Below are 114,569 nucleotides of genomic sequence, written 5' to 3'. Positions count from 1 at the left end.
AAGATTTTTTGGTACCAGTTCGTAAAAATCTAGTTTCTATTTTGGATCAGGCACAAGATATTGAAGGTGGCTCTTATTTAGCCCTGCGGGCCTCTATCGCCGCCGCGATCCGAGAGAATGGTGAGTTTAGTAGTGTACTAGTAAGTAAACCCCTTCTAGCTGCTCAGCAGTTACGTGTCGCTCGTAAACTGTACGATGAGAGAGCATTTATTCTGGCTGCTGAAAAGGCTAAAGCTGCATTTGAAAATAGGATGGCTCTCAGTGATGAAGGAGTTGTCGAAGCACTTAGGATATTAGGCCTTGTGGGGGTTCGTAAAAATAATGATGTCTTGAAGGAGTTTAGTTGTACTGAACTTGATAGAATTTCAAGCGGCAAGACAAGAAAAATTGCTGCTTTTATCCGGGGCTTTGAAAAACGCTTAGCTGGTGATTTTCGTGGTGCGGAACAACAGCTGATGGTGGCGTTAGGTAACGGCGGAACTGGAGACTTTCATGTTCTTCGCGAGTTAGCTGCGTCACTTTTGGAGCAGGGACGTGCCCAAGAAGCAGAACAATATGCTCGAGGAGCGTTAAGGATTGCCCCTACTAACCCCTTTATCATGGATATTCTAGTCGCCTGTTTGATTGATCGCTTTCGTGATTCAGTTCATGATCAAGGTTTAAAGGAAGAAATCAGGATGCTGTTAGCTAGGCTGGCATCGTCAGACGAACGCGAGCAGCAGTCATTTAGTCCCCGCAGAGAGATTGGATTTGCTATGGCGAGCCGTCGTTATCCAGAAGCCAAGAGTTTGCTAGATAAGCAGAAGAAGAATAGCCATAAGATTTGGTATCGCGGATTGTTGGCCGAGTGGTTATTACGCAGTGGCGAGTCTCGTGAGGCTTTAATAACTTTAGACGGATTGCACCGACCGCCTCAGAATGCGGGCGCAGATGAAGAGCTGCTCGAATTTGCCCTTGTCCGCACGACGAAAGTTCTCGCTCTTGCTGGATCTGGTCGATTTGACGAAGCTATAAATGATTATAATCGCAACGCTAGGTTTCTCAGCTTGAAAAGTGCTGAGGAGTTGCGAAAGATTTTAGTTGAAGAAATTGCTCGGGCACCTGGAGTAAGGTCTCAAGCTGTGAGAGATTTTGCGAAAAGGTAACTTTTCATTTTTTGCTTTTTATAGCTGTAACCCAGTGATCGGCATGATCACTCTCGACCCAAAGTTGCCCTCTGCAAGCGGTTTGGGTCGAATAGTATTCACTGAGCACTGTTTCTGATCTATTCTTACTTTCTACTTGGAGGGTGCCACCGTGAGTGCTGTTACTACATGCGGCCGCTAACCTTATATCAAGGGGGGTAATAGGCCAGAAAGTCTATCTTTTAGTCAGATATAGTAGAGGTGTTTGGTTTAATTAGATCACCACAGTCCAACTCCTGCTTGGGCGTACGAACCTAAAAAGCACCGTCAGATAATTGGGAATTGAGATCGATGGTGCTTATGGCAGAGTAGATGGAAGGTTGATGATTTGTAGTGATGAAGATCGGCCCAAAGCGGTCAGTCACGAAAGGCAGCTTCGATCCAAAACTACCCGTCATTTGTGTGCGGCTTGTCTAAACTCACCGTGCCTATACAGCGCTTTCTGAAATTATGGTACTAGGGCATAACGCTGGATGGCCTGAAACACAGCCTCACGATCTTCCTCACTGATACCTTATCCCAACGTTACTGCCATGCGGTAAAACATCAAGGTGTCTATTGATGGATCGATAAAAGGAAGCTCTGGCGGCGGTGCTCCTGCTCCCAAGGAATGCCACTTTTCCATTAGCTTAAGAAGCTCATTCTCATATTCATCAGGATTGTCTTCATAGATTAATTCTGGCCCTCGAATAGCCATTAGCCTAAACCGAAACTCAGATTGATCTTCCCAATGTTCGGCCTTAATCCGGGCTAACCTAGAGCCTCCAGTAATCTCAGCAATCCCTGGGGTTGAGCGAACGAACTGCCTCACATATGCAACAGAATCTTCGATATATAGAACGTCGCCACCGAAGGATTCCTCGTCTAACCATGTTATAAGAAAAAAGCCATTACCGAATATTGTTCCTTTTGTAAATGGCGCTGGCACGTCATTGAGTCTAAACTCCACCGTCTTTAACTCTCCGTCCTGGATTTTGTATGGACGACTAAGCTCAAACTGCAGCTTTTTCACCGAAAATGGGGAGCCTTTTCAGCTCAAGCGGACGCCTCGGTGCTGATCCGCGTACCGGTACCAGTGCCCAGATTTCTCAACAGCTGATTTGACATAGGAGTTTACAAAGTAAGCCTGGCGCGACAGGTGAAAAGTTTCAAGAGGCAGTTCCATGAGGTCATCCAAGTGACCGGCTCTTGTGAACTGGAGTTTGCCGCTTTGTAAGATCAATGGAGGGGTGGATACTCGCGTGTAGTGGTGAATTTCCATTTTTCAGATATTGAGTGGACTCCTAGTTGTTAATGCATTCTGAGCATAATTAAATGATAGAAAATTAACATAATTGTGCGGGAGAGCGATGACGACCACTTGGACTCATAGCAACTATTTCTGGATGTCCGCTTTTTGCCCATGGGGGTAAAAACACTAACCGTGCTATCGCCGTCGAATTAAAATGGGAGGAAATGCCAACGTTTTAAGGTCGATCTCAGCGTAGCCCCCAAATCGCTCTTGTAGAGCCAGATCCTAAAGCCCCAAACTCCGTCTATAAGAAAGTGACGAGCTGTCTAAGTTTGCCGTTGGTATGTGCCATGGTCAGACTTACGACAGTCGTACACCCTGGTTCGTCATCGTAAACTCTGATCAGAAGCATATTCCCATTGTTCTGCACGCTGTAATTATGGCCACGGTACTCATACCCTAGATCGTGGTCGACATCGTCAAAACGGATAGATTTCACTATCTTCACAGCGGCATCCAATATTCGGTTCCATATGAGGATCGCCTCGTGAAGCTCTTTATTCAAGGGAGGTATAGAGGTCAAGGCACCTTACTTCCCGAAAGCCTCGACGACTACAGAGGAGCGACATTTGGTTGCAGGCAGTAATCGGCTAATTGCGGCTAACAAGGCGCATTTTCCTATCTGAAGGCACCGCACAGGTCGCACTCACCGGTATTCAATCAAACCGAATCGACAGCGATTACTGGCACTGCCACCCACACCCATACACAGATCAGGGCACCACGACCTTTGCCTCAGCATCATCGTCCAGGAATTCACCTCGGAGTGGTGAAAGGCTTGCCGCTAGCTCGCTCTTGCGAAACGGCTTGGTGAGCCGCGGCAGGTCTGGGTCAAGGCCCTCACGTTCCGCATAGCCGGAGACGAGCAGGATCGCGGTCTCGGGCCTGGAGCGCTGAACCACTCTGGCCAGATCGGTGCCATTGATGCCCGGCATGAGATGGTCGGTGACGAGCAGATCAAATGGCTCCCCGTGGGCCATCAACTGCATGGCTTCTTCGCCTGACGCGGCCTCGATCACGCTGTAGCCCAACTCGGCCAGCATGTACGAGGTGCTGGCGCGTACCAGTTCTTCATCATCGACCAACAGCGCGATCCCGCGTGTCAATCGCGGCTCCGACGCCTCGACAATGCGCAAGGCCACTGCCGGCTCGGTCGTACTGCGCGGCAACCACAGCTCGACATTCGTCCCGAAACCCGGCGAGCTCTGAATCGTGAGTGCTCCGTTCAACTGTGATGCCAGCCCATGCACCATCGAAAGACCGAGACCAGTCCCTTTGCCGACACCCTTGGTGGAAAAGAATGGCTCCACTGCGCGGGAGAGGGTTGCGGCGTCCATGCCAATGCCAGTGTCCACGACAGACAGGCACAGGTACTCGCCTGGCGGAAGTTTTGAACGGTGCCCATTGCCGACCAGCGACATGCTGGCAGATATGCGCATCGTTCCTCCCTGAAGCATTGCGTCACGTGCGTTTACGGAGAGATTGAGAAGGGCCATCTCGAGCTGGTTCTGATCTGCGATGGCAGCGGGCAGATTCTGCGGAGCATCGATGACCACCTTGATTTGCGGCCCTGTCGTGCTGGCAACCAGATCGCCCATATCGTTCACCAGTCTGGCCACATCGACCGGCACCGTCTGAAGTGGCTGACGGCGAGCGAAGGCAAGCAGTCTCTGCACGAGTATCTTTGCACGTTCTGCCGATTGCATCGCGCCTGAGATGAGCCGTTGCTCTCGTTCGCCACCCACGCCTCGTCGCTGGAGCAGGTCGAGCGTGCCAACGATCGGGGTGAGCAGGTTATTGAAGTCATGGGCGACGCCGCCGGTAAGCTGCCCCATCGCTTCCATCTTCTGGCTCTGGCGCAGCGCCTTCTGGACTTCTTCCCGTTCGGTGATGGCCTGAGCAATTCGCCCTTCAAGGGTGTCATTGAGCTCCCTCAATTCCTCCTCGGCCGCCTTGCGGGCGGTGATTTCTATTGCGGTGCCGGTCACGCGCAAACAGATACCGGCCTTATCGAACACGCCCCGACCCTTGGCCGCAACCCAGCGGACGATGCCGTCCTCCCGTCCAATCGTGCGGTAGTCGACTTCGTAGAGCGCACGACGCTCTGGGTCTGCTGCCGCCATGAAGGCTGCGATCGTCGCTTCACGATCCTCGGGATGCAACCCCCCATAGAAGTCTTGCAGCGTGACCGTCACGTCAGCCGAGATGCCGAACATCGCTTTGGTCTGTGACGGCCAAACCAGCTTGTCATTAACGAAATCCACGTCCCAGAAACCCACATCGGCGTGGTCAACGGCAAGGCGCAATCTCGACTCGCTGATACGGATCGCGGAATCCGCTCGTGTGCGATGAACGATCAGCCCGATCGTATGAGCCACGAAGTCGATGATTTCTACATCCGCTGGCAACGGCTCGCGCAGCTCATGGTGGTAAAGAACGAAAGCGCCGAGCGGGGTTGCTTGCGCCGAGCGGATCGGGATTGACCAGCAGACGTGCAGACCCTGCCTGACGGCCATATCCCGGAAGTCAGCCCAGCCTGGGTCGTTCGTGATGTCAGCTACTGCCGTTACAGCGCTCGGCTCGACGGCAATGCCTTCGACAGCATCATTGTAGGCGTAGGGCAGGCTTGGCCCCGCGCAATGCTCCAGGTGATTCCCGTCCTCATTCAGGAGCAAGATGCTTCCCAGGAAACCTGACATGGATAGCGTTTCCACCTCGCGGACGATCGCATCCAGCGTGACGTTCAGGGCTCTTTCTTTTACTGCCAGCTCCAGGATACGGTTCTGCGTAGCCCCCAGTGCTGCCCCGCGATTGCGAGCTTGGGTCAGGCGCGCATTCTCAATAGCGATCGTTGCCAGTCGCGCCAGACTTTCCAGTCGTTTGATCGTCTCAGGGTCGTGATCCCGAACCTCTGACCAGTAAGCGCCAAGCGCCGAGATCGGAACAGGTCTACCGATGGGCACCATCACGAGGCTGCGGACAAAGGTCGGCGCGTAAGCGTCCTGCGGGATGCGCGGGTCGAGCCGAACGTCACTGATCGCAACCGTCTCGCGGTGGCGCATCGCCCAGCCTGAAATACAGTGGTCGATCGGGAAGCTCTGGCCTTGCCAAAGGGGAGAGACCGCATCTTCAGCCACATAAGAACAGCGGCCTTCATTTTCAATGACCACCGCAACGCCCTCAGCGCCTACCGTGGCGCGCGCCGTGTCCCTCAAAACGGCGACGACCTCGTCCACCGATGCTGCACTGGCCAGCCGCTCACTGGCATTGAGCACATGAGATAAGCGGTCATCACCGATTGGATCCTTGGGAACAGTAAGCAAACGAAACTCCCAACGGCCACAGAGTCTTCTTCCGCGGTCTGGTTCAAATTGATGGTGGCGAAAGAGAGGGTGTGGCGCGACTCTCTCTTTTCGGCATGGGCGGATTTCAGTCTCTCAGAAAAGCGACTATCAAGCATCATCAGGGCGGTATTGTTTGACCGACAGCAATGGGTCGATTCTGTTGGAAAAGGCAGTTCTCTCAAGCTGCTCAAGGGCTGGCCGATGAAAAGACTTCTTTAGCATGCTGCTACGTGAGCGCTGAGCCCGATCCTCCGCGACAATTCAAGATTTCAATCTCAGGCACGTACTGTTTGCGGATCAAAACCGAGATCGACTGCTTTCAACAGAGTCGCCCCAGCCGGCTTTGTAAAAACAGCTTTGTTATACAAAACCCATGGCTTACACCCAATCAATCTCACCCAAAAGCCGAGCAACCTCATCCCGCAACCTGTAAAACCTCTGATTCAACTCCCCATACCCCGACTTCCAGCACAAAACGCCATTGCGATAACTCTGCCCCAACATGAGATCGTTGAACGAACCCATGCCGCCGTAGGCCGAGCGCAGTTTCGTTATTCCTGACAGATCAGAGTCAGCCAACCGGGCGCGGGCATCGCGCATCCATTGGCTCCAATGCTCTTCACCGTCGCTTTCCAGCAGGGCAATGAGTTCGTCCAGAACACTGATCAGCTCTTCGGTTTTTGTGCTCATTTTGAGTCTCGCTTGAACCTGTTGTGTTCATGGAATACCGCGACGATTATGTCTCACTCATTACCCTCGAACACAACGCCCCATCATCCATACAGGCCAGCCCCCATGCCCTTCAACTGGCACTCCGACCCCATTACCCAATCCACTCCCGTCACCGCCACTTACAAAAATACCCAGAACGTCCGCCGCTTCATGACCGAGCATTGCGGTCCTGATTTCAAATTCGACCGACCCTTCATGGCCTGGATCATCGATGGAACCACGAAGACCATGGGCGACCTGGTAGATGAATGGTTGCGCAGGCATCAGGGGTTACCTCGTTAGGATATTCTTTTGCCTTTCGTACACCTGTTTGGATATTTTTGTCATCTGGCGCTCTTTTAGCCGGTTACGATGGAATTTGCTGAGGTCTCAGTGCTCTAATGATTTCAAAGCGCCACTAATTTTTGGCAGCAGCCGTTTTTTCTCGTAGCGTGTGCATGCATTTCTGCGGAATGTGAAACAGCGTAATCAATACCTTCAGGTACAGCAGCATTGACTCCGACCGATATTGAAAGCCTGAAAAGCCAGTTGAAGGCGCTTGAACAGGAAAACCTGAGCCTTAAAGATCAGCTGTGCACCAACAGGCAGAAAGCCGAGCTGGAGTTGGCGTCTTCTCAGGAGCGCTACCGTTTCCTGTTCAATGCCATGGATGAAGGTTTCTGCATCATTGAGTTTTTCGATGGTCCGCACGGGCCTTTGAGTGACTACATCCATATCGAGGCCAACCCGGCCTATGCCTTTCATGCCGGTATTCCCAATGTCGTCGGGCAGAAGCTTCGTGAAATGGTTCACGAAGAGGCCGATGGCTGGGTCGAGTTCTATGGCAAGGTGCTGCGTACCGGTGAGCCGATCCGCTTTGAGCGTGAACTGGTGGCGACCGGGCGTTATCTGTCTCTGACGGCCTTTCGTATCGAGCCGGCCAGTCGTAACCAGGTGGCGGTGCTATTTCAGGACATTACCGAGCGCAAGCGTGCCGAAGAGGCCTTGCGGCAACTGAACGAGACGCTGGAAGCTCGCATCATCGAGGCGGTTACCGAGCGTAAGGTGCTCTCGGATGTGGTCAACGGGACCAATGCGTTCATTCATGTCATCGGTCCCGATTACCGCTGGCTGGCGATCAACGCTTCTGCCGAGCGAGAGTTTCAGCGTCTGTTCGGTGTCACGCCCAAGGTTGGCGACAACATGCTTGAGTTGCTCAAGCATCGGCCTGACAGCCAGGCGGTCATTCGCGGTTTCTGGGATCGGGCGCTGGCAGGGGAGGAGTTTGTCGAGGTCACCAGTTTTTGCGATTCTGCGGACGATACCCGGCACTATGAAATTCGCTACAGCAACCTGCTTAATGTCGATGGCGAGCGGATCGGTGCCTATCTGTTTGCCTATGACGTGAGTGAGCGTCTTCAGGAGCAGGCTCGTCTGAGTCAGGCCGAAGAAGCCTTGCGGCAGTCGCAGAAGATGGAGGCTGTCGGTCAGCTTACGGGTGGCATCGCTCACGATTTCAATAATCTGCTGACGGGCATTACCGGTTCGCTGGAGTTGCTTAAAGCGCGCTTGAGTCAGGGGCGTTATAACGAGATTGATCGCTATGTTGCCGCTGCACGGGATGCTTCCAAACGTGCCGCTTCGCTGACTCATCGCTTGCTGGCCTTTTCGCGACGTCAGACCCTTGATCCCAAGCCTGTCGATATCAATCGGTTGGTGATTGGTATGGAAGAGCTGATTCGTCGCTCCGTCGGGCCGCACATCACGGTGGAAGTCGTGACGTCAGTCGGGTTGTGGTCGACATTCATCGATGCGCCCCAACTGGAAAATGCGCTGCTGAACCTGTGCATCAATGCGCGCGATGCCATGCCTGAAGGCGGGCGCATTACCATTGAAACAGCCAACAAATGGATCGACGAGCGTGCCTCTCTGGCGCGTGACCTGCCGCCAGGGCAATACCTTTCACTGTGCGTGAGCGACACCGGGACCGGGATGTCGCCGGAAGTCATCAATCGCGCCTTCGATCCGTTTTTCACCACCAAGCCATTGGGGCAGGGCACGGGGCTTGGGCTTTCGATGGTGTATGGCTTTGTGCGCCAGTCCGGTGGCCAGGTGCGGATCTACTCGGAAAAGGATCAGGGCACGACCATGTGCCTCTATCTGCCTCGGCATTACCTCGGCACGCCGCAGGATTTGCCTGATGCGGAGCCAGCGGAGATCCTCCGTGCCGAGTGTACGCAGACGGTCATGATCGTTGACGATGAACCCACCATTCGCATGCTGGTCAGCGAAGTCATCGAGGATCATGGCTATATTTCCATCGAAGCCGGGGAAGGGGCCACGGCCCTGGAACTGCTGAGCACCGATATGCGTGTGGACCTGCTGGTCACTGATGTCGGCTTGCCCGGTGGCATGAATGGCCGTCAACTGGCCGACGCGGCACGCATCATCCGGCCTGACCTGAAGGTGATGTTCATCACCGGTTATGCCGAGAACGCGATTATCGGCAACGGCCATCTTGAGCCGGGCATGTGGGTGCTGACCAAACCGTTCACCATGGAAGCCTTTGCCAGCCGCATCCATGAAATGCTGAACATGGATGACTGATCTTTCTGGCGACCCCGGAGGTCGCCAATGCTTTTTTCTGCATTAAGAATATTTATGGAGTAATAACTCCAGATTCAATTGTGCCCATAGCCTGGGTGGGAGTAGATTGCGTTTGTTGATAGCCATTGGCTATCCGATTTGCCAACTTTCACTCTCGCTGGGGTGCGTCATGAGTAAACCCGTTTCATTGGCAAAGCGCATCGGATTGGGCTTTGCGTCTGTGTTGTCCTTGTTGGTGCTGGTGACCGCTGTGGGTATCCAGCGGGTGGGTTTCATTGACGATACCTTGAAGTATGTCAGCGACAATTCGGCGCTGATCCAGCGTTATGCAATCAACTTTCGTGGCAGTGTGCACAACCGCGCCATTTCCGTGCGCGATGCCGTGCTGGTCAACAACGACCAGGACCTCAATCGGCACCTGAACGAGATCGTGCGTCTGCGTAAGGAATATGACGTTTCCGCCGAGCCGATGGACCGTCTGTTCGCCGAGAAGAAAAACGTCTCCAGCGAAGAGAAGCGTCTGTTGCAGGACATCAAGGATATCGAGCGCAAGGCGCTGGCTTCTACGGACAAAGTCATCGAGCTGCGCCGCAACAACGACGTGGCGGGTGCGCAAGCGATGTTGCTTGCCCAGACTTCTGCCGATTACAGCGAATGGCTCAAGCGCATCAATGCGCTGATCGATCATGAAGAAGCGCAGATCAAGGGGCTGCTCGATAACGTGCAGGCAGCCGCTGGCGGCTTCATGCTGTTGATGGTGATTGCGACTGCGGTGGCGCTTTTGCTCAGCATCGGGGTGTCTGCGACGATCATTCGTTCTGTGAAGTCCACGTTGGGTGCTGAGCCTGCAGAGGTTGCCGAGGTCATTCGTCGTCTGGCCCGTGGCGATTTGAATCAGAAGATTGAGTCGGCTTACCCTGACAGCGTCATGGGAACCCTGAAAAACACCTTGGGGAATCTGGCCCAGACCATCAATGAAGTACGGGCTGCGGCTGCCCACGTAACCGATTCGTCAGCGCGTCTGCTGTCCACTTCGGCCAGCAATAATCGCCAGATCAGCCTGCAAACCAATGAAGCCCAGCATATTGCTACTGCCATCAACCAGATGGCGGGTTCGGTCAGTCAGGTGTCGGGCTATGCCTCTCAGGCTTCCGAGGCGACCAAGGTTGCAGATGGTCAGGTTGAAAGTGGCCACCGCATGGTGGGCGAAGCCGCCACGACCATTCAGAAACTGGCAACCATTCTGGAGCAGGCCACGCAGACGGTGGGTCAGGTTTCCAAAGACAGCGAAAACATCGAGAGCGTGATCGAGGTGATCAACTCCATTGCGGCGCAAACCAACTTGCTGGCGCTCAACGCCGCCATCGAGGCTGCCCGTGCCGGTGAGTATGGCCGAGGCTTTGCGGTGGTGGCTGATGAAGTGCGCTCGCTGGCGACGCGCACCCAGGAGTCCACCCAGGAAATTCGCGAGATGATCAGCAAGCTTCAGGGCGGTACGCAAGGCGCGACCCAGATCATGCAGCAGAGCTGTGAGCTGGCCCGCACGACCGTCGAGCAGACTCGGGATGCACAGGCAGCACTCAGCAGGATTCGTGAAGAGGTCGGGGCCATCAACGACATGAACGCCCAGATCGCCAGTGCCTCTATTCAGCAGAATGCCGTGGCGGATGATGTTGCACAGAATATCAACCGTATCCACAGCTCCACCCTTGAGTCGGCAGCCGGATCGCGTGAAGTGGCGAGCTCCAGCGAAGAGCTGGCGGAACTGGCTGATCGGTTGACCGGGAAGGTGGCGTTTTTCAAGGTGGCGTAAGCCCGCTTGGCAGGAGCGAATACATTCGCGAGGCAGTGTTGAAGGCAATACATTTTCTTTGGATGTACGGGCCTCTCGCGAATGAATTCGCTCCTGCGCGCAGTGGTATTTCTGGCGATAAATCTCTTGGAACATACCGGCCCCGTCGCGGCCAAGGCCCCCTCCCACAGGTTTGGTTCTACTGCACGGGCGGTGCCTGAAACTCGCCTCTGGACAGGTTGTTCACGTCATTCCCCATACTGTCGCGAAGGCTCAGGTCGGCGCCTTTGGAGGCCAGGGCTTGCAGAATTTCGGTTCGCTGGAACAGGGCGGCATACATGGATGCTGTCTGACCGGCGTTATTGCGTTGGTCGGGCGCGCAATGGGCTTCGACCAGGCGTTTGGCGATACTCAGTTCGCCTTTGAATATGGCGCCCATCAAGGCGGTATTGCCTCGTTTGTCTTCGGCGCAGGGGTCCGCACCGGCATTGATCAATTGAGTAACGAGTTGTTCGTGGCCGTGATAGGCCGCCAGAATCAACCCCGTATAGCCTTTCTCGTCCTGGATGTTCAGGTCGTAGTGAGCGTCGATGAAGGTTGCCATCATCTCGCTGTTTCCCTCTCGGGAAGCGTCGAAAAACAGGGTGCGTAGCTGGTTGGTTGTCTGGTCCGAAGGTGTTTCTGCCTGAGCGACTGCGGCAAACAGCACCAACCCGTAAAGTAAGGTTCGCATGGGCGTTCTCCTGAAAACAGCCAGCCCCTTGCGGGGCCGGCTATCGACTTGTCAGTCTTTGAGGTTCGCAGCCAGGGACTTGACCTTGGCCAGATCACCCTTGGCCACTTCGGTTACCCGGGTGCCGTAGTCTGGATCAGCCTTGTAGAGGAACGAGAGCACGATGTTCTTGCTTTCGGTGTCGGTGTCAGCCAGCGACTCGCCAAAGCTCTGGACCAGATCGCTCTTTTCCTTGGTGTTGTAGGAACGATACAGATCGCCTGCTTGCTTGAAGTTCTGCTCGCGGGTGATCTTCGCCTGCTGGGTAGTGCCGCTTACTGGCGACTGGCTGTAGCGTGCCTGAGTATCGGACGGACGCGGGCTCAGACGGCTTGGCTCGTAGTTGACGCCACTGGTGGTGTGGCCAGTGTTCATTGCGCCATCCTGGTTGCCGTTGTTGACCGGGACTTTCGGCTGGTTGACCGGCAGGCTCAGGCCATTGGCGCCCAGACGATACATCTGCGTGTCGGCATAGGAGAACACACGGCCTTGCAGCAGGCGGTCTTCGGAAGGTTCGATACCCGGTACCAGGTTGGCCGGAGCCATGGCGACCTGCTCGGTCTCCTGGAAGAAGTTATCGACGTTCTTGTTCAGGACCATCTGACCGATCTTGCGCTCGGGTACGTCAGGCCAGATCTTGGTGGCGTCGAGCGGGTCGAACTCGAATTTTGCGAGATCGGCAGGTTTGAGCACCTGAATGTAGAGATCCCATTTCGGGAAGTCGCCTTTTTTGATCGCGCTGACCAGATCGTTGGTCAGGTGGCTGAAGTCCTTGGACTGCACTTGAGCCGCTTGTGCCGGATCGAGGTTCTTGATGCCTTGCAGTGATTTCCAGTGGAACTTCACGTAATGGACTTCGCCCTTGGCATTCACCAGTTTGTAGGCGTGTACGCCATTGCCGTCCATGAAGCGATAACCGGCTGGCGTCCCTTCATTGGAGTACAGCAATGTCAAAGTGCGAGTCGCTTCCGGGACGTGGGAAAAAAAGTCGAAGCGGCGGGAGTCATTACCCAGATTGGTTCTAGGGTCAGGCTTGAAGGCATGAACCATATCGGGAAACTTGATGGCGTCGCGAATAAAGAAGGTCGGAAAGTTATTACCCACCAGGTCCCAGTTACCATCGGCGGTATAAAACTTGGTGGCGAAGCCATGGGGGTCGCGCAATGTTTCAGGTGAATGGTTGCCATGCACTACGGAGGAGAAGCGCACGAAAACCGGAGTCGCCTCACCCGACTTGAACACCTTTGCCTTGCTCAGATCGCTGATATCGGCCGACGCGGTAAATTCACCGCGAACCCCTGTACCACGGGCGTGAACCACGCGCTCAGGAATACGCTCGCGATCAAAACGCTGGAGCTTTTGCAGCAACTGCACATCCTGCAACAGCGTAGGCCCTTGAGGGCCGGCAGTCTGTGAGTTCTGGTTGTCGCCCACCGGCGCACCATTGTCGCGGGTTAATGTATCTGCTGCATAAGCGGTCGGAATAACCATTAAGCCGACAGCAGTTAAACGCAGCATCTGTCCAGACCAGTTTAAAAACGGCATTTTTTGAATCCCTCATATTTTTGTATTCAGCGCACTTATCCTAGGCGGATGAATATTTATCTGTAATCGTAAAAATTTATCGGGGCGATTGAGATAAATGTGTGTGACGTACATATGGGGGACACGGGTGAGTGTAGATGAGAATCGTTATTTGTATGTTGGCTTTAATATGTTTCTGAAGGTTTCATATGTGGGTGATATTAAATTAATGGCTCAGAGAATGTCGGGCAAGTGTCCTTGTCGGGAGTTTTCGTGTTTCTGTTGGCAATAATGAGTTATCTCCCTTAAAACAGCGCGATTCAATTCGGGAGGGCCTTGCTTTTGTGGCGGTCATTTTTATTGCTTCCGTGCTTGCGGCCAATGCGCGTTATGATGGCGCGGCCAGATTGTCATGAGTAAGCCCCGGAGCCCCTCGTTTTGATGTCCATTGTCACCCTGCTTGAAGCCACGCCTCCAGAAGCCATCAAAAGCCAGATTCTGCAGATGGTCGTCGATTACGTCACCGACATCAGCATGGTCGCCATTGCCCCGAGCAATCCGCTTTACAACCTCTATCAATATGGCATCGGCTACGAGGTTCATCTCTATCTGGATGCAATGAATGGCTCCAAAGGCATTCCGGTCGAACTGATCGTGGCGCTGGATGAACAGGACCCCTCCATCGTGACCGGCTTCGTTCTGTACCTGCCGGTCAAGGATGATCCTGAAGCCTGTGCCGTGGCGTATATGGCCGTGCGGGAAAGCCACCGTCGCCGTGGTATCGCACGCGGGATGCTGCAGAAAATGCTTGGCCGTTACCCTCACGCCGAACTTTCCTGCGTCGTCGGCAAGGTGCCGTGCTTTGAATCGCTGGGCTTTCAGGTCATTGGCGCACGCGGCCCGCAGGTCATCATGAACACCCGCGATCACGGCACGGAGGGGCTGTTGGCAGTGCTGGATGTCGCGCCGATCTATCGCTCAGTGGAGGTGCGGCAGATTCATGCGTACCTGCTCAAGCAGCACGGGAAAAGAGCCATGGTGGACGCCGAGAAAAAGCGTGACCGGCACCTGGACGAGATGACACGTCACGCCACGGCGTTTGTGATCGAGCGGTTGGGCGAGGGCGCCTTGCGCAATGGCGGGCGCGGGCCGGTGTTAGTGGGCTGAGTGAAATCGCCTAGTCCTGCCCGAGTATCTGCGCTCTGCAAGCCTCGATGATCTCATCCGCCAGCGGCGAGTCATCCGGGCAGGAGCGTGACAATACAATTGCGCCGACCGCATGGGCCAGCATGCTGATCATTCTTGCCCGCTGTTGATCCGCCTCGTCCGTGTCGGGGCTTGCAGAGTCAATCTGTTCAAGCATTTTTGTGATCCCTTCTGCAAACGTCGCCTTGACCTCCTGCGATTGACGCGCAGCATCCCCGCAGAGTGCGGCCATTGTGCAACCGACGTTCCGGCCATCGCGGTGCTTGCGGGACAGGTAGTGATTGATGAACTCGGCGACGCTGAGGTTTTCGCTATTGGCCAGGCTCTTGGCAAAACTGCTTGCAGCGGCTTCGGCCATCAGGTCGGCTTTGGAGCCGAAGTGCTTGTAGAACCCGCCATGGGTAAAACCGGCAGCCGCCATCAGGTCGGCGACGCCCACGCCGTCATAACCCCGCTCACGAAACAGCTCTGAAGCCGTATCGACGATGTGCGCTCGATTCGCCTGCGCCTGCGCTTTGCTGACTCTCATATCCACATGCCTTTTGTGCTTACGCTCAAGTCGTCACTATACATTGATGTCGCTCATCATCAAAACTGTTGACGTCTAAGATTATGATCATCATCATAATCGTCAAGCCTGCCTCGGGAGCCGACGCATGGCGATGTGCTCCTTTGGCAACGACCTTCAATTGATGTGGAAGCAAGACGACATGACCGAGAAAACCTTGTTCGAGCCTTACACCCTTGGCTCCCTGACACTCTCCAACCGGATCGTTCTAGCGCCGTTGACGCGCAATCGCGCGGGTGCCGGTTTCGTGCCAAGTGAGTTCGCCGCGACTTACTACAGCCAGCGGGCGTCGGCGGGTTTGCTGATTTCAGAAGCTACGCAAATCTCGCAGCAGGGGCAGGGCTATCAGGACACGCCTGGCATTTACACGCAGGCGCAGATCGACGGCTGGCTCAAGGTTACCGATGCTGTCCATGCGCAAGGCGGGCGAATCTTCCTGCAGATGTGGCACGTCGGACGTGTTTCGCATGTCGACCTGCAGAAGAATGGCGCTGCTCCGGTTGCTCCCTCTGCGATCCGCGCCGAGACCAAGACGTTCGTCAACAACAGCTTTGTGGATGTTTCCGAGCCTCGGGCGCTGGAGCTCAATGAACTGCCAGGCATCGTCAACGATTTCCGCCAGGCCGCGGCAAACGCCATCGCCGCAGGTTTCGATGGCGTCGAGATTCACGGTGCCAATGGCTATCTGCTGGATCAGTTCATCAAGGACAGCGCCAACGTACGCACCGATGCCTATGGGGGTTCCATCGAGAATCGTGCGCGTCTTCTGCTGGAAGTGACAGCGGCTGTGGTCGAGGAGATCGGCGCTGAGCGTACAGGCATTCGTATTTCGCCGGTTTCGCCAGCCAATGGGGTTTCAAGCAGTGATCCGCAGGCCCAGTTCGATTACATCGTCGATCAGCTCGACGCCCTGGGCATTGCCTACCTGCATGTTGTCGAGGGGGCGACCGGCGGGCCGCGTGACGTTGCGCCGTTCGATTTCGACTCCCTGCGCCGACGCTTCAAGAACACCTACATCGCCAATAACGGCTATGACCTGGACCTCGCTACCTCCCGGCTGAACCAGGACAAGGCCGACCTGTTTGCTTTCGGGCGTCCGTTTATTGCCAACCCGGATCTGGTTGAGCGATTGAGCAGCGGCGCGCCTCTGGCAGCGCTCGATCCGACCACGATTTATGGCGGCGGCGCAGCGGGATATATCGACTATCCGACCTTCGCAGATTCTCAAGCGCAGTAAAACCCGCAGAGCCACGGATTGATGTGGCTTCGCACCTATCCCGACATGCGTTCACCTAATCAAGAGAGCCATTTCATGACCAGCCTTTCGACAGTCCTCATCACCGGTGCTTCTTCTGGCATTGGAGCTACCTACGCCGAGCGTTTTGCGAGTCGTGGCCACAATCTCGTACTGGTTGCCCGCGACAAGGGGCGACTGGAAACTCTCGCTGCGCGGCTGCGCAAAGAGCACGACGTCGCCGTCGACGTTCTGCAGGCCGATCTCACTCGTGCCGACGATTTGGTTAGCGTGGAGACGCGCCTGCGCGATGACGCGCAAATCGGAATTCTCATCAACAATGCCGGGATAGCCCAGTCTGGTGGCTTCCTCGACCAGACCTCCGAAGATGTCACCCGGATGGTCGGATTGAATACGGTGGCCTTGGTCCGGCTCGCCAATGCCATCGCCCCGCGTCTTGTTCAGGCTGGAGAAGGCTCCATCGTCAATATCGGTTCGGTGGTTGGCCTGGCCCCGGAATTCGGTATGTCGGTCTATGGGGCGACCAAGGCGTTCGTATTGTTCCTTTCCCAAGGCCTGAATCTGGAACTCGGCCCCAAAGGCATTTACATACAGGCCGTTCTTCCGGCTGCAACCCGCACCGAGATCTGGGAGCGTGCCGGTATCGACATCAATACGCTGTCCGAAGTGATGGACGTGGGCGAGCTGGTTGATGCCGCTCTTGTCGGTTTTGATAAGCGTGAGCTTGTGACCATTCCGCCATTGCACAACGCCGCTCGCTGGGATGCGCTGGATGCTGCTCGACAAGGCCTGCTGTCGGATATCAGGCAGGCGCATGCTGCCGAGCGCTATCAAACCGCTTCGTAACCCGCTGAAGAGGTCTTCATGAAAACCAATAAACCAGTGGCGCTCGTTACGGGCGCTTCTTCAGGTATAGGCGAAGCCACGGCCCATAAACTCCTGGCGGCGGGTTACACGGTCTATGGCACGAGTCGACGTGGTGATCTCGCCGGTCAGCGGCGTTTTCCATTACTGGCTCTGGACGTCACTGACGACGAATCCGTCGATGCTGCGGTCAACGAGTTGCTCAAGCGGGAAGGGCGCATTGATCTGTTGGTCAATAACGCGGGCTTCGGGATTGCTCCGGGGGCCGCGCAAGAAAGTTCTATCGAACAGGCCAAGGCTCTCTTCGATACGAACTTTCTGGGTATCGTGCGCATGACCCGTGCAATTGTGCCGCACATGCTTGAGCGTGGTAGCGGACGGATCATCAATATCGGCTCGATTCTCGGCGCTGTTTCGGTGCCTTATGTCGCGCTTTACTGCGCCAGCAAGCATGCAGTGGCGGGTTACTCGCAAGCGCTGGATCATGAATTGCGTACCCGTGGGGTTCGAGTCTCGGTCATCGAGCCTGCCTATACCAGGACGCAGTTCGAGGCTAATAACATTGAGCCGGATGCAAAGCTCAACGAGTATGAGTCGATTCGTGCGCATGTTACGAAAGTGGTCAAACAAGCCATGGCGAACGCCGACGAACCCTCCATCGTCGCCGACGTCGTGTTGCAGGCGGCGAGTGCCGAGCGGCCGAAGCTTCGTTACACCGCGGGCAAGGCTGCAAGGCAGTTGCAGTTCTTGCGTCGATTCGCACCGGCGAGCGTGCTGGATGCGGGTATTCGCAAGAACCTGCAACTTGATACCTGAGCTTCCTTTGTCGTCAGGCACGCCGTCTGGACTACTGACTTTCCTGTGAGAAAGCCATGACCTGACCATAGGGTGATGGCACTTCACGGGCGGCATTCTGGGTGTAGAAAGAGGTTGTCAGCAGTACCAGACACACCACTGCTGGCAATGCTCCACCGGGCTTGCGCACACCGATATAGGCCAGTGCGGAAAGTAGCAGGTGATAGAAGACGCCGGCGTAGGCGAGGTCGCTAAGCCCTACGTTGAAGCGCGAGACAATGACGACCACTGCCAGAATTTTCGTGACAATAAGCAGAGGCACGAGATATCCGGGATAACCCAGTTCCCCCAGCGTTTCACGCACCCATTCACTTTTGCGAATGTACATGGCTGCGGAAACCAGATAGAGCGCAGACAGCAACAGTGTGCTGATCCAGTAGGCGTAGTTTTCAATCATGGAAGTGTCCTGTACGGGTTGTAATGCATCGACTCGCGGCGAGAGTGTCGTCTAATATGAAAAGCCGCAAGTAGGATGAAAAAGTGATACTTAGTATGGAAAACCAGACTAACGACGACGAAAAGATCAATATGCACGAGGAAATGCGCCGGGCATTCTCGTTGCTGTCGGGCAAATGGAAGCTGGAAATAATGTGGTTGCTCAACCAGCGGATCTATCGCTTCGGAGAACTGCGCAAGGCAATTCCAGGCATTACCCAGCACATGCTGACGGCGCAACTTCGCGAGCTTGAAAACGATGGCCTGGTGTCGCGCACCGTGTTTGCGCAAGTGCCGCCTCGTGTCGAATATGAAATCACGACCAAGGCGCGCGGGCTTGGGCCAACCATGGAAGCGCTTATGGTCTGGTGGAACGAGTACGGGAATAGCGTGCCGGCAAAACCGGGTACACGCGGTCGCAAGGCAAAAAACAGTTAACGTTATTCAGGATGATTCAGGCCCCACCCGCAGAGTGCAATTTGCCACGTAAATCACGCATCATGTGCGGGTCCGGTCTAAAGGTAGGCTCCTTCATGCGCGTCATGTCATCCGCTTTGCGTCTTGCTGTGCTGTCATTGGGAATGGTGTTTTCCGTTGCTGCGCTGGCAACCGAAGAAACGCAACTGGCAGAGTCCATCAATCTCTATCGCAGCCAGGTTCAACGCTGTGCCGGGCAGGTTTCCATGGAGCTGCCGCCGCTGGTCAGTGATTCACGTCTGGTGTTGCCGGCTACCGGGTCAGGTGATTTGCAGCAATCGCTGGCACGTGCCTCCTATCCGATGGTTACTGTGCAGGCTATCAGCCTGTCGGGGCCGCGGGATGCGCAATCGGCCATGAAAGCGGTGCAGGAAAGTTTTTGCCAGGTAGTGCTGGACCCGCAATTCGTCGACATCGGTGTGAGCCGGGAAGGGCGCGAATGGCGCATTGTACTGGCGCGCTCTCTGCTGGCTGCGCGGCTGGGAGAGTGGCAGGCTGAAGGGCAAAAGCTGCTTGAGCTGATCAACACAGCACGCACGCAGCCACGTCAGTGCGGTACTCAGGCCTTTAATGCCACGACCCCGCTGGCCTGGAATGCCACGCTGGCAACGGCGGCTGAAGGGCATACCCGGTCCATGGCCAATAACAGCTTCTTCGATCACAAAGGGCGCGATGGCAGTACGCCGGGGGATCGGGCCGAGTTGGCCGGTTACATCGCCCAGCAGATCGGTGAGAACATCGCCGCTGGCCAGGACTCGGTGCGCAAGGTGGTCGATGGCTGGCTAGCCAGCCCCGGCCACTGCGCCAATCTGATGAATCCGGGCTTTCGTGAGTTGGGCGCAGCCTATGCGATCGACCCCAAGAGCGATGCAGGAATCTACTGGACGGCCATGTTCGGTTCGCAGTGAGAACTGGCCGTCCGCATGGCCTGAATCAGAAACGGAACGCTTGTCTGCCAATCAATAACCATTGGCCGTTCTGTTTCTGCCAGATCTGAAAGTTTTCGATCTCGGTCGGCACTACCTTGCCGCTGTTCACTGCCTGGGCCGAAAAGTGATTGCGCACCAGGGCGACATCGCCGGAAAGGGTGATTTTCTGGTTGAGCATTTTCAACTCGTTGAAAGCACTTTTCCCGGTTTCGATATCAGCAATGAATGCCTGCTTGTCCTGAATGTTACCGCTGGAGTGGCCGTAGGTAAGATTGTCTGCGGTCAGCTTTTTCAGTTGCCCGATATCCTTGTGCAGCATGGCCTGGGTCAGCTTGTCCACGGCAGCGGCAACATCGTTCTCATCGGAAGAGGCGGCGTATACAAACCCGGTGAAGAGACACAGAAAACCCACAAGCAGTTTGAGCTTTTTCATGAACAGGTCCTTTTTTTGTAGTTAGATTAAGACGGACAGACGGTCTGGATAGTGAGTTCCTTGCATTCGTCTGTCATCGTACAACTTAGCCGATTTTATCGGGATGGCAAGGATTTGTTGCTCTGGCCGCGAATGTGACCACCATCATATTAAGTGAACTGGCGGGTACAATTATCTTGACAACCAAACTGGGATGAGCCGAAACTTGATGCACTTTGAATAGTGCTATTACTATAAAAATGTAATGCCAATGTGCGCAGATGTTCGCACATGGATCGAGCGAGAGGGCTTGATATGAATGTCATTGATTTTACCGACTCTCGCAAGAGAACCGAACGTGCTGTAAGTACCACAACAAAGATCCCTTTGTTGGAAAACGTTCTCACTATCACATTACGTACCGATGCTCCGGCGTTTCTGGGTATATGCAGCGACGGTCTTCGCAGTAATACCTCGATTGTCGGCGGGGAGTTCCATGGCCCGCAATTTCAGGGCGTAGTACTGCCAGGTGGTTCCGATTTCTTTATCGAGAACTCAGGTGATGTTGCGCACTTGAATGCACGCTTTACCTTGCGCACTGACCTGGGTGAACTGATCAACGTCATCAACAAGGGCGTGCTTATCCTGGATGAAACGGCTCAGCAGGAAATTCAGGACGGCGTATGGCCGGTGACGGCAGGTCATTATGAATGCACCTGCACTCCACGTTTTCAGGTCGCGATGGGCCCTAATGACTGGCTGGAGCGCAGCGCCTTTATCGGCAAGATTGAATATATATATGCCAATGAAACCCTGTTGAATATTTATCGTATCAAGTACTGAAACTCATAACTTTCGCTCCAGGGTGGGAGCGTGAGCATTGCCCGGTAAAACCTCTTTCCTGCGCCTCCAGCCTTTTCCTCCCTCGCCACATCAATTAATTAGCACGCCTGATACAGAGTGGTTACAATCGCCGCCCTCGATGGCATTCGGCCATCGTTTGCGTGCCACGGACGGGCGATAGCCTGTGGTATGCCCTCACTCTCTACAGGTCAGATGGCGCTTTGCGGTGACATCTCAAGGATGTGCGTTAAATGAATAAGTTGCAGTACGCCGCGATCGGCTTCATGGGGCTGATGTTGACCGGGTGTGTTTCCTTCACGCCTGCAGGCCCGATTGCCCCTCCTATCGAAATTGCGGAACACACCTTGCCTATAGGGGCCTCGGTCAAGGACGTGCAGGTTTCGGATGAGAGCATCAAGGCCGATGTGCGTCGTAATATCGGCGTTCAGTTGACCAGCCAGATCAATACGTACATTGAGCGAGGCGAGTTCTTCCAGAAAATGATCGTGTTCCCGGCCAGGCTGGGTGAGAAGGATGTCGATCTGACGTTCAACTTCACGTCTCTCAAGGGCAAGCGTACGCCGCACCCTGGCTATTTTCCTGGCGCCTTGCTGACATTGACGGTCTGGATCTGGGTCAATGGCCCGATTTATGTCGATGCATATGATCTTTCGGGTGAGCTGAGCATCACCGATCGCACAGGCAAGCAACTGGCCCTGTCACGGCAGGTGCTCAAGCGCGACCAGAACACGGGTTTGTGGGACAACGACTATTACAACATGACCCTGGGTTCTCATCAGTTGACCGAGCTGGTTAATGTCCTGCTCAAAGACGCCACTCAACAACTTCCCAAAGAATAAGGCTATTTCCGTGAACAAGTTTTTTGCGTTGCTTGTCGTTGTTTTTTCCCTCAGCCTGCAAGGCTGCATGACGTACTCCCATCATGAGTTGACGCCTGTCGGGCAGTGGCCGCTTGCTCAGACCAAGCAGGATAAACCTGTCGTCTACCTCAAAGTGCTCGCCGAGTATGCTCATAACGACAATGCGATGAACACTAATACCAATATCGCAGGTCTGGAAAAGCAGTTGGTTCAGGAGTTTCAGGACAGTCAGCGTTTTGCCAGGGTTACCACCGAGCAGCAATCATCCGGCGTGTATGTCACTGCGACACTGCGTAATCATGAAGAAGGCAATCTGGCTGGCGCTTTTCTGACAGGGTTTACCTTTTTCCTGATCCCCAACACGTTTGATAACACCTTGTCGCTTGAGTTGACCTTCCGTGACAAGGACGGCAAGAAGCTGGGCCAGGTGCGTAAACAAGAGAAACTGACAACCTGGATGCAGTTGTTCCTGGTTTTTGCTGTTCCCTTCAACGAGTCCTCGGACGCGCTGATCAAGCAACTGGCACGCAGTACGCTTGAAGAGGCCGCCAACAAGGGGCTGATCTGACCTGATCGATGCCGTGCCGAAATATTTTCGGCACGGTAGCAGTCATCCCGCCTGTTTCTGCCTGTTCTCCTCTTTCTTTGCATGTTCCGGTGACGCCGTAGCCTTCAACAAGGCTTGAATCGCCTGGCTATAAGCCTGCCTGCCCAGACGCATGCTGTTGTTGTGAGTACCGCCCGGCACCAGCAACAGATTCTTGGGCTCCTGTGCGGCCTCGAACAATTCCTCGCTGAAGCGTGCCGGTACATAGCGGTCGTCGGTGCCATGTACGATCAGCACCGGCATGTGAATGTCCGCGATCTTGTCCAGTGAGTCGAATTTCTGCGAAAGCAGCCAGCGCACGGGTAGCGATGTATTGGCAATGGCCGTGGCGACATCGGCCAGGTTGGTGAAGGTGGACTCGATGATCAGGCCGCGAGCCTGTGCCGGCGTGTCTTCTTTCTTGGCTTCGCGCCCCAGTTCTGCAGCCAGGTCCACCGCCACGGCACCCCCCAGGGAGTGGCCGTAGATCAGCCTGCGTTGCGGGTCTGGTTGCAGTTGCTTGAGACGATCCCAGGCAATCCGGGCGTCCTCATAAACGGTGGTTTCAGACGGCAGTTGCCCCATGCTCTGACCAAAGCCCCGGTAGTCGATGGCAAGAATCGAGAAGCCCAGTGCCCGCAGTTGTTCGATACGAAACAACTGGCCGGTCAGGTTCCAGCGTGAGCCGTGCAGGTACAGAACCGCTGGAGCATCCTTGCGCGTTGCAGGCCACCACCAGGCATGGATATTCTGCGAGGTGCCGAATGCCGGCGTGTTGAGTTCCAGCTCCTGCACGTCGGCGGGCAGGCCGCTGTACCAGCTGGCATTGCCGGGTTCGATGCGAAAGACCAGCTCTCGCTCCTTGTGTTCCAGCACCGCACAGCCCACAGGCAAGCCAATAATGATGGCCGCCATGCATGCCCAGGTAAATCGGCGTGCCTTGAGGCGAGCAAGAGAGAATATCGGCATGAGGGTGGTGTTCCGGTAAACAAAATGAAATAAATGCCGCTTCTGTATCCGCGTTGCAAGGCGGTGTGTAGAAAATCGGTTACAGAATATTGCGTCGGCGGCAGGCCCTGAATCCGCAGGGATAGCGTCAGGCAATATTTCATGTCGTGATTCTGTCGTGCGGCAGTGCGGAATCTGTCGGGTCGCATATAGTCCTATCGCTTGTTATTCAAACCCTTCAAGAGGTTACTGCTCAATGTTCCATCACCGTCCAATGGAAGAGAAAGACATCCCCATCGTGTGCGAGCTGCCTCAGAATGCCGACGAGCTGTTTTACATGTTCCCCAGAGCGGTCTATCCACTGACACCGCCTCAACTCAAGGAGGCCATGGAGACTCGTTTCGACTCGACCGTGATTGAAATGAATGGCGAAGTGGTCGGATTTGCCAATTTTTCCCGTTCTGATTTCCGTGGTCGCTGCTCGCTGGGCAATGTGATCATTGCACCCAAGGCCCGCTCCAAGGGCGTGGGGCGTTACATGATCAGTTGCATGATGAATATCGCGTTCGACAAGCATGAAGCCACCGAATTGACCGCTTCTTGCTTCAATCACAATGTTCCAGGCCTGTTGTTTTATCCCCGCATGGGGTTTCGGCCGTTTGCCATTGAAGAGCGGCGGGACAAACACGGTGCCCGTGTGGCCTTGATACATCTGCGTTTGCCTCGTTCACCGGAATAATAATGTCGCGTTGTGTGCGGTATTTTCAGGCTCTTTTAACGAAGTGAAGAGCCTGAAAGTGCCGCTGTTTTTCGTCGCTTCATGGACCGTTTGTCTGCCTTCTGAGTGATCACGTGCAATGCTTTTTGGCCAAAGTATCGGACAAAAGGGCTGATAGTCCCTGATGAAACGTTTTTTCTGGTCGTTATCATAAGTAATTCTGAAGGGGTGCTATATTAATAGCCGGGCAAGAGGTTTGCCTGATGTGAAGGATGAGCGTATAAACAGGTTTATATGCAGTATTGATGGTAATTAGTTGGCGGGCAATGGAATGTCTTGCTTGGGCGGGAAACTAAAAAAGCATTGGCAAACTGCTGATCCCTGCAGCGTTTGATAAAAAGGAGATGGCAAATGATCGCTTCTGGACTGTCTACACTGGAATTGCGAAATATAATAGAAGTTGCTTTTTTACCATTGAGTTGTACCTGTACTGTCGTGCCGGGCCTTACGCCTGAAAGAACAACCATGTCCGTGCAGATAGCCGATCCATCCACGGGTCGTGTAGAGCTTTCAGTCACTGGAATCTCCCTGGACAGGCTCAAGACCAGCCGGGACATTTCCGATCTGGTAGCGGAGTTGCGCGATGAGCGGGCTCATCACGGCCAGCTTCAACCTCACTATCACACGGCCTGACGCACGTCAGATTCTATTCGCATAACCTGTACCCATAACGCCTGACTCCATAACGCCCCGGTCATTCATGGCCGGGGCGTTTGCGTGTGTATCGGTTTTGAGTCAGTCACGATTTCTGGGGTGCTTGCGAACAGGTTTGTCAATTTGCTGGCGCTGGCCTTTTGCGGGTTTTTCCCTGGGCGATGTAAAAATAAAAAGTCATCGAATGCTTTGAAAGTGGGCGGGATAAGCTAGTTTTAGAGCAGTAGAGTTATTATTTTCATAAGGATCATGTGGTTGCGGCGGTGAGCAGATTTTTTTCAGGTTGTTTGAAGGTTATTTGACACTTTGCGTGTTCTTTGCAAGTATTCATTCAGTCCTTTCTCTTCTGTCCGGCGCTGGCTGGATATATCGGGTTTCATGCAGGTGTCGTCCGCGTCTGTTTAATTAACGGGCTGGCGGTAGCTTTATGTTCAGTCTTGTTGAATATGAAAATGTTTATGCCGTATCAAGAGGCTTTTGCAAAAGCCCATGTGCATCAAGGCCTGGTGCACCTCTCATAAAATAAAGATAACGGGAAGTTTCTCTGCTCAAGAGCCTTGTTCTTGGGCGCCTTGCCTTGCGCATAACTTCCAGAACTTCTGGATCGCACCAACGTATTTATATGACGATGGAGCCTCATCATGTTTGAAGAACATTTGGAAACAACATGTGGATGTGTTGTAGGAGGCGCCGGGCTCGCGGGTATGGGGTTTTTATTCAACGCGCTGAAAAGCGGTACGTTGGCCGATATTGCACGCAACGGCTTGATAGTGCTTGATGCCAGTGACAATCCCGGAACCGGGGTGTTGGGGCAGTACCGCATCACGGCCAACTCGGTTGGAGATGTGTTTATTGATTGCTTGCGCGATCCGGCGTTGAGTGAGGTGTTCGAGCCGCTGGAGTCTTCACCTGCTTACTGGCGTATCAGAGGTCAGGCCCAGAGCGCTCCGCAATTGTCTGATGTCGGGCAGTTGATGGCCGAGGCGTCCAGGCTGTTGCTGAACTATATCGTCCATCACCATGGCGTGAAGATCTGGCGCTGTACGACCATTACCGAGGTGATCTGCGACGATGACACGTTCTGCCTGAAGGTTGAAACCGAAGGCTGCATGCGTCTGATCCATTGCCGGACGCTGGTACTCAATCTGGGAGGGCGCCAGGACCCTCAGCATCTGATCCGTGGGCTGGCAGATCAAGGCCTGGCAGTGCCTGCTTCGATGAATATCCAGAGCTCCGACATGCTGCTGCGAATGAATGCCGTACAACTGCGTGAAGTCTTTGCACCTGCTCTGGCCAGTGGAAGACGCATAACCGTGGTCGGAGGCTCTCACAGTGCATTTTCGGTTCTGGAAAATCTGGCCGATGCCCTGGAGTTTGCAGGTTTGCAGGAAGTGACGCTGGTCCACCGCACGCGAATCCGCCTGTTCTATGAAAGTGTCGAGCAGGCTGTGGCGGCCGGTTATGAGTTTGACCCTCAATCCGACATCTGTCCGATATCGGGGCGTATCAACCGTTCCGGTGGCTTGCGCTACAGGGCGCTGGATATCGGTTGCGAAGCGCTCAAGAGCGGTCGGATCGGCAAGACAGGCGTGCGTGTGCAGTTACTGCAGACCAGCGGTGGCCAGCCCGCAGATTATGAAAAGGCAGGGCAGGCCTTGGCCGAGTCCAGTGTCGTGGTGCAATGCACGGGTTATCAGCCTCGCTTGCCGTCCCTGACTTACCCCGATGGTCGCCCGGTGCGTCTTTGTGAAACCAAGGGAGGCCTGGACTCCGATGCTTCGGGTTGCCCGCAGGATCAGTTCGGTCGCCGTTTGCATGGCCTGCATCTGTTTGGAATCGGAGCCGGGCTCAAGGCCGACCCTCAACTGGGCAGCGAACCCTCATTCGATGGGCGGATATATGGCGTCTGGCAGTTTCATCATGATGCCAGCCGGGCAGTGATCGATGCCGTTCTGGCAAGGTTGCAGGACAAGGTCCTACCGCTCGAACCTTCACGTCACAGCCAGATGCAGCCCCTGGAAGAGCGTGCTCCTGTATGGGCGCCCCAGACGTCGCTTGTTCTGAACTTTCAAGGCTGAGGCCTGACTGTATCAGTAAGCCAGGCCTCACCTGCCGGGCTCATGGTTCAGCAGTTCTACAGGAGATGATTATCCATGCCAGTCAAACATGATCTATTCGCAGATTTGCAACTGACCCGGGAAGAAGTCGTCCAGCGCAGCAAGAGCGATGCGAAGTTGCAGCAATTGCTCGCGGATTATGACGATACGGATACTCAGGTGATCCATGCCGAAAAGGGACTGGCCGGAGGGATTGGTGATGATGAACTCAAGAAGCTCAAGGAGCGACGCCTTCAGGTAAAGGACCGGATCGTGCATTGCCTTCTGAGATGAATGCGATCAGGCCATGACAAGGGTGAACGGCCCTGCCTGAGCGGGGCCGTTCGCCTGACTCAACCCAGGCCGGGCGACGTTCCCGACGAAGTTCCCGGCAGTGGTTCGGAACGGCCCGCAAGGCTGTCATGCTTTTCTGGAAACGGTGATCTGTCAGGAGGCAAGCCAGTGCCTGTCGACGAAAACTGCTCATGGTCATTGTGCTGTGCAGGCGTATTGATCAGCTTGTCGCGTGCCTGGCCGATCAACCGTTTCTCACGCTCGCTGGCCGGCAAGGCTGCGCCGATGAGCGCTCCCAGGGCAACACCGATGGCGGCGACAGCCAAGGGCTGCTCGCTTAACAAGGTGTTGGCGCTGAGGCGTTTTTCCTGAAACGCCAGGCCTGTGTCGTGACCCGATTGCGACGAGAGTTTATCTCCGATACTGTCCGTCAACTGGCTGCCCTTGTCTTTCATGCGGGCAGCGGTTTCCTGCACCCTGGCCTTGGCACTGCTCAGGCTGTCGCCGACACTTTCCGCCATATCGCTGACTTTCCTGCCGACGCTGTCGATAGCCGAAGGGCCGGAGGAGGGCGTGCGGCTGCCCAGCATCAGCCAGATTATGCTCACCGATGCCAGTACGGCAGGCACCGGATTGGCCTTGACGTTATTGCCCAGATTGCCAACAAACTCGCCGCCGTTTTCCCGGGCGTAGGCCAGGGCCTGATCGACCCATTGGCCGGGTGATATCTTTTTTTCGAGCGCATCGACAATGTTGCCGATGCTGGAGCGTTGTGCATCGATTTCCTGTTCCAGGGTTTCCGGGCTCTTTTGCGGTGGCGCCTCGAAGTCTTCCGGGGTGCCGAAGCTGCTGTCTATGCTCATGAGACTTTCCTCTGGATAGCTTCCTTGTCTTTCTGCAAGGTGCTGGCGGTGCGTTCAGGTGCAAGACTGGCGGGGTCGAGCTTCTTGTTGCCAGCCATGATCATGAGATACCCCACGATCATGGCGACCACTGCGACAATCAATGCCGCCAGCCATGAGGCCATGAAGTGGGTCAGCACATAGACCGCTGCCTGCAACAATATGATGAAGCCGCCCAGAACCATGATCGCGCCAATGCCGATCGTCATGATTGCTTGTCTGGAGGTCTGGATCGATTCCCGCAGCTCGGCCTTGGCCAGCGCTATTTCCTTGTTGATCAGGGCTGGAACCTCATGCGCCAGTTGCTTGATCAAGCCCAGTACCGAGGTTTCGTTTTCAGGCGATCTCTCTGGAATGTCGGGTGTTGTCTTCATTACACATCTCCTCTGGACAGGCCATCCCTGTTCAAGCCATCCCGGTAGAGTTCATCGACAGGATCATCGGCAAACCCGGGGGCGTCTGTCGTCGAAGAGAGGGCGTCTGTTGCGGGCATCGATGCCTTGAGTACTCGTGACAGCCCAAGCCCCAGCGCAACACTGCCGCAGAGAAACAGCAGGGGGTTGTCACGCGCCAGTCTGCCCGCATCCTGCAACAACTCATCGGTGTTCTTGCCTCGCAGCTTTTCTGCCAGATCGTTCATGCCCTGTGCGATATCAGAGACGTATCGGGAAAGCCCCAGCGTGTCGTTATCCGATATCTCTTTTGCAACTGACTGAGCCGTCTGTGCCAGGTTGTCGATCTGATCTGCAGCTGTGTCGCGGTACTGCTCGAATGGCGCGTTGAGTTGTTCTTTCGTGTCCTCAAGGGGATGTTGGGTATCGTCCTGCAATCCTGGCAGAGGGTCCTGGCCTGTCGGCCTGCCAGCGTGTGCGTTGCCACTGACTGTGGGTTCATTCGTCGTAGCCATCGTCATTCACCGTATTCGGGTCATCAGGTAAAAGAGAATGCCCGGCTCACTACGCACAACGGGCTGGCATTGATCTGAGTGCTTGCTTGGGGTGGACTTGTGGGGTTCGAGCGATGTTCCGGGTGAATGACAAGTGGTCACTGCCGCGAGGGAGGGAAGATTGGGGGGCGGGAATAAAAAACGGCGCCTTTCACGGCGCCGTATGGCTGATCTGCCAATGGGGTGGCAGATCAGCTGAATAGAGGGGTGTAGCGGGTGTTATTGTGGGTCCTGGTTTGGAGCCAGTTCTGCCTGGATACGCTTGTAGATCTCTTCGCGATGCACTGAGACATTCTTCGGTGCGTTGATACCTAGCCGGACTTGCAGTCCTTGAACGCCAAGAATCGTCACGGTGATTTCGTCACCGATGTTTATGCTTTCGCCTACTTTGCGAGTGAGTATCAACATAATCTTTTCCTTGATGGCCTCTTGAAACGCCTCTATCAAGAGGCTGGCGTTTGCCTTTGCGTGGTGATTGTTGCCGAGTACATCCAAATGCATCCATCGTATGACGTTGCAGCGTTGAAATTAATTCCCTCGGGTCATTTTCTTGTCATCGAGATTTGCATCAACGATACGACGAGTACGCCAATTCTGCCCGTTTTGGCACGAAAATGCCCGTAATTACTGGCGGAAAGTAAAAAGTAACGTAAGTCGCAGCATACCTCGCCATTGCCGCCGACTTTCAGGAGGGCGTTGAGAGGGTCAACTCCCTGACATATGTAAGCGTAGGCATTAGTTTGAAACATTGCCTGAGCTTTCTGATATTTCAAAATGAAAGTGCGTAGTGGAGCGTAGGAAATCGGATTTGAGAGTGATTTACAGCATCATGCAGGCTGTCGCAGAGCCGCAGGGCCGGGCGTTGGCCGTGTCTTTGGGGCGGATGCTCAAGTGGCGTGCTCGTATAAATGAATGCATCTAAGCGATGGCGTGCCGGGGCGGGGGGAACAGTCTCGCGGGCATGAACTGCCCGCGAAACTTCATTGCATCGTGCGTCTGTTAAACGACCATCGACAACAGCAGGACAAAGATCAGGCCGACCACCGAAAGGATGGTTTCCATGACCGTCCAGGTCTTGAATGTTTCTGATACGGTCATGTTGAAGTACTGCTTCACCAGCCAGAAACCAGCGTCGTTCACATGGGACAGGATCAGCGAGCCTGCACCCGTGGCCAATACCAGCAGCTCACGGTTGACGCCGGGAATCAGTCCGACCACTGGCGCAACAATGCCTGCGCCGGTAATGGTTGCCACAGTCGCCGAGCCTGTCGCGATACGAATCACCGCAGCCACCAGCCACGCCAGAAGGAGCGGGTTGACCTGTGCCTGCACCGCCATGTTACCAATGACATCACCCACGCCACTGGCCACCAGCATTTGCTTGAAGCCGCCGCCAGCGCCGACGATCAGCACGATGGCCGCGACAGGCGCAAGACTCTGGTCCAGCAGCTTCATGATCTTGGTACGGTCAAAGCCACGTGCCGAACCGAAGGTGTAGAACGCCAGCAACAGGGCTGCCAGCAGGGCACTGATCGGGTGACCGATCAGGTCCATCCAGATACGGAACATGTTTTCCGGCGGGAATACCACGTCGGCAAACGTCTTGAGCAGCATCAGGAACACTGGCAGCAGGATGGTCACCAGCGTGATGCCGAAGCCGGGCAGGTTTTGCGTGCTCGACTCCTTGGCGATCTGATCCATCAGTTCCTGGGAAGGTGTGCCGGGAATGTACCTGGAAATCCATTTGCCATAGATCGGGCCTGCAATGACGGCAGTCGGCAGTGCGATGATCAGGCCGTAGAAAATGGTCTTGCCGATGTCAGCACCGAAAATACCGATGGCCAGCAGCGGACCCGGGTGCGGCGGTACCAGCCCGTGAACGGCCGACAGACCGGCCAGCAGCGGGATACCGATCTTGACGATCGACACACCGGTACGACGCGCCACAATGAATACCAGCGGGATCAGCAGCACGAAGCCGATCTCGAAGAACAGCGGGATCCCGACCAGAAACGCGGACAGCATCATCGCCCAATGCACTTTCTGCTTGCCGAATGTGCGGATCAGAGTTTGCGCGATCTGATCGGCACCGCCCGAGTCAGCCATCAGCTTGCCGAGCATGGTGCCCAGACCAAGGATGATACCGACGAAGCCCAGTACGCCACCGAAACCGTCCTGGAACGATTTCATGACCTTTTCCACCGGCATGCCGGAGGTCAGGCCCAGGAAGCCCGCTGCAATGGTCAGTGCAACGAAGGGGTGAACTTTGAATTTGGTAATCAGCAGCACAAGGCCGACGACGGTTACCAACGCATCTATCAGCAGGTACGTCTCATGGGTCATACCGAACATGGGAGTTCTCTCCGGTTGTCTTTGTTTTATAGGAGCAATTCAAAAGCGTGATCGTTCCTGGTGAGTCTGTGTGCGTCGAGAATGATCACGCCCTACCATTTGGCGCTGTCCTGTTTTCAAGACAGCGCTGTCTTTCGCACTCACGCCTTTAGCCGGCTAGCGAGTCTTTCCACCAGGCCGAGGCTTGCTTGCCAATGGTGTCCACAGACTGAGTCGCATCGACGACCAGAGTCCTGGGTTCGCCATGAGGCGGTTCAAGGGTTGCGAACTGGCTGTCCACCAGACTGGCCGGCATGAAATGCCCCGGTCGATGTGCGCAGCGGTCGGTCGCGACTTCCTTGCTCAACTCCAGAAAGACAAATCCCAGGCCCGGCACGGCTTCGCGCAGACGTTCGCGGTAGCGAAGCTTGAGGGCGGAGCAGGTCAGGACCGGACGTTCGCCATTTTTCACGGCAGCAGCCATTTCCTCGCCAAGACGAGTCAGCCAGCCGGCACGGTCTTCGTCATTGAGGGGAGTGCCAGCGCTCATCTTTTCGATATTGGCGGGGGGGTGAAAGGCATCGCCTTCGATCAGGCGACCGCCACTGTTGAGGGCAATTTCTGCGCCGGCCACACTCTTGCCGCAGCCGGAAACACCCATCACCACAAGGGCGGAAATAGCAGTATTCGCAGTTGTCACATTAGATACCTCATCTGGAGACAGCGCTGTCTTTGTCCGGTGGAAGCAAAGTTCAGTCTGGGCTGTTCCAGTTCTTGTCGTTGTTTTGGGTGTAGCCATATCATTGCAGGCTGTTCGCGCAGTGAGCGCCCGCGAGAAAGCATTGTCACGATCCATGAGACAGCGCTACCTTAGGGGGCATTGAATACATTTGGCAACCCCTATGTTAGTTGGCAATAGATGACCCGCATTGGTTCCCGCTCCACAGGCCGTCCGACCCTTAATGAAGTTGCGCAGCTTGCCGCCGTTTCGCCTATCACGGCTTCCCGTGCATTGCGTGGTGTTGCCACCGTTGCTCCAGAGCTGGTGGACAAGGTTCGCGCAGCAGCGCAAAGCCTGGGCTATGTCGCGAATCCTGCGGCCCGCGCCCTGGCGTCATCCTGTAGCCAGACCGTAGTGGTGCTGGTGCCTTCGCTCTCCAACCAGTTATTCATCGATACCCTGGAAGCCATTCAGGGCGTGCTGCGCACTCGCGGTCTGGAAGTGATGATCGGTAACTATCACTACTCGCCAGACGAGGAAGAAAAGCTGCTGCGCAATCATTTGGTCAATCGGCCCAGAGGCATCCTGCTGACCGGTTTCGACCACACGCCCGCGTCGCGTCAGATGCTGGAGGCCAGCGGTATTCCCTGTGTTCATATGATGGAGCTGGATATCGAGCGCGAGGCTTATTGCGTGGGGTTTTCCCAGGAAGATGCCGGAGCGCAGGCGGCGCGGCATCTGCTGGGGCGCGGGCGCAAGCGTCTGGTCTATATGGCGGCCCAGCTCGACCCGCGGGTATTGAGACGTGGCGTGGGTTTTCGTCAGGTGCTGGAGGAGGCGGGGTTGTACGACCCTGAGCTGCAAGTCTCGACGCCGCAACCGTCTTCCATCGGTCTTGGCAGCGAATTGTTCGCGCAATTGCTGGAGCGGTATCCTGATGTGGACGGCATCTTCTTCTGCAACGACGACCTTGCACAGGGCGCGTCCCTTGAGGCCTTGCGCCGTGGGATTGCGATACCGGAGCAGGTTTCCCTGGTGGGGTTCAACGATTTGCCCGGCTCGGCCCACATGTTCCCGCGTCTGACTTCGATCCGCACACCGCGCCAGGAAGTCGGGCAACGCGCTGCACAAGTACTGCTGGGCCTGCTTGAAGGGCTGGCCCAGCCACCTCATGTGGACCTGGGTTTTGAGCTGGTGGTACGCGAAAGCTCCTGACACCCCCGTAGGAGCGAATTTATTCGCGAAAAAAATGACTTTGCGAATGAATGACCTTCGCGAATGAATTCACTCCTACTTTTTGAACCCCAACCGGAACTTATGCAGCAACGGTTCGGTATAACCGCTGGGTTGTTCGGTGCCCTTGAGCACCAGCGCGCAGGCCGCCTGGAAGGCGACGGATTTCTTGAAGTCCGCCGCCATGGGCCGATAGCGCGAGTCCCCGGCGTTCTGTTTGTCGACCACCCTGGCCATGCGCTCCAGAATGCCCAGCACGAACTCCTGATCGATCACGTCATGGTACAGCCAGTTGGCCATGTGCTGGCTCGAGATGCGCAGCGTTGCCCGGTCCTCCATCAGGCCTACGTTGTGAATGTCCGGCACCTTGGAGCAACCGACGCCCTGCTCGACCCAGCGCACCACATAACCGAGCAAGCCCTGGGCATTGTTCTCGACTTCTGCACGAATCTGCTCCACAGACCAGTCCGTCTTGTTGGCAACCGGGATGCTCAGCAGGTCATCCAGCAACTGTTCGCTGATATCGGCCAGCTTGATCTGTTGCAGCTCTTCCTGGACCTTGGTCACATCGACCTTGTGATAGTGCAGCGCATGCAAGGTCGCGGCGGTCGGTGAGGGCACCCAGGCCGTGCTGGCTCCGGATTGCGGGTGGATGATTTTCTGCTCCAGCATGTCGGCCATGCGATCGGGCATCGCCCACATGCCTTTGCCGATCTGCGCCCGTCCGCGCAGGCCGCAGGTCAGGCCGACCAGCACGTTGTTACGCTCGTAAGCCTTGATCCAGGGCGTGTTTTTCATGTCGCCTTTGCGCAATACCGGGCCGGCCTGCATGGCGCTGTGGATTTCATCGCCGGTACGGTCCAGAAAGCCGGTGTTGATAAAGGCAACCCGCGTCGAGGCTGCATCGATGCAGGCCTTGAGGTTGACGCTGGTGCGGCGTTCTTCATCCATGATGCCCATTTTCAGGGTGTTTCGCGGCAGTTTGAGCAGGTCCTCGATATGGCTGAACAGTTGACCGGCGAATGCCACTTCCTGAGGGCCATGCATCTTGGGTTTGACGATATAGATACTGCCTGCACGGGAATTGCCACGACGTTTCAGGTCATGCAGGCCGATCAGGCTGGTTATCACGCCATCGAGGATGCCTTCGGGAATTTCATGTTCCTGGCGGTCCAGAATGGCGGGGCTGGTCATCAGATGGCCTACGTTGCGGATCAGCAACAGAGAGCGCCCCGGCAGTTTCAGTTCACCACCATTGGCGGCCTTGTAGGCACGGTCTGCATTGAGACGACGGGTGATGGTCTTGCCGCCTTTTACCAGTTCCTCGCTCAGGTCACCCTTCATCAGGCCCAGCCAGTTGCGATAGACCGACACCTTGTCGTCGGCATCCACGGCGGTGACCGAGTCTTCGCAGTCGATGATGGTTGAAAGCGCCGATTCGATCAGCAGATCCTTGATCCCGGCGATATCGTTGCTGCCGATGGCGTGTTTGTGGTCGATCTGGATTTCCACATGCAAGCCATTGTTCTTCAGTAGCACGGCGGTCGGATGCTGGGGATCGCCCTGATAGCCGAGGTATTTTTCCGGCTGTTTCAGACCGGTTTCACTGTCATCTGCCAGCCTGATCTGTAGCTTGCCGTCGATGATCGCGTAATGCCGCGCATCGATGTGCGTGCCTCGGGCGAGGGGGGCGATTTCGTCCAGCAGTTCACGGGCAAAGACGATGACCTTGGCTCCGCGCAGCGGGTTGTAACCGGCACTGATTTCCGCGCCTTCGCTGGTGGGAATCGCATCGGTGCCGTACAGGGCGTCATACAGCGAACCCCAGCGTGCATTGGCCGCATTCAGTGCGTATCGAGCATTGCTGGCAGGGACCACCAATTGCGGGCCGGCCTGGTCGCTGATTTCCAGATCCACATTGGACGTGGTGGCGCAGACCTGCTCAGGCACCGGATGCAGATAGCCGATGGATTGCAGAAAACTGCGATAGGCCGGCATATCGCTGATCGGGCCGGGATGCGCCTTGTGCCATTTATCCAGCTCACCTTGCAGGCGGTCACGTTCTGCCAGCAAGTCGCGGTTCAGGGGGGCCAGCTCATGTACCAGAGCGTCGAACCCTTCCCAGAATTCTTCGCGATCCAGCCCTGTGCCCGGCAGTACTTCTTCATCGATGAAGCGTTGCAGATTGACTGCCACTTTCAGACGTTGGCATTTGATGAAATCAGTCATGGTCAGGCCTCATCCCTGATGGGTTTGTATAAAACAGGGGCAGGTAGGAGAGGATTTATCCGCGAGACGTCATTGAAGACGATAGATCCTCTTCGGATATACGGGCCTCTCGCGAATGAATTCGCTCCTACGAAAACTCCACTTAATTCATGATGTGCGCACATCAATCAGCATTCAGCGCCGCAATCCCGGCCTTCGCTACCTGGGCATCCTGGTCGGCTTTCACACCCGACACGCCCACCGCACCGATGACCTGCCCATCGATAATCACCGGCACGCCACCTTCCAGCGAGGTCAGCAAAGGCGCGCTGAGAAATGCCGTACGACCGCCGTTGACCATCTCTTCATAACCCTTGGACTCACGACGGCCCAGTGCGGAAGTACGGGCTTTTTCCACGCTGATGTAACTGCTGATCGCGGCTGCGCCGTCCAGACGTTCAAAGGCCAGCAGGTGACCGCCGTCATCGACCACGGCAATGGACACGGCCCAGTTATTGGCCAGCGCCTCGTCGCGGGCGGCAATCAGCATTTGGCTTACTTCGGTCTGGGTCAGAACGGCTTTTATTTTCATGGGATTCTCCAGATTGGTTTTCAGTGAGATTCAGAAGGGGTGAGGGCCTGATCGATCAATTCGATCCAGTGCCGCACCGGTGTCCGGTTGGCGCCCGAGAGATGAGTCTGGCAGCCGATATTGGCGGTAGCGATAACGTTTGGCTTTCCACTTTCCAGAGCGTTCATTCTGTTATCGCGTAATTGACGCGACAACTCAGGCTGGGTGATGGAGTAGGTGCCTGCCGAGCCACAGCATAGATGCCCGTCGGGGACTGTGGTGAGGTTAAAGCCCAGGCGTGTCAGCACTCGCTCGACTTCTCCGCCGAGCTTTTGCGCGTGCTGCAAGGTACAAGGGCAATGGAACGCCAGGCGCAGGTCGCTTTTGATGCCAAGCGCCTGCAACGGTTCATCGCGCAGCACCTCCACCAGATCCTTGCTCAAGGCGCTGACCCGCGCGGCTTTGCTGGCATATTCAGGGTCATGGCGTAACAGATGACCATAATCCTTTACGAAGGCACCGCAACCGCTGGCCGTCTGGACGATGGCTTCGGCACCGCTCTCAATGGCCGGCCACCAGGCATCGATATTGCGCCGCGCCCGATCCAGCCCGGCGTCCTGAGCATTCAAATGGTAGTCCACGGCACCGCAGCAACCCGCCTCACTGATGGGCTGCACGCTGATGCCCAGCCTATCCAGCACCCTTGCGGTCGCCGCATTGGTATTGGGCGACAGGCCCGGCTGAACACAGCCTTCCAGCAAAAGCACCTGGCGTTCGTGGCGTTGTGCCGGACGGGCGCCTGCCGGGTATATCGAGGCCGGAAGTTTGGTTTTCAGGCTGTCGGGCAGCAAGGGGCGAAAGGTATTGCCCAGTTGCATCAGGGATTTGAACAGCCCGGCATGGGGAACGACATGGCGCAGGCTGTCGCGCAACAGACGCTGGCCCAACGGACGAGGCACGGCGGCATCGACCACGGCACGCCCGATGTCCAGCAGGTTGTGATAATCCACGCCCGATGGGCAGGTGGTTTCGCAATTGCGACAGCTCAGGCAGCGGTCCAGATGCAGCTGGGTTTTCTCGGTGACCTCATTGCCTTCCAGGACTTGCTTGATCAGATAAATGCGCCCGCGAGGACCGTCCAGCTCATCGCCGAGCAACTGATAGGTCGGGCAGGTGGCATTGCAGAAACCGCAATGCACACAACTGCGCAGGATGCTCTCGGCCTCTTCGGCGCGGGGCAGTTGTCTGGCGTGTTCGCTCAAGGTGGTCTGCATGATCAGAACTCCGCGTACATTCGGCCAGGGTTGAAGATGCCCTGCGGGTCGAGCCGGGCCTTGAGTTGCTGGTGATAACGCAGCAACGGTGTGGCCAGCGGCTGGAACGGGCTGTCCTCGTGACCCGCGTGATAGCACGTCGCATGACCGCCGATGGCCGTTACCAGACTGCGGATCGTTGTGCTGTCCGCGTCGGATTTCAGCCAGCGTTGCGCGCCGCCCCAGTCGAGCAACTGGTCGCCGGGCAGATCCAGTACGCCAGCGTTGTTGGGGACAGACAAACGCCACAAGGGGCGGCTGTCGAGGAAAAAGTCCAGACGCTGCTCGTTCAGGTCTTGCCAGTAATCGGGGTTGATTGTCTGGCCGCCGAGGCTGTCCCGTGCAGCGCTTACCGAGCCCTCGCCACCTTCAAGGCGCAGATGCAGGACGCGGCCATCATGGCTGGCGGCGCTGATCGGGATTGGCTGCTGACCCCATTCGGCCAGGCGTTGCAGAGCCTGAGCATTGTTCATTTCCAGTGCAATGCTGCTGCACTGACGCGGTTTTGGCAGAACCTTGAGTGACACTTCGGTCAGCAGCCCAAGACAGCCCAGGCTGCCTGCCATCAGGCGCGAGACGTCGTAACCGGCGACGTTTTTCATCACTTCGCCGCCAAAGCGCAAGTGTTTGCCCAGCCCGGTAATCACCCGTGTGCCGAGCACGAAATCCCGTACCGAGCCGGACCAGGGTCTGCGTGGCCCGGACAATCCGGCGGCGACCATGCCGCCAAGTGTGGCTTCGCCAAACCTTGGCGGTTCGCAGGGCAGCATTTGCCCGGCGTCATCGAGAGCTTGCATCAACTCGCTCAGTGGCGTGCCGGCGCGAGCGGTAATCACCAGTTCCGTCGGGTCGTAGCTGACGATGCCGCGATGCTCGCGGGTGTCGAGCACTTTGCCTGTCACGTTACGGCCCAGGAAAGACTTGCTGTTGCCGCCCTGAATCCGTAGCGGTGTTGCATCTTGCAGGGCCTGATTGACCTGATCGAGCAAGGCCTGGCTGGCATCGTTGTCATGGGTGTTCGCCATCAGAAACGCTCCAGTTCAGGGAAGGGCAACTGGCCCGCATGGATATGCATGGCGCCGAATTCCGCACAGCGGTGCAGGGTTGGAATGTTCTTGCCGGGGTTGAGCATGCCACTGGCATCGAAGGCTGCTTTTATCGCGTGGAAAAAGGTCAGCTCATCGCTGTTGAACTGGGCACACATCTGATTGATCTTTTCCCGTCCGACACCGTGTTCGCCGGTGATGCTGCCGCCCACCGCGACGCACAACTCAAGGATCTTGCCGCCCAGATTTTCGGCGCGTTCCAGTTCGCCCGGCTGGTTGGCATCGAACAGGATCAGCGGGTGCATGTTGCCGTCTCCGGCATGGAACACATTGGCGACCCGCAGGCCGTACTCTTCGGACAGCCGGGTAATGCCTTGCAGGACGCCGGGCAGTTCCCGGCGCGGAATAGTGCCGTCCATGCAGTAATAATCCGGCGACAGGCGCCCGACCGCCGGGAAGGCATTCTTGCGTCCGGCCCAGAAGCGCACGCGCTCGGCTTCGTCCCTGGCCTGACGCAGTTCGGTGGCGCCAGCTCTGGTCAGCACTTCCCGGACCCGTTCACAGTCATCGTGTACGTCGGCTTCGACGCCGTCGAGTTCGCACAGCAGAATGGCTTCGGCATCGACCGGATAACCGGCGTGAATGAAGTCCTCGGCGGCGCGAATCGCCAGGTTGTCCATCATTTCCAGCCCGCCGGGGATGATGCCGGCGGCGATGATATCGGCCACGGCCCGCCCGGCTTTTTCCACGGAATCAAAGGCCGCCAGCAGCACTTTGGCGACCTGCGGTCTGGGCAACAGTTTGACGGTCACTTCGGTGATGACGCCCAGCATGCCTTCGGAGCCGGTAAACAGCGCCAGCAGATCGAAGCCCGGAGAATCCAGCGCATCGCTACCCAGCGTCATGGGCTCACCTTCGACGCTGAGTATTTCGACCTTGAGCAGGTTGTGGACGGTCAGACCGTACTTGAGGCAATGCACACCGCCTGCGTTTTCCGCGACGTTACCGCCGATGGAGCAGGCGATCTGGGAAGAAGGGTCAGGCGCGTAATACAGACCGTGAGGCGCCGCAGCCTGGGAAATCGCCAGGTTGCGTACGCCCGGTTGAACCCGTGCCAGACGGGCGGCGGGGTCTATCTCCAGAATCTGATTGAAGCGCGCCATCACCAGCAATACACCTTTCTCCAGCGGCAAGGCACCACCGGAAAGACCGGTGCCTGCACCACGCGCTACCACCGGCACATGCCGTTCATGGCACAGCCTGAGCAAGGTCTGGACTTCTTCGATATGCCGGGGCAATGCCACCAGCATCGGAGTGGTCCGATAGGCAGACAGGCCATCGCACTCATAGGGCCGCAGCTCTTCGGGGCGATGCAGGATATCCAGATCCGGCAACTGCTGTTGCAGGTCATGCAGCAGTTGCTGCTTGTCGACGGCAGGCAGAGCGCCGTCGATGCGTTCGTCGTAGAGAATATTCATGGTGCAACCCAATGTTGTTTTTGTAGGGCTTGCGTTTACCGGTTTCAGGCAGCGGTTGGCTTGCATCATTGGCGTTCCCGGCTTTACTGTCCATGCTTTGCGCAGGTGGTCGAACCAGTTTTTCAGAGATTTACGGCGTTATTGCTTTTAAAACTCCTTGAAAATCATTGTCTTGTTGTGGATGTGGTTCGCTATCGGTTTATACCTTTGATCTGGTCATACCAGTTGGAGTGAGGATGGACGGCTCTGCAAAGCAGCGGGTTCCGCAAGTGGCGGATGTGGTCTGTGAGCGTATCGAGCGGCTGATCGTCGATGGCGTCCTGAAGGTGGGGCAACTGTTGCCCTCCGAGCGTCGCCTGACCGAAAAGCTTGGCGTTTCCCGCACCGCCCTGCGCGAAGGGCTGAAGTTGCTGCGGGCTCGGGGGATTATCGAGACCGAGCAGGGCAAGGGCTCGTTTGTCGCGCAAATGAACAGTCAGCAGCAAGTCTCACCGCTGATGCACCTGTTCGGTTCGCAACCGCGCACCCTGTATGACCTGTTCGAAGTGCGCAGCCTGCTGGAAGGCGAATCGGCGCGGCTTGCGGCCTTGCGCGGCACCGATGCGGATTTTGTTCTGATCACACGAAGCTATGACGCCCTGGTTGCGGCCCAGAGCCGGGAGCTTGAAGCCAGTGAACACGCTCGTCTGGACCACGCCTTCCATCTGGCGATCTGTGAGGCTTCGCATAATCCGGTGTTGGTGCAAACCTTGCGCTCGCTCACCGACCTGCTGCTCAACACGGTCTATGCCTCGGTCAACAATCTCTATCATCGCGAGCCGCAGAAGCGTCAGATCGACCGCCAGCATGCCCGCCTGTACAACGCCGTGACCGGCCGTCTCCCGGAACAGGCTCGCAAGGCCGCCCTCGCACATATTCAGAGCATCTGCGAAAACCTGCGGGAAATCGAAAACGAAGAGCAGCGGCTGGTGCGTTCGACCTTGCGTCTGCAAGGCTGGACGTGAGTGTTGGCTTGACAGGCGGCGGGTGATCCCGCAATTTACGCATAACGTAATGTATTTACGAAAATAATAACGAGCTTTCGCGAATGAATTCGCTCCCACGAGATATGGCTTGGCCTGGCCTGTTTACCTACTACCGCTCGACGGCCAGTTATCGCGTGCGCATCGCTCTTGCTCTCAAGGGGCTGGATTACACTGCGATTGCGGTCAATCTGGCCGGTGATGGCGGTGAACACCTCAAGCCGCAATACAAGGCCATCAATCCACAGTGTCGCGTACCAGCCTTGCAGCTTGAGAGCGGTGAGGTCATCACCCAGTCGCCTGCCATTATCGAATACCTCGAAGAGCGTTACCCGCAGCCACCTCTGCTTGCATCGGACCTGCTGCTACGTGCCCGGCAGCGGGCGGTGGCCGCCGTGATCGGGTGTGATATTCACCCGCTGCACAATGTCTCTGTGCTCAACCGTTTGCGTGGCATGGGGCATGACGAGGCAGAGGTCACAGGCTGGATTGGCCATTGGATAGGCGAAGGTCTGAATGCCGTCGAGCAGTTGATTGACGATGCGGCGTTCTGTTTTGGAGATGTGCCCAGCGTGGCAGATGTGTATCTTTTACCGCAGGTCTATGCGGCGCGGCGCTTCAAGGTCGACCTGGGCGCTTATCCGCGTATCGTCCAGGTCGAACGACAGGCGCTGCAATCTCCCGCCTTCCTGAAGGCTCACCCGGATGCACAACCGGACAAGCCGGACTAGGCTGAAACTTATGAAAACATTGGGTTTGCAACTGATTTTTGGTGACTTCCTGGCCCGCAGTGTTCGGGGCGTTCCCTGTGCGCCGCCCGCAGAAAAGTGATTTGGGCTGTCCCGCATTCTCACTTTTCCTGCAAGGAGCCAGACCATGGCTGATCTATACGAAAACCCGATGGGCCTGATGGGCTTTGAATTCATCGAATTCGCCTCGCCGACCCCCAATGTCCTTGAGCCTGTCTTCGAGATGATGGGCTTTACCAAGGTCGCGACCCATCGCTCCAAGGATGTGGTGCTGTATCGCCAGGGCGCGATCAACCTGATTCTCAATAACGAACCTCATAGCCTGGCCTCCTATTTCGCGGCCGAGCACGGGCCGTCGGTGTGTGGCATGGCGTTTCGGGTCAAGGATGCACAAAAGGCCTATAGCCGCGCCCTTGAGCTGGGGGCACAACCCGTCGAAATCGCCACCGGGCCTATGGAATTGCGCTTGCCGGCGATCAAGGGGATCGGCGGCGCGCCGCTGTACCTGATCGACCGTTTTGGCGAAGGCACCTCGATCTATGACATCGACTTCAACTTCATCGAAGGCGTGGACCGGCATCCCGAGGGCGCAGGCTTGAAGTTCATCGATCACCTGACCCACAACGTCTATCGCGGACGCATGGCGTATTGGGCGAACTTCTATGAAAAGCTGTTCAACTTCCGTGAGATTCGTTACTTCGACATCAAGGGTGAATACACCGGCCTGACGTCAAAGGCCATGACCGCACCCGATGGCATGATCCGTATTCCCCTGAACGAAGAGTCCTCCAAAGGCGCAGGCCAGATCGAAGAGTTCCTGATGCAGTTCAATGGCGAAGGCATCCAGCATGTGGCGTTCTTCACCGATGACCTGATCAAGACCTGGGATGCCCTGAAAGCCATCGGCATGCGCTTCATGACCGCGCCGCCGGAGACCTACTACGAAATGCTCGAAGGCCGCCTGCCTGACCATGGTGAGCCGGAAGCCGAATTGAAGTCCCGCGGCATCCTGCTCGATGGCTCCTCCGAGGGTGGCCAGCGCCGCCTGCTGTTGCAGATATTTTCCGAAACCCTGCTGGGGCCGGTGTTCTTCGAGTTCATCCAGCGCAAGGGAGACGATGGATTCGGCGAGGGCAATTTCAAGGCGCTGTTCGAGTCGATCGAACGCGATCAGATTCGGCGTGGAGTGTTGATGGCGGAGGAGTAGGAGGGGGGAGGGCTGTAAGCTGCAAGCTGCAAGCTGCAAGCTATAAGCTGCAAGCTATAAGCTATAAGCTGCAAGAAAGAGCAGATGGGCTTCTAATCTTGCAGCTTGCAGCTTATGGCTTGCAACTTATGACTTTCAGCTTTCAGCCCCCATCCGCCCACTGATCGCCTGTGCCGTTGCAAGTAATTGTCTGGCCGCAAGGTCCTGCGCCTTGCCGGTCAGGAGCGCGCCCGATCCCACCACTGTCACCACGCCTGCCAGTTTGTTGCCCATGGCAAAAACCGGAGAAGATACCGCGTTGACGCCGGGCATCAGCAGCCCTTGAATCTGATGCACGCCGTTGGCGCGAATCTGTTCGACATGCAGCTCGACGTCCTTGAGTTGCGCTGCGTTCAGGTGAGGGATTTCCTGTTCCCGTAGGGCGGCTGTTTCCCTGTCCGCCAGAAAGCTGGCGAAGACCAGGCCGGTAGAGGAACTCAGCAGTGGCAATACCGAACCGATCTGCGTCACCAGCGTGACCGCGCCTGTGGATTGCTCGACATAGACCACGGTTGGCCCTTTGTTGCCCCAGACTGCCAGGAAGCAGGTTTGATTCAGTTCGTCGCGCAAGGTCGCCAGATGAGGTGCGGCGACTTTCAGCACATCCAGCTTGCCCAGCGAGGCCAGGCCGACTTGTAGCGCTTCGCGACCCAGCCCGTAGTGGTTGGTGGCCCCGTCCTGTTCGGCAAAACCACTGGCAATAAGTGCCTGTAGATATCGATGAACCTTGCTGGCTGGCATGCCCAGATGCTCGGCCAGTTTCGACAACGACGTCGAAGGCGTCAGTTCGGCCAGAGCCTTGAGCACTCCCAGGCCGACTTCGGCCGCCTGAACCTTTTGCTGGCGTCCGTTTGCAGGGCTTTCGATTTCATCGGTCATGGGTGGGGCGCCAATCTGGAAAGGCAGCTTTTATAGCTTGACCACACCTCAAACTCAAATTACGTTATTCGTAATCGATTTACGATTTTTGATTCGCCGCTATGCGACCCAATAAAAACAAGAGGTCCAGATGCCTGTTCATCCCGATCACGAACCACTGGTGTATCAATCCGGCTTCGGCAATCACTTCAGCAGTGAAGCGCTGCCCGGTGCGTTGCCGGTCGGTCAGAACTCTCCGCAGAAACACACATTGGGGCTTTATGCCGAACTGCTGTCCGGTACGGCTTTCACGGTCCCGCGCGCCGAGGCCCGGCGTACCTGGCTATACAGAATCAAACCCTCGGCTGCCCATCCTCGATATGAGCGTTTGCTCCGGCAGATCACGGGGCTTGAACAAGGCCCGATCACACCCAATCGCCTGCGCTGGAATGCCTTCGATATTCCGGCTGAGCCCACGGACTTCATCGACGGTCTGATAGCGCTGGCCAGCACCAGTGCGGCCGATCAGGCAGAGGGCGTGAGCATTTACGTGTACCGCGCCAATGCCTCGATGCAGCGAGCATTCTTCAATGCCGATGGCGAGTGGCTGGTGGTGCCGCAGCAGGGAAGGTTGCGCATCGTCACTGAGCTGGGGCTGCTGGATATCGAGCCGCAGGAAATCGCAGTGCTGCCTCGCGGCATGAAATTCACAGTGCAACTGCTGGATGCCGCTGCCCGTGGCTATATCTGCGAGAACCACGGCAGTGCATTGCGCCTGCCGGATCTGGGGCCTATCGGCAGCAACGGGCTGGCCAACCCGCGAGATTTTCTGGCACCCACTGCTCGTTTCGAGAGCCGCGAAGCGCCGGTTGAACTGGTGCAGAAGTTTCTCGGCGAGCTGTGGTCCACGCAACTGGATCATTCACCCTTCGATGTGGTGGGCTGGCATGGCAACAACGTGCCGTACAAATATGACCTGCGTCGTTTCAATACCATCGGCACGGTCAGTTTCGATCATCCAGACCCTTCGATTTTCACGGTGCTCACGGCTCCGGGCGCGGTTCACGGGCAGGCCAATATCGACTTCGTGATCTTCCCGCCGCGCTGGATGGTGGCGGAAAACACTTTCCGGCCTCCGTGGTTCCACCGCAACCTGATGAACGAATTCATGGGCCTGATCGAGGGTGTCTACGATGCCAAGGCCGAAGGTTTCATGCCGGGCGGGGCATCGCTGCACAATTGCATGAGCGCCCACGGCCCCGACAATGCCACCGCAGAAAAAGCCATTGCCGCCGAACTCAAGCCCCACAAGATCGATAACACCCTGGCCTTCATGTTCGAGACTGGCAAGGTCCTGCGCCCCAGTCGCCATGCCTTGGACTGTGAGCAACTGCAACGCGATTACGACGCTTGCTGGAGTGACATGGCCAGGATTTTCAATAAGGAATTGCTTTGATGAGTGTTTCTTCAACCCGCCATAGCTGGATTGCCTCGGCCAACGGTCATCCCGATTTTCCCTTGCAAAACCTGCCGTTGGGCGTGTTCAGCCATGGCGATACAGGCCCGCGTGGTGGTGTGGCCATCGGCGATCTGGTGTTCGATCTGCAAGCGGCAGTGCAGGCCGGTTTCTTCGAGGGAGAAGCGCAAAAGGTCGCCGAGGTCGCCAGTCGTGATCAGTTGAATGACTTCTTTGCGCTGGGTGCTCCGGCGCGACGCACCTTGCGTGATGCCTTGCTGCAACTGTTTGCAGAGGACAGCCTGCAACGCGCCAGCCTGCAGGCCGCCAATCTGCTGCATCCCATCGCTGAATGCCGCCTGCATGTGCCTGCGCGGGTAGGGGACTACACCGACTTTTACGTGGGCATTCATCACGCGATGAACGTCGGCAAGTTGTTCCGCCCGGACAACCCCTTGCTGCCCAACTACAAGTACGTGCCCATCGCCTATCACGGTCGGGCCTCAACGCTGTGCATCTCCGATACGCCGATCCAGCGCCCCAACGGCCAGACATTGGCGCCGGGCCAGGAAGTACCGGTATTCGGTCCCTGCAAACGGCTGGATTACGAGCTGGAAATGGGCGTGTGGATCGGGCCGGGCAATGAGCAGGGCACGCCGATTGCGATTGATCGGGCGAGCGAGCATATCGCCGGTTTCTGCCTGCTCAACGACTGGTCGGCGCGGGATATCCAGGCCTGGGAATATCAGCCGCTGGGCCCGTTCCTGTCCAAGAGTTTTGCCACGACGATTTCTGCCTGGGTAGTGACCGCCGAAGCCCTGGCTCCGTTTCGCAGCCCTCAACCGCCACGTCCCGAAGGCGACCCGCAGCCGTTGCCGTACCTGTTCGATCCGACGGATCAGGAAAGCGGTGCGCTGGATATCGAACTGGAGGTCTTGCTGCTGACCGAACAGATGAAGGCTCAGGGCCTGGAGCCCCATCGTCTGGCCTTGAGCAACAGCCTGAACATGTACTGGACCGTGGCGCAAATGGTCACGCACCACAGCGTCAACGGCTGCAAGCTGCAACCGGGGGATCTGTTCGGTACAGGGACACTTTCCGGTCCGCAGGCCGGGCAGTTTGGCAGCCTGCTGGAGATGACCGAAGGCGGCAAGCAGGTCGTCAAACTGCCCAATGGCGAAGAGCGGCGCTTTCTGGAGCCGGGCGACGAAGTGATCCTGCGCGCCCGCTGTCATCGCGAAGGGCAGGTGTCTATCGGGTTCGGGGAGTGTCGGGGTGTGGTGCTGGGCTGAGCCTGATGCCTGAACCGTTCCCGATACGCCTGCGGCGTGACCGACATTGCCCTCAGGAAACTGCGGCGCAGTGTTTCTTCACTGCCAAAGCCGCATTGTGAGGCGATGCGTTTGATTGCCAGAGTGCTTTCACTCAGCAGCCGACGCGCAGCTTCCACGCGAAGCTGCTCGACAGCCTTGGCCGGTGTCGTGCCGGTCTGGGCGCTGTAATGGCGCACGAAACTGCGTTCGCTCATTCCGGTGCGGGCGGCGAGGCTGGCGACCGACAAGTCTGCATCCAGATTCTCCATCAGCCAGCCATGCAACTCGGCGAAGCGCTTCTCTGTGGGATGGCTGGCTTGCTGCATCGACAGCGCGTTGCTGAACTGCGCCTGTCCGCCGGGGCGCTTGAGAAACACTACCAGATCACGGGCTACCGCCAGCGCCATGGCATGCCCGAGGTCCTGTTCTATCAGGGCCAATGCCAGATCTATGCCCGCCGTGACCCCCGCCGAAGTCCAGAAGCGCCCGTCATTGATGAAGATCGGGTCGGGATCGACTTGCAAGCTCGGGAAGCGTTTGGCCAGTCGTTCGCAACTGTCCCAATGGGTCACTACGCGCCGATTATCCAGCAGCCCGGTCTGCGCCAGGATAAACGCACCTGAGCAGACGGAGGTCACACGCCGTGCTGTCATGGCCTGCTGCTGTATCCAGTTCACCAGTTCTGCATTTTCCATGGCAGCGCCAATGCCTCGACCACCGGCGATGATCAAGGTGTCGCAAGGTTCGGCGGCAGGCAGTGGCCATGTCTGCAAACCCAACCCGGCTGATGACATGACACTGCCCGGTTCTGTCGCCACGACCTTCATGGCGTAAGGCAGCGGTTTGCCCAGACCTTCCAGGCGTCGATTGGCCGAGGCAAACACCTGCAAAGGGCCGCAGACATCCAGGACCTGAACATCGGCGAAGGCAACGATATGGACGATTTTCGGGATGTCAGCCATGTAGAAGCCTTCATTTGATGTGATTGGCGTAATTAGTGGGTTTTGTGGCGTATCTGCCAAAGGTTATCCAGATACAGTTCATGCGTCCACCCACTTTCTGCATGGAGTTACCGAGATGACGTTGCATATCGGCCTGCTGGTGTTTCCCGATGTTCAGCAACTGGACCTGACCGGGCCTTACGAAGTCTTTGCTTCTTTGTCCGGGGTCAAGGTGCATATGGTCTGGAAGAGCCTGGAGCCGCTCACCTCCAGTACCGGTCTGGCGCTGTTGCCGACGGTGGATTTCAATGACTGCCCGCCGCTGGACGTCATTTGTATTCCCGGTGGTCTTGGCATCAATGCCTTGCTGGAGGACGAACAGACTCTGGAATTTATCCGGCACCAGGCTCGCACGGCACGTTATGTCACCTCCGTGTGTACTGGCGCATTGGTGTTGGGGGCCGCGGGGCTTTTACAAGGACGACGGGCAACCACCCATTGGGCCTCGCATCCTTTGTTGGCGGCCTTTGGGGCCATTGCCACTCAGGGGCGTGTGGTACGCGATGGCAATCTGGTGACCGGTGGCGGGGTGACGGCAGGGATCGATTTTGCCCTGACGCTGGTGGCCGAACTCTTCGATGAAGAACAGGCTCAGGCGATTCAACTGCAACTGGAATACGCTCCGGCACCGCCTTTCAATGCGGGTAATCCAACGACTGCGCCCGCCAGGATTCTGGCCATGACTCATCAGCGTCTGGCCGCATCCCTTGAGCAGCGGCACGAAATCGTCGGGCGCATCACTGACCGGGCTTGATCTCGTACCAGCCCAGAAACATGTCCAGTGCCGATTCGATCACTTCATCCTGTTTTTCGGGGGTGAGAATGTCGGCATTGAGGGTCAATTGCGGCCAGAAGGCGAAGGACTTGAGCAGGGCATGCATCTGGGAGGCGGCGAAGCCGGGGTCGGTGGGTTTGAGGCGCCCATCATTCTGGGCGGCGCGAATCCATGTGGTGAACGTCTCTTCACGCTCGTTGATACGTGTCATCCATGCTTGAGCACGATCGGGAGAGTGAATGGTGGCGCCGATGACCACCCGTGCCAGGTCCAGGAAGTTACTGTCCGTCAGGGAGTCCATCTTGTGTCGCAACAAGTCGCGCAACTGTTCGCGCAGGCTGGTATCGCGTCGATAAGGCGCATCGGGCGATGGGGCCGCGCACGTCCACAGGCGCTGGATGATTTCCGCAAAAAGCTCTTCCTTGCTGGGGAAGTGGTTGTAGACCGTACGTTTTGAAACCTCTGCCCGTGCGGCAATGCGGTCCATGCTGGTGACTTCGAAACCACGATCACGAAATTCGGCAATGGCTGCCATGACAATGGATTCGCGTTTCTGGTCGGTAAGTCGCATGGGTGCTGTCATAAGTTCGCTTCAAACGTGCGTTTAGAGAAAAGTACACTCGGCAGTTTACTTGTCGTGGCGAATGATGCAAGCTTAAAACTACACCGTGTAGTGTAAAGCACTGTTACACATTTTTCATGCTACGCCCCGTAAGGTGCGTATAGCTTGAAGCCGCATGTCAGGAATCTCGACCTGTTATCAGGAGTCTGCAAACCATGGCCATGACAAACCCCAAAACCGATGCTTCTTCATTGCCTGTCTTGTCTCGTCACGAGGGGCGCTACCGTAACCACGCGCCAGTCAAGTCGCTGGGGTTTGTCCGCACGCTCGGGGTGTTCTGGAATGCCATGTTCAACAAGCCCAGAGAAACCCGGCCTGCCGGCGAGATTCCTGTTCAACCCCTGTCGCGCCAGCAACTGCTGGCGGCACCGGACAAGACGGTGTTCCGTCTTGGGCACTCAACAGTGCTGCTCAAATTGCACAATGAGTTCTGGCTGACCGATCCGGTCTTTGCCGAGCGCGCTTCGCCGGTGCAGTGGGCTGGCCCGAAACGTTTTCATCAGCCGCCGATCAGCCTTGAAGAACTGCCGCCACTCAAGGCGGTGATTCTGTCGCATAACCACTACGATCATCTTGATCACATGGCCATCAAGGCACTGATGGACAAGACCGAGCATTTCCTGACGCCTCTGGGCGTGGGCGATACCTTGATCGAATGGGGTGTGCCTGCGCACAAGGTCCGGCAACTGGATTGGTGGCAGTCCACCGAAGTGTCGGGCATCCGTTTCGTCGCTACGCCATCGCAGCACTTTTCCGGACGGACTCTGCTCGACAGCAATAAAACCCTCTGGGCGTCCTGGGTGATCCTCACGGATGAGCAACGGATCTTCTTCAGTGGCGACACCGGCTACTTCGATGGCTTCAAGACCATCGGCGAGCAATACGGGCCTTTCGACCTGACGCTGATGGAAACTGGTGCCTACAACGTCCAGTGGCCGGATGTGCATATGCAGCCAGAGCAGACGCTGCAAGCGCATATCGACCTGGGTGGCCGCTGGCTGTTGCCGATTCATAACGGCACGTTCGATCTGGCGATGCATGCCTGGCACGAACCGTTCGACCGCATTCTGACACTGGCGTGGGAGCAGAATGTTTCCATTACCACGCCGCGAATGGGGCAGCCGTTCTACATCCAGTATCCTTGCCGTGGCGAAACCTGGTGGCTGGAAGTGGATGAAATCGACGAGCCGGCAGAGCCCGTCAAAGCTGCCGTTACCAGGCGCGAATCTCAAGGTTGCGGCAACTGCCGTCGGCAGAATGCCTGATGTTTCGAGGCCTGTTACACCGTGTAACGAGGTTGGCCCCGAAGAGAGCGAAGCTTATGGAAGGGGAGGCGGCGTGATCGTATTTTGATGTTATCTTTCTTGCGCTGACCCGATCCGCCGTCAGTGCCATGAGATGACTCGATGCTCAACAGTAATGCTCTCAGAAAGCTCGACATGCAGGACCTGATGGTCTTCGCCTCGGTCTACGAGCTGCGCAATCTGACGCTGGTGTCGGAAGCACTGCATGTCAGCCAGTCGACGGTCAGTTACTGTTTGAAGAAGTTGCGCGCCAACTTCGAGGACGATCTGTTCATCAGCACCCGTAACGGGATGCGTCCGACTCGCAAGGCCATTGCCATGCAAAGTCATGTGCAGCAGATCCTGCAAAAGATCAATCTGTGCCATGACGGGCTGCAATTGTTCAACCCCACCAGCCGGCAGACAACCTTCACGGTCTGTGCCCCCGAGTATTTCGAGTTGCTGGTCTTGCCGCACCTGATGCGCGGGTTCATCGCTGCCGGATATACCGTCACTGTCAATGTCCAGAAGCTCAACAAGGAATTGCCTGCCCAGTCCTTGAGCGAAGGCCAGTTCGATCTGGCCCTGTGTTTTGGGCCAGGCTTTCATCGCGTACCCGAGAGCCTGACGACCCAGGTCTTGCTCGAAGACGATCTGGTCTGCGTGATGGATGCGCAATCCGCGCCGCTGTGTGCCAGCATCGATATCGAAACCTTCACTCAGCGTCATCATGTGTACCCGACCCCCTGGACGTCCGACACCAACATGGTGGATGGCTGGTTACATCGCCAGGGCCGCGAACGCCACATCATCACCCGCGCCACCAGCTACCGCGCCGCCCTGCAAATGCTTGAAGGGACCGACTTCATACTGGTACTGCCGCGCCGTATCCAGACCTTGCTGGCCACCGAACCCTGGGTTGCCGTATTTGAACTGCCTCCTGATTTGCCGGGCTTCACCCTGGACATGGCCTGGAGCAGGGAAGTCGAGGAAGACGAAGCCAATGGCTGGTTTCGCGAGCAGGTGGTGAAGGTTTGTGCGGAGCAGGGGTTGCTGTAAATAGATGAATGCATGGACTCTGCCGTTCCGGCATGCCGCTGCAAAAGCTCGGGTTGTGTCTCAATGGGAGTCTGAGGATAGAAACTTCAGTCCTACGATTCCAGCCAGGATGAACAGAAAGCACAAGATGCGAAGCAGGCTGCGATCTTCACCCAAGAAGGCCATCCCGTAGATTGCCGTGCCCAGTGCCCCGATTCCAACCCATACGGCGTACGCGGTGCCTACTGGAATGGTGCGGGTTGCCAGAGAGAGCAAATACATGCTCAGACAGATGAATACGCCACAAAACAGGCTAGGCAGCAGCTTTGTGAACCCGTCGGTGCGAGGCATGACAGCGGCGTAGAAAATCTCGCATGCACCCGCAAGCAACAAAAAAATCCATCCCAATTCCAGGTTCCTTTTTCTCGTCTATTCAAGTCGTAGAGGCCGACATGTTGATTCTGGCCTTGCAGTCATCTTGTGCACCCTGAGGGGGCCATGTGTGGGCTGTCTGCCGGGAGGATAAAGCCTGATCACCCGCCTGAATCACCTGCCAAAAAAAGAAAATGCAGGAAAAAAGCAAAATCTTATGCAAGAGCGGCGAATTTATGGCGTCACAATGATGTCACAATGCCGCTTCCTAAAAAATCTTTCATCAGGTTCCCTCTCCTTCCTTGTGAGTTCGCAACATGAATATTCTGAGTCAGTCCAAATTCTCGACCAAGCTGCTGGCAGCCTTCATCGTTTGTGCCCTGATTACCTTGGCTGTGGGTGGCTTGGGTATGGTTGGAGTCAGCAGGCTGTCCGATGCGTTGGCGTTGACCTTTTCCAACAATCTGGTCTCGGTGGGCAATACCAATGAAACCCTGACCAGCCTGACAGCCCATAACCGTGGGCTCTACAGATTGCTCGATGCCCAGGATGGCGGTGTCCCGGAGGCGGACAAGGAGCGGGTTCGCCAGGCGCTGGCGTCGGATCTGGAGCGTATGCAGAAGGTTTTTGCAACCTACCGCGCCACGCCTCTGGAAGACGATGAGCGTGCTGCCGGTGATGAGTTCGAGAAGCTCATGCCTGCTTATATCTCGGGTGCCAGGAAGGTGTCTGAACTCATGACGGCGGGTAATCTGACCGAAGCACGCAGTCGTCTGAATACCTTGTCTGGCGAGGATTTTGTAAAAGCTCGTAGCCTGTTGCGGGTCATGATCGATTCCAATAATCGTCAGATCAAGGAAGGTGCCGTTGCTGCCGCCGAACTCAAGTCCAGCTCTACGCTGCTGCTGTTGGCGGGGATTGCGATTGCCTTTGTGGTCGCAATCATTCTGGGCATTCTGATCACGCGCATGATCACCGGTCCGCTGGCCGTTGCGGTCGCCAGTGCCCAGCGTATTGCCAAGGGTGACCTGACACTATCGATCGCTTCCGACCGTGGCGACGAAGCCGGGCAGTTGCTCAATGCCTTGTCCGACATGCAGCGCGGCTTGAAACATACCATTCAGGAGATCGCCAGCGCGTCCGGACAACTGGCTTCAGCAGCCGAGGAGTTGAGTGCTGTTACAGACGAAAGCACTCGCGGGCTGACCCGTCAGAATGACGAGATCCAGCAGGCGGCCACTGCCGTCAACCAGATGACCGCAGCCGTCGAAGAAGTTGCCCGCAACGCTGTCTCGACGTCCGAAGCCTCGAAAACCGCTACTGAAGATGCTGTGCAAGGCCGTGGTCAGGTGGATCAGACCGTCAAGGGCATCACCACCATGGTCAGTGAGATTACCCAGTCGACCGAAGCGGTCGCGCAACTGGCGGGTAATGTCCGTGATATCAGCAAGGTGCTGGAAGTGATTCGCAGCATCGCCGAACAGACCAACCTGCTGGCGTTGAACGCTGCCATTGAAGCGGCCCGTGCCGGCGAGCAGGGACGCGGTTTTGCCGTGGTGGCCGATGAGGTGCGTGCTCTTGCTCATCGCACACAAGCCTCGACCGTGGAAATCGAAGGCATGATCGGTACTGTCCAGGCGGGTGCCGATGGTGCGGTCGCGGCCATGGGCAAGAGCCTGTCGCTGGCCACCAATACTCAGGAGCTGGCAGAGCGTGCGGGTTCGGCGCTGGTCAAGATTACTGACGGTGTCGCGACCATCAACGAACGCAATCTGGTGATTGCTTCGGCTTCCGAAGAGCAGGCCCAGGTGGCTCGTGAAGTGGACCGCAATCTGCTGAACATCCAGGACCTGTCGACCCAGAGCGCGGCGGGTGCCAACCAGACCAGTGCTTCGAGTCAGGAGCTTTCGCGTCTGGCCACGTCTTTTAACGTGTTGGTGGCGAAGTTCCAGCTTTGAGGTTTTAGCGCTTTTCAGGGTTAGAGGAGGGTAATGCCGATCAGTTAAGGTCGTAAATCACTTTGTGGGAGGCAGCTTGCTGGCGACTTCACGTACAGACGCAGAATATCTGCCGGTTTCACAGGCCTTTTCGCCAGCAAGCTGCCTCCCACGAGGTTGTGTTGTGCCTTAAGTGATCGGCATGAGTTAGAGGAGGGCAGGATCACTGAGGGTGAGTGATCCTGCCTTTTTCATTCAGGAAGGTTTTTGTTCCTTTCGACCATCGCAATGATGGTTTCCAGCAGTTCGGCCTTTGCCTGGGCTGAGGTGATCTCTGCGCTCGCAGCGGCATTGGACAAGGCTTCTGCAGCGCCAAGCATCGCTCGCAGGCCAGCCTGTGAAATGACGCCTGAGGGTGAAAACGGAGCCAGGGCATTTCGGCACTTTTCCAGAAAGATGGCCTCGTAGTCCCGCTTGATCTTCTCAAGCTCCGGCGAGCTGGCCAGTGCGGCGACGACACCGGATATTTCGCCCCCGTGCAAAACGACGCAGTCCACATAGGACGATGCAATGATATCGGCCTTGTTGATCAGGGTCGCATCGCTTGTCTGGAAGGCCGCGTCCATAAGGGCTGTCTGGCGTTCATCGAAGTCCTTGTAGAGCGTTGCCAGCAATCCGGCACGGGTGCCGAAATGGTCATAGACCACGGGCTTGGTCACGCCTGCCTGTTCGGCGAGCCGCCCCAGCGTCAGCGCTTCGGTCCCTTCCTCGCGCACCAGTTGCCATGCCACGTCGAGCAATTGGCGGTGTCGGTCATCTCGCGATAACCGGCGGCGCGGTTGTGGGGCCGGGTTCTGTGCTGACGTGTCAGTGCTTGACATGGAAACCTACCAAAAGTAACTTAATGGCGTAACTTACTAAAAGTATATAAGCGTCGTCTTTTATCCGCAATCAACAGGAGTGTTCGCTATGCATGCGCTCATCGTGGTCGCTCACCATGACCCCCAGTCACTCACCCATAGCCTTGCGGCAAAGGTCGCAGAAGGGCTGATGCTTGCCGATTCCGGACATACGTTTGAAATCGCGGATCTGTTTGCCGAGTCATTCGATCCGAGATTCAACATGGCCGATCACGCTGTTCATCGCGAAAAGGCTTCGCCACCTGCCGATGTGCTCGCAGAACAGGCCAGGATCGATCGGGCGGATGCCTTGGTACTGGTTTATCCGGTCTATTGGTGGTCGATGCCGGCGATCCTCAAAGGCTGGATTGACCGGGTATTTTCCAATGGCTGGGCGTTTGACTTCAGCTCCGATGCCACGCTGGTGAAGAAGCTTGGCCATTTGAATGTCCACCTGGTGGGGGTCGCCGGTGCCGATGCGGGTACTTTCACGAAGCATGGTTATCTGAATGCGATGAAGACCCAGATCGATCACGGCATTTTCGATTATTGCGGTGCCCGTGTCGTAACCTCTGAACTCTTGCCGGATTCCGAAACCCGGGATGCGGCTGCTCATCTTGATACAGCACGTACAATAGGGCGCCGGATTTTTGATACCGAGTTACTGGGTGAGCCTGTTTGAGCAAGGTGTAGCGTTGTATGCAGATTCAGAAAATTCAGGATGATATCGGCGAGCACCGAAAGTTGTTCGTACGTTTGCCGTTCGCACGTCTGTTCAGGAAGCGCGAGTATGCAGTCACCTCAGGTTACCTGCTGATCATTTCCATCTTCATGCTGTACAGGATCGGCAGCAATGGTGTGGACGGATTTGTCGATACCATCGCATGGATGTCGTACTGCATGGCGGTGTTGATGATCGCTCTTATGCGCTGTGTGGATGTGATCGCCATTACCCGCTCCGACGTCATCGAGCGGGTGGCGGGTATCGCCAGACCTCAGGACTGCACGGTGCATATCGGCCTGCAAGTTCAGGAGCAGCAGTGGTTTCGTCAGCGTTACCAGTGCGCAAATGAGCAACTGGCCAATGAGGCTTTGGCGCTGGAGGAGCAGTGGTGCAGTTGGCAGCGCATCTGTTCGAAGGCCGGTGATGATCAGGCCAGTGACTTCAAACGGTTTTATTTCAGCTTTCCGGAATCCGGGCGTTTCATGACGCTGCTGGTGGGCTTCTTTGCGATTGTCGCCACGCTCATCATTACTCTGGGCGCGACCCCGACTGCTTACTTTGAGCTGGTGGACGACTGGCGCGGGTATGTCAGGCTTGTCATTCAGGTAACGATGTTACTGGCCTATGCCGCGTTGCCTTTGCTGGGGGCAAAGGTCATGTTGAAAGAGATGTTCCTGACCTTGCTGGATTACATCAACGCCATGCAAGTCACTGATCGAAGCTTCTATCGATATATTCGCCAGATGATCTGGAGTGCCGGGGTCAGGCCTGGGCCGCCGCGCTCTCGTGGCAAGGTCCCGGTTGCCGTCGACCGGGCGCTGGCGTTTTTCTCGCTTTCGCCCTTTGCAGCGCTACGGGCCTCCGGTCATTTTCCGGGCTGGTATATTCGCAAGGTTCCTTTCGTCCTGAACTTTGTCTTTGGCTTCATGGTGTTGTTGCTTTGTTCATGAGGCCATCGGGCGTAGGCGAATTCATTCGCGACCGGCTGCTTGGCAGTCGCAGGTTTTGCGAGCGCTTCGCACTCGGTTGTCGCAATGCCGCCCGGAACAAGCATGTCGTCCGCTCATTCGTGAACAGGTCGCCACGGCTTCAGCCACAACGCCAGCCCGACCATCAGCGCGGCGCTATAGGCGCAGCCAAGTGCCAGTTGAGTCCAGATATCCTGCAAGGGATGCAGCAACAGGGCCGCCAGTAACATGAACAGTGTGGCTAGCAGCCAATGACTGCGCCACGGGACGACCGCAAGCAAGGATTGGCGACGCATCAATAGCAGGCCGGTGACCAGCGCGCCGCCCAGTGCCGCGATGGCGATACCGGTCAAACCCAGGAAGAACGGCAGTGTGCCCAGCAGCAAGGCATTGCACAGGCTGCCGATCAACTCGCAGTTCAATGGCAAGCGGGTGTCGCCGTCCGCATAGGCATAGCGAGCCAGCAGGGCATTCCAGGCACCGAACATCAAGGGCACTGAAAACCAGGCCAATAATTGTGGCAGTGGCCCATCGTGGGTCTGATTGGGCAGCAACAGCACCACCAGCGCGCCTGCAGCGCCGATCAGTCCGGTGACTGCCGGCAGTGTCAGCAATGTGGCGCTGCCCAGTCCACGGCGCAGCAGCGACAGGCGTTGGGTGTTCGCGCTGCCGCTCATCAAGCCCAGCAGTACCTGGTTCAGGCTCATCAGGGCAATCAATGGCAGATTGATGAGTTTGCGCGCCAGATTGATCCAGGTCACTGCGCCTTCACCCAGCAACGAGGCGACCATTCGCTCTAGAAGCGCCAGGCCTTGGCTGGCCAGATTGCTGCTCAGCAGTGGGCCGATCCGTTGCAGCAATTCACGCACCGCGCCCTGTTCGGTCTGCCATTGCCATGGACGCCAGCCCGAGCGATAGAGTGTCGGCAGCAGCACGCCCGGCATCAGCAGGCTGCCCAGCACACAGGCAAAGGCCAGGCCCGCAGGCGTCGCCGAGTGGCTGAGCACGGCGAGGTAAATCACCGGCGGCAGGTTGAACAGCAGCGATCCAAGGCCCGCCAGCACGAAGCGTGAACGCGCTTGCAGTGGAATACACAGCAAGCCATGCAGCAGAAAACCCGGCGCGCACCATGCCAGCCAGTGCAGACCGCTGCCCGCCTGTGCGTAACCGTCGCTGTCGAGCCCTGGCCCGATCAGGCGAACCCACAGCCCGGCACCGAAACTCAGCACCAGGCTGAGCAGCACACCGAAAATCAGCAGGCGTGGTGTCAGTGCCTGAAGCCAGCGCTGTTGCTGTTCAGGAGAGCGTTGCTGATACAGAGGCAAGGCCGCTGCACTCAGCAGCCCGGCTGCGAGTGACATGCGCAAGGCTTCGGGCAGAAACATCGATACCAGAAACGCATCGCTCTGGCTGCCCGCACCCCAGGCGGCGACCAGCAGCCACTCGCGGGCAAATCCGGCCGCCAGGCCAGTCAGCGTGGCCAGAGTCAGCCACAAGGTCGAACCGAGCATTGTGCAGGCGGCTTAATGGAACAAAGTGAACAGGCCTTTGCCGCCCACTTTGTACTTGAGGTTACGGGCACGCTCGCCTTTGATTTCCGCGTTCGGTCCGCTGACGATGGCGTAGTCCGGGATCGGCTTGGACACTACGCTGCCGCCACCGACCACGGCACCTTCGCCGATATCGGCACCGAACGAGAGCAGGGCGCGGCTACAGATCCAGGCATAGTCGCGAATGAATACCGGGCCGCCCACTGCCCAGAATTCGGGTTCGTTCAGGTCGTGTCCGCCCGCGATGATCAGCACGTGGGAAGCGATGGTCACATGGTCACCGATCACCAGACCGCCACGGGCATCCAGTTGGCAGTGCCAGCCGACGGTGGAGTCGTTGCCGATGCGCAGGCTGTCCACGCCCAGCACCTCGGTATTGCGCCAGACCGTTGAACCCTTGCCGATCTTTGCTCCGCCGATGCGCAGCCAGAGCAGGCGCAATGTGTGGCTGGGAATCTTGCAGATCAGAATGTTGTAGATCTGCTCCCAGGTACGCAGCATGCGGTCGCGCAGGGTTGGCCAGTTGATTCCATACAAGGGAATCAGCGCGCCCAGGGTTTCGCTGGCCAGCAGGCGATAGAAGCGTCGGGCCAGAGGGTTTTCGATTCTCGGCTCGATATTCAGGTAGCAGATGAAGGACAGGGTGGTGTTCTTGATCCGGGTTTCGAAGCACACCTCGTTGTCCAGCATCCACTGGTAGGTGGCCTGCAATTCTTCCAGGTCTACGCCCATCTTGCGGGCGTAGTCGGGAAGAGCCTCTCTGAGGTTATGCGAATGCATCATGCGGTGTTTCATCGAGCGGTTCCCTGGTCGGTTGGGGCGGCGGGGGATTTCAAGGTCTTTGCAGCCTTGGCGCGCAGGCGCTTGGCTTCGTGCAGGCTGATGCCGACGAATAGCCAGAACAGTGCGACCAGCACGCTGGTGAAGCTGAAGTAGTGATCGAACAGGCCGCTGAACAGTGCCGCCAGAACACCGACGGTACAGCCCAGGCCAATGGCGTTGTCATGGGTCAGGATGATCGGGCCTGGAGCAGGGCGCACCTCTCTCCACCAGCTTACGGTCACGGCAATGAACAGCAGCATGCCGGGAATGCCCATCTTGTAGATGAAGTTCAGCCACAGGTTGGAAATACCGAACTGTGTGTAGCCCGGCACGGGAGGATCGATCTTGAAGCCGATGCCAAACGGAAACAGGGCCATGGCCTGCGGGAAGTGCGTGTATTCCAGGAAGCGAATGGCGGTACTGGTGTCATCGTTGCTGAACAGGCCCAGCAGACGGTCCTGCAAGGGCGGATAGAACATCAGCAGCAACACGCCCGCTATCGCGCCGCCCACCAGCAGACGGCCCAGATACGGCAGACGCCGACGCGCCATCCAGAGCATGATTGCCAGCAGACTCACCAGAGCGCCCCGCGAGCCGGTCAGCAGCAGACCGATGGCACCCAGCGCCGCGACAAGCAGGCCGAGGGAGCGCGGTCCTCCGCTGCGAGTGACGCCAAAGCAGAATGCAATCGGCAGGATCATGGCCATGGCACCACCGGCCACGTTGGGGTGCAACCACGGTGAACCCATGCGACTGGCCAGCGACAGCAGGCTCTCGCTCAGCACGTCGAGGCCGCCGTAGCCCATGATCGCGAGGATCGGCGTGATGGCCGACGCCGAGCCACTGATGATATAGGTCGGAATCGACAGCGCCAGCAACATCAGGGTCCCGGCCAGCATGGCGATGATCACGTGTTCCAGGGCCTTGCCATCGCTCAGCAGGCGTGGCACCAGAAACAGGATCGACAGGTTGAACAGCCAGCGTACCCAGTTGATCGGGCCGTTGCCGTCGGAAACGATCGTCAACTGGCCGACCAGGAACGGGAAGGCGCTGAACAGCATCAGCGCCAGCAGCAGACGCTCTGTGCGCATCATCTTCGGCACGCGGGGCTGCTCGAAGAACATGGCCTGCAACAGATAACTGGCCCAGGTCAGCATGATCAGTGCTTCGGATACTGTGGTGCGGATACCGATCTGGATCGTGGAGTAGGGAATGAATGCACCGATCACACAGAACAGCAGCAGCCCGCGAATGGGTTGGCGGATCACGGTGATGATGGAGGCAGTTCCGACAGCGACCAGCAACACTTTTGCAGGAGGCAACAGCCAGATCATGACACCGAAGACCAGGCCGAAAAACAATCCCAGGGGCATCGCTACCGGCATCAGTGCAACTCCTCAAGGGCTTCATGCAGGCGTTTGTAGAAAGCCTCTGGAGCATAATTGGCCGACCAGGCTCTGGAAATTTCGGGGTCCTCTTCGGGGGCAGTGGACAGCTCTCCCATCAGTTGGACCAGTGCGCTGCTGTTGGTGGGCGAAAACCGCGGGCTGTCCGGCGGGGTGATTTCATCCAGCGACGAACCGGTAGCCACGGCAACCCGTGTGCCGACCCTCAAGGCCTCGATCACCGGCAGGCCGAAGCCTTCGGCATAGGAGGGCTGCCAGAGGCGGTCAGCGTTGCGATAGACCGCATGCAGTTCGCTATCGCTGATGCCGCTGAGCACATGCAGCCCCGGCAAGCGGCGCTGGGATTCGTTCAAGGGCTCGCTGCCGCCGACCAGCACCAGGTCCGGTACGGTCTGGAACTGAAGACGGGCGTTCTGCCAGGCATCGACGAACCAGGCAATGTTCTTGCGTGGTTCGCGAGTGCCGACACATAACCAGTAGCGTTCGGGCAATTGCAACTCGCTGATATCGGCAGGTTCCCCTTTGAAGCCTTCGACCAGCAACGGCACCGTACGCAATTTGTTACGGGCTGAAGGGAACAGGCGGATGACTTCATTTGCAGTGAATTGCGAAGGCACCCACACCACGTCGGCCACTTTCAGCGAATGGGCAATCGAGAGGTAGTCCGTCAGGCGATAGAACGCTGCCTTGAGTCGCGAACCGTGGTTGTTCTTCTGAGTGATCTGGAACAGGTCATGCAATTGCAGCACGTAGCGCACGTTGGCAGGCTTGCGCCCCAGAGGCAGGCCCATGTTGATGTTGGCCACGTAGATCTGTACTTCCGTGTCGCGCAGGGCCTTGGGCAGAAACAGGCCCTCGAAGCCCAGTCGATCCGGCAGACGATGCACCGAGTTCAGCGGGGTCGCCCACCTGGGCGCATGGATCAGGCGCCGGATCGGATGATCGTAAGGAGCAACCCCGAACAGTTGCAGTTGCACGTCGGGGTGAGCGCGAAAGGCATCTTCCAGCGCGAAGTTCTGGCGACCGATGCCGCTGATGGGGTAACCGGCCGCAGCGCGGTAATCAAGTCCGATACGCATGCGCGAGATCCTTGCTTGGGGGCGAAAGTCGGGTGTAGATGCCTTCCAGCTGGGCGGCCGAAACGGACCAGTCATGCCGTGAGCGAACGTAGGCACGTCCGGCTTCGCCAATCTGGATAAGGCGTGCAGGGCTGTCGATGTTGTCGGCGATCAGGCGTGCCAGTTGTAACGGGTCCTCGCTGCCCAGGTAGTGCTCGCCATTGGTGACTTCCAGGCCCGATACACCCTGCCCGGTGGTGACCACGGGCAGGCCGGCAGCCATGGATTCAAGAGTCTTGAGTTTCGAGCCGCCACCTTGACGCAGTGGCGCGAAAAACATCGAAGCGCTGCTCTGCAAGGCTCGCAGGTCCGGCACGAAGCCCAGCCATTCGATGCGCTGATCCGTCCAGCGCTCGCGCCAGGACTCAGGCATGCCGAAGCCGCCCACGGCAAAGCGCACTGTAGGGGACAGCTCCCATACCAGTGGCATGATTTCGTCCAGCGCCCACTCGATGGCGTCCACATTGGGGCCGTATTCATAGTTGCCGATGAACAGCAGGCGGCGGTTGTAACGGTCTGCGTGAACATTGGCGTAATAGCTGCAATCGACGCTGTTGACCGCGATGGAAGTCGCCCGGCCGCTCAGGCGTGAAAGAGCCTTGGCATCATCCTCGGTGACGGCGACCAGTTCGCTGGCCTGGCGGAAGACCCTCAGCTCCCAGCGGCGGTAGCGCCAGCGATCATAGACGGCGAAGGCGCTTGCCCAGCGGGGCAGGCGGTCATAGCTGGCGGCACCCAGCGCCGATTCGACATTGTGCTCGGTAAGCACAAACGGTTTGCCCGAACGCTTGAGCGCCCGCTCGAATGGCTGAAAGGCATAGGTGTGCTGAAGCTGGATGATGTCCCAGTCTTCTTCAAGCAACTTTTCGAACGCCTTTTCCAGTTTCGGCGCATAGCCGTTGACGCTGGCCAGCATGGGAGGCGGTGCGAAGGCCACAGCCAGCAACGTGCGCAGGCTGAACAGCGGGCGTCGATCAATGACGATCAAGCGCTCCAGCCAGGGTTCCAGCGCGCTGCGGCAGGCATCATCCAGCGCAACCTTGGATTGCACCAGCAGGGTTATCCGGTGGCCTCGTGCTGCCAGATTGCGCAGCAGATGATATTCCCGGGTCTTGCCGCCGCTGGTGGTTGGCCAGGGCAAGTAAGGTAGCGTCCATAGAATTCGCATGGCTTATGGATTCCATTCCAGAATTTGCAGGGAAGGTTTGAGCGCCAGACTGATGCCCTGGCTACCAGACAATGGCGTCTGTGTGCCGGCCAGAGGGTCATGAACGATGCCTTCATGGATTTGCGGAAAGTTCAGAGTGGTGCCGGTGGCGCTCCAGAACATCAGCAGATGTTTGCCGTCGCTGCGTGTCCATGGCACGGCAAACAGGTCATCGGGAACTGTGCTGACGGCGGGCGGTGCGGCGGGCTCCAGGCGCGGGCCGGTGATATTCAGAAAGTTTTGCAGCGCAGTGTAGACAGGCTTGGGGTTGGCTTGCAGGTCGAGCAGGCCGTAACCCTGGTCGCGGGCGCTGGCGCGTTCATCCAGGTCGCTGAGGTTGAACAGGAAAATACGCTGGAAATCCAGAGCGCTCATCAGCGCCAGACGGCGCAGGGTGTAGTCGGCCTGGCCCTGGATACCGATGATGGCCTGCATTTCCACCGGGCCGGCATAGCTCGACCAGCCCCATTCGGTGGCCCAGACCTGCGAGACGCCATTGCTGTGCAGCAACTGGTTCATGGCGTTGGAACGCACCAGAAAATCCCGGTCTGCGACCGAGTCACCTTCGGGGTATTCGGAATACGGGTGGTAAGCCGCCACGATATTCTGCGAACCCAGATTGTTTTCGACCAGTGTCTGCAACATGTAGCCCGAGCGATGCTGCATCTGGCTGTAATAGGCCATGCCGGCGGTCACGATGGTCTTGTCCGGCAGGACTGCACGGATCGCATTGGCGGTGGTGGTCAACAGATTGCTGTAGGCGACCGGGTCCGCCTGTGGCAGCCAGACGATATTGGGCTCGTTCCAGACCTGCCAGTTGTTCACATGGGAATAACGCTGGGCCAGCGCCGTCATGCGCGCGGCAAAGACATTGAAGTCCCTGGGGGGATATTGATCGCGGCTCGCTGCGCTGGACGCCGAGTTGCTGGCAAAGGGTGCCGAGCCCACCAGATAGGCGAGGGTGTTATAGCCATGAGTCTTGATCGCGGCCATGGCAGCATCAAGCTCTGTCAGGTTGTACTGATCCTGGACGGGCTCGATGATTGGCCAGTGAATGGTCAGGCGTATCCAGTTCAGCCCGAGTGCGTCCAGGCGCGCCATCTGCTGCTGATAGACCTCTGGAGCGAAATACTGGAACTGCACGTTGACGCCCAGAAAGTCCTTCCAGACCACTGCACGCGGTGCTTGCAGAATGGTCGCGGCCTGAGCGACGGTTCCCATGAGCATCGCGCTTGTCAGTAGTGCCGCGATAGCCAGCCATGATCTTGATCTGCACTGCATGTCAGTTCACCTCGCATGCTTGCCGGAATACATCCTTGAAGCGTTCTGCCGTCTGACTCCAGACTCGGGTCTTGCCTATGCGCGTCGCGTTCTCGGCCCATTCAATGGTCATGTCCGGTGCTGCGCAGACAAGATTCAAGGCGGCTGTCAGTGCTTCTACATCGCCCTGCGGGTAGATCATGCCGTTGCCATGGGAGACTTCTTCGGCAAACGAGCGTGCATCCGAGGTGATGACCCCGCGCCCGCAGGCGGTGGCCCAGGACAACGCGCCACTGGTACCGCGCAGCTTGCCCAGAATCCTCAATTTGCTGGACTCGCGATAGGGCAGGACCATCACATGATGGGCCTGGATGACATGGGCGATCTGTTCGGCGGGCAGGTCCAGTTGCCAGTCCACCAGATCCACCAGACCCAGTTGCCGGATACGCAGGCGCAACTGATCCAGATAGCTGCCTGACGGCCCGAATGCCATTTCCGGTTCGCTACCGCCCGCCAGTGTCAGGCGCACACGAGGGCGCAGTTCCGGCTGGGAGAGGAATACATTGGCCAGTGCATCCAGAAGGTCCTCAATACCCTTGCCGCGGTAGATGAACCCGAAGTACAGCAACCGCAGAGGCTGCAAGGGCGGCAGCGGTACCGGCTCGATTGCCAGGTTGCCATGGTTGATCACGGCCATCTGCGCCTGTTGCAGGCCCATGCGTTGCCTCAGGCTCTGGCTGCCCGCCTGAGTCAGCGTGATCAGGCGGGTCATGCTTCTTGCCAGTTGACGCTCCTCGCGCAGGCACAGTGGATCAGCCAGCACCGTGGCTATTTCCGGCAGGGGAGCGCGCATGCCGCTGGCAAGAGACAAAGGCCATGGCAGTTTTTCCCGACGCCATACCAGACGCTCCGGGTCATGCACGGTGGCGCTCAATGGCAAGCGGGGGAAGCGTTGACGCAATGCCCGCAAGGCATGGAACTCTGTCAGCCGTCCGCCGCCCAGTTCGGCATGGACCAGATCGATGCCGCTCCAGTCGGTTTCGGCGACACGCTGCTCGGCCTTGCGAGGATCGTTGCCGATCCCCTGCAAAGGCGTATGTACCTGCACGCCCAGATCTTCCAGAGCCTGTTTCAGATGTCCGGCATAATCGGCGATACCGTTCTGCTCCGGTGGCAGAGGGGCGAGCAGGGCAATTCGCATCAGGCACGACTCCCGATGCGTTTCAGGAACTTCAGAACGTGTTCCGGTACCTCGAAGCGACGGCGGTTGAGGATGACGCCATCGACCTTCTTGAACGCTGTATTCAATGTAGTCAGGGCGTCTTCGAGCATCGGTACGGTGGTTTGTTCGGCGCGCACCACCAGCACGATCTGATCGGCATCACGCAACAGGACAAAGGCTTCCTGGTTGCCGTAAACCCCCGATGCATTGATCAGCACGATCTCGCCCGGTTTTGCCGGAGCCCGGCCTTCGGTTCGCACGGTATGGCCTTGCTCGACCAGCAGCGTACTCAGGCGCGAGATGACAAAGTTCACACCTTCGCCCCGATGCACGGAGGTAAAACCGATGGCCAGGCCTTTTTCCGCAACCTGACCCAAGGGCAGGATGCCGTATATGCGATGCAGGTTGGCAGTGAGTGCCGCGCTGCGCTCCTGAGCGCGTTCCAGATCGGGAAGGCTGGTCCAGATCGGTACGCCAAAGCGTCCTTCGATCTTGTCTCCATCGTGGATGCGTTGGTCCAGCAGATAGAAGAAGTACAGCGCCAGGAAGCCTACGACAGCACTCAACGGGAAGGCCAGAAGCAGCATCAGCATGCTTTTCGGGAAAACCCGGCTGGCGTTGAAGGTGGCGTCTTCGATCGTGGCGATGTTGCTGATCTGGCTGTTGTCCAGTTCGCGGTCGATACGTGCTTTTTCCAGGCTGTCGGTATAGAGCGCATAGCTTTTCTGGGCAGCATCCAGCTCGTTCTGCAGACGCGAAAGCTCCGGCTCCAGTTTCAAGGCCAACTGACGGTCGCTCTCCAGTTGAGCCAGTTGTGCGTTCTGCTGCGCCAATTGGGTTTGCAGCCGTGCATAGCTGGTCTGTTGGTCGGCATACACGTTTTGCATGCGGTTATAGATAGGGTTGGGCGTAATGCTTTCGGAACGCTGGATGGTCGCTTCCTGCTCCTTGAGCAGTTGCTTGAGGTTGTTGATTTCTTCGTTGGCGGCACGCACTGGCGGTGCCTGTTCCTTGAATGAACGCAACAGTTCCTGACGCTCGACTTCCTTGCCATTGATGCGGTTTTGCAGGTCCTGGCGGTTGGGGTTCAGCGCCAGCTCACGGCCTGCCGAAACCGTTTTGGGTTGTGCCGCCAGTTGTTTCTGCAGGGTGTCGAGCCCGGCCTTGGTGGAAGCAATGGCGCGAATGGTGTTGTTGCGTTCGGTGCGCAGGTCATTGAGACCCTGTGACGTATCTGCCAGACGCTGGGAAATGCTCACCGCGCCCAACTGGTTCAGGTAACCCTGGATCTGTTGTTTGTGCGAAATGATGTTGGCACCAATCTTCTGGACTTCAGACTCGTAGAATCCATAGAGGCTGACGCGCCCCAGTGTCTTGGTACGTTGCAACTGGTATTCATCGATCCAGGTCTTGAGCACGATCTGTGCCGTGACCGGGTCATTCCAGGTGAAGGTAAGCTCCATCACTGATGAGCCCTGCTCGTGACGGACCTTGAAGTTCTTTTCCAGGTCTTCGGCCATGCGTTCGACCGGGGTGCGCTTTTCTGCCAGCCCGAGGAATTGCAGAATGCTGTGGCCGGCATCGAAGACCGAACGTACGGCGTACTTGATGCCGTTTTTCACGGTGACCAGGAAGCCGGTTTCAGGCTGTGCCTTTGACAGTTCGTTCAGGTACTTCTCGGCGACCGTGCGCATGATCGGGCGTCCGGTGAGCATGCGTTCTTCGTCCAGCAGCGGGTCCCGCAGGCCGCTGGGTACGACGATCGCCTGGCGGTCGGACAGTTCGATGGGCACGGTGCTGCTGTCGCGGCCGGGTTTGACCAGCAGCAGAGCCGTAGACTCATAACGGTTGGGGAGCAGGAAGGCGCCCAGAATAACGATGACGAAAGTCACCAGCACAGTGATCTTTACTTCGCGCTTGAAGATAAAAAACAGGCGTAGCAGATCGCGGAATGAACGAATATTGATCATGTCTTTTCCCTGACGATTAGTTGTTGTTACGCAACTCGTAGTTCATGCCCAGGCCTATCGATTTCGCGAAAGGAATCAACTGGTTGAAGTACAGGTTGACGCCGTCCACCTTGTTTCCGACTGTGGATTTGGGGACGAACACCACATCGCCGCGTTGCAGCAGTACCGGCGCGCGAGGCCCGCCAGCGTCTGCCCAAAGAAACTTGCTGTAGTCGAAGAAGTAAGTCTTGTAGAGGCCGTTTTCTTCCAGGCGCAGCAACGCCACCTGACCTGCATCGGCATCGAGTGCCACACCGCCTGCGCCTACCAGAGCCTGCTCCAGGTTGGTGGCGACATTGACCGGCAGAGTGACCGAGTTACGCACGGCGCCCCCCACGAACACGGTATTGCCCGGCGACTGGGAAATATTGATGGTCAGGGCCGTCTCGCGATAGACATCCTTGAGCTTGCTTTCCAGCAGGTCGTTCAACTGTTGCAAGGTCAGGCCAGCCGCCTTGACCGTACCGATATAGGGATAGGAAAAGGTCCCGTCGTTGAGCACCTGAAACAGCGTCAGCTCATAGATGGAGTTGGCGGTAAAGGCTGATATCGACGGTGCTTCCCCGGTGTTGCGCACGATACGCAAGGTATCTCCGGGGCGAATCCGTTCCGGTGGCAAAGGTTTGCCTGCCAGAGCCCGTCCTGCCGCCTGGCCGGCTTCGATCTGCGCCTTGTCATCGGGCAAGCCGACCCGCGCGGGTGTATTGCAAGCGCTTAGCAGCAATACGCTGATTAACAGCAGAATGCTTTTCATCGGTCCTGAACTCCTGTCATGCACGAATAAGGCTCCCTTTCGGGTAAAGAAATCATGTTGGCTGGTACTGCCTGTCCAGTGCGTGTTGGTTCAGTCCCTCATCGTTATTGATGTGCTTGTCATCGTGACCTTGCTATCGAATTTCATGCCTTGATCGCTTGTTCCGGAGCCCGGCCATAGATGTCAGTGAAGCGCACGATGTCGTCCTCGCCCAGATACTCGCCGCTCTGGACTTCGATGATCACCAGATCAATGACTCCGGGGTTGACCAGGCGGTGCGTGTGTCCTGGCTTGATGAAGGTCGACTCATTGGTGTCGAGCATGAACTCGCGTTCACCATTGGTGACCCTGGCCATGCCGCTGACCACGATCCAGTGTTCGCTGCGATGGTGGTGCATCTGCAGTGACAGCGACCCTTGCGGACGAACCACGATGCGCTTGATCTTGAAGCGTTTGCCTTCCTCAAGAATCGTGTAGGTGCCCCATGGACGAGTGACGGTGCGGTGCAGGCGATAGGCATCGTGACCCTGGCGCTTGAGTTCCTGGGCAATGATTTTCACGTCCTGGCTTCGCTTGCCGTCAGCGATCAACAGGGCGTCGGGCGTATCGATGATGATCAGGTCGTCCAGGCCCACACCACCCACCAGTCGTTTCGGGGAGTCGATGTAGCAGTTGGTCACGTCATGCAATACGGTCTGGCCGTTGCACTGGTTGCCCTTGGCATCCACTGCGGAGAGTTCGCGTACTGCCTGCCAGGAACCGATATCGCTCCAGCCCAGTTGGCAGGGCACAACGGCGACTTTCTTCGAGCGTTCCATCAGGGCGTAATCAATGGAGATATCCGGGACGGCCGCGAACAGCTCGCTGTCCAGTTCCAGCTGCAACTCCCGGTTGCCTTCCTTGCTGATGCTCTTTTCAAGGCATGCCTTGACCGCGATCAACACCTCGGGCGCATGTATTTCAAGCTCGCGCAGCAGGACTTCGGCACGCATGCAGAACATGCCCGCATTCCACAGATGCTGCCCGCCGTCTACATAGCCCTGGGCGGTGGCTGCGTCGGGTTTCTCGACGAAGCGTGCGACCTGATAACCATCGGCATTGAGCGACTGTGCCTTTTCGATATAGCCGAAACCTGTTTCCGGCTTGGTCGGCAAAATCCCGAAGGTCACCAGCCAGCCTTCATCCGCCAGTACCCGTGCGGCACTGACAGCCTGGGAGAAGGCTGTCACATCGGTGATCAGGTGATCGGCGGGCAGAACCAGCAGCTTGGCATCCGTGCCATACAATCTGAGCGCATGCAGTGCAGCTGCCGCGATGGCCGGTGCCGTGTTGCGGCCGAAAGGCTCAAGGATGAAGTCCAGAGGGACCTTGTTCTTGTTGAGCTGGCGGTAGTCGTCTGCGGTACGGAAATACACTTCACGGTTGGTGACAGTCAGCAGACGCTCGACGCCTGGCAGCCCTGTGGCGCGTTTGAATGTTTTTTGCAGCAGGCTTTCGCCATCGGGAAGACGCATGAAAGGCTTGGGCATGGCTTCGCGAGAGACCGGCCAGAGTCGGGTGCCGGACCCGCCGGCGATGATGCAGGGGATGAGGTTGCTCATCAATAAGCCTCACGAGTGAAGAGCACTGCCGGAACAGTGCGCATAAGGATGTAAAGGTCGAACCAGACGGACCAGTTTTCTATGTACTCAAGATCGAATTCGACGCGCTTTTCGATTTTTTCCACGGTGTCTGTTTCACCACGATAGCCATTGATCTGGGCCAGACCGGTGATTCCCGGCTTGACCCTGTGGCGTGACGTGTACTCCTTCACCGCTTGCTCGAAGAGAATGCCGGCCGCTTTGGTTGCCGTTGCATGGGGCCGAGGCCCCACCATCGACATGCTGCCTGCCACGACATTGAACAACTGTGGCAGCTCATCCAGGCTGGTCTTGCGTATGAAGCGCCCGACCCGAGTGACCCTGGCGTCACCTCGCGTGGTTTGTTGCTCGGCGGTTGCATCGGCCTGATGCTGATGCATGGAACGAAACTTGAAGACCTCGATCAGCCGGTTGTTGTAGCCATAACGTTTTTGCCGGAACAGCACCGGGCCAGGAGAGTCGAGCTTGATCGCCAGGGCGATGAGCAGCATGACCGGCGACAGCGCCAGTACCGCCAGCGTCGAGAGCACAATGTCCTCGGCCCGCTTGAAAAAGGGCGACCAGCCATTGAGTGGCACATCCGAAGCGTTGAACATCGGCAGCTTGGCGACTTCGGTGATGCGGTTGTGGGTGTGCCTGAAAGCAATCATGTCCGGCACCAGCAAGACATTCACCGGCAGCCTGCGCAGTTCGCGAATGATGTAGTCCATGCGGTTTTCGGCGGTCCAGGGCAGGGCGACCAGTACCTGGGTGACTTTCTCTTCCCTGATCAGCCGCTCAAGATCGCTGGTGTTGCCCAGCAAGGGCAGGTTGGCGACGGTCTTGGGCATGCGGCCAATGCGGTCATCGATGAAGCCGGTTACACCCGAACGGATGTCTTGATGCTCAAGCAGGTATTCGGCCAGACGCAGGCCGTTTTCCGTTGCCCCCAGAATCACTGCGTTCTGCAGGAAAATGCCCTTGCGCATCTGGTGCTTGAAAAACACCAGCATCAGCAAGCGCACGATACAGAACAGGGCCAGGCTGCTGAGGTACCAGAAAATCAGCTGCTCGTTGGTCAGACGCTCGAAAAAGCCCATGGTCTGGTGCATGAACAGCAATACGCCGAAGGATGCGGACCAGGCGAAGACGATGACGCGCAAACGTAATGCGTTACTGAACAGCGCTTCGGAATAAACCCCCAGAGCCTGGAATATCAGGACGCTGACCACGCTGAAAAACAGCGGCATCACTGCGTAATCCTGCGGGTTTTCGATAGCGCCGTCATGGAGGAGTACCAGAATCAGCAATCCTGGCAGGATGCAGGAGGCTCCATGGATCAGGCGGATGCCCAAAAGGAAGTATTCGACCAGGCTGGTGCGTGTCAGCGAAAGACTGTCGACTGGTTGCAACCGCATAAAGCTCCCTCACTACATGGCACTCATGGTTCGAGTGCCGATCCATGATCTGTCGGTCGTAATATCCTAGAGTCAAAAAAATATCTTTTCTATTTATTTATTCCAAGAAAAGCCATTTATTTGTCGTTTTTGGTTTTTTCCTCATGTCCCCTGATGGTGTGGCAATTTTTTCAAGTCATTCAAAGCCTTTGATCGCGTAGGTCTTTTCGTTGGTTTTTGAAAAACAGCACCCTCGAATGGGGGTTTCTTGACAGTAAAGCTCATGAAACAAAAAAAGTTTCACTCTTGGGATTTTATTTTGGCTTTTTGCGTTGTTGCAGAGCTGTTGCAGGCGTGCGCATTCAGTTATTTCAAGGGGAGGTCCGGCCAGCAGGCCCCTTGAAAAATTTATCTGGAAGAAGGGGCTTTTTCTTGTGCGGTGGGGTCACATCCACGTGTTACACGGAAAGTGTCTTCGTACAGACTATCGATTATGGAGAAGCGTCATGACAAAACGCAGAGCGATTCTGATTCTGCATGGCAAGCAGTCGCTTAATGAGGATGTACGCAGCGCCGTGATGGAAAAGCGTGAGCAAGGCTGGGAGCTGGATGTTCGATTGACCTGGGAGGGCGGTGACGCGCAGCGTCTGGTCACCGAAGCGCTGACGAACGGACACCGGCACATCATTGCCGGAGGCGGGGACGGCACCGTACGCGATATTGCCGAAGCTCTTGCGCAGGCTGAGACACAGAGCAGCCTTGTGATTCTGCCATTGGGCACCGCCAATGATTTCGCCCGTGCAGCCGGTGTACCGCTGGAAGTGTCGGATGCACTGGATCTGCTGGATGTAGAGCCGCGTGCGGTCGATCTCGGGGAAGTGGACGGCAAGCTGTTCCTGAACATGGCCACCGGCGGCTTTGGCAGCCAGGTGACAGCCAATACCTCTGAAGACCTGAAAAAGGTTCTGGGCGGCGCTGCGTATCTGTTTACCGGGTTGTCGCGGTTCAGCGAGCTGCATGCGGCTCATGGCGAACTGGTCGGGCCGGACTTTCACTGGCGCGGCAATCTGCTGGCCCTGGGCATCGGTAACGGTCGACAGGCCGGAGGCGGTCATGTGTTGTGTCCGGAAGCGATGGTCGATGATGGCATGCTCGATATCAGCATCCTTCCGGCGCCTCAGGAGGTTGTCGGTACGCTCAAGCGGCTGCTCGAAGGCGGGTTGGGGATAGACAATATGTTCGTTCGTGCGCGCCTGCCGTGGGTTGAACTCAAGTCCGCCCAGGGGCTGGACATCAATCTGGACGGTGAACCGTTATCAGGCGAGAACCTGCGCTTTGTGGCCCGCCCCGGCGCCTTGCGGATCCATTTGCCCGGGAATTCGCCGGTGCTCGGGACGGTACAGGCACTCAGTCGTCCAGACTGATGATCCGTTCACGTACGCAAAACAGTACCAGCCCGGCAACATCGTAGATCTGCAGGCGCTTCATGATCTGTGAGCGATGGCTTTCCACGGTCTTGATGCTCAGGCCCAGCCCGCTGGCGATTTCACGGGTGGATTTGCCGCGTACGACCAGACGCAGGATCTCCAGTTGGCGAGCAGTGAGGTTGTACTTGTCCAGTGGCTCGGGTTTGTTTGCCCGGGGACCACGCAAGGCCCGATTGATCACGGTATGGGCGATGGCAGGGCTCAAATAGCGCTCGCCGTTGCGCAGGGCTTCCAGTGCCTGTTCCAGTTCCTTGGCTGTCGCATCCTTGAGCAGATAGCCATGGGCACCCATTTCCAGGGCTCGCATGATCGTGTCGGTGTCGGTATGCATCGAGATGATCAGCACTTTGCTGTGGGGTTGCACCCCAAGCAGTTGTTCCAGGGCGTCCAGGCCGTTGGTGTCCTTCATGGTGATGTCCAGAAGGATGATGTCCGGTTCCAGTTCGAGTGCCAGACTCGACAGTTGGCTGCCATCAGCCGCCTCGCCAATCACGGCGTAGCCGGGAATGTCTGAAACCAGAGCGCGGACGCCAGCCCTTATCAGCGAGTGGTCATCGATCAGTAATAGATTGCAAGTCATTGGGGGTTCTTGTGTGCATTGGCCCGTTCGTGTGTGCGAGGAGCCCAGGGAAACAATACGTCGATCTGTGTGCCTTTGCCCGGCGTGCTGTGCAGGCTCCATGAGCCGTTGAGCAAGGCTACCCGTTCTGCCATGCCCGCCATGCCGCGCTGGCCAGCATGTGCCGGGTTATGTGCCGGCTCGAAGCCTATGCCGTCGTCGGCGATGAAGAGTGAAAGCCCGGCGGGCAAGCGTTGCAGGCGTACCAGCAGGTTTTCGGCACGGGAGTGGCGCAGCACGTTGGTCACGGCTTCCTGAGTGATGCGGAAAGCGGCCACGGCCATTTCTTCGGGAATGCCGGTCAGCCGCTGGTGGCACTCCAGGCTCCAGCGCACCGGGCTGTCGGTCAGGGCGTTCAGCAGATGAGCCCGCAAGCTGGCTTCCAGCCCCAGGCTCGACAGTTGGCGGGGATTGAGGATGGCTGACAGGTCGCGCACTTTGTCCAGGGTTTCTTCAAGAATGCTGTTCAGTTGTATGCCGTGGGACTGTAAATCTGTCGTTAAGCGGCGTTGCAGCCAGTCGCACTGGATCTTTGCAGCGGTCAGCATCTGGCCGATGTCGTCATGCAATTCCCGGCTGAGCCGATGGCGTTCGCTTTCCTGAACTTCCAGCATCCGTTCGGCCAGTTCCTGGGGTTTAAGCTGGATCAGTTTGTTGGCACGTAGTTGTGCGAGCCAGATGCTCACGAACGTGATCAGGTTCAGTGCCAGCAGTGAAAGGGGGAGTGCGTCAGAACTGAGAAACAGCCCGATATTGCCCAGGATTGCGCCCGTACACAGCACATTCGTAAGCCACTGGGCGTTTTTCGTGTTGAGGGATCGAACTCTGGGGAGCTTCCTGCTGACATGCATAAAGAATGGCGCCAATTGATGGTCAGTGCGTATGACCTGGCATTATCGAGGTCAGGTCAATATCACGTAGTTGTATAACAGCCCGTCAGTTTCAGAGCCTGTCCATGTCCGGCCAGTGATCTTATCTCAATGCTGCGATGATTTAATGTTTTAACCTGCCTTCCTGTAAACAGGAAATTGCAGGGCAATGCGTGCGCTGGCACGTACCGTAATAGTGTCCTGATGTTTCTGAAGGGATATCGACTTGAAAACAGGCAATGATTTGCCGGGGGAAGATGGCCTGCAAGACCGGTTGTTATTTGCGCGTAACAGGCTGCGATGATCAGGAAGTACTGGAAATATCGGCGAGCTTGGCCAGAAGTTCCTGCTGCTCTTCACTGTCCAGAGGAAGCTCGCCGGTCTGTGGGTCGATCAGTTCCAGTTGCCAGGACATCAGGGCCAGACAGCTTTTTAGCGTATTCAGCACTTCCTGCGAGAACCCGTCACATTGGCGGGCTTCGGTAAGCCATTGCCGCAGTTGCCGGGAAAAGTCTGCAAGGCATTCAATCGAAGCGTTCTGAGCCTCATGGCTAAGCTTGAGCAGATTGGTCAGCAGGCTTTCAATGGCATCTTCATCGTCGACGATCATTTCCAGGTGCGACAGGCATTCTTCCGACTTGTAAAGAAGAGCCAGCGAGTCCTCAAGGAACTGATCGTGTCTGTGCTGCCACTCATTACTGTTCAGCATCCTCTGTCTCCACGCAGTGTAGGTAGCGAATTTGTTTCGCCCGCAGCGAATGGACGACAGTTAATGTTGATTTCAAATGAATGTATGTAGGTGCTTTCTGAATATTGCCGAATGATGGCATTTTGGTTTTTAAAAAATAGTGCCTTGAATGACGCCAACCCGTTATCGGACCGCACTGGATACTCCAGTTTTGCAATGGTGCAACGCCATTGACGCCCAGCGATGAGCCTCAGCAGGATGGCTGATTGCACGGACCGGAAAGCGAACAAGAGCCTGACTCCATTCATGCAATGAGAATGGCGTCACAATAGTGGCTATTGAGTGTGGAGAATATCAGGTCAGCCCTGATGGAGGCTCAGGGGTACCCCTAGGCTCGAAAGCGTCGAGCCTGTTTTTATGTGGGGGTCAAACAGGAGTTTTCTGTCATATTTGACCACGGGAAGTGCGACACCAGTAAAGCATGATGGTAATGTGACATCAATGCTTGGACATTGTATTTATGGCTATTAAGGTCCGGGCTGTTGCAGCCGATACAGGTACTGCAGACTCATCGTGATCAACGCTTCAGGAGCTATAAATGGCTGGCATTCTCGACACAGTAGATCAACGCACACAGCTGGTGGGCGAGAATCGCCTGGAAATCCTCATGTTTCGCCTTGCCGGTCGTCAGTTGTTCGCGATCAACGTGTTCAAGGTCCAGGAAGTGCTCCAGTTACCCAAGCTGACTCTGATGCCTCAACGGCATTCATTCGTCTGTGGTGTGGTCAACCTGCGCGGTCAGACGCTGCCGGTGATTGACCTGTCTCAGGCCATCGGCATGCGTCCCCTGGTGCCCGGTCCGGGCAGCACCATCATCGTGACCGAATACAACCGCTCCGTGCAGGCGTTCCTGGTCGGTGGCGTGGACCGTATCGTCAACATGAACTGGGACGCGATCATGCCGCCGCCGACCAGTGCCGGTCGTCAGCATTATCTGACTGCCATCAGCAAGGTCGATGACCAGTTGGTGGAAATCATCGACGTTGAAAAAGTCCTCGCCGAGATCGTGCCCTACAACGCCAAGGTGTCCCGCGAGAAGCTGGAAGACCCGGTTCTGGATCACGCGCGTGGTCGCGAAATCCTTCTGGTCGACGATTCCAAGGTGGCTCTGGCCCAGTTGCGCGACACTCTTTCGCAGTTGGGGCTGAAGCTGCATGTGGCCAGCGATGGCCTCAAGGCGCTGAACATGCTCAAAGGCTGGGCTGACGCGGGTGAGAACGTCGAAGAAAAACTGCTGATGGTCTTTACCGACGCCGAGATGCCCGAGATGGACGGTTATCGCCTGACCACGGAAATCCGCAATGACCCGCGCCTGCGTAGCCTGTACATCGTATTGCACACCTCGTTGTCCGGCAGTTTCAACGAATCGATGGTCAAGAAGGTCGGTTGCGACAACTTCCTCTCCAAGTTCCAGCCCGACAAACTGGTCGAAGTAGTGCGCCAGCGTCTGATCATGGTCAACGGCGGCTGAAACATTTGCTGCTTTGCCTTGGGTGCCTCGTATAAGCTGCGACGTTCATGTCGCAGTTTTTCGAGCTCCCAAGGAACAGGCAATGCTACGTCTCGCTTCTCTTTATCGTTTCCCCCTCAAATCATGCAAAGCCGAAGTACTGCAGCGCGCAGCCTTCGATGAACTGGGGCTGGCAGGCGACCGACGCTGGATGCTGGTGGACGCAAACAGCGGGCGTTTCTTCACTCAGCGTGCCTTGCCGCACATGTCTCAGTTGTCCGTACTGTGGAATGCCGCAGGCGGTGTGACCCTTTCTGCACCCGGTTTCCAGCCTCTTGATGTGGCTCTGCCTGCCAGTGTCGAGGCGAATCTGCGCGGTGTTACTGTCTGGCGCGATACCTTGCAGGTGCCGGATGCGGGAGAGGAGGCGGCTGCCTGGGTCAGCGAATTCATCGGCAAGCCGACCCGCATGGTCTACGTGCCGGTGGATCGTGCCCGCTCGCTGCCCAGTGGTTACGGCACGGCTGATGACAAGGTGTCGTTTGCCGATGGTTTTCCCTTGCTGCTGATCGGTCAGGGCTCGCTCGACGATCTGTCTGCCAGGATCGGTCGCCAGCAGGAGATGCTGCGCTTCAGGCCCAATCTGGTCATCGAAGGCGCCGAGGCCTTTGCCGAGGACGGCTGGAAACGTATCCGCATCGGCGAAATGGAGTTTCGTGTCCTCAAGCCTTGTGCGCGTTGCATCCTGACCACCATCGATCCGGCGACAGGCGTACGCAGCGAAGACCGTGAGCCGCTGACTACGTTGAAGACCTATCGCGAAATGGAGGGCGATGTGATGTTCGGCCAGAATCTGGTCAATGACGGGCCTGGGGTTCTGGAAGTGGGGATGAAGGTCGAGATTCTCGAATAACCTGCCGCCTGAGTGGTGTGGGCAAGGCAGCGTGCAACTGCCTTGCCTCTGATCAGCTTTTACAGGTCGTCGAAGAAGCGCTCATGCCAGTCCACCAGCGGCTGTGGTGAATTGAGCTTCTGCCCGTAGATCACGGAATAAGACAGCACGTTCTGCACGTACTGGCGGGTTTCATCGAAGGGAATGCTTTCTACCCAGACATCGAATGCCAGATGGTTGGCGCCCTTGAGCCATTGGCGAACGCGGCCGGGGCCTGCGTTGTAGGCGGCGGAGGCGAGCACGCGGTTGCCGTTGAACTGGCCGTGTACCTGGCTCAGATAGGCAGCACCAAGCTGAATGTTCTTGTCCGGATCAAACACCTGCTGCGGCGATGCCAGTGGAATGCTGAACTTGCGGGCTGTTTCCTTGGCGGTGGCCGGCATCAATTGCATCAGGCCGCTGGCGCCCACGCCTGAGCGGGCATCGTCCATGAATGCGCTTTCCTGGCGGGTAATGGCAAACACCCAGCTTGAATGCAGGCCGCGTACCTTGGCTTCGCGCACCAGTGTGTCGCGATGCGCCATCGGGAAGCGGATATCCAGATCGTCCCAGTACTGCGCCTGACTGATGGTCCGGATCGCCGGGAAATACCATTTCATGTCATAGGCCAGTCTGGCCTGGGCAACCATTTCATCGCGGCTGAACAGGCGGCTGACGTGATACCACTCACGACGGCCGTCGACGATTTCGCCGCGATCATGAAACTCCAGGGCGCGACGTATGCCCGGCGTGTTGCGCACCTTGTTGACCAGCGCAGGGCTGAGCACCAGTGGCTTGTTATTGAGCTGATAAGCGCTTTGTGTGCGATCAGCCGCCAGGAAGCCATAGAAATCACGCTCCTTGGCCACGTCCTTATAGAGGCTCGGGATCAGAGGGTTGTTCGGCTGGGCAAGCTCCAGTGCGCGAGCTTCCCAATAGCGCCAGCGGTTGGTGCTGGCCAGATCCTTGGGTAGTCGGCGTGCAAGTTCGTAGGCATCTTCCCAGCGTCCCAGGCGCAACAGCAGGCGCAGACGCCATTCGGTCACGGTGTTGTCGCGCAGTTCGGGGTCATATTTGGTCATGACCTCCAGAGCGCGATCGTCGTAGCGACGGGCCAGGGTCAAGCCGATTTCCTTGGCGATCTCCACCTGTTCTTCACGGGAGAAGTGCATGGTCGCGGCATAGCCGTCGAGCATGGCCATGGCTTTTTGCGGGTCCTGTCTGGCCAGGCGGCGCAAGCCAAGGCCTACGACATCCGACATGGCCTCATCCACCGGCGTGAACTGCGCCGGGTTATTGAGCATTTCCGGCTTCTGGGCCACGGCCAGCAGCAACTTGCCTTGGGGGGCGAGGGAATTGAGGCTGTTGACCAGAGTGTTTGCCAGCGTGTAGTTGCGAGCCTGTGCTGCCAGCTTGGCGCGTTGCCAGCGTTTTTGCTCGGTCAACTGGCCGGCGGCTGCCCACTGGCTGAAGAGTGCGTCGCAGGCGTCTGGCTGGGTCTTGCCGGTCATCCACAGCTTTTCGGCGTTGGCATAGCCTTCGGCGCGCAGATTGTTGTTCAACTGGTATTGGCCATACAGGCAGTCCAGTTCGACAAAGTTCATCTTGGGGCTGTAGTACTTGACGAAGGTCTGCCAGTCGCCACGTTCGGCCAGCCAGCGTAACCAGCGCAGTTTCATCCAGTTGGCCTGGGGCAGGTCGTCGTGCTCGGCCAGGAATCTTTCGATCTCCTGATTGCTTGCAGTCTTGAGGCGCGCAGTCAGTTCGTCGTATTCGAGATAAGGCTCCAGCGGGTAGGTGGCCAGCGCTGACTTGTACATCTGATAAGGGCCTGAGTCGCCTTTGGCCAGTGCCCGTTTTGCTTCGTCGTAATATTTGCGTTGTTGGCCGAGATCTGCCGCGTGAGCGTTCTGTGCCGCAGTGGCAGACAGCAACAGGCAGGATAAGAAACTGAACAAACGACTGCGCATGAGACTTCCGAGCAGAGTGAATCGTGAAAAGTGTCGCTAGCTTAGCCTTTTGCCAGCCTCGGGTGAAAGCATTGCCGAAGGCTGTAATGAATGCGAATGAAACCAGATGTTATAAGGACTTTGCGGGTTGCCCGGTGCAGGGTGGCATGAATGCCGACATCTGTCGGTTATCTCAGGTAGAATGCGCGCCCGGTTTTTGGAGAAGATCATGACCCTGCTCAAATTCAGCGATGTGTCCCTTGCTTTCGGCGCCATGCCGTTGTTGGACAAGGTGTCCTGGCAGATCGCCCGTGGTGAGCGGGTGTGCATCATCGGCCGTAACGGTACAGGCAAATCCAGCATGTTGAAGCTGGTCAAGGGCGTGCAGAAGCCCGATGACGGCGCTGTCTGGCGTGCGCCTGGCCTCAAGATCGGCGAGTTGCCACAGGAATTGCCCGTGGCCGATGACCGGACGGTCTTCGACGTGGTTGCCGAAGGTCTGGATGGCGTGGGTGCCTTGCTCGCCCAATACCACCACCTTGCCCAGAACTGCGTGACCGAGGACGACCTCAACAAGCTCATGCATGTCCAGCAGGAACTCGAAGCCCGTGACGGCTGGCGCCTGCAGCAACTGGTCGACAGTACCTTGAGCCGTCTGCAACTGCCCGCCGACAAGACCCTGGCCGAGTTGTCCGGTGGCTGGCGTCGTCGTGTGCTGCTGGCCCAGGCGCTGGTTTCCGAGCCGGATCTGCTGCTGCTCGACGAACCGACCAACCACCTGGATATCGGCGCAATCGCCTGGCTGGAAGAAGCCCTCAAGGATTTCCAGGGTGCTGTGTTGTTCATCACCCACGACCGGGCATTCCTGCAAAACCTGGCGACCCGTATTCTGGAGCTCGACCGTGGTGGCCTGATCGACTGGAATGGCGACTACGCCAGCTTCCTGGTTCACAAGGAAGCCGCGCTGGCTGCCGAAGAAACGGCCAATGCGCTGTTCGACAAGCGTCTGGCCCAGGAAGAAGTCTGGATTCGTCAGGGGATCAAGGCCCGTCGCACCCGTAACGAAGGTCGCGTGCGCGCCCTCAAGGCCTTGCGCGTCGAACGTAGCGAGCGTCGTGAGCGCACCGGCAAGGCCAATATCCAGCTCGATACTGCCGAGAAATCCGGCAAGCAGGTGATGGTGCTGGAAAACGTCAGCTTCGCGCATCCGGGTGGCCCGACGCTGATCAAGGATTTCTCCATGGTCCTGCAGCGCGAGGATCGTATCGGCCTGCTGGGTGCCAACGGTACCGGCAAGACCACATTGCTCAAGCTGATGCTGGACAACCTGCAGCCTACCGAAGGCAAGGTGGAAGTCGGCACTCGCCTGGACGTTGCCTACTTCGACCAGTTGCGTCACCAGCTCGACCTGGAAAAGACCGTTATCGATAACGTGGCCGAAGGCCGTGACTTCATCGATATCGATGGTCAGAGCCGTCACGTCCTGAGCTACCTGGGCGATTTCCTGTTCAGCCCGCAGCGTGCGCGTACGCCGGTCAAGGCGTTGTCCGGTGGCGAGCGTGCCCGTCTGTTGCTGGCCAAGCTGTTCAGCAAGCCAGCCAACCTGCTGGTGCTCGACGAACCGACCAACGACCTGGACGTGGAAACCCTGGAGCTGCTCGAAGAAGTGCTGCTGACCTTCAAGGGCACGGTGCTGATGGTCAGCCACGACCGGGCATTTCTGGACAACGTGGTCACCAGTACTCTGGTCTTCGAGGGTGAGGGCAAGGTTCGTGAGTACATCGGCGGCTATCAGGACTGGTTGCGTCAGGGCGGTTCGCCGCGCTTGCTGGGTGTCACCGACACCAAGTCAGGCAAGGCCGAGCTGAACACTGCCGTGGTGCAGGCTGCGCCTGTAGCGGCCCAGGAAATGCCTGTTGCCAAAAAGAAGCTCAGCTACAAGCAGCAACGTGAGCTGGAAGCCTTGCCGGGGCAGATCGATGAAGTGGAAGGGGCGATTGCCGCTCTGACTGCAGAAATGGCCGAGCCGGGTTTCTATCAGAGCTCTTCCGAGCAGACCACTGCCGTGCTGGCGCAGGTCGAGAGCATGCAGGCGCAGCTCGATGCCTTGCTGGAGCGCTGGGCCGAACTGGACGAGTGAGCCGAACCCGGTAGGAGCGAATTTATTCGCGAGACGTCATTGAGGGCGATACGTTTTTCGGATGTATCGGCCTTTCGCGAATGAATTCGCTCCTACGCCGGTAGTGTGATGCAAAAAAGCCCGGGACAGATGCCCGGGCTTTTCGCTGGCAAATATGTTTACTCAGGCTTCTTCAGGCGAACAGCCAGCACATCGCAAGGTGCGCCATGCAGGACGTCATTGGCGGTCGAGCCCAGTAGCAGCGCCAGGCCGTGGCGGCCATGGCTGCCAACGACGATCAGGTCGCACTTCTGGTTCTTGGCCAGTTGATGGATTTCCTGACGAGGCTGTCCGTAAACCAGATGGCTTTCGCCTGCCTTGATGTCCGGGTACTTTTCCTTCAGTTTTTCCAGCTTTTCCTTGGCTTGATCGAACTGCTGCTGTTGCAGTTGCGACAGATCCATCGGAACGTCGCCCCCGAAGGCCATCGCCATGGGTTCGACAATATGCACCATTGACAGGGTTGCGTCGCTGGCCTGGGCCAGTACACGGGCGCGACGAATGACTGGATCGCACTCTTCAGTGAGGTCAATGGCAACCAGGATGTGTTGATACGACATGAGGAGGTCCTCCGAGAGGATTGCGATAATGGTGAGTATGGCTTCTTCGCACGCTTATGGGCAGACCCTTTTGCAAGCCATTGTTCTTGTGATTGTTTTTAGGCTTTGTACGAAAAGTGGCTGTGCTCGGTGATGCTGCGTTAAAAACAGGCTCGGAATGCTCATTTACAACACGTAAACTCCGCTTCCTTGCCTGTTTTTGCCTTGCCTGACCTTCGCTCGCCGACTTTTCGTACAGAACCTAGTGATGCGAAAGCTGGCGAGCAAGGGCGCTATCCGCTCTGCGGTTCTTTCGGGTGATCTCCTTTTCGACGCGCATTTGATGCCGGGTATTTCCGGATGCGGCGACTTTTCGTACTGAGCCTGATTGGGCGGGGACAAGAAATATGACGACCTTGGTGGTTCTGTCAATCATTTGTGTGATGTTGAGCCCGCTCGTATGGCTGCGGCCCTCACGTCAGCAGAGCGGCAGAATGGCTTTGCGCCTGGAGGCCCGGCGTCTGGGGATGGCCATGCAATTGGCACCTCAGGAATGGCCGCACTGGCTTGCCAAGGAGCCGCCAAGCCCTTGCGCTCAATATCACCGGCCTCGTTCGGGAGCGCAGATGGCATGTTGGGCCTACTGGCAGAGCGAACCGGGTGTCTGGCTCAATCGCTGGCGCGAGCCCTGTGAGGACGCCGGGCTGCTAAATCATTTCAATACGTTGCCGGCGGACGTGTTCAAGGTGGAGGCTGACGGGCAGATGATTGCGCTGTACTGGGGGGAGAGGGGAGAGCCGCAGGTCTTGCTGAAAATTGATGCCGTTCTCAAGGCGCTGGCCTGAGAAACGATTGATTTGCAGGCATTAAAAAGCCCGATAACAGCATCGGGCTGGGGGTTGGCCAGGCAGGCCGATAATTCTGGGTGCTACGGTGCAATGCCGTAGATCACCGATCTGCTCGTATGCGGTTCATTTCGCGATGAACGGCTTCTCATGCAGTGCGCTGACTGTAGACCTTCCGCTCTGTTTTGTCGCGTTTTTCCTGAGTCTTTTTCGTCTGTGAGCATCAACGGTGCAAAAAAGGCCATGCGGGCTTTGCTGCGAGCTTTGCATTATCACTTTTTTGAATGGGCCCAAATCAAACTTGGGGCCTGGGTGACGATCCGGTCTGCAATCTGGCCAATCCGCCGTTTTTATTGATGTTTCGTCGAATTGACAATTATCGGGTTTTGCCTGATGGTGTGCATACCCAAATCAAACGGGCGTATGAATTGATCGTTTGGTCGTCAGACGGCTCTGACAGAACTCTGACTACCACGTCGGCGGGTGTGCTTGATTTGGCGTGTTCATCGACGGCGACGTCGTAGTCTCGTCGAACGTTAACGTTCGGCGAGTATTGTTCAGCTTCCCTATTGTGGAGATCAGTTGATGATTTACGAAGGTAAAGCCATCACGGTTAAGGCTCTTGAAAGTGGCATCGTCGAGTTGAAATTCGACCTCAAGGGTGAGTCCGTCAACAAGTTCAATCGCCTGACCCTGAACGAGCTGCGTCAGGTGGTGGATGTCCTCAAGGCCGACGCTTCTGTCAAAGGTGTGATTGTCACCAGCGGCAAGGACGTGTTCATTGTCGGCGCCGACATCACCGAGTTCGTTGACAACTTCAAGCTGCCGGAAAGCGAGCTGGTTGCCGGCAACCTTGAGGCCAACAAGATCTTCAGTGACTTCGAGGACCTGGGCGTTCCTACGGTGGTTGCCATCAATGGCATCGCACTGGGCGGTGGCCTGGAGATGTGTCTGGCAGCGGATTACCGTGTCATCGCCAGCACGGCGAAGATTGGTCTGCCAGAGGTCAAGCTGGGCATATACCCCGGATTTGGCGGCACGGTTCGTCTGCCGCGCATCATCGGGGCCGACAACGCCATCGAATGGATCGCCTCCGGCAAGGAAAACACTGCTGACGACGCGCTCAAGGTCGGCGCTGTCGATGCCGTGGTCATCCCTGAAAAACTTCAGGCTGCAGCCCTGGACCTGATCAAGCGTGCCATCAGCGGCGAGTTCGATTACAAGGCCAAGCGTCAGCCAAAGCTGGACAAGCTCAAGCTCAATGCCATTGAACAGATGATGGCATTCGAAACAGCCAAGGGTTTTGTCGCAGGTCAAGCCGGACCGAATTATCCGGCTCCCGTAGAAGCCATCAAGACCATCCAGAAAGCCGCCAACTTCGGTCGCGACAAGGCTCTGGAAGTCGAAGCTGCCGGTTTCGTGAAAATGGCCAAGACTTCTGCCGCGCAGAGTCTGATCGGCCTGTTCCTGAACGATCAGGAACTGAAAAAGAAATCCAAGGCTTACGATGCGCTCGCCAAGGACGTGAAACAGGCGGCCGTACTGGGCGCCGGGATCATGGGCGGCGGTATCGCTTATCAGTCGGCGGTGAAAGGCACGCCGATCCTGATGAAGGATATCCGCGAAGAAGCCATCCAGTTGGGCCTCAATGAAGCTTCCAAGCTGCTGGGCGGCCGTGTCGACAAAGGCCGTCTGACACCTGCCAAGATGGCTGAAGCCCTCAATGCGATTCGCCCGACCCTGTCCTATGGCGATTTCGGCAACGTCGATCTGGTGGTCGAAGCCGTGGTCGAGAATCCCAAGGTCAAGCAGGCCGTGCTGGCTGAAGTTGAAGCCAATGTGGCTGAAAACACCATTCTGGCCTCCAACACCTCGACCATTTCCATCAGCTTGCTGGCTCAGGCCCTCAAGCGTCCGGAAAACTTCGTCGGTATGCACTTCTTCAACCCGGTACACATGATGCCGCTGGTCGAAGTCATCCGGGGCGAGAAGTCCAGCGAGGAAGCTGTGGCAACCACCGTTGCCTACGCCAAGAAAATGGGCAAGAACCCGATTGTGGTCAACGACTGCCCGGGCTTCCTGGTCAACCGTGTCCTGTTCCCGTACTTCGGTGGTTTCGCCAAGCTGATCAGCGCCGGTGTGGACTTCGTACGCATCGACAAGGTCATGGAGAAGTTCGGTTGGCCCATGGGGCCTGCGTACCTGATGGACGTGGTCGGTATCGACACCGGTCACCATGGTCGTGACGTCATGGCCGAAGGTTTCCCGGATCGCATGAAGGACGACCGTCGTTCTGCCGTGGATGTGCTGTATGAGGCCAGGCGCCTTGGCCAGAAGAACGGCAAGGGCTTCTATGCCTACGAGACAGACAAGAAGGGCAAGCCTAAAAAGGTCAGCGATCCTGCCGTACTGGACGTTCTCAAGCCGATTGTCTACGAGCAGCGTGAAGTGAGCGATGAAGACATCATCAACTGGATGATGATCCCGCTGTGCATGGAAACCGTGCGCTGCCTGGAAGACGGCATCGTTGAAACCGCCGCTGAAGCCGACATGGGCTTGATCTACGGCATCGGTTTCCCTCCGTTCCGTGGTGGTGCGCTGCGTTACATCGACTCCATCGGCGTCGCCCAATTCGTTGCCCTCGCTGACCAATATGCCGAGCTGGGTGCCTTGTATCAACCGACCGCGAAGCTGCGTGAAATGGCCAGTAAAGGCCAGAGCTTCTTCGGTTAAGCGCCTTCTGAGGAATGAACGTATGAGCTTGAATCCAAGAGACGTCGTGATTGTCGACTTCGGTCGCACCCCGATGGGCCGCTCCAAGGGCGGCATGCACCGCAACACCCGCGCTGAAGACATGTCGGCGCACCTGATCAGCAAGCTGCTGGAGCGCAACGCGAAGATCGACCCGGCCGAGGTGGAAGATGTCATCTGGGGCTGCGTCAACCAGACCCTGGAGCAAGGCTGGAACATCGCGCGCATGGCGTCGTTGCTGACCCAGATCCCGCACACCTCGGCGGCCCAGACCGTGAGCCGCCTGTGTGGTTCGTCCATGAGCGCGCTGCATACCGCGGCACAGGCAATCATGACCGGCAACGGCGATGTATTCGTGATCGGTGGTGTCGAGCATATGGGCCACGTCGGGATGATGCATGGCGTCGACCCGAACCCGCACATGTCCCTGTACGCCGCCAAGGCGTCGGGCATGATGGGCCTGACTGCCGAAATGCTCGGCAAGATGCACGGCATTACCCGTGAGCAACAGGACGCCTTCGGTCTGCGCTCCCACCAGCTTGCCCACAAGGCAACGCTTGAGGGCAAGTTCAAGGACGAGATCATCCCGATGCAGGGTTATGACGAAGACGGTTTCCTCAAGGTTTTCGACTATGACGAAACCATCCGTCCCGATACCACCCTTGAAAGTCTTGCGGCGCTCAAGCCTGCATTCAACCCCAAGGGCGGTACTGTGACGGCGGGTACGTCATCGCAGATCACCGATGGTGCGTCGTGCATGATCGTCATGTCCGCCCAGCGTGCCAAGGACCTGGGTATCCAGCCGATGGCAGTGATCCGCTCCATGGCTGTGGCGGGCGTTGACCCGGCAATCATGGGTTACGGTCCTGTGCCGGCAACTCAGAAAGCCCTCAAGCGCGCAGGTCTGAGCATTGCCGATATCGACTTCTTCGAGCTCAATGAAGCCTTCGCTGCACAGGCCTTGCCAGTGCTCAAGGATTTGAAAGTGCTCGACAAGATGAACGAGAAGGTTAATCTGAACGGCGGTGCTATCGCCTTGGGCCATCCGTTTGGATGTTCCGGTGCGCGTATTTCGGGTACTTTGCTCAATGTAATGAAGCAGAATGGCGGCAATCTCGGTGTCTCGACCATGTGCATTGGTCTGGGGCAGGGCATTTCCACTGTTTTTGAACGCATCTGAGTTTTTCGGGGCCTGTTGTTGTCAACAGGCCTTGAAATGATGCGAGCCGGGGCCGGGTCCCCGGCTTTTGTATTTTGGAAAAAGCAATTTTTTTACCCGTTGTTTCAGTCATGTTTCACGAGGGCAACAGCATGCAATTACAGCCAGGGCTCTACCGCCATTACAAAGGCCCGGAGTACCGGGTGTTCAGCGTTGCGCGGCATTCCGAGACCGAGGAAGAAGTGGTGTTCTATCAGGCTCTTTACGGTGATTTCGGGATGTGGGTACGTCCTTTGAGCATGTTCCAGGAGTCCGTCGAGGTTGACGGCGAGCAAGTGCCACGCTTTGCTTTGGTTCAGGTCGAGCCAAGTCTCTTTACCCGTCCGTGAGTCGGGATCGCACAACAGCCTGTGCTTGACCTCACTCTGTTGCCACTATATATAGCGTGGCCTTTATAAGCTGCACTCCGTCTTTCATCTAGTTTTCAGGAATTTTCTGATCCATGGGCAAATCGCTGGTCATCGTGGAATCCCCGGCTAAGGCCAAGACCATCAACAAGTATTTGGGCAACCAGTACGTGGTGAAGTCGAGTATCGGCCATATCCGAGACCTGCCCACCAGCGGTTCGGCTAGTGCCGCCAAGGAACCTGCCGCAAAGCGTGGCAAGGCAACTGCGAGCGAAGCGCCCGCACTGAGTCCCAAGGAGAAGGCCCGGCGCCAGTTGGTGTCGCGCATGGGCGTCGACCCCGAACACGGCTGGAAGGCCAAATACGAAATCCTTCCCGGCAAGGAAAAGGTGATCGAAGAGCTGCGCAAGCTCGCCAAGGATGCCGACACCATCTATCTCGCAACGGACTTGGACCGCGAAGGGGAAGCCATTGCCTGGCACCTGCGCGAAGCCATCGGTGGAGATGACAGCCGCTTCAAGCGCGTGGTGTTCAACGAAATCACCAAGAAAGCCATCCAGGAAGCCTTTTCAAAGCCAGGCGAGCTGGATATCGCCCGTGTGAACGCCCAGCAGGCCCGTCGCTTCCTCGACCGCGTCGTGGGCTACATGGTGTCGCCGCTGCTCTGGCAAAAGGTTGCCCGTGGCCTGTCAGCCGGTCGTGTGCAATCGGTTGCCGTGAAGCTGGTGGTTGAGCGTGAGCGTGAGATTCGCGCGTTCAATCCTGAAGAGTATTGGGAAATCCATGCCGACCTGGGCACTGCCAAGGGCGCCAATGTGCGCTTTGAAGTCGCCAGGGAAAACGGTGAGGCCTTCAAGCCGCTCAACGAAGCCCAGGCCATGGCGGCTCTGGAAAAGCTCAAGGCTTCCAGCTACAGCATCGTCAAGCGCGAAGACAAGCCGACCAGCAGCAAGCCGTCGGCACCGTTCATCACCTCCACTCTGCAGCAGGCTGCCAGTAACCGCCTGGGCTTTGGCGTGAAGAAAACCATGATGATGGCCCAGCGCTTGTATGAAGCGGGCTACATCACCTACATGCGTACCGACTCCACCAACCTGTCGGCCGATGCCGTCAGTATGGCGCGCACCTACATCGAGACTGAGTTCGGCAAGAAATACCTGCCGGAATCCCCGAATGTCTACAGCAGCAAGGAAGGCGCACAAGAGGCTCACGAAGCGATTCGTCCGTCCGACGTCAATACCCATCCAAGCAAGCTGACAGGCATGGAGCGTGATGCCGAGCGCCTTTACGAGTTGATCTGGCGCCAGTTCGTGGCCTGCCAGATGCCTCCGGCTCAGTACCTGTCGACCACGGTCAGCGTTGCTGCCGGTGATTTCGAGCTGCGTGCCAAGGGCCGCATCCTGAAGTTCGACGGTTACACCCGCGTATTGCCGCAGATATCCAAACCGGGCGATGACGGCGTGTTGCCGGACATGGCTCAGGGCGAAACCCTGAAACTGGTGACACTGGACCCGAGCCAGCACTTCACCAAGCCGCCAGCGCGTTACTCCGAAGCAAGCCTGGTCAAGGAAATGGAAAAGCGCGGTATCGGTCGTCCTTCGACCTATGCGGCGATCATTTCGACCATTCAGGACCGTGGCTACGTTGCATTGCATAATCGCCGTTTCTACTCGGAAAAAATGGGCGATATCGTGACCGGTCGCCTGTCCGAGAGCTTTTCCAACCTGATGGACTACGGCTTTACCGCCGGGATGGAAGAGAACCTCGACGATGTGGCCCAGGGGCAGCGTGACTGGAAGAACGTGCTGGACGAGTTCTACGGCGACTTCCGCAAGAAGCTCGAAGTGGCCGAGGCTCCCGACAGCGGCATGCGCGCCAACCAGCCGGTAATGACCGACATTCCGTGCAAGGTGTGTGGTCGCCCGATGCAGATCCGTACCGCGTCGACTGGTGTATTCCTCGGTTGCTCGGGCTACAGCCTGCCGCCGAAGGAGCGCTGCAAGGCAACGGTCAACCTGACGCCCGGTGACGAGATCGCCGAGGATGACGAAGGTGAGTCCGAATCCCGCGTATTGCGTGGCAAGCATCGCTGCCCGGTCTGCAGCACGGCCATGGATGCCTATCTGCTGGATGAGAAACACAAGCTGCATATCTGCGGCAACAACCCGGATTGCTCGGGTTACGAGATCGAAGAGGGTACTTACCGGATCAAGGGCTACGAAGGTCCGAGCCTTGAGTGCGACAAGTGCGGCAGTGAGATGCAGCTCAAGACCGGGCGTTTCGGCAAGTTCTTCGGCTGTACCAATGCCGAGTGCAAGAACACCCGCAAGCTGCTCAAGAGCGGTGATGCCGCACCACCGAAGATGGACCCGGTGAAGATGCCTGAGCTCAAGTGCGACAAGGTTGATGACACCTACATCCTGCGCGACGGTGCTTCCGGCCTGTTCCTGGCCGCAAGCCAGTTCCCGAAGAACCGCGAAACCCGTGCGCCGTTGGTCATTGAGATTGTGCCGCACAAGGATGAAATCGATCCCAAGTATCACTTCCTCTGCGAAGCGCCGAAGAAAGACCCCGATGGCCGTCCGGCGGTAATCCGTTACAGCCGCAAAACCAAAGAGCAATATGTCCAGACCGAAGTGGAAGGCAAGCCGACCGGCTGGCGTGCTTTCTATGATGGTGGTGTCTGGAAGGTCGAAGACAAGCGCTGACCGAAGTTGCCCGGCGTCAGTCGGGCACAGGTTGTCCAGAGAGGCTCTTGGCGGGGTTGTCCTGTCGGGAGCTTTGGCGCTTGTGGCTATGTTCTTTTTATCTGACCGTTATGGAGAATGCTGCCATGGCTCATGAGCTCTATACCCGCACCAACCAGAAGATCTACTTTGCCGGGCTTGCGCTTGAAGCGCTGGGCAAGGCTGAAAAAGGGCAGGCCATCAATGCCCAAGCGCTGCTTCAGGCCGAGCGTGAAGCTGTCCTGTTTCATTTGTATGGCGCGCTGCTGGGGTTGTGTCATGAGATTGCCGGTTTCTACCGCTTGCCTCAGGCCAATGCGCCTCGTGCCGAACTGCTGCTGACTCAGGAAGTGCTGGATGCCGTGGCGATCCCGGAGATGGCTGAACTGGTCGAGCTGGCGCGGCATCGGGAAACCTGGCTGGCGCAGCTTCTTGCGGCCTACAACGCCTTGTTCGAGCCGCCTCGCGCACCCAAGGCCCCGAAGGGAGACGTGACCCAGCCGATGATTGTCGCGGTAAATCTGGATGATGAGCCTGCATATGAGTTGGGTCGTGAGGAACTGGAAGGCTGGCGGCAACAACTAAAGAGTCTGGCCATTCGTTTTCGTGAAGGCTTGAGCGAGTGCTAAAACCAATGATCTACAAGCTGGCAGACTGGTACAATGTCGGCCTTTCGCGGAGTATTTGTCCTGATGCCTACCTCTTTTCTTGAAATTGTCGAACTACCTGACGGCCGCATAGAGTTGCGTCGTGCTGATGATGAAGGGGCGCTGGTTACCCTTGATTTCTCGGCGGATGCCAAGTCTTTCATGCAGGGTCAGCATGTCGAGATTGCCAAGGCGATGCTGAGCGTAGGTGTGCAGATGGCCGGACGGTTGGCTGAAGGTGAGCTTGAGAAGGACTCGGGGCCTCGGGTCCTTCATTGACGACTGGGCAATCAATCAGCCCAGTCGAATATTCAAACTCTGTGCATCCCCGATCCGCGCTGCTTTCACCAGTTGCTGACGAGCAGCGGAGCCCAGCGGGTTTATCCAGCTGACTACCGTGTGACTGCGTCCCAGTCTGAGCGCTTCGCGAGTCAACTCCAGTGCGCTTTGATTTCCCCGAGGTTGCAATAGCAGGATTCGCTCTCTGTTGAGCCCTGCATCCCTCAGCCATGTCTGGGTAAGGCTTGGGGGCGGTGCAATCAGAGTCAGCCAGCGGTCGTTGGTGTCCTGGCTCAGTTCCCGAAGGATGGGTGCCATCAGACTGAGGCAGCTCCCGGCTGCACCACGCAACGTCAGTTCACTGAAGGCTTCTGGCTCGCTGCCCCAGGCCTTTTCGGTATCTTCGGCAATCATCGGGGCGAGTGGCTGGGCCAGGAACGCCTCGAACAGTGGTAATTGCGTGTGCGGTGCTTGATGGAACTGCATAACGTCTCCTTAGCGGCGAATGACGCCGACACTCAGGCCTTCGATCACCAGCTCCTGATCCTTGAGATCGACCTCAATGGGTGCGAACTCCGGGTTTTCAGCAATGAGCCAGACCTTGCTGCCTTCACGTTTGAAGCGTTTTACCGTGACCTCGTCGCCGATCCGTGCCACGACGATCTGGCCGTTGCGGGCCTCGCGAGTGGTATGCACGGCCAGCAGGTCGCCGTCCAGAATGCCGATGTCCTTCATGCTCATGCCGTGTACCCGAAGCAGGTAATCGGCACTTGGGTGGAAGAAGGTCGGGTTGATGTTGCAGGACTCTTCGATATGTTGCTGGGCCAGGATCGGGGCGCCGGCAGCAACGCGACCGATGATGGGCAGGCTGTTTTCGTCGGGCTTGGCTTCAAAGCCCGGAATGCGGATGCCGCGTGACGCGCCCGGAGTCATTTCAATGGCGCCCTTGCGGGCCAGTGCCTTGAGGTGTTCTTCGGCCGCGTTGGGAGATTTGAAACCCAGCTCCTGAGCGATTTCGGCGCGGGTAGGCGGGTAGCCATTGTCTTCGAGGCAGCGTTTGATGAAGCCCAGAATCTCGGCTTGGCGTGGCGTCAGTTTGATCATGGCAGGCGCTCTGTCTTTTTATACAGTGACTGGGATTATATACAGTGAAGGCGTGTTGGCAATCGTCCTTTTCATTTTCGTCGCCAGACGGTCGTTACAGCCCGTCGCCTGGAAGCTCGATACGTGACTGTTCGGCCACAATATGAACGCCCGCGCTTGACAAGAGGCCCGGCTGATACGTATGTTTCAAACGTTCGTTTGTTAGGCAGAGAGCCATGGCCCAGTCGGAAACCGTTGAACGCATTCTTGATGCTGCCGAGCAATTGTTCGCAGAAAAAGGCTTTGCTGAAACCTCCTTGCGTCTGATTACCAGCAAGGCGTCGGTCAATCTGGCTGCAGTGAACTATCACTTCGGCTCCAAGAAGGCCTTGATCCAGGCTGTGTTCTCGCGTTTTCTGGGGCCGTTCTGCATCAGTCTCGAACGCGAGCTGGAACGTCGTCAGGCCAGGCCCGAGCAAAAGCCAACCCTTGAAGAGCTGCTGGAAATGCTCGTCGAGCAGGCTCTGGTCGTTCAGCCGCGCAGCGGCAATGACCTGTCGATCTTCATGCGCCTGCTGGGGCTTGCGTTCAGCCAGAGCCAGGGCCATTTGCGTCGCTATCTTGAAGACATGTACGGCAAGGTGTTTCGCCGCTACATGACTCTGGTCAATGAAGCTGCCCCGCGTATTCCGCCTATCGAGCTGTTCTGGCGTGTGCATTTCATGCTGGGTGCCGCAGCCTTCAGCATGTCCGGTATCAAGGCCTTGCGCGCCATTGCCGAGACCGATTTCGGCGTCAACACGTCCATCGAGCAGGTCATGCGCCTGATGGTGCCGTTCCTGGCGGCCGGCATGCGTGCGGAAACCGGCGTGACGGATGCCGCAATGATCGCTGCGCAGCTCAAGCCGCGCACCAAAAGCTCTTCAAGCGCCCCCGCAACTGCCAAGGCCTGACGATTCCTGGATGCGCTCGCATTGCGCGAGGCTCCAGGATCAAGCACCATGCCCGGATTGATTGGCAATGGTGTGTTAAGGGTTTTTCTATGAGTTCTGGCCTGCAAGGCTCCCTGATGGTCGATGTCGCCGGTACCTGGTTGACCGCCGAAGATCGTCAGTTTCTGCGTCAGCCCGAAGTGGGCGGTTTGATTATCTTTGCCCGTAACATCGAGCATCCACGTCAGGTACGCGAGTTGAGCGCGGCGATTCGCGCTGTTCGCCCTGATCTGCTGCTGGCGGTGGATCAGGAAGGTGGCAGGGTGCAACGCCTGCGACAAGGCTTCGTGCGTTTGCCTGCAATGCGCGCCATTGCCGATAAACCCGATGCCGAGTTGCTGGCTGAGCACTGTGGCTGGCTGATGGCGACAGAGGTGCTGGCTGTCGGCCTGGACCTGAGTTTCGCGCCGGTACTGGACCTCGATTTCCAGCGCAGCGCGGTGGTCGGAACCCGTTCCTTCGAAGGCGATCCCGAGCGTGCGGCCTTGCTGGCCGGTGCCTTTATCCGTGGCATGCAGGCTGCCGGCATGGCGGCCACCGGCAAGCATTTCCCCGGGCATGGCTGGGCGGAAGCCGATTCCCATGTGGCAATCCCCAATGATGAGCGCAGCCTGGACGAAATCCGCAGCAAGGACCTCGTGCCTTTTGCGCGCCTGAGCAAGCAACTGGCCGCCGTGATGCCTGCCCATGTCATCTACCCGCAGGTCGATTCGCAGCCTGCCGGGTTCTCCCGTCGCTGGTTGCAGGAGATCCTGCGCGGCGAACTGCAATTTGACGGTGTTATCTTCAGTGACGACCTGTCCATGGCGGGTGCTCATGTGGTGGGCGATGCGGCCAGTCGCATCGAGGCCGCTCTGACGGCCGGTTGTGACATGGGGCTGGTCTGCAATGACCGGGCTGCTGCCGAGCTGGCCTTGAGCGCGGCACAACGCCTGAAGGTCAAGCCTTCTGCGCGCATTGCCCGCATGCGGGGTCAGGCACATGCCTCGACGGATTATCGCCAGCACCCGCGTTGGCTGACGGCGCTTCAAGCGCTGCGCAATGCACAATTGATCGATTAAGGATTTGCAATGACGGTTTACGCGATTATCGGTGGTACAGGCCTGACCCAGCTTGAAGGGCTGAACATTCGCCAGTCCCTGCCCATGAATACGCCTTATGGTGCGCCGTCCGGCGAAATCCAGATCGGGGACTATGCCGGTCGCGAGGTGATGTTTCTGGCCCGCCACGGTCATCCTCATCGCCTGCCGCCGCATCAGGTCAATTACCGCGCCAATATCTGGGCCTTGAAGCAGGCTGGTGCGCAGGCGATCCTGGCAGTGAACGCCGTGGGCGGTATTCATCCGGCCATGGGTACCGGCCATTTCTGCGTGCCCCATGATCTGGTGGATTACACCAGTGGTCGTCAGCACACCTTCTTTGCCGACGATCTGGAGCAGGTCACCCATATCGACTTCAGCTACCCCTACAGCGAAGCGCTGCGTGCCCGGCTGATTGCCGCTCTGGCGGCAGAGGGTTGCGAGTTCAGTGATCGTGGTGTGTATGCCTGCACCCAGGGGCCGCGTCTGGAGACGGTGGCCGAGATCGTTCGCCTTGAGCGTGACGGATGCGACATCGTCGGCATGACCGGGATGCCCGAAGCAGCGCTGGCTCGCGAGCTGGAGCTGGATTACGCCTGTCTGGCGCTGGTGGTCAATCCGGCGGCGGGCAAGTCCACGGCAATCATCACCATGGCCGAGATCGAGCAGGCGCTGCGTGATGGCATGGGCAAAGTGAAAGCGACCCTGGCGCGGGTGCTTTCGGCGCAGTAGCGTACATATCACTTGTGGGAGGGGCCTTGGCCGCGACGACCAGCTTACAGGCAACACATTTTCAGCGTTGATGATGAAGCTGTCGCGGCCAAGGCCCCTCCCACGAGTTTTGAGCCACCTGGCTTTTGAAATCAGCCTCTTGGCTGATAGGCACTAGCCTTATTTCCTGCCTTTCTTCGGCGCAGCCGGCAGCGGTGCGAACAGCGCTTGCAGGTCTTCGTCCCGTAGCTTCCAGTCACCCGCCGAGCGGCCATCCAGAACGCCTGCCGCCAGTGCCGATTTCTCTTGCTGCAAGCGCTGGATCTTCTCTTCCACGGTGCCACGGGCAATCATCTTGTAGACGAATACCGGCTTGTCCTGACCGATGCGATAAGCGCGGTCGGTGGCCTGATTTTCGGCTGCCGGGTTCCACCACGGATCATAGTGAATCACGGTGTCGGCAGCGGTCAGGTTCAAGCCGGTGCCTCCTGCTTTCAGGCTGATCAGGAATACCGGCAGCTTGCCGTTCTGGAAGTCGTGGATCGGTGTGCGGCGGTCGCGGGTCGAGCCCGTGAGCAGGGCGTAGGGAATGCCGCGCTGTTCAAGCTCTTGCTCGATCAGGGTCAGCATCGAAGTGAACTGCGAGAACAGCAGGATCTTGCGACCCTCGGCCAGCAGTTCCTCGAACATCTCCATCAGGCTTTGCAGCTTGGCCGAGCTGCCTTGTTTGGCGTTGACCGGCATGTCGTCGTTGACCAGTCGCAGGTCGCAGCAGACCTGACGCAGCTTGAGCAGGGCTTCAAGAATGATGATCTGGCTGCGGGCCACGCCCTTGCGGGTGATCTCGTCGCGAACCTTCTTGTCCATGGCCAGGCGCACGGTCTCGTAGACGTCGCGTTGCGCGTCATTGAGTTCGACCCAGTGAATGATCTCGGTCTTGGGGGGCAGTTCGGTCGCGACCTGTTCCTTGGTGCGGCGCAGCAGGAACGGTTTGATGCGGGCGTTGAGGTGGTGCAGCCGATCCACATTGCCGTGTTTCTCGATGGCCGTTCGGTAGTTGCTGTTGAATTCCTTGCTGCTGCCCAGCCAGCCGGGCATCAGGAAGTGGAACAGCGACCACAGCTCGCCCAGGTGGTTTTCCAGCGGCGTGCCACTCAGGCAAAGGCGCTGGCGGGCATTGAGGTTGCGGGCTGCCTGGGCTGCCTTGCTGTTGGGGTTCTTGATGTATTGCGCTTCATCGAGAATCAGCACGTGTAGCGGCAGTTTCTCCAGCAGTTCAAGATCTCGTGGCAGCAGGGCGTAGGTGGTCAGGATCAGGTCGTAGTCCTGGAGGTTGCTGGCTTCCTGATGACGATTGGCGCCATACAGGGCCAGGACCTTGAGTTGCGGTGTGAAGTTTTCGGCTTCGTCCAGCCAGTTGGGGATCAGGCTGGTGGGCATGACGGCCAGGGCAGGGCGATCCAGGCGCCCGGCCTGCTTCTCCATCAACAGATGCGTCAGGGTTTGCAGGGTCTTGCCCAGGCCCATGTCATCGGCCAGAACACCGCCGACTTCCAGCTCGCGCAAGGACTGCATCCAGCTCAGGCCTTCCAGTTGGTAAGGGCGTAGCGTGGCGTTCAGGCCTTCGGGCAGGCTGACCGGCGCATCCTTGATATTCACCAGTCGTTCGGCGAACTGTCGCAGCCGGTCGCCGCCTTGCCAGACCAGCGGCATATCATCGAGTTCGGTCAGGCGCGCAGCATCGGCCCGGCTCATGCGCAGGGTGTTGCTGTCTTCCTCGCGCCAGTAGAAATCACCGAGGGTTGCCAGCACTGGCTTGAGGCGGCCATAGGGCAGTGCAACCTGCACCGGCCCGCCGCCACTCTGGGTGAAGTGGTTGAGCTGGACCAGCAATTGCTCTTCATCGCCGCGCTTGGCAACGGCCGAAGGGCTCATCAGTTCCGGGTGGCTGCGCAGCAGGTTGATCAGAATCGGCAGCAGGCTCAGGCGCTCGCCGTTGACGATGATGCCCAGTTCCAGATCGAACCAGTCGCGTTCGGTTTCTTCATCGATGACCGCATACCAGTCATCCACGGGGGTGACATCGAAGCCGAAGTCATCGCGTATCTCGATTTCCCAGCCTTGCTCGCGCAGCCTTGGCAGATCGTCCAGCACAAAATGCAGCCACGCCTTGTCGGTGGGCAGTTCATACATGTCGCCGGCGCTGTCGGGCAGGGCCTTGCTTTGCCGGGTGGCGACCTTGAAACCGATGTCGTTCAGTTGCTGGCGATATTGCCGCTCCTGCTCGCCCTGGCGGCGTATGCGCAGGGTTTCGGTTTCGGTGTGCTCGATGATGTCGCTCTTCTGGTTGACCAGATCGCTGCCCAGGGAGCTGACCAGAATGCTGACGTTGGTCGTGCCAACGGCATAGTGCTTGCCATAGGCGAAGGCCAGCGCTGCCCGATGCTGGATATGACGCTGCATGCGCCCGTTGCGCGGTTCATAGGCGCTGAACTCGACACTGGCCAGAATCAGGCGTGGTACGGGTTTCATATCGTCGATCAGGCGTTCGGGCAGAGTGGCCTTGGGCTCGACGACCTCTGGAGTATGCGAGGCCATGGCGGCTGCAATGGCAGGCTTGTTTGCCGGGTCCTGCAGGAAGTGCATGGCTGCTACGCAGTGCTTGCAGTCATTGTGTACAGGGCAGGTGCATTTGCAGACCAGGAAATTCTTGTAGCGATCCGGGTCCTTGAACAGCAGGGTCTGGGTGTAGAGCTCGAACCCTGAGCCCCGGCAGGTGGTACGAATGATCTGCGGGCTGGACTCTTCGAGTGCGATGCGTTTTTGCAGGGCGTAGCCGTACCCCCGCTCAAGAGTCTGGGGTTTGAATAGCTGTGTCCATGCAGAGGCAAGGACTTTTTCGAGAATGGACGACACAGTTTTAAAAAGCCCTACGCCGTAGCGATGCTCAAAAGAAAGGGAGCGCAGTCGCGCTCCTGAATGCTCAAAGGGGAGAAACTTTTATCAGCAGGGCCAGATTGCTGTTATCCAGATAGATCAGCTCGCCGTTCTTGACCCTGGCGCTCTGTTTCATGCGCTCACTGCTGATCAATATGCCATGGGGATCAAGCTGGTTGATCCAGAAGTCCGCAGAGATATCGGTAAAGCGTGCGATGGCCAGGCTGACGGTGCCCTCTATCGGGAAGTGGCCGAGCTGTTCCTGGCCGTTGGTAACGGCCATTTTGCTTTTTTCGGTGCCGATGCTCTGTTGCCAGGCCTTCTGCAGCAGCACTTGATAAGTGCCGCTGTCCTGGAGTTTTTTGGCCATATCGTTCAATGCAGGGCTGCGCTGGTTGCTGGAGTCGATCCGGCTGGCTCCGGCGCTCCAGTCTTCGGGGGCGAACTGCAATGTTGCGGCAGGCTCGCCGAGCTGGCGAAACAGGATCATTTCCACCTGATACAGGCTGTCGGCAAAGGCTGTCGGGGCGACAAGCGTCAGTAGCAGGATCAATGAACGAAACAGACGCATGGATGAATCCTTCAAGCAGTTTTCGGGGTCAGGCGCTCAAGCAGCGCTTCGATCGTATTGAAGCGCTCTTCGGGACGCTCCATGGGGACCATGAATTTGAAGAGTGTGGCACCTTCGAATTTGTAGCGGTTGGGCTGGCTCTGGATCAGTTTGATCAGTGTCAGCGGGTCAACCGGTGTATCGGCTGCGAATTCCAGACGTCCACCCTGAGGCCCGGCATCGATCTTGCGGATGCCCAGCTGCTCGGCATGCAGCTTGAGCAGCGTGATGCGTATCAGGCTCTTGGTGGGTTCGGGCAGCAAGCCGAAGCGGTCGATCATCTCCACTTGCAGATCCTTGAGACCATCCTCGTCGGCGGCATTGGCAATGCGCTTGTAGAGAATCAGCCGGGTATGCACGTCCGGCAGATAGGACTCTGGAATCAATGCCGGGACCCGCAGGTTGATTTCCGGACCGCCACCCAGAGGCTGGTCGAGGTTCGGCTGTTCGCCCTTGCGGATCGACTTGACGGCGCGTTCGAGCATTTCCATGTACAGCGTGAAACCGACGGCCTGGATCTGGCCGCTCTGGCCGTCGCCCAGCAGTTCGCCGGCACCACGGATTTCCAGGTCGTTGGTGGCCAGTACAAAGCCTGCGCCCAGGTCCTGGGTGTTGGCGATGGCTTCCAGGCGCTTTTCCGCATCCGGCGTGATCTGCTTGCGTGGCGGTGTCAGCAGGTAGGCGTAGGCCTGGTGGTGGCTGCGCCCGACCCGGCCACGCAACTGGTGCAACTGAGCCAGGCCGAACTTGTCGGCGCGCTCGATGATGATGGTATTGGCGCTTGGCACGTCGATGCCGGTCTCGATGATGGTCGAGGCGATCAGTACGTTGAAGCGCTTGTGATAGAAGTCGCTCATCACCTGTTCGAGTTCGCGTTCGCGCATCTGGCCGTGGCCGATGCCGATGCGTGCCTCGGGGACCAGTTCAGCCAGGTCGGCGGCGCATTTTTCGATGGTCTTGACGTCGTTGTGCAGGTAATAGACCTGACCGCCGCGCAGCAACTCGCGCAACAGTGCTTCCTTGATGGTCGGCTTGTTCTGCTCCATGACGAAAGTGCGCACCGAAAGCCTGCGGGCAGGTGGTGTGGCGATGATCGACAGGTCGCGCATGCCCGACACCGCCATGTTCAAGGTCCGCGGGATCGGTGTTGCGGTCAGGGTCAGGATGTCGACCTCACTGCGCAGGGCCTTGAGCTGTTCCTTCTGGCGAACTCCGAAACGGTGCTCTTCGTCAATGATCACCAGCCCCAGATTCTTGATTTTCACATCGTCCTGCAACAGCTTGTGGGTGCCGATGACGATGTCGATCTTGCCTTCGGCCAGATCGGCCACGGCAGCGCTCACTTCCTTGGCGGACTTGAAACGGCTCATGACCTCGACCCGGACCGGCCAGTCTGCAAAGCGGTCACGGAAGCTGTTGTAGTGTTGCTGGGCGAGCAGGGTGGTAGGCACCAGAATTGCCACCTGACGTCCGCCGTGTACGGCAATGAACGCGGCGCGCATCGCGACTTCGGTCTTGCCGAAACCCACATCGCCACAGACCAGCCGGTCCATGGGCTTGGGCGCCAGCATGTCGGCGCGTACGGCTTCGATGGTGGTTTGCTGGTCCGGCGTTTCCTCGAACGGGAACCCGGCGCTGAAGGTGGCGTAATCGGCCTTCGGGTCCTGGAAGGCATAGCCTTCGCGGGCGGCCCGGCGTGCGTAGATATCCAGCAGTTCAGCAGCAACGTCGCGTACTTGTTCGGCGGCCTTGCGCTTGGCTTTCTGCCAGGTTTCCGAGCCCAGGCGGTGCAGCGGCGCGTTGTCGTCGTCGCTGCCGGTGTAGCGGGCAATCAGGTGCAGGTTGGCGACCGGAACGTAAAGCTTGGCGTCTTCGGCATAGGCCAGCATCAGGAACTCGGCAACCTGGTTTTCGACTTCCAGCGTCGCCAGGCCAAGATAGCGACCAACGCCGTGATCGATATGCACCACCGGCGCGCCTTCGCGCAACTCGGTCAGGTTCTTGATCACTGCATCGTTGTTGCCGCCGTCGTTGCGCTTTTCGCGACGTCGACGCTGCATGACCCGCTGCCCGAACAACGGGCTTTCAGCGACCAGTGCCAGTGCCGGCTGCTCAAGCAGCAGGCCTTCGTCCAGAGGTGCAATGGTGATTGCCAGCCGGTCCTTGCCGTTGACGAAGTCCAGCCAGTTATCGACAGTCCTGGGCCTTAGTTTCAGGCGATCCAGCAGCTCCAGCAGCACCTCGCGGCGTCCTGCGGATTCGGCAGTGAACAGTACGCGGCCGGGGAACTCGTCGAGAAAGGTCGACAGCGCGGCAAGCGGCTGGCTGGCCTTGGCTTCGATGGCCAGATCCGGCAGGCCCTGGGCCGGGAAGCGTTCGCGACCGACGCCGGGCTCGACATCCTGCTGGCTGGCAACGACTCGCGGCCAGCTTTTGAGGCGTGAAAAACAGTCTTCCACCGGCAGGAACAGCTCGGCAGGCGGCAGCAGCGGGCGATCCGGGTCGATGCGGCGCTCTTCATAGCGGTTGCGCACATCGTTCCAGAAATTCTCGGCGGCCTGTTCGATGCCGGGTAGCGAGAACACTTGTGTGTCCTGAGGCAGGTAATCGAACAGGGTCGACGTTTCTTCGAAGAACAGCGGAATGTAGTACTCGATACCGGCTGGCGTGATACCGCTGCTCAGGTCCTGGAAGATCGTGCTGCGCCGGAAGTCCACATCGAAGCGCTCGCGGAAGCGGGCCTTGAAGCGTGTGACTTCTTCTTTCTGTAGCGGAAATTCGCGGGCCGGCAGCAGGCGTACCGAATCGACCTTGTCTATGGAGCGCTGGGTGTCCGGGTCGAAGGTGCGCAGGGTTTCGATTTCGTCGTCGAACAGGTCGATTCGGTACGGCACCTTGCTGCCCATCGGGAACAGATCGATCAGCGCACCGCGCACCGTGAACTCGCCATGCTCATACACCGTGTCGACGTAGCGATAACCGCTGGCTTCCAGGCGCGTGCGCATGGCCTCGACATCAAGCTTCTGACCGACATCCAGCACCAGGCTGCTGCCCAGCAGGAAGCGGGTCGGTGCCAGTCGATGTAGGGCCGTGGTGATAGGGACTACCAATACACCATGATCCAGTTCCGGCAGGCTATAGAGGCTGGAGATGCGCTGGGAAATGATGTCCTGGTGCGGCGAGAACAGATCGTAGGGCAGGGTTTCCCAGTCCGGAAAGTGCAGGACCGGCAGCGTCGGAGCGAAGAACCTCAGCTCCTGTTCCAGCCGCTCGGCGCTCTGGCTGTCGGCGGTCAGAAGCAGGGTGAAGCGCTTGGCGGCGCTGGCGGCCTCGGCAATAGCCAGGCTCAGTGCGGCACCGGGAAGGTTGCCCCAGTGTTGTTTGCCTGCGGCGGCAGGAAGAAGCGGTAGACGCAGAACGGGCACGGAAGGTCGGACTCCAGGCGTTGCGACAGGGGCGGCGATTGTACCGGGGGAAGGTGGTGGCTGTCAGTTTTCAGCTCAGCTTGAAGCATAAAAAGCCTGGCCCGGCAATTTCCTGCGTGTATGGGGAACAAATGTAGTGCGCATCGATCTGACAACGGCGCATTGCTCATAAACAAAGGCGGCGGCATAATGTAGCCCCTTTTTTCAGCCCCTACATGTGGAAGGTTCCCGTGACTCAGAAGCCCGACCAGTGTCTTGGTGAATGGATCGATCGTGAAGCGCTCGCCGAGGCGATGATTCCGCTTATCGGCCAGCTCTACCGCAATAACAATGTGGTGAGTTCGATCTATGGCCGCAGCCTGATCAACCGTTCAGTCATCGCGATTCTCAAAGCTCACCGCTTTGCGCGTCATCGCCAGTCCGACGCACTTGAGTTGTCCGTGCACGAGACTTTCCCGCTCGTCAAGGCGATGAGCGAGCTTGAGCTGGGCGCCGCTTCGGTGGACCTGGGCAAGCTGGCCGTGAAATTCAAGGCCGAAGGCAATGGCCGTTCCGCCGAGCAGTTCGTGCGTGAAGAGCTGGCCAGTGTGGTTGGCAAGAAAAACGCCACTCCTGCCAAAGGCACCGACGTCGTGCTTTACGGTTTCGGCCGTATCGGTCGTCTGCTGGCCCGTATCCTGATCGAGAAGACCGGTGGCGGCGAAGGCCTGCGCCTGCGCGCCATCGTTGTCCGCAAAGGCGCGGAAAACGATCTGGTCAAGCGTGCCAGCCTGCTGCGTCGTGACTCGGTACATGGTCCGTTCGACGGCACCATCACCATCGACGAAGCCAACAGCACCCTGACTGCCAACGGCAACCTGATCCAGATCATCTACGCCAAGAACCCTGCCGAGGTGGACTACACCCAGTACGGTATCAAGGACGCTCTGCTGGTGGACAACACCGGTGTATGGCGCGATGCCGACGGCCTGGGCCAGCATCTGGCCTGCCCTGGCATCGACCGCGTCGTTCTGACTGCACCAGGCAAAGGCAAGCTGAAGAACATCGTGCACGGTATCAACCACGGTGAAATCACTGCCGACGACAAGATCGTGTCCGCTGCGTCCTGCACCACCAACGCCATCGTGCCGGTGCTCAAGGCCGTCAACGACAAGTTCGGTATCGTCAACGGTCACGTTGAAACGGTTCACTCGTACACCAACGACCAGAACCTGATCGACAACTTCCACAAGGGCGATCGTCGTGGCCGTAGCGCTGCGCTGAACATGGTCATCACCGAAACCGGTGCTGCCACTGCTGCTGCCAAGGCCCTGCCTGAACTGGCTGGCAAGCTGACCGGCAACGCTATCCGCGTACCGACGCCGAACGTTTCCATGGCCATTCTCAACCTCAACCTTGAGAAAGCCACCAGCCGCGAAGAAATGAACGAGTACCTGCGTCACATGGCGCTGCACTCGGATCTGCACAAGCAGATCGATTTCGTCAACTCGCAGGAAGTGGTTTCCACCGACTTCGTCGGCTCACGTCACGCCGGTGTTGTGGATGGCGAAGCAACCATCGTCAACGATAACCGCGTTGTTCTGTACGTCTGGTACGACAACGAATTCGGTTACAGCTGCCAGGTTGTCCGCGTCATGGAAGATATTGCCGGCGTCAACCCGCCAGCGTTTCCACAGTAATGATGTAATTGCCCGGTTCTGCCGGGCAGTTCCTCTAACGGGCCGAATCCTGTATCTACAGGTTTCGGCCCGTTTTGTTTATGGAGAGTCGCTTGATGAGCGGTGGTTCGACGATGGAACGTTCGCAGAAACAGCTCAAAAGCAGTTTCTTCCTGTTGTTTCTGACGATTTTTATCCCTTTTGGCCTGGGCCATTTCGTTTCGTACATGTTCCGTACGGTCAATGCGGTGATCTATGTCGACCTGCAAGCTGACCTGAGCTTGCCAGCGAGTAGCCTGGGATTGTTGACGGGGGCTTATTTCCTGACTTTCGCGGCGGCTCAGATTCCGTTGGGGGTCATGCTCGATCGTTACGGCCCTCGCAGTGTGCAGGCTCCGATGCTGCTGTTCGCGGTGCTTGGCTCGATCATCTTCAGCGTCTCCAGTACCGAGGCTGGCCTGCTGATTGGCCGTGGTCTGATCGGCCTGGGTGTGGCGGGGTCGCTGATGAGCGCCATCAAGGCCTGCGCCATCTGGTTGCCACCTGAGCGTCTGCCCTTGAGTACGGCTTGCCTGCTGTCGATTGGCGGGCTAGGGGCCATGGCTTCCACGACGCCCTTGCATGTGTTGCTCAACTGGTTCACCTGGCGTGAAGCATTTCTGATTCTGGCGTTACTGACTTTTTGTGTCGCCGTGATCATTCACGTCAGCGTTCCCCGCACTTACGAAGCCAAGAGCGCACGTTACTCCGACATGTTCGCTGCCGTGGGCAAGCTCTATTCGTCATGGACCTTCTGGCGCCTGGCTCTGTACTCGGTATTCGCCCATGCCATTTACATGTCGGTGCTGTCGTTGTGGATGGGGCCATGGTTGCGTGATATGGCCGGTCTGAGTGATTCAGGCATGGCCAGTGTGTTGCTGTTCGGCACTGTTGCCATGGTTGCCGGTTCTCTGGCGTTTGGCATGATCACTGACTATCTGCGCCGTTTCGGGGTGCAGCCGATCATGGTCTGTGGTGCCGGGATGGTGATCTTTATTGCCTTCCAGATGCTCATGGCCAGCGGCCTGCCGGTTTCGCCGTACCTGATTGCCATGGGTTTCAGCTTTTTTGGCACGTCCACCACCATGAACTACGCCATCGTTGCCCAGTCGGTTTCACCCGAGTTGGCGGGGCGCGTGAGCTCGTCCTTCAACCTGGTGGTGTTCGTTCTCGCGTTTTTCCTGCAATGGCTGATGGGGATCGTGCTGAATCTATGGCCCGTGGCCGAGGGGGCAGGGCATCCGATCGAGGCGTATCAGTGGTCACTGGGCCTCATGATTGCCTTGCAACTGCCGGGTGTATTGCTGTGGCTGAGTTTCAAGCCGTGGAAGTTGAAGGCCTGAAAATGAAATGCCCCGGCACAGGGTCGGGGCATTTCTCTATTGCTTGAAGCTATGTTGCGTGAGGCGTTGAATCAGGCAGTGGCCGCAGCGCCCGGGGCTTGCAGTTTATGTCCGCCTTTGCGGAACAACACCAGCGTTGCAACCAGGCCCAGGATGGCGGCGCCGGTCAGCCAGATACCTGGCGCGGCCTTGTTATCCAGCACATGGATCAGGTAGGTGCATGCCGCTGGCGTGAAACCACCGAAAGTCGCGGTCGCCAGGCTGTAGGCCAGGGAGAAACCGGTGGTGCGAACGTCTACAGGCATGATTTCGGTCAGGGCCACAACCATGGCGCCGTTGTATGAGCCATACAAGAACGAGAACCACAGCTCGACCATCAGCAGGTTACCGAAGCTCGGGTGAGCGACCAGCCACGACAGGGCAGGGTAGGCCGTGGCGATGGCCAGCACGGTTGCCGCGATCAGCAGAGGCTTGCGGCCGATGCGGTCGGAAAACGAACCCATGATCGGCAGCCAGATAAAGTTGGATACACCCACACAAACGGTCACCAGCAGGCTGTCGATGTCCGAGAGGTGTAATTCGTTCTTGCCGAAGGTCGGCGTATAGGCCGTGATCAGATAGAACGAAACAGTGGTCATGACCACCAGCGCCATACCGCCCAGTACCAGCCCGAAGTTCTGGCTGATGGAGCGCATGACTTCGCTCAGGTTCGGACGATGTGTGCGAGCTTCGAACTCCGGCGACTCTTCCAGCGAACGGCGAATGATGAAGATGGCCGGCACGATCAGGCAGCCCACCAGGAACGGCACGCGCCAGCCCCATTCACCCATCTGATCCGGGCTGAGCCAGTGGTTGAGGCCAACACCCAGCAGGCCGGCGAAAACCACGGCTGCCTGTTGGCTTGCGGACTGCCAGCTGACGAAGAAACCCTTGCGGCCCGGCGTGGAAATTTCCGCCAGATACACCGAAACGCCACCCAGCTCAACGCCAGCGGAGAAACCCTGCAACAGGCGGCCCAGCAGAACCAGCAGGGGCGCGGCAACGCCCAGCGTTGCGTAACCCGGTACGCAGGCGATCAACACTGTGCCAAGCGCCATCAGCGCCAGGGTGATGATCAGCCCTTTGCGACGACCGTGACGGTCAATGTAGGCACCCAGGAAAATCGCACCCAGCGGACGCATCAGGAAGCCGGCACCGAAAGTGGCCAGCGAAAGCATCAGGGACGCGAATGCGCTGTCGGCAGGGAAGAAGGTTTTGGCAATGGCCGTGGCGTAAAAGCCGTAGACCATGAAGTCGAACATTTCAAGAAAGTTACCGCTGACAACGCGAAAAATCGCCTTGCCCTTGCCTGTGTTTGAGGCCATTGGAAATACTCACTTAGGCTGTCTAGCTAGGGGGAAATCGTTGTATTTATGTCCTGCTTTGCAGCGGCGAAGGCTCAAGCCTGCGCACGAAGCATAATTGTAACCATATGTGTAAATTAGTCCGAAAACAACTTTATGTCACGTGACAGCCGTTTTTCAGAGGGCGTTGGGCCATGGCTGCATGCGGTATTTGTTTATGTCCGGGGGAGGGGGCATATGGCTTTAGCTCATTGAAATAGCGCCCAGGCTTTTAGCTTGAAGGGCAGCCATTCAAACAAGTGAGCTGGATTTCATATGACTATTGCATTCGATGTTGCAGAACAATTTGCCGCGCGTCCCACCTTGCGCGGGGTCGCTGCTACCACCTTGCACCAGGAACTGCGCGAGCTATACCCGACACTGCATATCGACCCGCGGGTTGCTGTCGTTTCCCGTGTTTCAACCGCCGCAGACGCTTCATTGCCTGCGTCGGGCGAGGCGAAAACACTCCTCGATTGTCTGCTGGAGCATTTCGCTGCCCAGTCCAGCGTGAAGTGGACCAACGAGCAAAATACCCTGATGGGTGCTTCAGGCGCATTGCCTGTGGACATGCCCGGTCTTGGTGCGCTGGTGAATCGACTGGCGCTCGGGTTGTTCGAGAACGTGAAACAGGCACTGGTCAATTACTGGAGCGAATGCAGCGGTGAGCATGTCGATTGCAACAGTCGCTGGGACTGGCTTGCGAGGCTGATCAGGCAGGCATTACTCGATGGCCTGGGCGCAATGCCTTCGCGTCCGCAGGCGTCGGGCGTTCGGGAGTGGCTGCGAGATATCGCCCTGTTTCCAGAAAAGGCCGAGCGCGAACGCTTGGCCGTACAAAAGCCGTTGCCACGCGCCTGTATTGTTCGTCTGCGAATCAAAGGCGTTGATAGCGGGTCAGTGATACTCCCGGCTCTGGTCGTTTTCGGCATTCGCGAAGGCCATGAGCAGGTTCTGATGTATCAATTGTCAGGCCTTTGCCAGAGCTGGTCGTCGTTGAGTGCCTGGGAGCGAAGCCTGGGGCATCTGCTTGCCGATCAGGGTAATGAAGCAGAGGTGCAGTGGGCGGCTCATGAACCTGAAGATGATATTTTCAGCGTTCTGGCGATGGCGCTTCTGGAAAACCAGTTGATGGGGGTGCAAGGGCTCGCGAGTGAGCCGGCCTATGATCTTGATCGTCTGGAGCATGCTCTGGCGGCACTGACCGACGTTTGCGCACTCTTCGATGGGGATGATCTGACATCCGGTCAGCCCTCCGTACTGGGCATCGAGCGTTTGCCTCTATGGATGAAAAACGCGCAGGAGGCGGACCGCAACCAGTACAGTCGCCTGATGAGTGCTCTGGCAGTGACGCAGAAGCGCTCTCGTGGGAAGTCATTCAATGACGGGCTGCCACCGATTCTTGAGTTCGCATCCCGATCCCTGGCCATTGCCATCGCTCAGGATCACCTTGACGGAGTGGACTTTCTGCCCCATCAGATTCAGATACGAATCGACAAGGTTACCGCTGCAACGGTGTCAGGAGGAGGTCAGCCCTTTGCAACGGGAAGCGTTGAGCCGGTGCTCATGACATTTCCCGAGTTTGCCCTGGAGAATCTCTCCGGCCTGCCCGCAGGAGAAATCACGGTCCATCGCACGGATGGAAAAACACTGCCGCACTGGATGACGGCGGATTATCTGAAAGCACTCACCGTGCGCGTTGATATTGGCCAGGTCTATCCGGATCTGCTCAAGCGCTACCTGGTGACAGACACCGCCGAGGCGCAACGGCGTCAGAGACTGTTTGCCGATCAATTGCGTCTCCAGCTGCCTTTGCAGGCACTGGAGCAGAAGATCAAGGGCGAGCTGAGCCTGAAGGGCTATCGATCTGTCTGCGCGATCATGCAAACGGTCGTGGCCGAGCGGCGCGTTGGCATTCAGCCAATAGTCCTGCGGCCACTGGCTTTCGTTCGTCAGCCGGGGCACCGGGCCGATGCCGTAGGCAATATGTTCGTGATCGGACCGCTGGACACGGCTTTCGGGCCGCATGTGCTCTATCGGCCCTTTGCCCGTAAGTCACTGATCGAGTTTGCCAGTTGGTCGGCGCTGCTTGCGGCGGTCAGGCAACCCGGTGCATTGCAGAACGACATACTGGTCTGGCTGAGCGACAGTGCCCGCCCCGTGTATGCCAATGGCGGTTTTGAGGAACCGCATGTCACCCGTTTTGGCCTGGGCTCGGATTTCGCGCCGCTGGAAAAGCCTCAGCCAGCCGTGCTGGGGAGTGATGTACTCAAGGGAGACATCATGTCTGGCCTGTTCAGTGCCAATGCCCGGGCGTTGATCGAACTGGCCGACCGCAATGCCGTTTCCAATGCCGAAAGTCGCTGGGCGCTGTTCAAGGAAGGCGGCTGGTTGTTGCTTAATACCGTGTTGCCTCTGTTCAGTGGACCTGTTGCCAATGCCTTGTGGCTCGCGCAATTGCTGTCCGGAATCAACCAGCAGCTTGCCAGCCCCGTCTCTGCGGACGAAGGGAACTCGGCACAGCTTGCCGGGCTGCTGCTCGATATCTCACTGGTCTTGCTCCATTCCGGGATTTCCTCTCATAACCTTGCATCCGTGAACATGCTTGCAGGCCATCGGATGCTGGCAGAGCCGGTTGAGACCGATTTGGTGGTCGTTCAGGCCCCTCTGGTTGCCGACCGTCTGCTGGAGGAACCCCGGACGGTGCTCGACTTTTCCTGGTCGCAACCCGGCAGCCGGCTCAGCGGGACGCAACGTCTGGAACTGGAAAAATTCAAGATCTGGCCTGCAACGGTTACCGGCAAGCCGCTTGCTTCCGGGCCCTATGCCGGTCTCTATGACTTCAATGGGCTCTGGTTGGCCAGGGTCGGTAGCGACCTGTTCCGGGTCATGGTCGAAGGCGATGAAGTCCGGGTCGTGCGGCCCGATGACCCCGCGATGGCGGGGCCGTGGCTCAGGCATGATGGCCAAGGCTGGCACCTGGATTTGTCACTGCACCTACGGGGTGGCGCGCCGAAGAAAAACATTCGCAAGCTTGCCCGGGAGAACGCAGAAAACCTGACCCGTATCAATCAGAGCCTCGCAGAGCTTGATCGCCGCGAGACGGATCTGGTGAACAGGATCATGGGTTACAACACGCACTTGAATACGGCCACCGGTGAGGTGCGACAGCTTTTTCTCGACCGCCTCGAAGAGGTGATGGGCGAAGAAGTCGAGTTGTTGAAGCAGCGGATGAGCCTTTGGGAGCAATTGAGAGTCGGAGATCGACCGCCTGAGCGGCATATGGCACAGGATATCGCGCGGGTCACGATCTACCTGGAGTTTCTGGAAGGCCGGCTGGCGGCTGAAAACGGCGTTGTGGCCAACACCGAACTCGCGAAAATGGCCAGGCCCGGAGGTATCGTTTCGGATCAGGACGTCGAGATCTACCTGAACATGTTCAAGTCGCTGCTGAGCCGGCAGGAAAAAGGCATGCGCTGGTCGCAGATCCGTGAAGCGTTCTGGGAGCGGTTGCGCGCAGTGCCTAAAGTTGGCGAAGAGTTCTGGCGCAAGCAGGTCACGACGTTGTATGAGGGAAAATTGTTCTCCGGCCTGGAGTGGCGAATCCAGCACATGATGTCGTTCCTGGAGCTGTGTTTCAGTAGAGAGCACATTGCCGATAATGAGGAGTTTCGTCCTTTCAAGGCATTGCGTACCGACATGGATCTGAATGGTGCGTTCGCTTCCCATGCCGAGCTTGAAAGGCCCAACGACTATTCACTGAGCGAGCGGATTGACGTTCTGGAAAGTGTCTTGCGCGAGTACCAGAAAGCCAGGGGCATCGCTGACGATGTCGATGCCGCGCAGTTTACGGGTGTTCAAGTCCAGTACCTGGAGAACTTCAAGGCCGAGTTGAATGCGCTGTGCGAGACGACCCAGGCCCAGCTTGCGAAGTTGATCCAGGAAAATATCGAGCCTTCGCCTGCGCTGGTCGAGTATGTGCCACGGGTCGAGCAGCTCTACAAAAAAGTCATCAGGACGCGCAATCATCGCTCCTTTGTCGGGCATGTCCGTCAGGGTGAAAGGAGTTTTCCCGGCGAAGTTGCCGATATCAAGAATGCGCAGACGGGCCAGGTCATCAGCTCGTGGCACCGGCATGCCGATGGCCAATGGGTGGAAATTCAAACCGTAACCCCCGAGAAACCGACGCCCACTGCACGGCCGACGTCGGCAGGTGAGCTGCAAAGGCGTGCCCGGACACTTCTGCTGGAGGTAGAACCGGCGCTCGAAAAGGCTCGTCAGCAATCGATACGTGGGTACGAGCCTGAAGACATCGAAGATATCCTTGTCTTGAAGGCGGGCAAGTTGACGGCGCTTGCCGAGCAAATGACCGATAGCGCAGGGATATCTGAAAACCTGCCTCAGCAATTGAGCGCAAGCGCGGCACAGTTGCGCGATGCCGCCACCCGCTTGACTGCCGAGGGGCGCAGCCTGCGTATCTCGATGATCAAGGCTCAGCCACCGACAGCCGCTCGGATCAGCTATCTGCACCGCCAGGGCGAAATAAACATTTCATCTTTCGAAGGCAGGAAAAACATGTCGGGCGCCAGGCTTGATGACTTCCTGCAAGAGTATGCGATTCGTGACAAGGACAACCGCTTGCTATGGTGGGCGCATTTTCACTACAGAAACGAAACCGATGCTGCTCAGGCATTCACGGCGGCTCATCTGAAACTGCCCGAGCAGCGCCTGTTGGGCTACAAATCGCTGATCAAAGCCTCTGGAGGAGCAAAGGACGTGGTCAATATCTATCGCAGCGCCATCGGCAAGGAGATCGCCCAGCGTCTGTTTCTGGTGCTGGCTCCATGAGCCTGTTGCTGCGCATGCTTGGGCTTTCACTGTTTGCGGGGTTCATGACTGGCTGTGATTCAGGCTCTGTCTTGCAGAGCTTTGGTGGGCCGACGATGGGCAGCGGTTATTCGGTCAGCTATGTGCGTCACGCTGGTCAGCCGGATGTGGGTGTGGTTCGGCCTGAAGTCGAAGCGATACTGGCCGAGGTCGATCAACAGATGTCCACCTGGCGCAGCGACTCGGATATCGAACGCTTCAATGTCCAGCCGGCCAATCACTGTCAGCTTATGCCGCCTGCGGTGCTGGAACTGATTCGTGTCGGTGAGCATCTGTCCCGTGAAACGAACGGGGGCTTTGATCTGACAGTCCTGCCCCTGATGAACCTTTGGGGCTTCGGCCCCCAGTCCAGGGCTGAACAGGTGCCGACGCCCCGTCAATTGGCCCGGACTCTGGAGCGCGTGGGCTATCGACACCTGAGCGTCGATGACCGGCGTCTGTGCAAGGATGCTGCCGTGGAAGTGGATCTGAGCAGCATGGCTGCCGGCCATACGGTGGATCGTATCGCCGCCCGGCTGGATGAGCTGGGCGTACATGACTATCTGGTGCAGGTCACCGGCGAGTTGAAGACCAAAGGGCGCAAGCCCGACGGTTCGGCGTGGCGGGTTGCCCTTGAAGCGCCTCGCGACGATCAACAGATCGCGCAGAAAATCTTTGCCCTGGACGGTTGTGGCGTCTCGACCTCCGGGGACTATCGGCACTACTTCGAGCGTGAGGGACGGCGCTATTCCCATACCCTCAATGCCCTGACCGGTGCGCCCATCGATCATGATCTGGCATCGGTGACGGTGATTCATCCTTCGGCGCTCATGGCCGATGGCTTGTCTACGCTGTTACTGATTCTGGGGCCGGAGCGGGGGTGGGATTACGCACAGCAGCATCAAATCGCTGCTTTTTTTGTGATTCGCGCCGATAAGCGTTTTATCATTCGCAGCAACCCGGCGTTCGATCAGCTGTGTACCGTGCAATCGCAATGAATTCATGATTGAAAGTGAGGGATTGCGATGAGGCCGAGCAGACAAAAGTGGCCTTCAACGCGACCAAGGGGTAATGTTCGCCCCCTTAGTGCAGCGCTAGACTGCGCCAGTGATTTAGCCAGAGATGCCAGAGTGGCGCCTCGGTATGTTCTAAAGGAGTACGCATGGCTGTCTACAACTACGACGTAGTGGTACTGGGTTCCGGCCCAGCCGGAGAAGGCGCGGCAATGAATGCCGCCAAGGCGGGGCGCAAGGTTGCGATGGTCGACAGCCGTCGGCAAGTCGGTGGTAACTGCACTCACCTGGGCACAATTCCTTCCAAGGCATTGCGTCATGCTGTCAAACAGATCATCCACTTCAACACCAACCCGATGTTCCGGGCCATTGGCGAGCCGCGCTGGTTTTCGTTTCCGGATGTACTGAAAAACGCTGAAATCGTCATCTCCAAGCAAGTGGCCTCGCGTACTGGCTACTATGCTCGCAACCGTGTCGATGTGTTCTTCGGCACCGGCAGCTTCTCCGATGAGAACAGCATCGATGTAGTGTGCGCCAACGGCGTCGTCGAAAAGCTGGTGGCCAATCAGGTCATCGTCGCGACCGGTTCGCGTCCTTATCGTCCTGCCGATATCGATTTCAGCCACAAGCGTATCTATGACAGCGACACCATCCTCAGCCTGGGCCATACCCCGCGCAAGCTGATCATCTATGGTGCTGGCGTGATCGGCTGCGAATACGCCTCGATATTCAGTGGCCTTGGGGTGCTGGTCGAGCTGGTGGATAACCGCGATCAGTTGCTGAGCTTCCTGGATTCGGAAATTTCCCAGGCGCTGAGTTATCACTTCAGCAACAACAACGTGATGGTTCGCCATAACGAAGAGTACGAGAAGGTCGAGGGTCTGGATAACGGTGTGATCCTGCACCTCAAGTCCGGCAAGAAGATCAAGGCCGACGCCTTGCTCTGGTGTAATGGCCGTACGGGCAACACCGACAAGCTGGGGCTGGAAAACATTGGCCTCAAGGCCAACGGCCGCGGCCAGATCGAAGTCGACGAAAACTATCGCACCAGCGTTCCCAATATCTACGGTGCAGGCGATGTCATCGGCTGGCCGAGCCTTGCCAGTGCTGCCTATGACCAGGGGCGTTCGGCGGCGGGCAGCCTGGTGGACAACGGCAGCTGGCGTTATGTCAACGATGTGCCGACCGGGATCTACACGATCCCCGAGATCAGCTCGATCGGCAAGAACGAGCATGAGCTGACCCAGGCCAAGGTGCCTTACGAAGTCGGCAAGGCGTTCTTCAAGGGCATGGCCCGTGCGCAGATTTCCGGTGAGCGGGTCGGCATGCTGAAGATCCTGTTCCACCGCGAAACCCTGGAAGTCCTGGGCGTGCATTGCTTTGGTGACCAGGCTTCGGAGATTGTGCACATCGGTCAGGCGATCATGAACCAGGAAGGTGCTGCGAATACGATCAAGTATTTCGTCAACACCACCTTCAACTACCCGACCATGGCAGAAGCCTATCGGGTAGCAGCCTACGATGGTCTGAACCGGCTTTTTTAAGCGGCTCCGGCCGGTGGCCTGAGCCGGCCGGGGAGACCGATTTCAGCGATTCTCGAGGGTGGCGCTGGCCAAACCGGGAAAGTCTGTAATCAGGCTGTCTACGCCGAAGTCGGCGAGCCTGCGCATCAGCGCAGGTTCGTTGACGGTCCATACCGACACATGCAAACCCTGACGCTGGGCCTTCTCCAAGCGTTCCGGGGTACACAGCGTCCAGTTCAATGCCAGAATCTCGCAGCCATAGCTCTGGGCGACCTTCAACGGGTCGAGCCAGGCATATTCGGCGACAAGCCCGCGGCTGATGTCCGGCGTCAGCTCCACTGCGGCGCGCAGTACTTCCCGAGAGCTTGAGGTGATGGTCACTTTATCCAGCAAGCCATGGCGCTGAGCCAGTTCACGAATCGCCAGCACTGTGTTGGCGGCGCGGGTGCGTGAAGCGCTTTTGACTTCTAGCTGCCAGTGCTCGAAGTCGCATTTCTCGAACAGTTCTTCCAGATGCGGGATAGGGCAGGGCGTGACCCAGCCAGGACCGCCCTTGCGGGCGTCGTAGGTCACAAGGTCGGCGGCCAGATGTTCGTTGACCTTGCCGCGCCGGTCTGTGGTGCGTTTCAGGGTCGGGTCGTGGATGACCATCAGTTCCCCGTCGCGAGACAAGTGCAGGTCCAGCTCACAACGGCGTACGCCGTGCTTGAGGCATTCCTGAAAGCTGGTCAGGGTGTTTTCCGGTGCTTCGCCCTTGGCGCCGCGGTGGCCGTAGATAAGGGTCACATTTACTCCTGGCCTCAAAGGCGCCAATTACATTGAATGTGCTATTTGCAGCATGAACATGCTCAGGTCTTGGGTGGAACGCTTTGTTCCAGTGCCTGGCGACGTTGTTGGGCCTGGCGTTGCAGGATATGGCGTGCGAGCAACTGGCGCTGGGCGTCGGGCAGGTCCATGAACTTGGTGCCTGTCTCGTATTCGCCGTTTTCCAGAGTGTTACAGTGAATGACAGTGGCATTCATCATCAGGCCCGCAGCCTGGGGCATCAACACCATCTTGATCGACAACTCTTCGCCGGGGGTATAACGCTGACTGGAGGTGAAACGCAGGCCGCCTTCGGAGATATTCACCGGTTGCGGTGCGCCAAGCCTGCCCAGTGCCGTATGGGCTACAACCCGGCCCAGCAGGTCGATACGCTTGTTCAGCGATTTGAGAAAGCTGTTGAGCACCCGGTCACGCTCGTCGAGCTGACGCAGCAGATGCTGTGATTCGAACTCGTTCACATGCAGTTCGCTGAGCAGATCGAACAGGGCCGAAGTCTCGCGTATGGCTTCCTGGCTCGCCTGGTCTGCCTGTGACAGAGGGTTAATTTCCAGTGCGACGCTGTCTTCGATACGGTAGTATTCGCGGCGTTCTTCTTCATCTAATGTCGACATGGCGAACCCATGGTAGCTGCTGTGGTCAGAGAGTTTCGAGTGTAAAGCTGCACATCAAGGCCCGCCACACGGACGTCCCCATTCCTGCGAACAATTCCCTAAATGTTCAGACCTCTTTTTGTATTTATCGGCACGCGCTACACCCGTGCAAAACGACGTAATCATTTTGTTTCCTTCATTTCCCTGACGTCCATCATCGGCCTCG

Annotated in this window: 98 protein-coding genes and 2 pseudogenes (2 of these 100 cut by a window edge); 51 read left to right on the top strand and 49 right to left on the bottom strand. The window is 57.6% G+C overall.

Annotated elements, in window-relative coordinates:
• Window positions 1-1,145 carry the 3' end of a TIR domain-containing protein gene (locus Q6A51_RS05665; RefSeq protein WP_304574308.1) on the top strand. It extends 1,411 nt beyond the left edge of the window, so the window shows 1,145 of its 2,556 coding nt (coding positions 1,412-2,556); the start codon falls outside the window, past its left edge; it ends in the stop codon at window positions 1,143-1,145.
• A gap of 553 nt (window positions 1,146-1,698) precedes the next feature.
• On the opposite strand, the gene Q6A51_RS05660 is transcribed toward Q6A51_RS05665, so the two are convergent.
• The 3 genes from Q6A51_RS05660 to Q6A51_RS05650 all read right to left on the bottom strand — a co-directional run bounded on the left by Q6A51_RS05660 (window position 1,699) and on the right by Q6A51_RS05650 (window position 6,509).
• A complete protein-coding gene (locus Q6A51_RS05660; RefSeq protein WP_304574307.1) occupies window positions 1,699-2,196 on the bottom strand; it encodes a hypothetical protein in 498 nt (165 codons plus the stop codon).
• Window positions 2,197-3,188: 992 nt separating this feature from the next.
• Window positions 3,189-5,798, bottom strand: coding sequence for a GAF domain-containing hybrid sensor histidine kinase/response regulator (locus Q6A51_RS05655; protein ID WP_304574306.1), 2,610 nt, complete (start codon window positions 5,796-5,798; stop codon window positions 3,189-3,191).
• 399 nt (window positions 5,799-6,197) lie between these two features.
• On the bottom strand, window positions 6,198-6,509 hold the full coding sequence (locus Q6A51_RS05650; protein ID WP_304574305.1) for a DUF6966 domain-containing protein: 312 nt from the start codon (window positions 6,507-6,509) through the stop codon (window positions 6,198-6,200).
• A gap of 105 nt (window positions 6,510-6,614) precedes the next feature.
• Between Q6A51_RS05650 and Q6A51_RS05645 the strand changes: the two genes are divergently transcribed.
• From Q6A51_RS05645 to Q6A51_RS27445, 4 genes and pseudogenes are all read left to right on the top strand, one after another.
• Window positions 6,615-6,833: a DUF6434 domain-containing protein gene (locus Q6A51_RS05645; RefSeq protein ID WP_201018501.1), complete on the top strand. Its 219-nt coding sequence runs from the start codon at window positions 6,615-6,617 to the stop codon at window positions 6,831-6,833.
• Window positions 6,834-7,043: 210 nt separating this feature from the next.
• On the top strand, window positions 7,044-9,137 hold the full coding sequence (locus tag Q6A51_RS05640; RefSeq protein ID WP_304574304.1) for a hybrid sensor histidine kinase/response regulator: 2,094 nt from the start codon (window positions 7,044-7,046) through the stop codon (window positions 9,135-9,137).
• A 169-nt stretch (window positions 9,138-9,306) separates the two neighbouring features.
• Window positions 9,307-9,825, top strand: a pseudogene (locus Q6A51_RS27450) (MCP four helix bundle domain-containing protein); the annotation flags it as partial.
• Between the two features lie 57 nt (window positions 9,826-9,882).
• Window positions 9,883-10,950: a methyl-accepting chemotaxis protein gene (locus Q6A51_RS27445; RefSeq protein WP_405046126.1), complete on the top strand. Its 1,068-nt coding sequence runs from the start codon at window positions 9,883-9,885 to the stop codon at window positions 10,948-10,950.
• A gap of 178 nt (window positions 10,951-11,128) precedes the next feature.
• Here Q6A51_RS27445 and Q6A51_RS05630 read toward each other — a convergent pair whose 3' ends face one another.
• Complete coding sequence (locus Q6A51_RS05630; protein WP_304574302.1) at window positions 11,129-11,662, bottom strand: ankyrin repeat domain-containing protein; 534 nt, start codon at window positions 11,660-11,662, stop codon at window positions 11,129-11,131.
• Window positions 11,663-11,713: 51 nt separating this feature from the next.
• Window positions 11,714-13,219, bottom strand: a complete 1,506-nt coding sequence (gene katB, locus Q6A51_RS05625; RefSeq protein WP_201018504.1) for a catalase KatB — start codon at window positions 13,217-13,219, stop codon at window positions 11,714-11,716.
• Window positions 13,220-13,666: 447 nt separating this feature from the next.
• Between katB and Q6A51_RS05620 the strand changes: the two genes are divergently transcribed.
• On the top strand, window positions 13,667-14,392 hold the full coding sequence (locus Q6A51_RS05620; protein ID WP_304574301.1) for a GNAT family N-acetyltransferase: 726 nt from the start codon (window positions 13,667-13,669) through the stop codon (window positions 14,390-14,392).
• A 10-nt stretch (window positions 14,393-14,402) separates the two neighbouring features.
• Here the strand turns inward: Q6A51_RS05620 and Q6A51_RS05615 are convergent, their stop codons facing one another.
• Entirely contained in the window at window positions 14,403-14,960 is a 558-nt protein-coding gene (locus Q6A51_RS05615; protein ID WP_201018506.1) for a TetR/AcrR family transcriptional regulator, read from the bottom strand.
• 181 nt (window positions 14,961-15,141) lie between these two features.
• On the opposite strand from Q6A51_RS05615, the gene Q6A51_RS05610 reads away from it, so the two are divergent.
• From Q6A51_RS05610 to Q6A51_RS05600, 3 genes are all read left to right on the top strand, one after another.
• Window positions 15,142-16,236, top strand: coding sequence for an alkene reductase (locus Q6A51_RS05610; protein ID WP_304574389.1), 1,095 nt, complete (start codon window positions 15,142-15,144; stop codon window positions 16,234-16,236).
• A 75-nt stretch (window positions 16,237-16,311) separates the two neighbouring features.
• Window positions 16,312-17,100, top strand: a complete 789-nt coding sequence (locus Q6A51_RS05605; RefSeq protein ID WP_304574300.1) for an SDR family NAD(P)-dependent oxidoreductase — start codon at window positions 16,312-16,314, stop codon at window positions 17,098-17,100.
• Between the two features lie 18 nt (window positions 17,101-17,118).
• Window positions 17,119-17,934 (top strand): oxidoreductase, encoded by an 816-nt coding sequence (locus Q6A51_RS05600; protein WP_201018508.1) that lies wholly within the window; start codon window positions 17,119-17,121, stop codon window positions 17,932-17,934.
• A 31-nt stretch (window positions 17,935-17,965) separates the two neighbouring features.
• Here the strand turns inward: Q6A51_RS05600 and Q6A51_RS05595 are convergent, their stop codons facing one another.
• Window positions 17,966-18,370, bottom strand: coding sequence for a DoxX family protein (locus Q6A51_RS05595; protein ID WP_201018509.1), 405 nt, complete (start codon window positions 18,368-18,370; stop codon window positions 17,966-17,968).
• Between the two features lie 95 nt (window positions 18,371-18,465).
• Between Q6A51_RS05595 and Q6A51_RS05590 the strand changes: the two genes are divergently transcribed.
• Both Q6A51_RS05590 and Q6A51_RS05585 read left to right on the top strand, forming a co-directional pair.
• The gene (locus Q6A51_RS05590) at window positions 18,466-18,846 is read left to right on the top strand and encodes a winged helix-turn-helix transcriptional regulator (RefSeq protein WP_201018510.1); all 381 of its coding nucleotides are present in this window, start codon (window positions 18,466-18,468) and stop codon (window positions 18,844-18,846) included.
• A gap of 95 nt (window positions 18,847-18,941) precedes the next feature.
• On the top strand, window positions 18,942-19,793 hold the full coding sequence (locus Q6A51_RS05585) for a CAP domain-containing protein (RefSeq protein ID WP_201018511.1): 852 nt from the start codon (window positions 18,942-18,944) through the stop codon (window positions 19,791-19,793).
• Window positions 19,794-19,818: 25 nt separating this feature from the next.
• Here Q6A51_RS05585 and Q6A51_RS05580 read toward each other — a convergent pair whose 3' ends face one another.
• Window positions 19,819-20,247, bottom strand: coding sequence for a nuclear transport factor 2 family protein (locus tag Q6A51_RS05580; protein WP_201018512.1), 429 nt, complete (start codon window positions 20,245-20,247; stop codon window positions 19,819-19,821).
• A gap of 294 nt (window positions 20,248-20,541) precedes the next feature.
• Here Q6A51_RS05580 and Q6A51_RS05575 point away from each other — a divergent pair, with 294 nt between their 5' ends.
• From Q6A51_RS05575 to Q6A51_RS05565, 3 genes are all read left to right on the top strand, one after another.
• Complete coding sequence (locus Q6A51_RS05575; protein ID WP_304574299.1) at window positions 20,542-21,069, top strand: DUF3237 domain-containing protein; 528 nt, start codon at window positions 20,542-20,544, stop codon at window positions 21,067-21,069.
• 251 nt (window positions 21,070-21,320) lie between these two features.
• On the top strand, window positions 21,321-21,929 hold the full coding sequence (locus Q6A51_RS05570) for a hypothetical protein (protein WP_304574298.1): 609 nt from the start codon (window positions 21,321-21,323) through the stop codon (window positions 21,927-21,929).
• A gap of 10 nt (window positions 21,930-21,939) precedes the next feature.
• Window positions 21,940-22,518 (top strand): hypothetical protein, encoded by a 579-nt coding sequence (locus Q6A51_RS05565; RefSeq protein WP_304574297.1) that lies wholly within the window; start codon window positions 21,940-21,942, stop codon window positions 22,516-22,518.
• A gap of 42 nt (window positions 22,519-22,560) precedes the next feature.
• Here the strand turns inward: Q6A51_RS05565 and Q6A51_RS05560 are convergent, their stop codons facing one another.
• Complete coding sequence (locus Q6A51_RS05560) at window positions 22,561-23,505, bottom strand: alpha/beta hydrolase (protein ID WP_201018515.1); 945 nt, start codon at window positions 23,503-23,505, stop codon at window positions 22,561-22,563.
• Between the two features lie 235 nt (window positions 23,506-23,740).
• On the opposite strand from Q6A51_RS05560, the gene Q6A51_RS05555 reads away from it, so the two are divergent.
• From Q6A51_RS05555 to Q6A51_RS05540, 4 genes are all read left to right on the top strand, one after another.
• Window positions 23,741-24,223, top strand: coding sequence for a GNAT family N-acetyltransferase (locus tag Q6A51_RS05555; protein ID WP_201018516.1), 483 nt, complete (start codon window positions 23,741-23,743; stop codon window positions 24,221-24,223).
• A gap of 390 nt (window positions 24,224-24,613) precedes the next feature.
• On the top strand, window positions 24,614-24,895 hold the full coding sequence (locus Q6A51_RS05550; protein ID WP_201018517.1) for a DUF1652 domain-containing protein: 282 nt from the start codon (window positions 24,614-24,616) through the stop codon (window positions 24,893-24,895).
• Between the two features lie 662 nt (window positions 24,896-25,557).
• Entirely contained in the window at window positions 25,558-26,994 is a 1,437-nt protein-coding gene (locus Q6A51_RS05545) for a pyridine nucleotide-disulfide oxidoreductase (RefSeq protein WP_304574296.1), read from the top strand.
• 75 nt (window positions 26,995-27,069) lie between these two features.
• Complete coding sequence (locus Q6A51_RS05540; protein WP_201018518.1) at window positions 27,070-27,306, top strand: DUF465 domain-containing protein; 237 nt, start codon at window positions 27,070-27,072, stop codon at window positions 27,304-27,306.
• A 59-nt stretch (window positions 27,307-27,365) separates the two neighbouring features.
• Here Q6A51_RS05540 and Q6A51_RS05535 read toward each other — a convergent pair whose 3' ends face one another.
• The 6 genes from Q6A51_RS05535 to Q6A51_RS05510 form a co-directional block, all read right to left on the bottom strand.
• Window positions 27,366-28,169 (bottom strand): DUF3618 domain-containing protein, encoded by an 804-nt coding sequence (locus Q6A51_RS05535; RefSeq protein WP_304574295.1) that lies wholly within the window; start codon window positions 28,167-28,169, stop codon window positions 27,366-27,368.
• Complete coding sequence (locus tag Q6A51_RS05530; protein WP_201002838.1) at window positions 28,166-28,582, bottom strand: phage holin family protein; 417 nt, start codon at window positions 28,580-28,582, stop codon at window positions 28,166-28,168. The genes Q6A51_RS05535 and Q6A51_RS05530 overlap by 4 nt, the downstream gene beginning before the upstream one ends.
• Window positions 28,582-29,115 carry a hypothetical protein gene (locus tag Q6A51_RS05525; RefSeq protein WP_304574294.1) on the bottom strand — a complete coding sequence of 178 codons (534 nt, stop codon included), beginning with the start codon at window positions 29,113-29,115 and terminating at the stop codon, window positions 28,582-28,584. The genes Q6A51_RS05530 and Q6A51_RS05525 overlap by 1 nt, the downstream gene beginning before the upstream one ends.
• A 258-nt stretch (window positions 29,116-29,373) precedes the next feature.
• Window positions 29,374-29,562 carry a carbon storage regulator CsrA gene (gene csrA / locus Q6A51_RS05520; RefSeq protein WP_002554157.1) on the bottom strand — a complete coding sequence of 63 codons (189 nt, stop codon included), beginning with the start codon at window positions 29,560-29,562 and terminating at the stop codon, window positions 29,374-29,376.
• Between the two features lie 591 nt (window positions 29,563-30,153).
• Entirely contained in the window at window positions 30,154-31,506 is a 1,353-nt protein-coding gene (locus Q6A51_RS05515) for a GntP family permease (RefSeq protein WP_201002834.1), read from the bottom strand.
• A gap of 148 nt (window positions 31,507-31,654) precedes the next feature.
• Window positions 31,655-32,146, bottom strand: coding sequence for a gluconokinase (locus Q6A51_RS05510; RefSeq protein ID WP_304574388.1), 492 nt, complete (start codon window positions 32,144-32,146; stop codon window positions 31,655-31,657).
• Between the two features lie 258 nt (window positions 32,147-32,404).
• Between Q6A51_RS05510 and gntR the strand changes: the two genes are divergently transcribed.
• Window positions 32,405-33,421: an HTH-type transcriptional regulator GntR gene (gene gntR, locus Q6A51_RS05505; protein WP_304574293.1), complete on the top strand. Its 1,017-nt coding sequence runs from the start codon at window positions 32,405-32,407 to the stop codon at window positions 33,419-33,421.
• Window positions 33,422-33,496: 75 nt separating this feature from the next.
• Here gntR and Q6A51_RS05500 read toward each other — a convergent pair whose 3' ends face one another.
• From Q6A51_RS05500 to glcD, 5 genes are all read right to left on the bottom strand, one after another.
• The gene (locus Q6A51_RS05500; protein WP_201018523.1) at window positions 33,497-35,668 is read right to left on the bottom strand and encodes a malate synthase G; all 2,172 of its coding nucleotides are present in this window, start codon (window positions 35,666-35,668) and stop codon (window positions 33,497-33,499) included.
• A gap of 163 nt (window positions 35,669-35,831) precedes the next feature.
• Window positions 35,832-36,239 carry a heme-binding protein gene (locus Q6A51_RS05495; RefSeq protein ID WP_201018524.1) on the bottom strand — a complete coding sequence of 136 codons (408 nt, stop codon included), beginning with the start codon at window positions 36,237-36,239 and terminating at the stop codon, window positions 35,832-35,834.
• A 20-nt stretch (window positions 36,240-36,259) separates the two neighbouring features.
• Window positions 36,260-37,492, bottom strand: a complete 1,233-nt coding sequence (gene glcF / locus Q6A51_RS05490; RefSeq protein WP_304574292.1) for a glycolate oxidase subunit GlcF — start codon at window positions 37,490-37,492, stop codon at window positions 36,260-36,262.
• Between the two features lie 2 nt (window positions 37,493-37,494).
• On the bottom strand, window positions 37,495-38,556 hold the full coding sequence (glcE, locus tag Q6A51_RS05485; RefSeq protein ID WP_304574291.1) for a glycolate oxidase subunit GlcE: 1,062 nt from the start codon (window positions 38,554-38,556) through the stop codon (window positions 37,495-37,497).
• The gene (gene glcD / locus Q6A51_RS05480) at window positions 38,556-40,055 is read right to left on the bottom strand and encodes a glycolate oxidase subunit GlcD (protein ID WP_201002823.1); all 1,500 of its coding nucleotides are present in this window, start codon (window positions 40,053-40,055) and stop codon (window positions 38,556-38,558) included. Before glcD ends, glcE begins: the two co-directional genes overlap by 1 nt.
• Before the next feature lie 236 nt (window positions 40,056-40,291).
• On the opposite strand from glcD, the gene glcC reads away from it, so the two are divergent.
• The 3 genes from glcC (at window position 40,292) to hppD (ending at window position 43,033) form a co-directional block, all read left to right on the top strand.
• Complete coding sequence (gene glcC / locus Q6A51_RS05475; RefSeq protein WP_201002821.1) at window positions 40,292-41,059, top strand: transcriptional regulator GlcC; 768 nt, start codon at window positions 40,292-40,294, stop codon at window positions 41,057-41,059.
• Between the two features lie 83 nt (window positions 41,060-41,142).
• Window positions 41,143-41,808, top strand: a complete 666-nt coding sequence (gene maiA / locus Q6A51_RS05470; RefSeq protein WP_304574290.1) for a maleylacetoacetate isomerase — start codon at window positions 41,143-41,145, stop codon at window positions 41,806-41,808.
• A gap of 145 nt (window positions 41,809-41,953) precedes the next feature.
• Window positions 41,954-43,033 (top strand): 4-hydroxyphenylpyruvate dioxygenase, encoded by a 1,080-nt coding sequence (gene hppD / locus Q6A51_RS05465; RefSeq protein ID WP_304574289.1) that lies wholly within the window; start codon window positions 41,954-41,956, stop codon window positions 43,031-43,033.
• Window positions 43,034-43,168: 135 nt separating this feature from the next.
• Here hppD and Q6A51_RS05460 read toward each other — a convergent pair whose 3' ends face one another.
• Window positions 43,169-43,951 (bottom strand): IclR family transcriptional regulator, encoded by a 783-nt coding sequence (locus Q6A51_RS05460; RefSeq protein ID WP_304574288.1) that lies wholly within the window; start codon window positions 43,949-43,951, stop codon window positions 43,169-43,171.
• Between the two features lie 130 nt (window positions 43,952-44,081).
• Here Q6A51_RS05460 and hmgA point away from each other — a divergent pair, with 130 nt between their 5' ends.
• Both hmgA and fahA read left to right on the top strand, forming a co-directional pair.
• Entirely contained in the window at window positions 44,082-45,386 is a 1,305-nt protein-coding gene (hmgA, locus tag Q6A51_RS05455; protein ID WP_304574287.1) for a homogentisate 1,2-dioxygenase, read from the top strand.
• Entirely contained in the window at window positions 45,386-46,678 is a 1,293-nt protein-coding gene (fahA, locus tag Q6A51_RS05450; protein ID WP_304574286.1) for a fumarylacetoacetase, read from the top strand. The genes hmgA and fahA overlap by 1 nt, the downstream gene beginning before the upstream one ends.
• Here the strand turns inward: fahA and Q6A51_RS05445 are convergent.
• Window positions 46,618-47,661 carry a GlxA family transcriptional regulator gene (locus Q6A51_RS05445; protein WP_304574285.1) on the bottom strand — a complete coding sequence of 348 codons (1,044 nt, stop codon included), beginning with the start codon at window positions 47,659-47,661 and terminating at the stop codon, window positions 46,618-46,620. The two genes, fahA and Q6A51_RS05445, sit on opposite strands and share 61 nt — an antisense overlap.
• Window positions 47,662-47,776: 115 nt before the next feature.
• On the opposite strand from Q6A51_RS05445, the gene Q6A51_RS05440 reads away from it, so the two are divergent.
• A complete protein-coding gene (locus tag Q6A51_RS05440) occupies window positions 47,777-48,454 on the top strand; it encodes a DJ-1/PfpI family protein (RefSeq protein WP_304574284.1) in 678 nt (225 codons plus the stop codon).
• Here Q6A51_RS05440 and Q6A51_RS05435 read toward each other — a convergent pair.
• Window positions 48,438-49,058 carry a TetR/AcrR family transcriptional regulator gene (locus Q6A51_RS05435; RefSeq protein ID WP_201018533.1) on the bottom strand — a complete coding sequence of 207 codons (621 nt, stop codon included), beginning with the start codon at window positions 49,056-49,058 and terminating at the stop codon, window positions 48,438-48,440. The genes Q6A51_RS05440 and Q6A51_RS05435 overlap by 17 nt on opposite strands.
• Before the next feature lie 194 nt (window positions 49,059-49,252).
• Here Q6A51_RS05435 and Q6A51_RS05430 point away from each other — a divergent pair, with 194 nt between their 5' ends.
• Both Q6A51_RS05430 and Q6A51_RS05425 read left to right on the top strand, forming a co-directional pair.
• Entirely contained in the window at window positions 49,253-50,362 is a 1,110-nt protein-coding gene (locus Q6A51_RS05430; RefSeq protein WP_304574283.1) for an MBL fold metallo-hydrolase, read from the top strand.
• 141 nt (window positions 50,363-50,503) lie between these two features.
• Window positions 50,504-51,439, top strand: coding sequence for a LysR family transcriptional regulator (locus Q6A51_RS05425; RefSeq protein WP_304574282.1), 936 nt, complete (start codon window positions 50,504-50,506; stop codon window positions 51,437-51,439).
• Window positions 51,440-51,499: 60 nt separating this feature from the next.
• Here the strand turns inward: Q6A51_RS05425 and Q6A51_RS05420 are convergent, their stop codons facing one another.
• On the bottom strand, window positions 51,500-51,826 hold the full coding sequence (locus Q6A51_RS05420; protein WP_201002799.1) for a DMT family transporter: 327 nt from the start codon (window positions 51,824-51,826) through the stop codon (window positions 51,500-51,502).
• Between the two features lie 281 nt (window positions 51,827-52,107).
• Between Q6A51_RS05420 and Q6A51_RS27440 the strand changes: the two are divergent.
• A pseudogene (locus tag Q6A51_RS27440) lies at window positions 52,108-52,890 on the top strand (MCP four helix bundle domain-containing protein); the annotation flags it as partial.
• Window positions 52,885-53,748, top strand: a complete 864-nt coding sequence (locus tag Q6A51_RS27435) for a methyl-accepting chemotaxis protein (protein ID WP_405046125.1) — start codon at window positions 52,885-52,887, stop codon at window positions 53,746-53,748. The pseudogene Q6A51_RS27440 and the gene Q6A51_RS27435, both read left to right, overlap by 6 nt.
• Before the next feature lie 230 nt (window positions 53,749-53,978).
• Here Q6A51_RS27435 and Q6A51_RS05410 read toward each other — a convergent pair whose 3' ends face one another.
• Window positions 53,979-54,608, bottom strand: a complete 630-nt coding sequence (locus Q6A51_RS05410) for a TetR/AcrR family transcriptional regulator (protein ID WP_304574280.1) — start codon at window positions 54,606-54,608, stop codon at window positions 53,979-53,981.
• A gap of 88 nt (window positions 54,609-54,696) precedes the next feature.
• On the opposite strand from Q6A51_RS05410, the gene Q6A51_RS05405 reads away from it, so the two are divergent.
• Both Q6A51_RS05405 and Q6A51_RS05400 read left to right on the top strand, forming a co-directional pair.
• On the top strand, window positions 54,697-55,308 hold the full coding sequence (locus Q6A51_RS05405; RefSeq protein WP_304574279.1) for an NAD(P)H-dependent oxidoreductase: 612 nt from the start codon (window positions 54,697-54,699) through the stop codon (window positions 55,306-55,308).
• Window positions 55,309-55,325: 17 nt separating this feature from the next.
• Window positions 55,326-56,300, top strand: coding sequence for a hypothetical protein (locus tag Q6A51_RS05400; protein ID WP_304574278.1), 975 nt, complete (start codon window positions 55,326-55,328; stop codon window positions 56,298-56,300).
• Between the two features lie 113 nt (window positions 56,301-56,413).
• Here the strand turns inward: Q6A51_RS05400 and Q6A51_RS05395 are convergent, their stop codons facing one another.
• The 11 genes from Q6A51_RS05395 to Q6A51_RS05345 all read right to left on the bottom strand — a co-directional run bounded on the left by Q6A51_RS05395 (window position 56,414) and on the right by Q6A51_RS05345 (window position 70,703).
• Window positions 56,414-57,829 (bottom strand): lipid II flippase MurJ, encoded by a 1,416-nt coding sequence (locus tag Q6A51_RS05395; RefSeq protein ID WP_304574277.1) that lies wholly within the window; start codon window positions 57,827-57,829, stop codon window positions 56,414-56,416.
• A gap of 12 nt (window positions 57,830-57,841) precedes the next feature.
• Window positions 57,842-58,663, bottom strand: coding sequence for an acyltransferase (locus Q6A51_RS05390; RefSeq protein ID WP_201018544.1), 822 nt, complete (start codon window positions 58,661-58,663; stop codon window positions 57,842-57,844).
• Window positions 58,660-60,075 carry an O-antigen ligase family protein gene (locus Q6A51_RS05385; protein ID WP_304574276.1) on the bottom strand — a complete coding sequence of 472 codons (1,416 nt, stop codon included), beginning with the start codon at window positions 60,073-60,075 and terminating at the stop codon, window positions 58,660-58,662. Before Q6A51_RS05385 ends, Q6A51_RS05390 begins: the two co-directional genes overlap by 4 nt.
• Window positions 60,075-61,175 (bottom strand): glycosyltransferase family 4 protein, encoded by a 1,101-nt coding sequence (locus tag Q6A51_RS05380; protein ID WP_304574275.1) that lies wholly within the window; start codon window positions 61,173-61,175, stop codon window positions 60,075-60,077. The genes Q6A51_RS05385 and Q6A51_RS05380 overlap by 1 nt, the downstream gene beginning before the upstream one ends.
• The gene (locus tag Q6A51_RS05375; RefSeq protein ID WP_201018547.1) at window positions 61,159-62,382 is read right to left on the bottom strand and encodes a glycosyltransferase family 4 protein; all 1,224 of its coding nucleotides are present in this window, start codon (window positions 62,380-62,382) and stop codon (window positions 61,159-61,161) included. Before Q6A51_RS05375 ends, Q6A51_RS05380 begins: the two co-directional genes overlap by 17 nt.
• Before the next feature lie 3 nt (window positions 62,383-62,385).
• The gene (locus tag Q6A51_RS05370) at window positions 62,386-63,702 is read right to left on the bottom strand and encodes a cellulase family glycosylhydrolase (RefSeq protein WP_304574274.1); all 1,317 of its coding nucleotides are present in this window, start codon (window positions 63,700-63,702) and stop codon (window positions 62,386-62,388) included.
• A 1-nt stretch (window position 63,703) separates the two neighbouring features.
• Window positions 63,704-64,882 carry a glycosyltransferase gene (locus Q6A51_RS05365; protein ID WP_304574273.1) on the bottom strand — a complete coding sequence of 393 codons (1,179 nt, stop codon included), beginning with the start codon at window positions 64,880-64,882 and terminating at the stop codon, window positions 63,704-63,706.
• Window positions 64,882-66,873 carry a GumC family protein gene (locus Q6A51_RS05360; protein WP_201018550.1) on the bottom strand — a complete coding sequence of 664 codons (1,992 nt, stop codon included), beginning with the start codon at window positions 66,871-66,873 and terminating at the stop codon, window positions 64,882-64,884. Before Q6A51_RS05360 ends, Q6A51_RS05365 begins: the two co-directional genes overlap by 1 nt.
• A gap of 16 nt (window positions 66,874-66,889) precedes the next feature.
• On the bottom strand, window positions 66,890-67,666 hold the full coding sequence (locus Q6A51_RS05355) for a polysaccharide biosynthesis/export family protein (protein WP_201018551.1): 777 nt from the start codon (window positions 67,664-67,666) through the stop codon (window positions 66,890-66,892).
• Between the two features lie 143 nt (window positions 67,667-67,809).
• Window positions 67,810-69,267: a mannose-1-phosphate guanylyltransferase/mannose-6-phosphate isomerase gene (locus Q6A51_RS05350; protein WP_304574272.1), complete on the bottom strand. Its 1,458-nt coding sequence runs from the start codon at window positions 69,265-69,267 to the stop codon at window positions 67,810-67,812.
• Window positions 69,267-70,703, bottom strand: coding sequence for an undecaprenyl-phosphate glucose phosphotransferase (locus tag Q6A51_RS05345; RefSeq protein WP_201018553.1), 1,437 nt, complete (start codon window positions 70,701-70,703; stop codon window positions 69,267-69,269). The genes Q6A51_RS05350 and Q6A51_RS05345 overlap by 1 nt, the downstream gene beginning before the upstream one ends.
• A gap of 485 nt (window positions 70,704-71,188) precedes the next feature.
• Between Q6A51_RS05345 and yegS the strand changes: the two genes are divergently transcribed.
• The gene (gene yegS / locus Q6A51_RS05340; protein WP_201018555.1) at window positions 71,189-72,106 is read left to right on the top strand and encodes a lipid kinase YegS; all 918 of its coding nucleotides are present in this window, start codon (window positions 71,189-71,191) and stop codon (window positions 72,104-72,106) included.
• Here yegS and Q6A51_RS05335 read toward each other — a convergent pair.
• The 3 genes from Q6A51_RS05335 to Q6A51_RS05325 all read right to left on the bottom strand — a co-directional run bounded on the left by Q6A51_RS05335 (window position 72,090) and on the right by Q6A51_RS05325 (window position 74,366).
• Window positions 72,090-72,749: a response regulator gene (locus Q6A51_RS05335; RefSeq protein WP_201002765.1), complete on the bottom strand. Its 660-nt coding sequence runs from the start codon at window positions 72,747-72,749 to the stop codon at window positions 72,090-72,092. The genes yegS and Q6A51_RS05335 overlap by 17 nt on opposite strands.
• On the bottom strand, window positions 72,746-73,639 hold the full coding sequence (locus tag Q6A51_RS05330; protein ID WP_201018557.1) for a sensor histidine kinase: 894 nt from the start codon (window positions 73,637-73,639) through the stop codon (window positions 72,746-72,748). The genes Q6A51_RS05335 and Q6A51_RS05330 overlap by 4 nt, the downstream gene beginning before the upstream one ends.
• Window positions 73,640-73,961: 322 nt before the next feature.
• Window positions 73,962-74,366 (bottom strand): hypothetical protein, encoded by a 405-nt coding sequence (locus Q6A51_RS05325; RefSeq protein ID WP_201018558.1) that lies wholly within the window; start codon window positions 74,364-74,366, stop codon window positions 73,962-73,964.
• A gap of 577 nt (window positions 74,367-74,943) precedes the next feature.
• Here Q6A51_RS05325 and Q6A51_RS05320 point away from each other — a divergent pair.
• Window positions 74,944-75,876 (top strand): chemotaxis protein CheV, encoded by a 933-nt coding sequence (locus Q6A51_RS05320; RefSeq protein ID WP_201002759.1) that lies wholly within the window; start codon window positions 74,944-74,946, stop codon window positions 75,874-75,876.
• Between the two features lie 82 nt (window positions 75,877-75,958).
• Window positions 75,959-76,768, top strand: coding sequence for an MOSC domain-containing protein (locus Q6A51_RS05315; RefSeq protein WP_304574271.1), 810 nt, complete (start codon window positions 75,959-75,961; stop codon window positions 76,766-76,768).
• Window positions 76,769-76,827: 59 nt separating this feature from the next.
• Here Q6A51_RS05315 and Q6A51_RS05310 read toward each other — a convergent pair whose 3' ends face one another.
• Window positions 76,828-78,756, bottom strand: coding sequence for a transglycosylase SLT domain-containing protein (locus Q6A51_RS05310; protein ID WP_201018561.1), 1,929 nt, complete (start codon window positions 78,754-78,756; stop codon window positions 76,828-76,830).
• Between the two features lie 208 nt (window positions 78,757-78,964).
• On the opposite strand from Q6A51_RS05310, the gene Q6A51_RS05305 reads away from it, so the two are divergent.
• Complete coding sequence (locus tag Q6A51_RS05305; protein WP_304574270.1) at window positions 78,965-80,875, top strand: ATP-binding cassette domain-containing protein; 1,911 nt, start codon at window positions 78,965-78,967, stop codon at window positions 80,873-80,875.
• Between the two features lie 158 nt (window positions 80,876-81,033).
• On the opposite strand, the gene Q6A51_RS05300 is transcribed toward Q6A51_RS05305, so the two are convergent.
• Window positions 81,034-81,474, bottom strand: coding sequence for a universal stress protein (locus Q6A51_RS05300; RefSeq protein ID WP_201002751.1), 441 nt, complete (start codon window positions 81,472-81,474; stop codon window positions 81,034-81,036).
• 386 nt (window positions 81,475-81,860) lie between these two features.
• On the opposite strand from Q6A51_RS05300, the gene Q6A51_RS05295 reads away from it, so the two are divergent.
• The 7 genes from Q6A51_RS05295 (at window position 81,861) to Q6A51_RS05265 (ending at window position 90,267) form a co-directional block, all read left to right on the top strand.
• Window positions 81,861-82,298, top strand: a complete 438-nt coding sequence (locus Q6A51_RS05295; RefSeq protein WP_201018562.1) for a hypothetical protein — start codon at window positions 81,861-81,863, stop codon at window positions 82,296-82,298.
• Window positions 82,299-82,883: 585 nt separating this feature from the next.
• The gene (gene fadB / locus Q6A51_RS05290; protein WP_201018563.1) at window positions 82,884-85,031 is read left to right on the top strand and encodes a fatty acid oxidation complex subunit alpha FadB; all 2,148 of its coding nucleotides are present in this window, start codon (window positions 82,884-82,886) and stop codon (window positions 85,029-85,031) included.
• Between the two features lie 22 nt (window positions 85,032-85,053).
• Window positions 85,054-86,229 (top strand): acetyl-CoA C-acyltransferase FadA, encoded by a 1,176-nt coding sequence (gene fadA, locus Q6A51_RS05285; protein WP_201002745.1) that lies wholly within the window; start codon window positions 85,054-85,056, stop codon window positions 86,227-86,229.
• 131 nt (window positions 86,230-86,360) lie between these two features.
• Window positions 86,361-86,597 carry a DUF1653 domain-containing protein gene (locus tag Q6A51_RS05280; protein WP_201018564.1) on the top strand — a complete coding sequence of 79 codons (237 nt, stop codon included), beginning with the start codon at window positions 86,361-86,363 and terminating at the stop codon, window positions 86,595-86,597.
• Window positions 86,598-86,710: 113 nt separating this feature from the next.
• Entirely contained in the window at window positions 86,711-89,323 is a 2,613-nt protein-coding gene (gene topA, locus Q6A51_RS05275; RefSeq protein ID WP_201002741.1) for a type I DNA topoisomerase, read from the top strand.
• A gap of 125 nt (window positions 89,324-89,448) precedes the next feature.
• Window positions 89,449-89,970, top strand: a complete 522-nt coding sequence (locus Q6A51_RS05270; protein ID WP_201002739.1) for a DUF6586 family protein — start codon at window positions 89,449-89,451, stop codon at window positions 89,968-89,970.
• A 63-nt stretch (window positions 89,971-90,033) separates the two neighbouring features.
• Window positions 90,034-90,267 (top strand): hypothetical protein, encoded by a 234-nt coding sequence (locus Q6A51_RS05265; protein ID WP_025260738.1) that lies wholly within the window; start codon window positions 90,034-90,036, stop codon window positions 90,265-90,267.
• Window positions 90,268-90,282: 15 nt separating this feature from the next.
• Here the strand turns inward: Q6A51_RS05265 and sulA are convergent, their stop codons facing one another.
• Together sulA and lexA are read right to left on the bottom strand one after the other, a co-directional pair.
• Complete coding sequence (gene sulA, locus Q6A51_RS05260) at window positions 90,283-90,753, bottom strand: SOS-induced cell division inhibitor SulA (protein ID WP_201002737.1); 471 nt, start codon at window positions 90,751-90,753, stop codon at window positions 90,283-90,285.
• Between the two features lie 9 nt (window positions 90,754-90,762).
• Entirely contained in the window at window positions 90,763-91,371 is a 609-nt protein-coding gene (gene lexA / locus Q6A51_RS05255) for a transcriptional repressor LexA (protein ID WP_025260736.1), read from the bottom strand.
• A gap of 215 nt (window positions 91,372-91,586) precedes the next feature.
• Here lexA and psrA point away from each other — a divergent pair, with 215 nt between their 5' ends.
• The 3 genes from psrA to Q6A51_RS05240 all read left to right on the top strand — a co-directional run bounded on the left by psrA (window position 91,587) and on the right by Q6A51_RS05240 (window position 94,153).
• Window positions 91,587-92,303 (top strand): transcriptional regulator PsrA, encoded by a 717-nt coding sequence (gene psrA, locus Q6A51_RS05250; protein ID WP_201002735.1) that lies wholly within the window; start codon window positions 91,587-91,589, stop codon window positions 92,301-92,303.
• Between the two features lie 101 nt (window positions 92,304-92,404).
• Entirely contained in the window at window positions 92,405-93,403 is a 999-nt protein-coding gene (gene nagZ / locus Q6A51_RS05245) for a beta-N-acetylhexosaminidase (RefSeq protein WP_201002893.1), read from the top strand.
• Between the two features lie 9 nt (window positions 93,404-93,412).
• On the top strand, window positions 93,413-94,153 hold the full coding sequence (locus Q6A51_RS05240; protein WP_201002733.1) for an S-methyl-5'-thioinosine phosphorylase: 741 nt from the start codon (window positions 93,413-93,415) through the stop codon (window positions 94,151-94,153).
• A 159-nt stretch (window positions 94,154-94,312) separates the two neighbouring features.
• On the opposite strand, the gene Q6A51_RS05235 is transcribed toward Q6A51_RS05240, so the two are convergent.
• The 3 genes from Q6A51_RS05235 to mfd form a co-directional block, all read right to left on the bottom strand.
• Window positions 94,313-97,048 (bottom strand): DEAD/DEAH box helicase, encoded by a 2,736-nt coding sequence (locus tag Q6A51_RS05235; protein ID WP_304574269.1) that lies wholly within the window; start codon window positions 97,046-97,048, stop codon window positions 94,313-94,315.
• 67 nt (window positions 97,049-97,115) lie between these two features.
• Window positions 97,116-97,640 carry a CsiV family protein gene (locus Q6A51_RS05230; protein ID WP_304574268.1) on the bottom strand — a complete coding sequence of 175 codons (525 nt, stop codon included), beginning with the start codon at window positions 97,638-97,640 and terminating at the stop codon, window positions 97,116-97,118.
• 11 nt (window positions 97,641-97,651) lie between these two features.
• Complete coding sequence (gene mfd / locus Q6A51_RS05225) at window positions 97,652-101,104, bottom strand: transcription-repair coupling factor (RefSeq protein WP_304574267.1); 3,453 nt, start codon at window positions 101,102-101,104, stop codon at window positions 97,652-97,654.
• Window positions 101,105-101,319: 215 nt separating this feature from the next.
• Here mfd and Q6A51_RS05220 point away from each other — a divergent pair, with 215 nt between their 5' ends.
• Together Q6A51_RS05220 and Q6A51_RS05215 are read left to right on the top strand one after the other, a co-directional pair.
• A complete protein-coding gene (locus Q6A51_RS05220; RefSeq protein WP_201002725.1) occupies window positions 101,320-102,783 on the top strand; it encodes a glyceraldehyde-3-phosphate dehydrogenase in 1,464 nt (487 codons plus the stop codon).
• A gap of 95 nt (window positions 102,784-102,878) precedes the next feature.
• Complete coding sequence (locus Q6A51_RS05215; protein ID WP_304574266.1) at window positions 102,879-104,144, top strand: MFS transporter; 1,266 nt, start codon at window positions 102,879-102,881, stop codon at window positions 104,142-104,144.
• Window positions 104,145-104,215: 71 nt separating this feature from the next.
• Here the strand turns inward: Q6A51_RS05215 and tcuC are convergent, their stop codons facing one another.
• A complete protein-coding gene (tcuC, locus tag Q6A51_RS05210) occupies window positions 104,216-105,508 on the bottom strand; it encodes an MFS transporter (RefSeq protein ID WP_304574265.1) in 1,293 nt (430 codons plus the stop codon).
• A 294-nt stretch (window positions 105,509-105,802) separates the two neighbouring features.
• On the opposite strand from tcuC, the gene Q6A51_RS05205 reads away from it, so the two are divergent.
• The 3 genes from Q6A51_RS05205 (at window position 105,803) to sthA (ending at window position 112,949) form a co-directional block, all read left to right on the top strand.
• Window positions 105,803-110,374, top strand: a complete 4,572-nt coding sequence (locus Q6A51_RS05205) for a dermonecrotic toxin domain-containing protein (RefSeq protein WP_304574264.1) — start codon at window positions 105,803-105,805, stop codon at window positions 110,372-110,374.
• Entirely contained in the window at window positions 110,371-111,390 is a 1,020-nt protein-coding gene (locus Q6A51_RS05200; protein WP_304574263.1) for an FAD:protein FMN transferase, read from the top strand. Before Q6A51_RS05205 ends, Q6A51_RS05200 begins: the two co-directional genes overlap by 4 nt.
• A gap of 164 nt (window positions 111,391-111,554) precedes the next feature.
• Window positions 111,555-112,949 carry a Si-specific NAD(P)(+) transhydrogenase gene (sthA, locus tag Q6A51_RS05195; protein ID WP_201002699.1) on the top strand — a complete coding sequence of 465 codons (1,395 nt, stop codon included), beginning with the start codon at window positions 111,555-111,557 and terminating at the stop codon, window positions 112,947-112,949.
• Window positions 112,950-112,991: 42 nt separating this feature from the next.
• Here sthA and Q6A51_RS05190 read toward each other — a convergent pair whose 3' ends face one another.
• Both Q6A51_RS05190 and Q6A51_RS05185 read right to left on the bottom strand, forming a co-directional pair.
• The gene (locus tag Q6A51_RS05190; RefSeq protein ID WP_304574262.1) at window positions 112,992-113,714 is read right to left on the bottom strand and encodes a glycerophosphodiester phosphodiesterase; all 723 of its coding nucleotides are present in this window, start codon (window positions 113,712-113,714) and stop codon (window positions 112,992-112,994) included.
• Window positions 113,715-113,776: 62 nt separating this feature from the next.
• Complete coding sequence (locus Q6A51_RS05185) at window positions 113,777-114,364, bottom strand: PilZ domain-containing protein (RefSeq protein WP_201002695.1); 588 nt, start codon at window positions 114,362-114,364, stop codon at window positions 113,777-113,779.
• A gap of 102 nt (window positions 114,365-114,466) precedes the next feature.
• On the opposite strand from Q6A51_RS05185, the gene Q6A51_RS05180 reads away from it, so the two are divergent.
• Window positions 114,467-114,569: the 5' portion of a lipoprotein-releasing ABC transporter permease subunit gene (locus tag Q6A51_RS05180; RefSeq protein ID WP_201002693.1), read on the top strand. 1,148 nt of this gene lie beyond the right edge of the window; 103 of the gene's 1,251 nt are visible here — the first part of the coding sequence; it begins with the start codon at window positions 114,467-114,469; its stop codon lies beyond the right edge, outside the window.

It is taken from the genome of Pseudomonas serbiensis (assembly GCF_030580745.1).
GTDB lineage: Bacteria > Pseudomonadota > Gammaproteobacteria > Pseudomonadales > Pseudomonadaceae > Aquipseudomonas > Aquipseudomonas serbiensis.
Note: the sequence above shows the minus strand (reverse complement) of the source record. Positions and strands in the feature narration are given on the sequence as shown.

Excerpts from the sequence above, each read along its gene's own strand:
- Q6A51_RS05355 (WP_201018551.1), bottom strand. The coding sequence starts at position 67,666 with ATGAAAAGCATTCTGCTGTTAATCAGCGTATTGCTGCTAAGCGCTTGC.
- fadA (WP_201002745.1), top strand. The coding sequence starts at position 85,054 with ATGAGCTTGAATCCAAGAGACGTCGTGATTGTCGACTTCGGTCGCACC.
- Q6A51_RS05390 (WP_201018544.1), bottom strand. The coding sequence starts at position 58,663 with ATGAAACACCGCATGATGCATTCGCATAACCTCAGAGAGGCTCTTCCC.
- Q6A51_RS05380 (WP_304574275.1), bottom strand. The coding sequence starts at position 61,175 with ATGCGTATCGGACTTGATTACCGCGCTGCGGCCGGTTACCCCATCAGC.
- Q6A51_RS05605 (WP_304574300.1), top strand. The coding sequence starts at position 16,312 with ATGACCAGCCTTTCGACAGTCCTCATCACCGGTGCTTCTTCTGGCATT.
- Q6A51_RS05510 (WP_304574388.1), bottom strand. The coding sequence starts at position 32,146 with ATGGGTGTTTCCGGCTGCGGCAAGAGTGTGGCCGGCGCAGAAATTGCC.
- Q6A51_RS05525 (WP_304574294.1), bottom strand. The coding sequence starts at position 29,115 with ATGGCTACGACGAATGAACCCACAGTCAGTGGCAACGCACACGCTGGC.
- fahA (WP_304574286.1), top strand. The coding sequence starts at position 45,386 with ATGAGTGTTTCTTCAACCCGCCATAGCTGGATTGCCTCGGCCAACGGT.
- Q6A51_RS05265 (WP_025260738.1), top strand. The coding sequence starts at position 90,034 with ATGCCTACCTCTTTTCTTGAAATTGTCGAACTACCTGACGGCCGCATA.
- glcC (WP_201002821.1), top strand. The coding sequence starts at position 40,292 with ATGGACGGCTCTGCAAAGCAGCGGGTTCCGCAAGTGGCGGATGTGGTC.
- Q6A51_RS05305 (WP_304574270.1), top strand. The coding sequence starts at position 78,965 with ATGACCCTGCTCAAATTCAGCGATGTGTCCCTTGCTTTCGGCGCCATG.
- glcF (WP_304574292.1), bottom strand. The coding sequence starts at position 37,492 with ATGCAGACCACCTTGAGCGAACACGCCAGACAACTGCCCCGCGCCGAA.
- maiA (WP_304574290.1), top strand. The coding sequence starts at position 41,143 with ATGAATTCGCTCCCACGAGATATGGCTTGGCCTGGCCTGTTTACCTAC.
- Q6A51_RS05330 (WP_201018557.1), bottom strand. The coding sequence starts at position 73,639 with ATGCATGTCAGCAGGAAGCTCCCCAGAGTTCGATCCCTCAACACGAAA.
- Q6A51_RS05645 (WP_201018501.1), top strand. The coding sequence starts at position 6,615 with ATGCCCTTCAACTGGCACTCCGACCCCATTACCCAATCCACTCCCGTC.
- tcuC (WP_304574265.1), bottom strand. The coding sequence starts at position 105,508 with ATGGCCTCAAACACAGGCAAGGGCAAGGCGATTTTTCGCGTTGTCAGC.
- Q6A51_RS05650 (WP_304574305.1), bottom strand. The coding sequence starts at position 6,509 with ATGAGCACAAAAACCGAAGAGCTGATCAGTGTTCTGGACGAACTCATT.
- Q6A51_RS05215 (WP_304574266.1), top strand. The coding sequence starts at position 102,879 with ATGAGCGGTGGTTCGACGATGGAACGTTCGCAGAAACAGCTCAAAAGC.
- yegS (WP_201018555.1), top strand. The coding sequence starts at position 71,189 with ATGACAAAACGCAGAGCGATTCTGATTCTGCATGGCAAGCAGTCGCTT.
- Q6A51_RS05535 (WP_304574295.1), bottom strand. The coding sequence starts at position 28,169 with ATGAGCATAGACAGCAGCTTCGGCACCCCGGAAGACTTCGAGGCGCCA.
- Q6A51_RS05610 (WP_304574389.1), top strand. The coding sequence starts at position 15,142 with ATGACCGAGAAAACCTTGTTCGAGCCTTACACCCTTGGCTCCCTGACA.
- Q6A51_RS05530 (WP_201002838.1), bottom strand. The coding sequence starts at position 28,582 with ATGAAGACAACACCCGACATTCCAGAGAGATCGCCTGAAAACGAAACC.
- Q6A51_RS05205 (WP_304574264.1), top strand. The coding sequence starts at position 105,803 with ATGACTATTGCATTCGATGTTGCAGAACAATTTGCCGCGCGTCCCACC.
- Q6A51_RS05240 (WP_201002733.1), top strand. The coding sequence starts at position 93,413 with ATGACGGTTTACGCGATTATCGGTGGTACAGGCCTGACCCAGCTTGAA.
- Q6A51_RS05560 (WP_201018515.1), bottom strand. The coding sequence starts at position 23,505 with ATGCCGATATTCTCTCTTGCTCGCCTCAAGGCACGCCGATTTACCTGG.
- Q6A51_RS05515 (WP_201002834.1), bottom strand. The coding sequence starts at position 31,506 with ATGTTCGGTATGACCCATGAGACGTACCTGCTGATAGATGCGTTGGTA.
- Q6A51_RS05460 (WP_304574288.1), bottom strand. The coding sequence starts at position 43,951 with ATGACCGATGAAATCGAAAGCCCTGCAAACGGACGCCAGCAAAAGGTT.
- Q6A51_RS05230 (WP_304574268.1), bottom strand. The coding sequence starts at position 97,640 with ATGCGTCTGTTTCGTTCATTGATCCTGCTACTGACGCTTGTCGCCCCG.
- glcE (WP_304574291.1), bottom strand. The coding sequence starts at position 38,556 with ATGGCGAACACCCATGACAACGATGCCAGCCAGGCCTTGCTCGATCAG.
- Q6A51_RS05410 (WP_304574280.1), bottom strand. The coding sequence starts at position 54,608 with ATGTCAAGCACTGACACGTCAGCACAGAACCCGGCCCCACAACCGCGC.
- Q6A51_RS05620 (WP_304574301.1), top strand. The coding sequence starts at position 13,667 with ATGTCCATTGTCACCCTGCTTGAAGCCACGCCTCCAGAAGCCATCAAA.
- Q6A51_RS05425 (WP_304574282.1), top strand. The coding sequence starts at position 50,504 with ATGCTCAACAGTAATGCTCTCAGAAAGCTCGACATGCAGGACCTGATG.
- topA (WP_201002741.1), top strand. The coding sequence starts at position 86,711 with ATGGGCAAATCGCTGGTCATCGTGGAATCCCCGGCTAAGGCCAAGACC.
- Q6A51_RS05500 (WP_201018523.1), bottom strand. The coding sequence starts at position 35,668 with ATGACTGATTTCATCAAATGCCAACGTCTGAAAGTGGCAGTCAATCTG.
- Q6A51_RS05440 (WP_304574284.1), top strand. The coding sequence starts at position 47,777 with ATGACGTTGCATATCGGCCTGCTGGTGTTTCCCGATGTTCAGCAACTG.
- glcD (WP_201002823.1), bottom strand. The coding sequence starts at position 40,055 with ATGAATATTCTCTACGACGAACGCATCGACGGCGCTCTGCCTGCCGTC.
- Q6A51_RS05310 (WP_201018561.1), bottom strand. The coding sequence starts at position 78,756 with ATGCGCAGTCGTTTGTTCAGTTTCTTATCCTGCCTGTTGCTGTCTGCC.
- Q6A51_RS05580 (WP_201018512.1), bottom strand. The coding sequence starts at position 20,247 with ATGAAAAAGCTCAAACTGCTTGTGGGTTTTCTGTGTCTCTTCACCGGG.
- Q6A51_RS05395 (WP_304574277.1), bottom strand. The coding sequence starts at position 57,829 with ATGCTCGGTTCGACCTTGTGGCTGACTCTGGCCACGCTGACTGGCCTG.
- Q6A51_RS05555 (WP_201018516.1), top strand. The coding sequence starts at position 23,741 with ATGTTCCATCACCGTCCAATGGAAGAGAAAGACATCCCCATCGTGTGC.
- Q6A51_RS05370 (WP_304574274.1), bottom strand. The coding sequence starts at position 63,702 with ATGCAGTGCAGATCAAGATCATGGCTGGCTATCGCGGCACTACTGACA.
- csrA (WP_002554157.1), bottom strand. The coding sequence starts at position 29,562 with ATGTTGATACTCACTCGCAAAGTAGGCGAAAGCATAAACATCGGTGAC.
- Q6A51_RS05365 (WP_304574273.1), bottom strand. The coding sequence starts at position 64,882 with ATGCGAATTGCCCTGCTCGCCCCTCTGCCACCGGAGCAGAACGGTATC.
- Q6A51_RS05590 (WP_201018510.1), top strand. The coding sequence starts at position 18,466 with ATGGAAAACCAGACTAACGACGACGAAAAGATCAATATGCACGAGGAA.
- Q6A51_RS05495 (WP_201018524.1), bottom strand. The coding sequence starts at position 36,239 with ATGAAAATAAAAGCCGTTCTGACCCAGACCGAAGTAAGCCAAATGCTG.
- hmgA (WP_304574287.1), top strand. The coding sequence starts at position 44,082 with ATGCCTGTTCATCCCGATCACGAACCACTGGTGTATCAATCCGGCTTC.
- gntR (WP_304574293.1), top strand. The coding sequence starts at position 32,405 with ATGACCCGCATTGGTTCCCGCTCCACAGGCCGTCCGACCCTTAATGAA.
- Q6A51_RS05545 (WP_304574296.1), top strand. The coding sequence starts at position 25,558 with ATGTTTGAAGAACATTTGGAAACAACATGTGGATGTGTTGTAGGAGGC.
- fadB (WP_201018563.1), top strand. The coding sequence starts at position 82,884 with ATGATTTACGAAGGTAAAGCCATCACGGTTAAGGCTCTTGAAAGTGGC.
- Q6A51_RS05630 (WP_304574302.1), bottom strand. The coding sequence starts at position 11,662 with ATGCGAACCTTACTTTACGGGTTGGTGCTGTTTGCCGCAGTCGCTCAG.
- Q6A51_RS05325 (WP_201018558.1), bottom strand. The coding sequence starts at position 74,366 with ATGCTGAACAGTAATGAGTGGCAGCACAGACACGATCAGTTCCTTGAG.
- Q6A51_RS27435 (WP_405046125.1), top strand. The coding sequence starts at position 52,885 with ATGCAGCGCGGCTTGAAACATACCATTCAGGAGATCGCCAGCGCGTCC.
- Q6A51_RS05570 (WP_304574298.1), top strand. The coding sequence starts at position 21,321 with ATGAATAAGTTGCAGTACGCCGCGATCGGCTTCATGGGGCTGATGTTG.
- sulA (WP_201002737.1), bottom strand. The coding sequence starts at position 90,753 with ATGCAGTTCCATCAAGCACCGCACACGCAATTACCACTGTTCGAGGCG.
- Q6A51_RS05375 (WP_201018547.1), bottom strand. The coding sequence starts at position 62,382 with ATGCGAATTCTATGGACGCTACCTTACTTGCCCTGGCCAACCACCAGC.
- katB (WP_201018504.1), bottom strand. The coding sequence starts at position 13,219 with ATGCTGCGTTTAACTGCTGTCGGCTTAATGGTTATTCCGACCGCTTAT.
- Q6A51_RS05315 (WP_304574271.1), top strand. The coding sequence starts at position 75,959 with ATGCTACGTCTCGCTTCTCTTTATCGTTTCCCCCTCAAATCATGCAAA.
- Q6A51_RS05220 (WP_201002725.1), top strand. The coding sequence starts at position 101,320 with ATGTGGAAGGTTCCCGTGACTCAGAAGCCCGACCAGTGTCTTGGTGAA.
- psrA (WP_201002735.1), top strand. The coding sequence starts at position 91,587 with ATGGCCCAGTCGGAAACCGTTGAACGCATTCTTGATGCTGCCGAGCAA.
- Q6A51_RS05595 (WP_201018509.1), bottom strand. The coding sequence starts at position 18,370 with ATGATTGAAAACTACGCCTACTGGATCAGCACACTGTTGCTGTCTGCG.
- Q6A51_RS27445 (WP_405046126.1), top strand. The coding sequence starts at position 9,883 with ATGCTGTTGATGGTGATTGCGACTGCGGTGGCGCTTTTGCTCAGCATC.
- Q6A51_RS05585 (WP_201018511.1), top strand. The coding sequence starts at position 18,942 with ATGCGCGTCATGTCATCCGCTTTGCGTCTTGCTGTGCTGTCATTGGGA.
- Q6A51_RS05280 (WP_201018564.1), top strand. The coding sequence starts at position 86,361 with ATGCAATTACAGCCAGGGCTCTACCGCCATTACAAAGGCCCGGAGTAC.
- lexA (WP_025260736.1), bottom strand. The coding sequence starts at position 91,371 with ATGATCAAACTGACGCCACGCCAAGCCGAGATTCTGGGCTTCATCAAA.
- Q6A51_RS05385 (WP_304574276.1), bottom strand. The coding sequence starts at position 60,075 with ATGCCGGTAGCGATGCCCCTGGGATTGTTTTTCGGCCTGGTCTTCGGT.
- Q6A51_RS05350 (WP_304574272.1), bottom strand. The coding sequence starts at position 69,267 with ATGAGCAACCTCATCCCCTGCATCATCGCCGGCGGGTCCGGCACCCGA.
- Q6A51_RS05335 (WP_201002765.1), bottom strand. The coding sequence starts at position 72,749 with ATGACTTGCAATCTATTACTGATCGATGACCACTCGCTGATAAGGGCT.
- Q6A51_RS05405 (WP_304574279.1), top strand. The coding sequence starts at position 54,697 with ATGCATGCGCTCATCGTGGTCGCTCACCATGACCCCCAGTCACTCACC.
- Q6A51_RS05360 (WP_201018550.1), bottom strand. The coding sequence starts at position 66,873 with ATGATCAATATTCGTTCATTCCGCGATCTGCTACGCCTGTTTTTTATC.
- Q6A51_RS05430 (WP_304574283.1), top strand. The coding sequence starts at position 49,253 with ATGGCCATGACAAACCCCAAAACCGATGCTTCTTCATTGCCTGTCTTG.
- Q6A51_RS05300 (WP_201002751.1), bottom strand. The coding sequence starts at position 81,474 with ATGTCGTATCAACACATCCTGGTTGCCATTGACCTCACTGAAGAGTGC.
- Q6A51_RS05550 (WP_201018517.1), top strand. The coding sequence starts at position 24,614 with ATGATCGCTTCTGGACTGTCTACACTGGAATTGCGAAATATAATAGAA.
- Q6A51_RS05400 (WP_304574278.1), top strand. The coding sequence starts at position 55,326 with ATGCAGATTCAGAAAATTCAGGATGATATCGGCGAGCACCGAAAGTTG.
- Q6A51_RS05615 (WP_201018506.1), bottom strand. The coding sequence starts at position 14,960 with ATGAGAGTCAGCAAAGCGCAGGCGCAGGCGAATCGAGCGCACATCGTC.
- hppD (WP_304574289.1), top strand. The coding sequence starts at position 41,954 with ATGGCTGATCTATACGAAAACCCGATGGGCCTGATGGGCTTTGAATTC.
- Q6A51_RS05270 (WP_201002739.1), top strand. The coding sequence starts at position 89,449 with ATGGCTCATGAGCTCTATACCCGCACCAACCAGAAGATCTACTTTGCC.
- Q6A51_RS05435 (WP_201018533.1), bottom strand. The coding sequence starts at position 49,058 with ATGACAGCACCCATGCGACTTACCGACCAGAAACGCGAATCCATTGTC.
- Q6A51_RS05600 (WP_201018508.1), top strand. The coding sequence starts at position 17,119 with ATGAAAACCAATAAACCAGTGGCGCTCGTTACGGGCGCTTCTTCAGGT.
- Q6A51_RS05445 (WP_304574285.1), bottom strand. The coding sequence starts at position 47,661 with ATGGCTGACATCCCGAAAATCGTCCATATCGTTGCCTTCGCCGATGTT.
- Q6A51_RS05200 (WP_304574263.1), top strand. The coding sequence starts at position 110,371 with ATGAGCCTGTTGCTGCGCATGCTTGGGCTTTCACTGTTTGCGGGGTTC.
- Q6A51_RS05295 (WP_201018562.1), top strand. The coding sequence starts at position 81,861 with ATGACGACCTTGGTGGTTCTGTCAATCATTTGTGTGATGTTGAGCCCG.
- Q6A51_RS05540 (WP_201018518.1), top strand. The coding sequence starts at position 27,070 with ATGCCAGTCAAACATGATCTATTCGCAGATTTGCAACTGACCCGGGAA.
- Q6A51_RS05345 (WP_201018553.1), bottom strand. The coding sequence starts at position 70,703 with ATGCGGTTGCAACCAGTCGACAGTCTTTCGCTGACACGCACCAGCCTG.
- Q6A51_RS05185 (WP_201002695.1), bottom strand. The coding sequence starts at position 114,364 with ATGTCGACATTAGATGAAGAAGAACGCCGCGAATACTACCGTATCGAA.
- sthA (WP_201002699.1), top strand. The coding sequence starts at position 111,555 with ATGGCTGTCTACAACTACGACGTAGTGGTACTGGGTTCCGGCCCAGCC.
- Q6A51_RS05320 (WP_201002759.1), top strand. The coding sequence starts at position 74,944 with ATGGCTGGCATTCTCGACACAGTAGATCAACGCACACAGCTGGTGGGC.
- Q6A51_RS05575 (WP_304574299.1), top strand. The coding sequence starts at position 20,542 with ATGAATGTCATTGATTTTACCGACTCTCGCAAGAGAACCGAACGTGCT.